We start from the raw sequence: 115,343 nt of genomic DNA on the forward strand, positions 1-115,343 counted from the left end.
CATATTCAGAGACAACTTGTCGTTTGAATGCCTCACTGTATTCTTGGACAGGGGACGATGTTTTTTTTAGATTCATAAGGGTGACTAATTTTATGGTTTTTTAGTCAACCTTTTTCAGGACGAGACATATAATAAAAAAAACCGCCAAAAAATTGACGGTTTTCAAATATTTATATCTGGATATAATTATTTCTTAAGCTCTTCTAAAAATTCGTCGTGAGAAATTTTAGTTTCTTTTTTGCTAGCTTTTTCAAGAATTACATCTTTCAATTTAGCCATTGCTACTTCAGAAGAAATTTGTCTTACCTGCTCCTGGTCTTTCAACATTTCAACAGCATATTTTTGGATTTCTTCATCCCCTAAGTGGTGGATTCCGTAGATTGCCAATTGGTTTTTCACTAACTGCTCAGCCTGAGCTAATACATCAGCATAGTCAAGGTTGATTTCGTTCTCAGTCATCAATTTACCTTCGATGATCTGATATTTCAATTGGTTTTTCTCAGCTTCAAGAATTTCTTTAGCCTGTTCTTCAGACTGGATATTCTGGTTAGAGAATAATAACCACTTCACAAGGAAAGATTCAGGTAGTTTTACTTCTTCTTTCTCTGTTACTTGCTCTAATACTTTATTCACGAAGTGAACATCAGCATTCTGTTGGAAATACTCGTCTAATTCAGTTTTCACTTTATCTTTAAGCTCATCTTCAGACTTAATGTTTCCTTCTCCGTATACTTTGTCGAATAGATCCTGATTAAGTTCAGCTAAGTTTAATGAATAGAAATCTTTTACTTTAACTTCTACTTCATTGTGGTGTAGGTGCTCAACTTCTTCTTTGCTGAATCCTAATTCTTTAGCTAATTCTTCGTCACCTGCAAGAGTTTCTTTCGTTACTTTTACAGAACCTTCCATTTTCAAACCTTTTACCAATTTGAAAGCTTCTTTGTTTTCAGCAGTAATAGTAAGGTTTTTTGGATGGTGGTGGTGCTCTCCTTCAGCATCTTCTTCCACAACCTGAGAAACTTCTAAAGCAATGTAAGAATCTTTAGTGATTTTATCTTGAGGAACCTGCTCAGCGAAACGCTTCTGCATGTTTTCAATGCTCTTACTGATTTCTTTATCAGAAGCTTCTACTTTGTAATGAGGAGCTTCATATTTAGCTAAATCTATAGTGAATTCAGGCTCATATCCTACTTCGAAAGCAACTTCTATTTGATCAGCGTTGTAATTTAATTCGTTTACTGGCTGAGGAACAGGCTGACCAACTAATCTTAATTTGTTTTCATTAACATAGTTGTTTAAAGCATCAGAAACTTGTCTGTTGATTTCTTCAAATGCAATACCTGCTTCATATTGTTTTTTAACCATACTCAAAGGCACTTTCCCTTTTCTGAATCCAGGAACTTGCGCATTTTTAGCATAATTAATCAACTGCTTCTCTACTTTTTCTTTGTAGTCAGATTTTTCCAATGTTACTGTAAGCAATGCACTTACGTCATCATGGTTTTGTGCGGTAACCTTCATTATTGATTAAAATTTTAGGTTGCAAAAATAGGAATTTTTTATGAAAAAAGCCCATTTAAAATCAACTAATAAAGCCAAATATTGTTAAATAAAAAACCACCGGAGAATTCCGGTGGCCCAAACAAGATTAAAGGTATATTAATTAACAATATTATAGTTAGCCTGTGCATCAGTTTCTCCTCCTGTATGAGTTCCGTAAATCACTCCGTTTCCGCTTACGGCAGAAGCTTCAGAAACCGTTACCGGCTCATGGAATAATGTAAGAACCAACTGGCTAGGTGCAGAAGCATTTTTTACCGCAGTATTGACTACCCATTTTGTTTTCAACCCAACACGATTTCCATCATCTCTGGTTGATTTTTCGTCATCTGTACGGGTTAAGGTAATATCTGAGTTAGGAAAATTATATACAAGGAAATGTTCATCCTTTGCGTCTTTAATTTCCTGAGTAGCATCTTCATCTCCGTTTTTGAAAATAACTTCTACATTATAAGTATGTCCGTTGATCAGTTTAACATTAGGATTAGTAGTACTGTTCACCTGATAATCATAAACAATAGGATTATTAGGGTCAGCCTGATCTGTTACTCTTAAAAGGACATCTGACAATTCTTCCTGAGGAAGGTCATCTGCTTCATCATCGCTTCTGTTACACGATGTTAAGCTTAAAGAAACAGCTAAGAATAAAAGTCCTAAGATAAGTGTTGTATTTTTAAAAATATTTTTCATGTTTTTGATTTTAAATAATTAAAATTGATATTTAAGAGTTAAAATGAAGTTTCTTCCCATTTCGTTGGAAAAGAAACGAAGTCTGTTCAGATAATCTCTGTAAGACGTATTGAATACATTTCGAACTGAGAAATCAATTCCGAAATTTTTAGACAGATTTACCCCTGTCTGAAGGTTCCAAAGGGAATATCCGTTTGGAGGTGTAGAAATATCCACTTCTTCATTGTAAGGATTTCCGTCTGAATCAAATAATCTGATCGGAACGTTATAAACAGGAAATCTCGTCTGTTTCAGATATGTATTGTTACTTACGGTGAAATAGAAGTTCTTCCATTCTTTTTTATTGAATTCCAATGAATTGTTAAAGTTCGGAGGCATCATAAGAATAAGCGGTACATCATGAGTCTGATCCTGCCCATAAACGTAAGATCCGCTTCCTTTGTAAGTCAGATTATCTGTGATCTTAAGCTGAGCATCAATATCCAATCCATACATTTTTGCATTGATCTGTTGATAGTTGTATACCACAAAAGCTCCGCCCCACTGAGTATTCTGATATCCTGTAGGAATCTGGTTGATAAAATTCTGAGTATAAAAGAAATATGGGTTAACAGAAATATTCAGTCCTTTTAAGACATTTGCTTTTACATCTGCCACCAAGTTAAACTGATTTCCGGTTTCACTTTTCATTCTCATATCTCCTCTTTCAATAATAGCTGCAGAATGGTGAAGTCCGTCTGCAAAAAGTTCTGCGATATTCGGAGATCTTGAAACCCTGGCGTAATTGAATTTCAGGTTAAAATATTCGGATGGATGATAAACAATTCCCCCGTTTACTGAAATATTATTATAACTTAAAGACGGCTTGGTAAGAATTCTGTTTTGGTTGATTCTTACTACAAAATCTGAATAATCTGCTGCATACTTTTTATTCCAGTCACTCAGATCATACCATTTTGTTACTTCGTAGTGATCATAATCGTATCTGCCTCCCAGTTCAAGATCCAGCTCCGGTGCAATTTTATATTTCAATACGGAATAAATTCCTGCATAGTATCTGTCATAGTTCGGAACAAGACGTCTCGCCTCGGTCTGAGTATTGGAATAATTGTTTTGGTATCCAGCATTAATTCCTGTTTCAAGATTCCAATTTCCTCTTTCTATCAGGTGGTTCACATTCAGATCATTGGTGATCAGTTCAAGATCCAATGCCGGTTTTTTGCTCAAAGCTTCTGTACGTCTGATATCATATTCTTTTCTATGATTGTATTGAAAGCTGTAAGTGGCGGTTATTTTTCCAAAATTTTCGAACCTTTTATACGCTGAAACCTTAGCAATATGATGCTCGATTTCCTGTTTAGGATTGTCAATATCATAGCTAAAATCTCTTTGATAGATTGGCGCTAGTGATGTAAGAGCATTACGCAGATCTTCGGAATTCCCAACGTGAGAACTTCTAAGAATCCCGACTGTGCTTTTAGTCAGATAATAATCAAAAGAAAAACCTTTTTCAAATGTCATTTTCTGTACACCAAAATTAAATCCTGAGCTCTCAAGACCAGTATTCATCAAGCCATAATCCGGAGCTTCAAGATCTCCCAGTTTTTTATAGCTTCCATTGGTTTTTATACCCCAGCCATTTTCCCAGGTTTTTGCAAGTTTTACATTAAGATCAGCCCCTCTTCCGTTTGAAATTCCGGAAAGAGAAACACTTCCCATAATGGTATCTTTTTTAGGTAAAACCTGAGGCTGTAAAACAACAACTCCTCCTACAGCTCCTGCTCCATATTTCAAGGCTGATGCCCCTTTTATCACGTCGATATGTTCAAAATTGTTGACATCCACATTGGGGGCATGCTCTACTCCCCATTCCTGTTCGGCAAGCTTTACCCCATCATTCATAATGGAAACCCTGCTTCCATAAAGCCCATGGATAATAGGTTTAGCAATATTATTTCCTGTTTTAAGAACGTTAACACCGGAAATATTAGTTAATAAATTCCCTAAGTTTTCGGTAACATTTCTTGAAAGCGTTGATTTATCAAGTGTTTTAACCACCATGCTTCCATTGTTTTTATGACTACCATGAATAGTCACGGTTTCAATATCTTTAATGTGGTGTTCCAGTGTAATCACCAGCTGAACATCCTTATCAACTCCTATATTTTCAGTATAATCATTGCAATCAGGATGCTGTGCAATGAGTGTATACTTTCCTGCAGGAATTTTATCAAAAGAAAATTGACCTTTCTTATTGGTTTTGGCTGTAAAGTTCCCGATTTTAATCACTGCATTTTCCAGCAATGTTTTATCATGGAAATCCTGAACGGTTCCCTCTACAGTATAATTTTTTTGTGCACTTGTAAATACTGATCCGCAAAAGACCAGCAGCAGGCAATATATCAATTTCATTGTAAATAGATTGATTGCGTACCCTTTTCAACAGGGTACATTTTTCGTTAAAATTTGTGGGAAGGGTTAGTTTTGATGGTACAATGTATTCTTGATAAGAAGTTAAGAAACCGGAAAATAGTAATTGAACATTATTAAATATCAATTACAGATTATCAGGTGTTTTTCCCAACATCTTGAAACCTTAAACTTTAAACATTGAATTTAAAGCAGTAAACATTGAACTTTAAACCCTATAGAATCTATGAATTATGTAAGTGCGGGCGGTCCCCGAAGCTGGAAGGTGAATTTGGTCTGTGACCAGATTTTCTCCTGGATGGCGATGATTTGTTTTACTTCATGGCTGTAATGCTCAAAAGTAAAATTGAATTCTTCAGGAGCTAATGTATGTCCGGTAACCAAAAAGTGGCAGGCCAGACAGTCGCCAGCTTTCTCTTTAGTAACGGCTTTCGTTATCGTATTCTCTGCTTTTTTAAGATGAAAAGCCTTAAAATAGTCTACAGAATCATGATGGTGAAAGCTTTGAGAAAGCAGCGCGAGAAAATACACTCCAAACAACAGCTTGGAGATAAAACTCTTTAGGTTTCTGCTTTCTTTAAAAATCATGGTTCAAAATTATGAAAATAATTTAATTGTTTCCTTAAACTTTTATTAAATTACTTAATGATTGTTGACAATAGGTAGAAACAAGTACAATTTTGTTACAAAAAAAATGCTTCATCTTACTAATTTGATGAAGCATTTCTATTGTAGTTTAATCCAGTTGGGTTCCAAGATATTCCCACTCCTGTAAAGCGGTATCCAGCTCCTCCTTAGCTTTGTTGTATTCTTCTAAGGTTTCATCTGAAGGATTTTCTTTGGCAAAAGATGCTTCCATCTGCTCTACTTTTGTTTCAAGCTCAGAAATTTTCTCTTCCACTTTCTTGATTTTATTCTGAATATTTTTCTGTTCTTTACTTACAATATTGGAAGACTGGCTGCTGCTTACAACAGGCTTCTCCTCTACTTTCTTAGGTTCCACCTTTACTTCCGTATGAAGTTTGGCTTTTTCTGCAGAAATCTCTCTGATGGTTTCTTTCTGTCTGTACTCAAGGTATTCGTTGATATCACCTAGGAATTCTTTCATTTTCCCGTCACGGAATTCGTAAATCTTATCACAAAGTCCCTGAAGGAATTCCCTGTCGTGAGAGATGACAATTAAAGTTCCTTCAAAATTCTGCAGTGCCAGCTTGATAATTTCCTTAGACTGGATATCAAGGTGGTTGGTAGGTTCGTCCATGATCAGAGTGTTGAAAGGACGAAGCAACAGTTTACAAAGTGCCAGACGGTTTCTCTCTCCTCCGGAAAGTACTTTTGTTTTTTTAGTAACGGCATCTCCCTGGAAAAGGAAAGATCCTAATAAGTCTCTTACTCTTGGTCTTGTTTCTTCTGTTGCTGCATCTTCAGCTTCTTCCAGAACCGTTTTATTAGGTGTTAAAACCTCTTCCTGATTCTGAGCGAAATATCCAATGTTAACATTATGTCCAAGATTCCAGGTTCCGGAATAATCTTTAATATCTCCGGCTAAAATTTTAGCCAATGTCGTTTTTCCTTGTCCGTTCTGTCCCAAAAGGGCAATTCTGTCTCCTCTCTGAACGATAAAGTCTACATCATCAAAAATCTGCTTCTGCCCATAAGCTTTTCCAAGATTGATGGCTTCGAAGATCACTTTCCCCGGAACCATAGACTGTACGAAACGGATATTGAATTTCGAAACGTCCTCGTTATCCACTTCGATACGTTCGATTTTATCTAATTTTTTAATAAGGGACTGCGCGAAAGATGCTTTGGTAGCACTTGCACGGAACTTATTAATGTTATCCTCCATTTGTTTGATCTCCGCATCCTGATTCTTTTTAGCCTGAATCAGTTTCTCACGGCGATCTTCTCTCATGACAAGATATTTCGAGTAATTCGCTTTATAATCATCAACTTTTTTATTGTTGATATCAAAAGTACGGTTGCACACCGCTGTCATAAACTGTTTATCGTGGCTTACCAGAACAATAGCTCCCGGATAATCTTTCAGGAAGTTCTCCAGCCAGATGATAGATTCCATATCCAGGTGGTTGGTAGGCTCATCGAGAAGCATAATGTCGTTCTTCTGAAGAAGTAATTTTGCCAATTCGATTCTCATTCTCCATCCTCCGGAAAATTCATCGGTAATTTTCTGGAAGTCATCTGCTTTAAATCCTAAACCGAATAACACTTTTTCCATGTCGCCTTCAAGATTGTAGGCATCATGATTCATCAAAAGGTCGTTCAGCTCGGTCATTTTATTAATCAGATCCGTGTAGGAATCACTTTCGTAATCTGTTCTTACTGTCATCTGGTGATTCACCTCTTCCAGTTCGTTTTTCCAGGCATTGATCTGTTCAAAAGCCTGCATGGTTTCTGCCCAGACCGTTCTTCCTTTTACGAAATCAAGATCCTGTTTAAGGAAACCAATGGTAACACTTCCTTCAGTGACAACTTCTCCCTCGTAGAAATTAATTTCTCCGGAAAGCATTTTCAACAAAGTGGATTTTCCTGCTCCATTTTTACCAACGAGACCTACTTTATCATCCTTTTTAATGGTGAAATTGACATTTTGAAATAAATAATTTCCTGAATGGTGTAATCCTAAACTTTGAACCGAAAGCATCTTAATTAATAATTAGTAATGAATAATGAATTTTCGGGTGCAAAAATACGGAAAAAGAAATGAATAGCCGAGAAATAAAAAAAGTGGTCAGGATTCAGCAGTTTTTCCTTTATATGTAATACATTAAACCGAAAAAAGGAGACACCCTCAGATGTCCCCTAACCTAAATTTAAAACTGAGAAGTTTTTCCATTAATTCTTCCATTCATTTAATATCGTAGCTGCCGGTGCTTTTATAATAGAACGAACCCAGATATCATTATTGGGAACGTTTGTTCCATATAGGAAATCTGCAACAAAGCTGTCCTCCGGAAGATGAAGTTCTACGGAAAGCCTTTTTGTACGGCTTGTTTCATCAACGGAGGTACGACTTGATACATTTAATCCATTATTAATCAACTCAATATTAATTTCACGCTGAGTTCTGTACCGGAAACTATCACTATACAATCCGAAGTTTGAAGAAATATGGGTATAATCCACAAATCTTTCGAAATCATATATCGGTTTTTTGTTTGTAGAAAGATCCTTTACATATTCTTTCATTTTGATATAAAACCGATTGAGAAAAGCATGCTTATTATAATCTGTTCCAAAATACGCTTCATTCTCAGTACTAAATACTGATAATATGGTATTGGTTTCGTCCATCATGAGTTTTCCATATACTTTTGACAGGTCATTATATACTTTATCCCGGCAAACATAGGCCTGTGAAAGGCCATCCACCGTTTCCACTTTATATTCCGAGAGTAAAGCATCCCATATTTTATTTCCATCAGCATTGGTTTTTGCATTTCTGATATCTGAAACGTAGTCATGCAGATCATCAACATTAATGAAATCTGTAGAAATATAAACAGATTGTGGACCTTCCAGATATCCTCCTCCAATATCAGCATGATCTCCAGGAACAAATATTTCTTTCCAAACTGAAGACTGATTTTCCAATTTCTGATCCTGCATTGTTTTCGAATTCTCAAACAAACCTGTCAATGGAAAGAAAAACCTGCCCTCATTAACCGCACAGAAATGCATAGCATTCTCTACCTGTGCAGAGATCTTCATGTTATAATTATTAAAAGGCTTAGACTCAACCGTATCAAAAAGCCCCAAAAATTTTATTCTGCAATTTCCTGCCGCATAAAAAGTCAGAAGCTGATTACAGAAAGTTCTTGCTAGCATCCCTCCTCTCCCGAATCCATAGATATAGAAATGGTATTCCTTTGTCTCATCATGGATTATTTTCTGCACAAAATCTCCGGCTTTCTGAAGTTTATCATCAGACGAATATCCGCTTCCATAGGGTGGATTTGCACAGGTTGCCATGGCAAAATTATTATCTTCACTGCCTGTCGCGGTACCAATTCCTTCAATATATATTTTTTCATCTCCAACGAATAAACTGTATAATTTATAGATATTGCTGAAAGTACCATAATAGCTTTCATTATTATTCAGCGGTTTATCCGGTGAAAGAATATTTGCTCCATTATTTCCTGTACCGTCAAAGAAAATCCCGACGGAAATCACTCTGTTACCATTCATGTTTCTACTTTAATTTTTACTAAAGATCCTGTTTGTGTTTTTTTTCAACTACCATCCCTGAAAGAGACATTCCAAAATAACAGAAGAAAAATAAGGTTCGCTAGAGTGAAAAGTACCAAATAAAAAAATCCGTATTTCTACGGAATCAATTTAGATTTTTTCAAGGGAGTAAATATTGTTGACAATGGCATAGATTACTATACCCACAGTATTCTTGGCTCCGATTTTCTCCAGGATACGTTGTCTGTGACTTTCTACAGTTCTGGGGCTGATAAAGAGTTTTTCTCCGATTTCATTGTTGGTCAATTCCTGACAGATCAGTTTTACCACATCTTTTTCTCTTTCGGATAATTCATCTTCTGTTTCAAAAAGAGATTTTTTTTTGGCAGAGCTGTTCATATAAGTAAACAGCATCTGATGATCTTCGGCCGTAAAAAAGACACCATTTTTATCTACCATTGTGATGGCTTCAATAAAGGTTTTTTTATTCGAGTTTTTGGGAAGAAATGCTGATACTCCCAGCTTAACCATATATCCGAGAATAGAGGTTTTATAATGGGATGACAGGATAATAATTTTAAGATCCGGATATTTTTCTTTCAGGATTTCTACCAGTTCAAAACCATTCATAGGTTTCATCTGAACATCTACGAGAGCAATATCAGGAAATTCATCTTTTGAAAGTTTTCCGAGGTCTTCTATAAAATCGGGGCCATTATCTGCGGTAAGGCAAACCGATATATTTTTTTCATTGGACAGCAACATTTTTACCCCTTCAAGGATGAGCTGTTCATCATCAATCAGTGCTAGTTTGATTTGGGAACTCATGATATTTTGGAATTTTTATAATTAAACGACTTCCTTTATTTGAAAATGTTTTTTTCCATTTGTGTGTGGCGTTCATTGATTTGATACGGGATTCAATATTTTTGATTCCCATCCCTTTTTTCACTTCTTCATATTCAAATCCCTGTCCGTTATCAGAAATTACAACGGCCATATTTTCAGGATAATCTTTAATGTAAATCCAAATATCCGTTGCATCGGAATGCTTGATCACATTGGTGGTAAACTCCTGAATAATCCTGTACAGCTGTACTTCCACGAAAAGATCTTTCTTTTCATATCCAGACATTACCTGCAGGGAAATATTGATTTTATGGGAAAGGTTGGCTATTAATTCTTCAACATATAAAACCAGACCCACAGATTCCAGGTTTACAGGATATAATGAATGGGAAATACTTCTGGCAGCATCAATCAGGGAAGACATCTGACCGTAGATATTTTTTTTGATGAGCTCATCACCCTGAGTATCGAGGTTATTCAACCACAAAGAAAGAATATTGAGGCGGTTTCCGATATCATCATGAATCATCACAGCAATTCTTTTCCTTTCTTCTTCCTGGGCCTTGATGTTTTCCAGAACTAATTTTTTCTGATGAAGAACTTCCGCTTCATGCTGTACATTTTTTTCCTTAATAATTCTGGTAATAAAAGCTCTGTAAGCTAGCAGAATAAAGGATACGATAACTGTTATGGTAACAATTATCAGGATCAGCAGATTGATATTTAGTGTTACTTCTTTAATCTGAAAAAAGTATATAAAAATGAACAGTACAAAATACTCGAAAGAATATTATTGGCACTGAGAATAGTATAATAATCGTTTTCGGACAGATTGGCGATCTGGTGCTGAATGATAAAAATAAACACTGAGACAGAGTAATAGAAAAATATACTGGCATCTACCAAAAGAAAGCGGTTCTGTGTAGAGGTATTCTTAATCTCCCGAATCAGAGTAAATCCGGAAAGACAGATGATGATAATATTGGAAACCACTTTCGCTATATCAGCATTGGCAGGATAATCAAATCCGTATTTCGAGATCATAAAACCTGTTGCCAATACACCTACAATCCACAAAACATATCTTGGCCAGTCCAGCTTTCTGATAAATAAACCTGTAAGCAGGAAAAACTCTCCCGCAATGTATAAGGGATAAAGGAATGAGGTATCATTCAGTCTGAAGATATAAGGCAGCGCCAGATTCAGCAATTCAATAAAAAAAAGAAAAGCAATACAATGAAAATATTGCTTTTCTTTATGATTTAATATGCGGTATTTTGCTGCTCCCAGTAGTATAACGGACAGGAGCAGTGCATAATTCAGGAATAAAATTGCCTTATAAAGTTCAGCCATTCCTCAATAGATCGTTTTAAAATTCACTTCCTACATCTACATCAGGGATACGGCAAATAGGAGGACATGGTTTTGCCCAGTCGTAAGTATTGGAAATTGATTCTGCTCCCAATTCTGCATTTCTAAGGTTTTCACGGAAAGAGATAAAGATAAGCGTTACCAACATTTTTCCGTAAATATCATTGTATCTGATCCCAAAAGAACAGGTAATACCTGCCAATCCTTCATCTGAAAGACAAAGGTCTGCTGTAGGAACATAGAATTTTCTGAAAATTCCACTTCCCTGATTTTCTCTGGTCTCTTTATAAAACCAATCCATACCTTGATTTCTCCAACGTTCAATAGCATCTACAGCTTTGTCCTGTTCAAGAATGGGTGTATTGGAAACAGGCAATCCCATATTGGCATTTTTTTCCATGCTTTCAAGATCTTTGGATAGAACGGCGTTTCTAATAAGTGTATACTCCTGAATTTCCTGCAATCTCAGATCTTTTTCAAGTTCGGTAAGGAAACTATATGGATATTCTTTTACATCTATTTTTACCCCATCATTGTTCATAGGATAAAAGATAAGAATCAATCGGTCTCTGTAAATTCCTACTGCAGCACAGAAGTCTTTATAATCCTTAAACCCCTTCATCCATTCAAGGTGTTCTCTGGAAATATTAAAAACATAGTTGGTAGGGATAAGCTTTTGAATTTTGGAAAAGTCAGAAAGACATGCTTTCCACTGGTTTGACGCTGCTCTACATTCTTCTACAGGCAGCATATAGTCTACAATGTTTAATGTTGACATAAGCATAGTTTTTAGTCGTATAAAAATATACAAACTAAATATGCTATGCAAGAGGATTTTAATTAATAATTTTTCACAGTAATATGATAACAGCTCTGCTGCTTCTCTTTGATGTAATATATTCTACCAGCCTTCTCGTAATGCTTTAAAACTTTCTCCAGAGCTATTTCCATTTTCGGATTGTATTTTAAAACGTTGTTGAATCTTATGTAAGAAATATCAAAAGAGTTGCCATAGTTGTGAGAACTAATTCCTAGTGAGGCGTTAGAATTCACTCTTCTCAGCCTGCACTGGTCTTCAAGGGTTCTGGTAATGGATGAAACCGTAAATGTACCGCCTTTTGTATCCTTACTGAACTTTGACCCTATTTTTTCCAGAGTAGTTTTTGCCTTGGATACCATATAAGCCCTGCTGTAATCAAGTCTCTGAACCTGATACCCTTTGCCGGATTTTTTTATTTTGTGGAATTTTCCGTTGTTGATATATTTCTGTACGGTTTTGGAATCTTTCAATAACTGCACTCCAAAACCCTTTGAAGCATCAAGATGAGATTTATAAAGCGGTGTAGGTTCTACCTTTAATACAGTGGCAAGATCATAGCAGGGAAAAGCTTTTTTGGCTGCCTGCGAATAATGTAAACTATAAATAAAAGGTACAAAGACCACACAAAAAAACTTTCTCATTCACCTTCCTTTTAAATTACAAATGAAAGATAAAACATTTATGTTAGATCTTTCAAGACTGATGATAATACTCTCTCAATAAATCCCAAACAAACATTACACCAAATTACAGATTTTGCAATTTTTGTTCCCTCTTTTTTGAAATATTTTTTCAGTTTTAACTTTTTACTTTAAGATTTAAATTTTACATTTGAGATACATAAACAATAAACAACATGATAAAAAAACTTTTCGCTGAATTTTTCGGCACATTTTGGCTTGTTTTCGGAGGGTGTGGAAGCGCTGTTTTCGCAGCGGGTGTTCCAGACATCGGCATCGGACTTTTAGGCGTTGCTTTAGCCTTCGGTCTTACTGTTCTTACCATGGCTTACGCTGTAGGGCATATCTCAGGAGGGCATTTTAATCCGGCAGTTTCTTTCGGGCTTTTAGCAGGAGGAAGATTTCCTGCTAAAGACCTTATTCCTTACATTGTAGCCCAGTGTTTGGGAGCGATTGTAGCAGCAGGATGTCTGTACACAATCCTTAACGGTGCCGGAGCGGTAGAATTCTCAAAACCCGGAGATTTTGCCACGAACTTTTACGGTGAAGCCGTTTACAATGGAAAAGCTTTCAGTATGGGAGCAGCATTTCTTGCTGAGTTTCTATTAACCGCATTTTTCCTAATTGTAATCATGGGAGCTACAGATAAGTGGGCTAACGGTAAGTTTGCCGGTCTTGCCATCGGTCTTGCGCTTACGTTGATCCACCTGATCTCTATCCCGATTACCAATACCTCTGTAAACCCTGCGAGGTCCCTTTCTCAGGCAGTCTTTATGGGAGGGATTGCCATGTCACAGCTTTGGCTGTTCTGGGTAGCCCCTATTTTGGGAGGAGTTGTAGGCGGATTGATCTACAAGTTCTTACTTCAGAGAGATACTGCTGAAATTGCAGATTAATTTTAAAATAATATTTAATGATAAAATCCTGTCAGGCGGCAGGATTTTTTTATTTCTGATTTGAATAAATTGTTTTGAAATTCTTGTAAACGTAAAGTTTTTTATAAGAGAAACTTTTTATCTAAAAGGGGACAAAGTGGTTACAAATACGTTGCTTATGAAGCTAATTGTAATGTTGGCTTAATAAGCATCAATTTCATTGATTTCACCTTTGCTTCCATAAAACTTAAAAATAGAGATTAAACTTTTCGTTAAACCCAACATTTTTTTATTTCAGCTTTTTGATTTCAAAAGGATTTTTAAAGATGAGCTCTTCATGTTTCCCTTTAATTTCCATTTTGCGCTGAAGAAGATTAAGCGCCATTTTCCTGATGAAAAGATCTTTGTCATTCAGTTTCCAGTAAGAATCTTCATGAAGCTTTTTAGGCTGGCGGATCAGATAGAATTCAGTTTCCCAGGTATCAGCATTATGATAGAATTCGATGATTCCACAATGTTCAGGGATAAGAGCTGCGTCTACCATTCCCATCGGGAGCAAAAAACTAAAGGAATTGCATATATAATCTCCACAGGAAATTTTATCATGTTTCAGAAATTTTTCCCCGGTATCTTTGTTGATATATGATTTTTTAAAATCATTTTTAAAATCACTCTTTGAAAGTTTGATCTCAATTTCATGACTTCCACCTTCCGAATCTATGATTAATATGTCCGCTTCCCAATCTGCCTGAAAATAATTCGTCAGTACAATTTCTTTTTCAAAATCGCAATGGGAATGGATGTAGGCATGTATGAGTTCTTCTATTTTGATCATTTTTTATGATGGTAAAAATTTTTAATAAAACGCAATGCCCGCAAAGTTTTTAATAGCCAAGTGTTTAAAGGCTCGCAAGGGCGTTTCACTCAGCAAAAGTCGCAAATTATTTTATGATACAAAAATTGACAAGCGAAGCGAATTGACCATTCACAATTGTTCTCTTATGTCCAAAATCATCAACTCACCAGCAGGCTGCATCCTCTGATATCTGAATGATCTATTCTTCCTAAGACCTGAAATTTATCACCCATTATTTTCCCTAAATCCTGTGTTGCAATAAATGAGCAGGAATGCGTATTGGCAAGATCAATGATATTAATAGCTCCTGTACGGCCTTCTTTTTCGTAAGCCAAAGGATCTTCTGCATTCCGAACCATGATTCTCATCCAGCTCGGACATTCGTATTCATTATTTCCAAGGGAATAAGCCTGTGAAAGTAACTCTGTCATGGAATATTCTGAATATATTCTGTCCGTTTTAAGTCCTTCCTGCAAGATTTTCAACAATTCATCCTTGGTCATTTCTTCTTTTCGCCCTTTCATACCGCCGGTTTCAATTACGATTAAATTTTCAGAGAAGTTCAGGGATTCATCGCTTTGCTCGGAATGACAGTAATCAAGAAAGTCTAATAGGGCAAAAGAAACCCCAAAAAGAATAACTTTTTTGCCCTGCAGTGTATTTAATAATTCAAAAAGCTCAGCATGATTATAAAGAAAATATCCATTTTCCGGTTTTGCAGACTTCTTCATCAGATAGTCTACCATATAGATCAGTGATGAGTTTTGTCTCTCAAGATAGCTTGGAAGTAGCCCAAGAAAAATAAAATCTTCCGGTTTTCCGATAAATTGTTCAAAACTTTTATAAATGCTTTCTTCATAAAGCTCCGGATCTGCAATAAAATGTTTGGAAAGGTTCATCTGGGTGGTTCCCGAACTTTGAAAGTAAAGATCCGTATCCACATTTTTATCCAGAATCTGATGGTTTTTAAACATTTCAATAGGAAGAAACGGAATTTTCACCAGGCTATCTACCTCATCGGGATTCACCTTCAGAAAATCAACGAATTTCCGGTATATTTCAACATTTTCATATTGATAACGAAATGTTTTCAATGATGCACTTAGAAAATCCTGTTCTGTCTTTATGTTGAATATATTTTTCAATTCCATAATTTTTAAATTCCTTAATCCCTTACTACAAGGCAATTACAGAGATAAAATATTGTTATTTAATAATTTTTTACTATATAAAACCTATTTTGGTAGACTTATTGCAATGTATTACTTGGAATATGGATTAAAAACAAGAGTGGGTTTTTCCACCCGTTCGAAAGTTACCTCTTTTTAGGGGTAATTTTTTTGCTTTATTTTTCAAAAGTCTTGAGTTCAAAATCCTTTTCAAAAACTCCGTAAGTGAAATAGGATATCCAGTCTCCAAGGTTGATATATTTTGCGTTTTGTTGCAGATCCAGTACCATTGGCAGGTGTCTGTGACCATAGATGAAATAATCAATCTTCTGAGTTTTCAGCTTTTCTTTGGAATAAATAATCAGAAACTCTTTATCTTCTCCCAAAAAAGCTTTGTCTTCTTCTCCGGAGATCATTTTATTTTTTTGTGAAAGGTATAATGCAATTTTCATCGCGATATCAGGGTGAAGCCATTTGAAAAACCATTGAGCCGCCGGATTGGTGAATAGTTTCTTCATTCTTTTATATCCTTTGTCACCAGGTCCCAAACCATCTCCATGAGCCAGCAGAAACTGCTTTCCTCCCATTTCAAAATATTGTTTCTGATAGAATACGGTACATCCGATTTCTTCTTCCAGATAATCTTTCATCCAGAGATCATGATTTCCTACAAAGAAATAAATATGAATTCCTCTGTCTTTCAATTCTGCAATTTTTCCAAGCACACGAACGTATCCTTTAGGAATAACATGCTTCCATTCATGCCAGAAATCAAAAAGATCTCCCATTAAAAACAAAACCTGAGCATCCTCTTTGATCTCATCCATCCAGCGTATAAACCTCTCCTCGCGCACCTTGCTTTCCTTGGGTGTAGGAGCACCAAAATGCTGATCCGAAGCGAAGTATACTTTTTTCCCAGGTTCTAAATTAATTGTTGTTTTTAACACTTTCTGAGTTTTGTGAAAAATTATTGATTATCTTCTGCAAACCATTCTCCATAAGAGTTTTCTGTCTCATGAAGTTTAAGATAAGCTAAAGAAATTCCTTCGGGAAGTCTTGATTTGATTTTAGCAGCAATAGCATACAACATGTTTTCACAAGTCGGCTGGAAGCTGCAATAGATTACTTTATGGCCTTTCTGCTCAAGGTCATCTCCCAGTTCTTTGTGTGGAGACAGTGCATTGACAAGAACCGCATGGTCCCATACATCTACGATCTCAGATTTTACGATACTTTTGATATCTCCGAAATCTACCACCATTCCATTTTTAGGATTTTCAATATCATTAATCGGCTTTCCTTTCACTGTTACAAACAGTTTATAGGAATGTCCATGCATATTTTTACACTTCCCATCGTAGTTGTAAAGCACGTGAGCCGTCTCGAATGTAAAAATTTTTGTAATACGTATCATAATACAAAGATAGGATAAAACAGCTTAATACAGAAAAGACTGTTTCTATTACAGCGATTTTAAAATATTCTTTTTAATCAATTTTGAAAGTCAGATTATGATCCTTGGTTCCATCTACATTAGCAGCATTGTAAGGTACAGAAAGCCAGTTTTTTTTATTCATAACAAATTTAAACTGGTAAGTTTTCCCACTTTCGAAATGAGATTTTGGGAGTGTTAATTCAAAAGTATTGTTCCTTTTCAGATTCATATAATACACCTGATCATCAGGATTCCAGTTGTTAAAAGAACCTGTCACAGAAATGCTTTTGATGTACTCTACACTTTTCCCTTCTGGAAATTGATAAGAAAAAATGATATTATCCTTTTCAGTCCGGTAGCCATAATTTTCTTTTTTAAGATTGGGATGAACAATAGGTTCAGACTTTGTATATTCTTCTGCCACCATATATGGGTTCAGCATTCGTTTATCCATCATGCCGGCAATCTGATTGATCATAGGATAAAAAACAGGAAATTCTTTATATCCGTTGTACATCACTATAATAGCTATATTCTGATCCGGAAAAATTCTGTAAGCACTCACATTTCCTCCTGAGAAATCATAGGATTTTATAGCATTAAAGATGTCCGTATCCCAACCATGAGTAAAGGTGATCTCTTTATTTTTGTATTCAAACGGTTTCCACATCAACGCTTGTGTGGCAGGTTTCAGAAAATCATTTTTACTCAAATGAATGCTCCATTGTAAAAATGCAGGCAATGCAATCGCTAAGCCATTCGCTGAATGCGCTCTTCTCCCTTCTACAAATGTGGATTTTTCGTATTGATGTGTCTTTTTGTTGTAGTTATATTTTACAATTCTATTAGGGATTTTTTCAACAGAATTCGATGAAAACACTACCTTATTTTTGGAGTCTGAAAACTGATTCTTCAGGATATAATCTTCAAATTTCTCTCCTGTTATTTTTTCAATGATCATCGTAATCAGCATGTAGTTGGCCTGATTATATCTGTAATCACTTCCGGTTTCAAATTCCATTTTTTCTTTTGATAAGCGGTTAATAACTTCAGCGTTGGTAGCATCTGTTGCAATATCATTGAAATTAATCCAGTCCGGAAGTCCTGAAGAGTGGGAAAGAAGATTTTTCACCTTAACATTTTGCCATTCTGCCGGTATATTGTCAATATATTTTGAAATTTTATCTTCCACAGAAAGTTTTCCTTGCTCCACAAGCTGAAAAAGCCCAACATTTGACATCAGTTTTGTACTAGAATACACCCTGAACATGGAATTCTGATCTACTTTTTTATCGCTTTCCAAATTTTCTGTTCCATAATATTTCTGGAAAGTCACTTTATTATTCGTTACAATTCCTACGGCCATTCCCGGTATCTCATTGATTTGAATAACTTTCTTTATATAGCTGTCTATCGCTTTCGATTGTTCTGCAGTCTGACCATAAGCTGTAACGAAAAAGCCTGAAAATAATATTGTTAAAATAGATGATTTCATGGAGATGTTTGTTTGATGTTTCCTTATTAAAAACAACTGCGGGCCTTTTTGTATTACATTTAGGAAAAAAATTATTTGTTATTTTCTGGTTTTAATTGATCGGTTTGAAAGCCTAATTCACTCAAATAATTAAGTCCGTTTTTTATTATTATTAAATTAGTTCCTGACCATCCATCCTTTAATCCAAGAACAATAAGCTCTTTAATATATTTAGGCTCATTAAGATTAACCACCTCTTCAGTGTTTTTTATTTTATTAAATAACTTTACCCCTGACTTTAAAGGTTGTCCCATCACATAATCATTGACAGTCATAAATTTGATGATTAAAGGGGTTTGTTTTTGTCCGTTTAAAAAAACTTTTACAGTCAAAGTATTAGTTTTAGATTCGAAATAATATTGATCTGCAACTAAATACAAGTATTCTACAGCATTGACAGTTATTTTTCTTAACTTATTTTTCATTACCCTTTTTTATCAAGCTATTCTAGCTATTATTTTATCTTTTTTTCAAATCTATTAATGACTTTATACTCTTTGTCTTTGATAACAATTTCATAATTCCCGTTATCCAGGATTAAAAAACGACTGTCATTGGACGTTTTGAGCTCAATAATATCAGCAGGAATTCCCTGTTTTTCAAACTCTCCTTTTCTGTATGCTAAAACCAAGGCCGGATATATCGAAACTTTAGAGGCTGGAATTTTATAAAACTTTCTGTTTTTGTTCAACATCCAATTGGGTCTGCCTTCAACATATTTTGTAACGGGATGAATGATTTTAATATCAGTATACAACTCTTTGTCTTCCCCATTATATATTCCATGATTCTGATCTTTTAAAACAACAGGGACAGTATTTTTCACAAGTCTTAAAAGAGGGTCATTAAATTTCAGGCTACTTTTTTCTGAAAACTGAGTCTGATCAATCGTAAAAGGATTGATCTCCGTAAGGTCTGAAAGTCGTCCTGCCATTGTTTTCTCCCAGGATTTATGAATACCTTCATAAGCATGCTGATAACCGCAGTAGATGAGATATTTGCCATCTTTATTTTTCTGCATAAAATCGAAGATATTTTTTGCTTCTCCAATTTCTCTTTCTTTGTTATTTCCTTCTGCTTCGTAGGGAAAAAGTTTAAATCCAATTTTCAAAGCATTGTAGATAAAATTTCCAAATTCCGGTTCTTTGGAATAATATCCGCTACTGAGAGCAGCAAATTTTGTAATATTTAAAGAATCACTCGCCAATGTTTCGAGGCCCAAATATCTGTAGCCTTTGTCATACAACCCTTGGAGTAAGGAAGAGGCAAATGCTCTGTGACTGGCATTATGATGAGCTTCATTAATGATGATAATCTGTTCACTGGCAGCTCTGTCTAAGATATAATCTTTTGCATTGACGGGGATTAATTTTGTGAATCTCAGACTATCTGCAGTACTCAACTTTTTTACACGTCCAAAAGTCTCATCCCAACTTTCCAATGCCGGTTTATATTGTCCGCTTATTGAGTAGTATGTTGCTGCCATCTGGCTTCTCCAGGATTGACTTTGGGTAGAGTCTGCTACCTTTTTTTTGATATCATCTGTAAACCAGTAAGGATTTTCCTGACCATAGCCTATTATGCTTAACAAGAGTAAAGCCAGTGAATAAGAGAATTTCATGTGTATTTAGTTTTTGATTTAGGGTTATATAGCTAAAAAAACTTCTCCAACCAGTCGTTTTCCAGACGTTTTATTTTTTTGGTTTCAGGATCGAACAGAATCCAAAGCGTACTTGAGTCTACCACAAGTTCTTCATTGCAATAGAACTCAACTTTTCTTGGCTGTTTGGCTCCTTCAGGAGTCAGAGGATAAGTTCTTACCGTAATGATATCACCCAGATAAACCTGTTTTTTATATCGGATATGATGATCCAGAAGCATCCAGGCATCGTTTACATATTCTGTTTGCTGTTTCAGAAGATCCCAGTGTTCCGCTGCTACTTCCTCCACCCAGTGCACATATTGTACGTTATTCACATGATTATTCTGATCAATATGATCTTCTGTTACCTTTATTTGTTTTTCGTACATTAAATTCATTCTGCTTAAAGTTTACTCAAATGTATCATTTTAAAATAAAATTTCTTCATTCAACCCAACACTTTTATACATAAAAAAACGGGATCATAATTTCTGATCCCGGTATAATATTTAGTATATTGAATTTCTTATTTAGACTTTCCAGCAGTTTTTGCAGGCGTTGCTGTAGCTCCTAATTTGGTTTTTACCAGAGCTGTGATATCTTCACTTCCATCTGTGTAAACTAAATTATTAGATTCATGGAATGATGTATCGAAGATAAAATTCAATCCTCTTTCTTTAGCAACAGCAGAAATAACGCTCTTTACCTTTTGTTGTAAAGGAGTGTACAATTCACTTTGCTTAGCTGAAATATCTTTAGCAGCCTGTGCTCTTGAATCTTCTATTTTTTTACCTAAAGTCTGCAACTCTGTTTGTGCTGCCATCAGTTCTTTAGTCACAGCTTCTTTGTTGGCTTCACTAAGAGTCTTTTCTTTAGCCTGTGCTGCTTTCAATTTAGTCTGATAATCACCGATCATTTTTTCAATTTCAGCCTGCTTAGACTTAGTCAGATTATCAATAGTAGTTCCTATAGTGGTTACTTCAGATAAACTTGCAAAAATATCCTCTGTGTTTACACTTCCAACCTTCTGTTGAGCATTTGCAGCATTTGCAGTAAGCGTTAATCCTAATGTAATAAAAAGTACTTTAATTAAATTCATTTTTAATAATATTTTTTCCAGCCCCAAATATAATTCAAATTTCAATTACTTATCATGTCGCATTTATTTCTTTATTATTTTGAAATATACATATTGTAAAAACAGTTTCAAAGCCCTTTAAACAAAAGAAAAACCTTCCCACAAACGAGAAGGTTTAACATCAAAAAAATATGGAAAAACGACTAATGGAATTGTGCCGTTTCTGTAGAATCTTTCATCGCTACAGTAGCTGAAGAGCCGTTGGTCACAATATTCTGTACTTCATCAAAATATCCTGTTCCTACAAAAGACTGATGTTTCACTGCTCTGAATCCTTTGTGCTGTAATGCAAACTCACGCTCCTGAAGTTCTGAGTATCCTGCCATTCCTCTTTCTTTATAAGCTAATGCCAATTCAAACATAGCGGTGTTCAAGGCATGGAATCCTGCAAGGGTAATAAACTGAAATTTGTATCCCATTTTAGCCAACTCTTCACGGAAAGTAGACATTTCTTCCACACTCAGTTTTGCTGCCCAATTGAATGAAGGTGAACAGTTATAAGCCAGCATTTTTCCCGGGAATTTCGCATGAATTCCTTCTGCAAACCTTTTGGCTTGTTCCAGGTCGGGATTTGAAGTTTCCATCCAGATAAGATCTGCATAGGGAGCATAAGACAGTCCTCTGTCGATGCCTTGTTCTACTCCATTTCGTACCACGTAAAATCCTTCGGAAGTTCTTTCTCCTGTAACGAATTTCTTATCTCTGTCATCAATATCGGAGGTCAGTAAATCTGCTGCATCCGCATCTGTTCTTGCTATAATGAGACTCGGAACTCCAAGTACATCAGCAGCCAGACGTGCCGCAATCAGTTTATTGACTGCTTCCTGTGTAGGCACCAATACTTTTCCTCCTAAGTGTCCACATTTTTTGGCCGAAGAAAGCTGATCTTCAAAATGTACACCAGCTGCTCCTGCTTCAATCATCTGTTTCATCAGCTCAAAAGCATTCAGATTGCCTCCAAAACCAGCTTCGGCGTCGGCAATGATAGGCACAAGATATTCTTTATTTCCTGTTCCGCTTACCGACTGCACCTGATCTGCTCTCAATAAAGCATTATTAATTTTCTTTACCACTGAAGGTACTGAATTGGCTGGATACAATGACTGATCAGGATACATTTCCCCAGATAGATTGGCGTCTGCAGCCACCTGCCATCCTGAAAGGTATATTGCTTCCAGACCTGCATCTACTTCCTGCACTGCCTGATTACCCGTTAATGCACCAAGCCCTGCCACATAATCCTGAGTATTCAATTTATCCCAGAATTTTTTGGACATTTCTGTCGCAATAGTGTAGTCAATAGTATAAGAACCGCGAAGTTTAAGAACTTCTTCTGCCGTATAAGGTCTTTTTATACCGTGCCAACGTGGATTTGTCAGCCAATCTTGCTCTATAGCCTGGATTTGTTCTTGTCTTGTTTTCATAATATTTGGATTTTGTTTGATTAGATTTAAGGGTTCGAGATACGGGATTCGGGGTACAAGGTTTCGAGATATGATTCTCAAATTTCGGACACTCCTACGCTCTCACTCTCAAACTATATAAAAGGATATGCTTTAAGGGTTAGAAATTCTTCAAACTTTTCACAGAAAATCAATTCATTGAAAAGTTCTTTGGCAAGGTTGAATTTTCCGTTTTGGAAACGGATTTCTCCTACATACTTTTCAATATTGTCCATTTCCTCTTTTTCCCACTGTAATACCATACTTCGGGTTAATGTTCTATCGTCACTCAGGACCGCTTCGTTTTTCAGCCATTGCCAGATTTGTGTTCTTGAAATCTCAGCAGTAGCTGCATCTTCCATGAGATTATAAATGGCGGCTGCGCCAGTTCCCATCAGCCAGCTTTCCAGATAAAGAATTCCTACATTGATATTTTTTCGGATTCCTTTTTCGGTAATATCACCTTTAGGAATTTCCAGCAACTGGCTTTCTGTTATATGGTATTCGAATTTTTTATCGATCTGATTTTTGGAAGGCATATACTGGTCAAAAACTTCTTTTGCTACAGGTACCAAGGCCGGATGTGCAACCCAAGTTCCGTCATGACCATTTTTCACTTCTCTTTCTTTATCATTTTTTACTTTTTCAAAAGCAATACGATTAGCTTCATCATCGTCTTTTACAGGGATCTGGGCTGCCATTCCACCGATTGCATGGACATTTCGTTTATGACAGATTTCGATCACTCTTTTTGAATAGGCACTCATAAAAGGAGAGGTCATAGTCACCTGATCTCTGTCCGGAACTATAAATTCAGGAAGATTTCTGAATTTTTTAATGTAAGAGAAAATATAATCCCATCTTCCGCAATTCAATCCTGCGCTATGTTCTTTTAATTCAAATAAAATTTCATCAATCTGAAATGAAGCAGTAATGGTTTCTATTAAAACAGTAGCTTTAATAGTTCCCTCCGGAATTCCGAGATAGTTTTGGGCGAAAATAAAAACTTCATTCCACCATCGGGCTTCTTTATAGTGTTCTAATTTTGGAAGGTAAAAATAAGGGCCACTTCCGTTTTCCAAAAGTTGTTTTGCGTTTCTGAAAAAATAAATTCCAAAATCAGTCAGCGATCCGGATGCTTTTTCTCCGTTGATTTCAATATTTTTCTCCGGAAGATGAAGCCCTCTTGGACGAACCTGTAAAACAGCCGTTTTTTCATTAAGGGTGTAAGCTTTTCCTTTTTCGTTGACAAAATCAATAGTCCGGTTAATGGCATCAGAAAGATTAATCTGTCCCTGAATACAGTTTTCCCACACTGGCGAGCTGCTGTCTTCAAAGTCGGCCATAAATGTAGAAGCACCGGAATTCAGGGCATTGATAATCATCTTGCGGTCAACGGGGCCGGTAATTTCTACTCTTCTATCCAGCATATCGTCAGGAAGCGGAGCACATACCCAATTTCCATTCCGGATGTCTGCTGTTTCTTTTAAGAACTCAGGAAGATTTCCTTTATCAAAATTTTGCTGAGTAATTTTTCTTTCTTCTAAAAGTTCAAGTCTTTTATCATTAAAGTGCTGATGAAGCGAAATCAGAAAATCTGCCAAATCAGGAGTAAATATTTCCTCAAACTGCTTCTGTGACTTTATTTCTAATTGAGTTTTTGTTTCCATAACTTATTGATTTTGTGATTTGATGTTACAAACATAAATAAAAATTTTCACAATTAGCGAACGTTCGCTAAATTTATTAAAAAAATTATTATGCGAATAATCGCATCTAATTATTTATATTTGAGTAATGAATTCAGAAAGCGACTTTATCAAAACAGTTTTCGGGCTAAAACTGAAACAGCAGAGACAAAAGAAAAACTGGTCTCTGCAGGACCTTGCTGTAAAGACAGGATTATCAAAATCTTACCTCAACGAAATTGAGAATGGGAAAAAGTATCCCAAACACGATAAAATTATTCAGCTTTCTGAAGCACTCAGCTGCACTTTCGATGATCTTGTTTCTACCAAGCTGGATAAAAGTCTGGCCCCATTCAACGAAATTCTTCAGTCTGATTTCTTCAAAGAAGTCCCACTAGAGCTGTTTGGAATCAATAAGAACAACCTAATCAGTATTATTAGTGATGCTCCTAAAAAAGTAACGGCTTTTATCAATGCACTGATCGAAATTTCTCAGAATTACAATCTTGGTAAGGAAAGATTTTATTTTGCCGTCTTAAGGTCATTTCAGGAGTTATATGATAACTATTTTCCGGAAATTGAAGAAAAGGTTGATCTGTTTACCCGGGAAAATCAGTTACAACCCGGAAAAGATCTAAAGTCTGACATTCTGGAGGCAATTCTTGCAGAAAAATTCAGTTACACCATTCAGTCTGAAGATTTTGAAAAATATGGAACTCTGGATAATCTCCGCTCTCTTTTCATTCCTGAGAAAAAACTTTTACTTCTGAATCAAAAACTGGAAAAGGATCAGAAAACATTCATTCTGGCTAAAGAAATCGGCTTCAATGTACTGGAATTAAAAAACCGTCCCAATACATATTCTTGGCTTGATTTCGGAAGCTTTGAAGAAATTCTGAATAACTTTTACGCGTCTTATTTCGCAGGTGCATTGCTCATTTCAAAAGAACCTGTCATTGAAAAAACCGCAGAATTTTTCCAGCAAAATACATGGGAACCTAAAAATTTTGAGAGTCTTATCAGCAGTTTCACCCACTCGCCTGAAACATTTTATTACCGGCTGACCAACATCCTCTCGGCTGAAATGGGAATTAAAGATCTGTTCTATCTATGTCTGGTAAAAAAGAAAAATTCGGATAAGATTCAGATTTTAAAGGAGCTTCATCTTAATCACCAGCAGGCTCCTCATGCCAATGCAATGAACGAGCATTACTGCAGAAGATGGATTGCGGTAAAAAACCTTGGTGATTTAAAAGAAAATGAAACCCTTACGGATGCTCAGGTTTCTCACTATAAGGATCAGGGAATAAGCTATCTTGTGATTTCTACTTCACAAAAAAATCCCTTCTCAGATGGAAGCAACAGAAGTTATTGCCTGGGGATTCTATTGAATTCTCAAACAATAAAGAAAATAGGGTTTATCAAATCTCCTTCTTTAAAAACCATCAATGTAGGAGTCACCTGCGAATCCTGCAGTATTGCAGATTGCGAAGTAAGACAGGCACCCCCTGTGAGACTGGAAAAGGAACATTTTAATATGAGTATGAAGAGCTCTGTGGAGAAGATCAGGAAGAGATTTGAGAATTAGTAAGTGAATAGTGAATCTTCAATACGCTTCGCTCGTGAATTTTATGTGGAGTGTGAGTTGTAAGTTGTAAGTTGTAAGTTGTAAGTAATGGACTTGGGTAAGATCCACAATAACTTATTTTCATCTTAAACGCAGAGATCACAAAGTTTTCTATTATAATTTTAGAATATTTTGCTCGCCAAGACGTTACACTCAGCAACAAAAAGGCTTTTCCCTTGCTAAATGAAATGCCCTTGAGAACAATACAAAATAACAAACTTTGTGAACATTAGCGTTAATAATAATTCAACATTGGCTTTGCAAAGCAAAATTTGACAATTATTTTCTATCTTAGTAAAAACACACTATGATATTAGATGTATTGTTTCCCAACCGCTGCATCCACTGCAACACAATCATTGATCCAGAACTATTGGTTTGTGGCCTTTGTTTCAGCCAGATTCATTTTACCCATTACAATTATTTTGAAAATAATCCAGTCAAGGAAAAATGCAGTTTATTTTTTCCGGTTGAAAATGCGTTTTCTTTAATTCAGTTTGAAGAGGAAAGTTTAAGCCGGCAGATTATCCATGAACTGAAATACAGAAGCAGGGAAAGAATAGGAAAGATTCTTGCAGAGTGGATGATAGATCGTTTGGATTTTAGAGATGACCATCCTGATCTTTTAGTAACTGTACCACTCCATCCAAAGAAATTAAGAGAACGGGGATATAATCAGCTTCATTTATTCACAGAAACATTATCAGAATTTTATGATATTCCGTTTGATCATGAATTAGTCAAAAGAAATCATTATTCCAAAGCTCAGGCTTTAAAAGACAAAAAACACAGGCTGAAGACCACTAATACATTTTCAGTTACCCAACCTGTTTCTGGAAAGCATATCCTCCTAATTGATGATGTTTTTACCACAGGAAATACTGTTTCATCAGTTGCGTGGGAGATTTTAAATGCTGGTGACAATAAAGTAAGTGTATTGGTGATGGCTGTGGATATTTGAGGCGGAAGACGAGGTGTGGAGATCATCTTCAAAAATATTATCAGGTAAAAACCCACTCAAACTCTCCCATTCTCAAGCACTCTTACTCTATATACCACCCATTTTCACCATTCAATTCTTTTTCCTAATTTTCCGGAAACTATACAACTATGCCAAATCTGCTTTTACTGCACGGAGCCTTAGGTCACAGCGACATTTTTAAACCTTATCTAAATACACTGTCCCAATATTTCACGGTACACACCCCTTTATTTTCAGGACACGGAGATCAGGAACTCCCTGCTGGTGGCATCAATATTGAAAAATATACTCAGGAATTATCTGAATATTGTAAGGTGAACAATTTGACTGAAGTATTAATTTTCGGACATAGTATGGGTGGTTATGTAGCGCTTTGTTATGCCATGGAAAACCCTGAAAATGTAAATTCTATTATAACATTGGGAACAAAGTTCGATTGGACTGAGGAACAGGCTTTAAAAGAAAGTAAAATGCTTAATCCTGATATTATTCTTGAAAAAATTCCGCAGTATGCTCAGCTTTTAGAATCACAACACGGAACAAAATGGAAACAACTTCTTCCGGCTATTGCTGATCTAATGGTTGATTTAGGTAAAAATCCTCCTTTGGAAAATAATTTTGCCACGATTACTACTCCAACTCAAATTATGGTAGGAGATAAAGATAATATGGTCACTATTGAAGAGAGTATGAGAGTGTACAGAAGCCTTCCAAACGCAAAACTGGCCGTACTTCCGGACACAAAGCATCCTATGGATAAAGTACGACCTGATTTATTATTGAATTTAATAAAAGATTTCTGGAATCTTTCTTAAATTATCTCTGAAGTTTTTCTCCGTAGCTCAAGTCTCCGGCATCTCCTAATCCTGGAGTGATATATCCTTTTGAAGTCAAATGTTCATCAATGGCTCCTACCCAGATGTGCGCTTCAGGATAAGCATTCTGAACTGTTTCAACTCCTTGTTTTGAAGCAATGGCTGCTACGATGTGAAGCTGGGTTGGATTTCCGTTGGTAAGCAAATCCTTGATCGCTTCAATTAAAGAAGCTCCTGTTGCCAACATAGGATCTGCTACGATCAAAGGTCTGCCTTCGATACTAGGACAGGTAAGATAATCCTGTTTGATTGAGAAATAATCGTTAGCATCGTGTTTTCTGTATGCTGCTACAAAACCACAGTCTGCTCTGTCTAAATAGTTAAGAATTCCTTCGAATAATGGAACTCCTGCTCTTAAAATGGTTGTAATAACCGGCTGTACGGCAATTTCTCTGCTTTTTATTGTATCTAAAGGAGTTTGAATTTCAACTTCTCTATACTCCAGTCCTTTACTGATTTCAAAAGCGGCAATCTCCCCGATTCTTTCCATATTCCTTCTGAATCTCATTCGGTCGTGCTGGATCGTAACGTTTCTAAGTTCGTTAATCCATTCGTTGACCAGAGAAAAGTGTTGCGATAAAATAGTAAGCATGAAAATTTTTATTTTTAATTTCAGATATTAATTGCTGCAAAATTACAACTAAAAAACGAATTGAAAGATTGCACTTAAGGAGAAGTCCGTTCTGATGGTATAAAAAACTCCGGCAAGCTTCGCTTGCCGGAGTTTTCGTGAACATAAGTTCTTATTATTTTTGTCTGAAATAAACTTCAATCGGAACTCCGGTAAACCCGAATTGTTTTCTCAACTGGTTTTCAGTAAATCTCTTATACGGTTCTTTCACATATTGTGGAAGGTTACAGAAGAATACAAACTGTGGTGAAGGTGTAGGAAGCTGTACACAATATTTGATTTTAATGTATTTTCCTTTCAACGCTGGTGGTGGTGTCTGTTCGAAGATCGGAAGCATTACTTCATTCAGTTTTGAAGTCTTAATTTTCTTCTTACGGTCTTCATAAACCTCCATGGCTACTTCTACAGCTTTTAAGATTCTCTGCTTCGTCAAAGCTGAAACGAATAGGATTGGAATATCCTGGAACTGACCAATTTTATCTTTGATTGATTTTTCGAAATCACGCATCGTATTGGTCTGCTTGTCTTCGATCAAATCCCACTTATTCACAAGGATTACAATTCCTTTTCTGTTTTTCTGAGCTAAACCGAAGATATTCATATCCTGAGATTCCCAACCCTGTGTAGCATCCACCATGATGATCACAACGTCAGAATATTCAATAGAACGGATCGATCTCATTACAGAGTAGAATTCAAGATCTTCATTTACCTTAGACTTTCTTCGCATCCCCGCCGTATCTACCAATACAAACTCGTGTCCGAATTTGTTATATAAAGTCTGGATACTGTCTCTTGTAGTTCCTGCAATATCGGTTACAATATTTCTTTCAACATCCAATAAAGCATTGGTCATTGTAGATTTTCCTACGTTTGGACGACCTGCAATCGTGATTTTAGGTAATCCTTCAAATGGATCTTTATATTCTGTAGTAGGAAAATCTTTAACGATATCATCTAATAAATCTCCTGTTCCAGAACCTGTAGCAGAAGAAAGTGTATAATATTTATCAATTCCTAGCTGATAGAATTCTGTTGCAGGAAGTTCTTCCTTTGCAGAATCTACTTTATTGATAACGATATAAATTGGTTTGTTGGATCTTCTAAGAAGTCTGTAGATTTCGTGATCTGTATCGGTAAGCCCTTCTTCTACGTTCATCATAAAGATAATAGAAGTGGCTTCATCCACCGCTAATTGTACCTGTTTACGGATTTCCTCTTCGAAAATATCATCTGTACCTACATCATAACCTCCGGTATCAATTACGGTAAAGTCTACTCCGTTCCAGTCTGATTTTCCATAGTGACGGTCTCTGGTAACACCAGCTGTAGAATCTACAATAGCTTCTCTTCTTTCTAATAAACGGTTAAAAAGCGTGGATTTTCCTACGTTGGGACGTCCAACGATTGCAACAATATTTGACATAAAAAATGTTTAATAATCCTTTTGCTTTGCTCAAGGATATGTTATTAATGGGTTACTCCAACTTTTGGAGCCCAATTTTTTGCAAAGATAGGGTTTTATTATTTAACAGATGGAAGCTGGGAAAAAGAGGTGAGATGTATTATCTATCTGATAAATTAACGTTAACCGTACTCTTCCAATTGAACAGATAATATCCACAAATCTCATATTTACTAGGAGAAGCAGATTTTTTTTTAAATTTTTATTAAAAAATAATTATTTGGATATCAATAAGTAAAGCGTTTTGCATCCTTATTATGTTAATTAATCTTTAATTTAGATTTTCATATTTAAAATAATTTCTATAATTTCGCGGCATAGAAACAGACCCATGGTGTAGCGGTAACACTACTGATTTTGGTTCAGTCATCTGGGGTTCGAATCCCTGTGGGTCTACATAGCAGGAGAAATGATTATTATTATCATTTCTCCTGTTTTTATTTTGTGATAATCCATTGTTAATCTGAAAGATATAGTAAACTATAGCATTAATTCTTGTGGTTCGATAATGATTTTCGTCAAATTCAAGTTTTTCAGGAAAAATCGAACCGATAATTTGGCGCTTAACTGCAATATCCCCTTCTGTATAGATTTTCCAGATATTAGTAAGCGTTTCTAATGCCTTTTCCAGTAGCTTTGGTACATTCATTTTGTTCTCTTCCGGCTTGTTACTTAATTGTCTTTCCAGCTTTTCAATCTGCTCTTTATATTCTTTTTTTATTTCAAGATATTCTTCATCGGTAATTACTTCGGAAAGCAGTTTATTTCTCGCCAGAGAAATCCTTGAATTCAACCTATCGATCTCATCGGATACCTTCTTTCTCTCATTCTGTGGAGTTTTTATAAACTTCTGATAGTTATCCAGAAATACTTTTTCTATAAGCTTTTTTGCAGGCTCAGTCATTTCCAATTGCTTTAATCCTTCTTCAAAAACTGAATTGACCAATTCTGCTCTGTGGCGGAATCCACAGACTGCATTGCAATGATAATAGTAGTATCTGTTATTTCTACCTTTTGAAGCGCTTGCTGTAATATTTTTTCCACATTTAGGACATACCAAAAAACCCCGTAATGGAAAATGCTCATCTGAAAGAATTTTAGTATTAGGCCGCTGGAGTCTCCTTTTACCATCCAGTACTTCTTGCACTCTGTTGAATAACTCCTCACTGATTAAAGCTTCATGCTGACCATCTACAAAATATGCTTCTTCATCTTTGTGTTTTTCTAAAAATACTTTTCCATAGTATATGGGATTTCTTATTGCCACATGAAAAGATGTTCTGCTCACCTTTTTAATTGTTAATTCATTGACCCTTTTTCTGATTTGATTTGAGGCCAATACCCCTTTTGCAATCTCATTAAAAGCCCAGTTCATGGCTGATGCTTCAGGTTCTTGCAGTACAATATACTTTTCACCATTTTCCCTGCTTTTGTTAGCATAACCAAATGGTGCTTTTCCCATAACCCTTCCTTCTTTTTTTGCCCTACGCATTCCATAAAACACGTTAAGCGCCCTTCTGTCATTTTCGACTTCAGGCGCTGCCAAATAAATTGCGAGCATCATTTTATTTTCGGGAATAGAAAGGTCCAAAGGCTGGTCAACGGCCTGTGGTTCTATTCCCAATTTTGCAAGTGTACTTATCATTTGATATGCATCTCCTGCATTACGGCTGAAGCGGTCCCATTTAGTAAATAGGATAAGGTTTGTTTTACAACTTCTCTTTTTAAGTGTAGTTAAAAGTCTTATCCATCCGGGGCGGTTAAATGATTTTGCGGAATGGTCTTCGTAGATTATTTGTCCAATAGAGATATTGTTAGATAAACAATATTTTTTTAAACGATCCTCCTGATCTCTTTGTGAGTATCCTTTGTCTGCCTGTTCATCAGTAGAAACACGGATATATAAATCTGCTACCTTCATAATTTTCATATTTAGTAAATACTAGAGGATAGCTTTAGAAATACATTATTCAGAACTGAAGTATTGTCTAATAACAGCCAAGGTAAGAGTGTACAGAAATTCAGTGATCAGTTCTGCTTCTTCCTCAGTTATTTCCATGCCTTCGTTTTGAAAAAATTCTACCACCTCCTCAATGGGTATTTTTTTTATTTTATTGTCCTCCAGCACTCTGTATAAATTTCAAATAAAATTAGATAATGATATATAATGATGTACCAAACGATAATTTTTAATTTTCAAAACTACAACAAAATAACAGATTCATTATTAATTTCACATCTTTAAAGCAAGTGGGATATTCTTATTTTTTATCAATATTTCCATCATAAAAATCCAGCAATTTTATGCTGGATTTTTTCATTCAAAAACTTCAAGAATCTCGCTTTTAAGTGTTAAAATTTGAAATTAGATTGTAATTTATAATTAATCTAAATAATATTTTTAATGTTTAGTGGACTTAATTTATTAGAACGTAATTATAATAGATCATAAGAATAAAATTTTTTTTTGGTGTTTAATTTAACATAATACTTATATCGGCTCTTTCAGGTTGTTGCATTTAATCAATTCAAAAATCCTCATTATGAATATTAAATACAACACCCAAAAGAAAATTACTTCCTTATCCCACCAAGGAATTGTAATTGAAGAATCTTTAAAAAATTTTGAATTTAGCACCGCAAATGCTAATAACAATTCAAAAAAAATTTCACTAATTAACATTCTTTCAACAATTGAAAAGTTGTCATCACTCTTTCTATTAGTTAAAGGAAGTCATATCTATCAAGTATTATATAACAATGTTTCAATAGACAAGGTTCTTTATGTTGTTAATACAGTATTAAATCCTTTGAATAATTAAACAACTTTCGGATTCTAACAAGCTGACAATCATGCAGTAAAACTTTCTAAAAATAAGTTTTACTGCATTGTTCAGCCTCACCAAATTTTTATAATTTTAATAAAACAAAGATGTTAAGTTATTCAAAATCAGAATTTAACAATACAGAATTCCATTCTCTAATTAAAATGATAGAGGTCTTAGATACCGAACATAAATGCAGAGAATATCTTGAAGAATTACGTTGGAATGGAGAACCGGTTTGCCCTCATTGTGGAAGCGTCAGAGAAAACCATTACAAATTAAAACAAGCAGGAAAATTTAAAGGTCTTTATAAATGCAAGGATTGCAGAGAACGTTTTACTGTAAGGGTTGGGACTATGTTCGAAGATTCAAATATAAAGTTCAAAAAATGGTTTTTAGCTATCTATATTTTTGCATCCCACAAAAAAGGAATTAGTAGTCATCAATTGGCTAAGGATATTGATGTGACACAGAAAACCGCTTGGTTTATGCTTAGTAGAATAAGAAATGCCTTTAAAGCTGATAAACTAGGAAAATTTGATGGCATTACTCAAGTTGATGAAACTTTTGTAGGAGGAAAGAACCAAAAGAAGTCAAAGAAAAATAGAACAGAAAATACTCAAGGTCGTAGTACTAAAACAAAAACCGTTGTATTTGGTCTTTTAAGTAATGGAATGGTAACCACAGAAATTGTTCCCAATACAAAAGGTAAAACTTTAATTAATGTCATCAAAAATATGGTTGAAGAGGGTTCAATAGTTGTTAGTGATGGTTGGGTTGGATATTCAAAACTTTATAAAAATTTCATTCATAAAAAGATTCCCCATAATGAGGGATTATATGTAAAAGATAACTTTCATACAAATAGTATTGAAGGATTCTGGAGTTTGTTAAAACGAGGTATTTTAGGCATCTATCATTCTGTTAGCCCTAAACATCTGCAAAAGTACTGTGATGAGTTTGCTTTCAGATATAATACCAAAAATTACAAAGAAGGAGACAGGTTCAACCTTGCCTTGCTAACTGCTACTGAAAGGCTTACTTACGAAGAGCTGATAGCTTAAAAAATTAATGTAGAATAGTTTTATTAAACAATTTAAAATTTAAAGCAAATGTCTAATTTTTTATTGTTTAGTAGAAGAACAAGAGTATTTCTAAAGTATAGATTTCTCACATATAAATTTCGTTTGGTAGGATTTTTGGGTAAATTTATACCATATTTTAAACCAATGAAAAAACGATCAATAGAAGAAATTGTTGAATGTTTAACTAGTTATTTTAATGAGTATCTAACAGACTATTATGGTGATCAAACAAAATTTGATATAAGAGGAAAATATATAGAGAAGAATTACAACACTTCTTTCTGTGAACTACATTATATAATTAAATTTCAATTGCCAGATTTACAAGAGGTTGAATTTGAGGTTATTTTTAAGCATCATGATATTGACACTCTAATTCCCAACATTCGACAATTAACTTTTGAAAATAAAAATAATCAAAAATTTTTAGCAGATATAAGGCTTTCTTTTTATGAAAACTTTAATAAAAATCATTTCATATCTTATGTACTAGGAATTCTTAAAACTAGAGTGCTTACTGAATATGGCTCGATTAAAGTCGAAGAAAATTAAAAATCCGGCAATGCCGGATTTCAGTTATAAACCTAGGACGCCTATAGAAGCACTCAGATAATTATCAAACTCATTAGAATTCTTCAAGTAGCTTTTATCTAAAGTTTCATAATCAACTCCCCATAACTTATCATTTAAAGCCACGAATTGTTTATTTAAAGAGATTGCTGATTTAGTTAATGTTGTCCATGCAGAAATATCAGCTTTTGACATTCGGTTTCTTTGTAACCTATATATTCTAATATAATTATCAAACTTTGGGTTATATGACAATGCTTGTTTTCTTAATCCTTGCATTTGTTCAAACCATGTATCTATTTTCTTTAGGTATTCCTTATCCTTTTTCAAGGTATTGTATAAAATAGCATCACATGGAACTTTATAATGTTTTGTGATAATGTACTTATGACCATTTTGCTCGTAAGTTTTATAACCCATCGAGGTTAATAACTTCTCAACGTTTCCAGTATTATTTATTACAAGGATATTTTGAAATGTATCATAAAGTACCAAATAGAATTTACCTGTATCAATATTCTGCATCAAAGTATTCGATTTACCTGATGGATACCCTAAGTAACTACGTAAATCATCCGACAATTCATTCTTTAAAAATCGGTTTTCAACATCATCTGCTGAAATAAGCATAGTGCTTGATATTTCTTTATAGTTACCTTTCAATTCCTCGAGGTTCATCAAAGGTTTTTCCATATCAATCATATATGCATTTCGTTTTGCTATCATATTTGATTTTACAAGTCCATCAGTGTACTTTTCTTCTTCTGAAAATGACTTTTCCTCTTCAAGCATTTTAGGGTATTCTGTAACAAAAGCAGGTGTATAAGAGTTTGATTTATTAGGAGATTTCATATAGTCGTTATATTCTTGTTCAAAATACTTCTTTGACTGAAGAAATATCTCATACTGAGAAGTAGGAACTTTACCTTTAACAAAAGGGTAATATTCTACTTCTCTTGTTGTAATAGGGTAAACCATTCTTTGTTCAGCTTTTAGTTTACTGATAACCTCGGAATTGATACTAAAAGTTGTTTGGGCTGATAGGTTTGCAAACATCAATATAGAACATGATGTTATTGCTTTGAATGTAGATAATTCAAATTTCATTGTGTGGTAGTTTTGGTTAATATTTGATAAAAATAAAGCGTGGACATTGTACCACGTTAACCAAGGGCTACCACACCCTTAAAAGCAATGATACAAGCCACGCCAATACAGGCGTACCCTATATACATTATTTGCTTTTATAATTGAAGTCAAAAACTTCGTTGTGGTAGTTTTGGTCAGCAATAATGCAATTAAGCACGATTTATTTTTACATTCCTAAGAATGATACTTTATTACCACAAATATAATAAAAATTGTTAAGGCTGAAAAACGCAAAACCCTCTTAAATAGAGGGTTTATACATTAATATATAAAGAAATTTATTTTAGTACCTTATGTTTTTTTAAAAAGTCCCAGACCTTAGTATTCATTCTACCGTAATAATTCTTAGTGTCTAACTGTATTATTAATATTGATTTCGTGTCATCTTCTTCTGTTAATTGGTCATATATTTGCGTAGCATCTAATTCTGAAACTATAATATAATTATCACTAAAATATTTAACCCAGTCACCTAAATTTTTAACACGTGATTCAAAATATATACTATCACTTGCATTATATTGTATTAGATATACTTTTTTCATTTCTTTTTTAGATTTATTTGATATTGTGAGTTAAATTCTGTTAATCTTGTTTTCCAAATTCCTGTCCATTCCATTACAACAGTAAAAGATGTAGGTTTGTAATTTTGGGCATAAATAGTAAAAACCGCTGTCCATGTTCCTTTAATTTGCTCTTTATTTGTTTCAACTTCTCCAACAACAATTTTCGGAGGAACTTTCATAGATTGACCGTCTGGTCTAGACATTTTCTCCGGAGCACTAATTGAGACTATACTGATGGTTTTCTTTGCCCCAACAGGCAATGTTATACTTGTTGCATCTAAACCATTCCAATTTAGAGGTTTTCCAGAGCATTCTATATCTTGAGTAATATTTGTGTCCTTTTCTTTAAATTGAAGTTTTTCTAATATAATTTCTGTATTCAAAGACGCTAAATTTCCAATATTTTCAATTTCAACCTTGGAAATATATCTTCCTGCGATCAGTGGATCAGATGATGAGCCTGATTCTGATGCTGTATTAAACTCTTCTATAGTATGTCTATCAGTAGACATATTGACATTAATCTGCGGTTTTTTCCAATATTCTCTTAAATCGTCTTTAAAAAGAGCAACTAAAACAGCACAAAAAGTTATAGAAGCCGCAATAATTGCTATAGCAAATTGATAATATTGAGCCTTAGTTAAAACTTCTGTATCAGGATAATTAGGTTTTAATATACTAATTGGGAAAAAATGTCCAACAATATATCCAACTATTAATGGTATTAAATAAAGTAAATATTTTTTATTCATTCATATTAAATTTTTGAAACGTAAATTTACAAAAAATTAACAGTAGAGAAAATTAGATTTTAATCTTATAGTTACATTATTTTAATTTTTCGAATTTCATTATACATGACGACAAAACTTGACGTGTTAAAAATTATTTTTCAAGTTCTTTCTGTATTATACGCTCTCTAATATATTGATTGAAATTTTCTTTAGCTTCTTTTCCAATATTTTCTCGAATAGTTATTTACATAGCAATGTATAATAAAAAACAAAGTCATCAATATTTATTTATATATTTAATCAGTCTTTTCATCATTTGACGACCCTTTTAGAATATTTTCGTTGTTCTCATTAGTTTCTTTAGTATTTATGTTGTCATGATTTTCATTAGTTTGTTCAGTGTTTTCTTGAACTGTTGTAATAGTAGATTCCTCTAAGTTTTCGGTGATAAATTCTTTTAATGATTTCATAATAATTGAATTTGTAATATGTATAAACGTACATGATATTGAAGCGTTATACTATCGAAGTTAGTTTAATTATTTGGTACATCATTATATATCATTATCTAAAATTATTATCGAAATTGAATAATAATTTTATTCGGCTTTGAAGGAATGTCTATGTCTTTTAATGGCTTTATTTTAAAACTCGTATTTTCCGCCCACAAAAGAATTGGAGGTTTCACCTTATGTACATTTCAATTGGATTATTATCCATCTAGAGATCTTCATCTATCTCTTCCTTTTATTCAGGTAAAGTAAATTTCTCCTGATTACACTTATCACCTAGTCAATAGCTAAAGCCTCTTGCTTTATTCAAAACATTATTGTAAAACATTTAATATTTTTCTATTATGTATTTCTGTTCCATATTATATATATAAAAAAGAGCCCACGCCGTTGTATATACTATCATGTATTTAGTGAGTGCTTTTGACCTCACCCTACGGGTGTACAAGCACCCTCATTTTTTTTCAGCTATCCAATGATTAATTCGATACCAGCTTTTTCAGCTTTGTATTTTATTTTGGTCTGTAACTGATAATAACTCCAGTTGCGAAGCACAAATTCCTGCTCTTTTGCAATACCAATTTTATCTTCCTGATTTTTAAGAATAAGTGTGCCCGCCTGTTGTTTGATGCAGAAATCTATAAGTTTCCGGCTATACAAGTGAAGCCTATGGCTTACATATCTGCTTTCAAGGTTCTCTATTTTATACAATGCTTTCTGTTTGCGTTTGACTCCGTTTCCAGAGCGCGCATAGGTAACTCCGGACTGAATTCTCTTTTGACTTGCCTGAATGGCAAGCCTGCGATACAAAAACTCTTCTTTTGTACCAATACTGATTCGCACATTGTTAGCTTTTGCTACGATAGGATGTTCCAAAGACAGGGAAGCCTCGGCGATGATTTCAGGTTGTAAAAGATGTTTTTCTTTTTCAAATTCAAATACTGCGAGCCAATAGATTTTTCCTTCTTTAATTTGGATCTGTGATGTACAAAGCTTTATTTCACCCCTTAAAAGACGTTCCATTATAAGGCGCTTATCGGAGAAGTCCTTCCCTAAATATGTTTTAACCGGAATAGCAAATATGTTGAAGCAAAATGCTTTCTTTTCAGGATCATATCTCATTTTGCTGATACATTTAACCGGAAGCGGAATGGGAATATTTCTCTTAAAGTTTCTCAAAGATTTTAAGCCCTGCCAGTAGTCGGCTTTGTTCTTAGAGAAAACAGATTGAATTGTATTGTTCAAACTTCCAAGAATATCGGTAGGAATCTCTCCTTTGAACCGGTCAAAAACCATGCGTGCCGTTGTGTTTGTTTTAGAACGTGTAAATATTCCCATTTGACCTTTGTTTGAATCAGCCAACTTGTACTGGATTTCTTCGGTGAAGTAAAAGAAATCCTTAATCATTTCCTGAACATACAGATGGGAAACGATTAAATTAGCCGCTCGGAAACATCGGTTCTGGTAACGGTAGAGCTTTTCCCACACTTCGTTTTTTTCATTGGAAGGAACGTCGATCAGCAGCTGAATTTTTCGGGTAAGTGTAATCGTTGATTTTTCCATTTCAATGAGCTTTTTCGGAGATGTTTTTATTTTGTAGATATTGATAAGCATATAGAAACTCCCGATGGACCTGCTTTTCAGAAAGCTTAAGTTCCTTGGCAATTACTATGAAAGAAGATTTTTGTTCGACCCTTCTTTTCATAATCTCAAGCTGCTGACTGCTTAATTTATTTGGTTGCTCTTCACTATCGGAAGGTTTTTCCTTTGGTTTTTCAAGAGAACTTCTATTAAGAATTTTCCGAAGATCGTCTATGGCTCTGTTAACCTCATTGCTTATGTCTTTTACGCTGCTTCCCATTGCCTCTGCAATGGATTTGTACTGAAAGCCGTACTCAAGACAAAGTCTGATCAGGTGCTTTCTTTTGGGACTTATTACATTTAAAACCCTATTAACTTCATCAAAATCTTTTTGATCGGACTCCTGACGGATAAGATGCTCTTTATCTTGCATGGGATCATAACCGATAAGATAATCCTGATAATTCTCAAAACGTTCAAGGGAATCAACTAAGCGGGTGAATTTATTTTTTGGAGCATTGAAATAAGAGATACAGTCTCTTTTCAAAACAAACCGTAAAAAGCCAAGAATATGATTGGGAGTTTCAATGGAATCACGGTGTATCCAAAGTTTAAGGAAAGTGTCCTGCACAAGTGTCTCCACTACAAAATCATCCTCAAGCATTTGTCTGCCAAGCCAGAAGAGAAGTCTTTTGTAGCGTAAATAGATATGTTCTAAAGAGGTCGGATTACCTTTTTTCAGCAATTCATATAACTGATGATCGCTCAACATTCGGGGTAAAGAGTCTGTTCTTTTCATAGCAGTATATTTTAGCTAAATTATTGCTGGAAGAATTTTAATCTGATATCTAAAATTTTTCTGAAGCTCTTCCATACATCTTAACTACGTTTGGATTTATCTAATTCTGTGTATTTTTTTTAACATTCTCCTGGCTAATTGCTCTTAATTTTTTCTGTACGAAAGGGAAAATACAAGTGTACTTTCTTATACCTAAGGACAAAGTTTGACTGATTTGAATGCTTGAATTTTTTTGATTTTGAAAAACAGGTCTATCCTTCTGTTCTTTTACCTTTGAAGAGTCAGAATTTGGTAGTTAGGAGACAAAATATTACTTTTAAGGTGCAAGTTTAAAAGATGACCAACTTTAGTAGTAGGTTTATTTTGTAAATCCATATCAAAACATACCTTACTATAATGTTAGGTATAGAGCTGATAGCCTTTATTGAAAATAGGATTAACCTGCTGGTGATTCCTTAATTGGAATATTGGACAATTTCGTTCTCATATTAACTATTTTAAATGTTGGTATAGAACGATATTTTCTGTATGAAAAATTTCCTTGTAAAAGGCAAGGAGCGATCTCACGCTTTAGAGCCATGGGCGACCAAACCCAACTTTAAAATCTTAAGATTTATAAAGTTTCAACCTAAAGCTAACGTGAGAACCACTCCATGCCGATACAAAAGTAATGAACTTTTTAGACACGAAGCGATTTCACGGTTCTCTCGGTTGAAAATTGGTCGTTTGGCTCGAGAAAACATCGTCAATTAATGCCAATTGGCATAATTATCAAATCACTAATGCAAATGTAATAAAAAATAAATAAATAACCCAACAAGTTGGGTTGAAATTTTAAAAAAAATGACTAAAACAATTATAATTGAAACAACCCAATTTGATTTTGATTTAATACTACATGTTAAAAGATTGCGCAAAATAAAAAATTATACACAAGAAGAATTAAGCCAAAAAATGGGTGTTGTAAAAAATTTTGTAAGTAATGTAGAATCATATACTCAACGTCATAAATATTCAACAAGGCATATTGGTTTACTTGCCAAGGCTTTTGAATACCAGAATATTTCTCAATTATTGGACTTCCCAACGCCCAAGTATGATAAAATAAAAGTTATCATTAAGCAAACTCTGAATGAAAGTGCTACTAAGGTGGTTCATAATGAGGTCATAAAAATAGAAGCGCTCTAATATTAATTTCTTACAAATTGCATATTTTGTAATCTCTTAGAAATTTCTCTTAAGTACTTTTTGGATTTTGACTCACAACAGAATAGAAAAATTACTCTTGAACAATTTTTTAAATAAGATGGAATATTTGGGATTTAAAGAAATAAGATGTGTATGTGATTCTCAAGAAAAAATAGTCCTTTAGATGTACCTTTTCCTAAGAATTTGGAACTATTACCCTTCATCTTATAACTGCTTACAATTTTTCAAAAGAAAAAAGAAAAAAAAGAAAGCCAAAATTCATTAGGAAAGATTTTAAAAAGCAAGTTTATGATGAAAAATACTACCTGCAAGGTGGAGATTTTTTATCATATCCTTTGGACCTGAACTTGTCTTTTAAAAAATCTTAAACAATACCTTTGTTTTCTTTTATGAATTTTTACCAGTTCTACTGGGACCTCTTTATCTTTTTTCTTTTTTGTTGAACCGGAATATCTTCGATATTATATTGTATCCCATGATTATCAAAATTCAATAACGAAAAGATTTCTAAGCTGCTATCTGCATTTTTTAAAATTTCCTCCAGTGATGAAAAGGGAATATTATTTTTTTCAGAAACATTTTTGCAAATACTGTCAAGTATTGTTATTATTTTTTCTTTGCTTGTATCGAATAATTTTGGCTGTTTAAATTTTTCAAACTGTATGGCCTTTATAATGGTTTCTTTCACTGAATTGAAATAAATCTCCTTTTCATTTGTATACGCTGTGATATTAGACAAAATAGCGGACAGCTTGTTTTTTAATAGTGAAACTTCTTTGGTTAACTCGATATTCTTTTGTTGAAGTTCAGTAATTATTTTAGTTTTGGATTGAAGAATTTCTTTATTTTTAAGCAGTTCTGTATTATATGATTTAAAAGCTCTTTCATAGTTTTCAATCGTCTTATCTGTTTTGATTTTACGAAAGCCTAAGAAATCATTTTCTTTTACTATAAGATCTTCAAACCTTTTAGAATTGAGCGTTGATTTTATCTCAGTTATTCTATTGTTTAGCAACAAAAGTTCTTCTTCTTTTTTTTGAATTTTAAATTCTATGGCTTCAAGCCGTACTTTAGACCCTGAAACACCTCTATCCATTTCCAAACATTCAGCCGTAATATCCTGCATTTTTGAATAGTGAAAGGATTGATGCTTCAATGTTTTTCCAGTTTCTAAATCCTGCCAGTCGGCTACTAAATGAGCATGGTAATTGGGCTTCCACTCTTTAGAGTCTTTATCATAATGTCCTTCATCCCTATGAATGGCAATTTGAAAAATTCTTATTCTCAGCTCTTCTTCAAGCCTTTTAGAAAGCTTATGCAAATCCTGCATTGTTGTATTCTCTTTAATTACAACTACAGCTTCACGAATTGGTAATGCATTTTTCTGTAATTTTCTTCCAGACTTTTCCTTACAGTAAGCTTCTATACATCTAAATCTATCTGAAATTGTATTTTCTACCCAATACTCATTTTTTCCAGTAAGATCCTTTTTTATATAATCGAAGGTTTTTCTTCTGAAATTGTGCGCTTCGGAATCTGTTTTGACTGCCTTAAAATTGATAGATGTTTTCACGGCAATAAAATAATTTACATAATTATTGCCTTTAGATAATAAGACTTATTGGGCTTCGATTTTCACTTATTGGCTTAATAAAATAATCCGTATCTAACCGATACGGATTATTTTATCGTTGGAAAAATAAAGTCTTAATCGAATTTTTAAAATCTTTCTTTACTTCAGTTTTATACATTTGATTTCTCAAATTTTTCAATTAGCATCCATTGTCCTTTATATTTTCCCTTATTAAAAAGAAAACATATTACCTTATTTTCTCCTTTTTTCAAAAAAGCAAGAAAAGCTAAGTCTTTATTTAAAACATATTCTACAAGTATAAAATCTGCTAATTCATTTTTGCTTACAATACTGACTTTAGTATTATCAATCGTATATGAAATCTCTTTTTTATTTTTTATAAAATCCTTAGGGTCAGAAATGTTAACTTTATTATCATTAGCATATTGTTCTAGAAAATGTATAGTCAATTTATCAGTTAATAAGTAGTTATTGAATTCATTTCTGTTATTATTTGTTGCACATGACATAGCACATATTGAACAAACTATTAAGATGATTTTTTTTAACATATTAGGGTTTAAAAATATTAGATAAGGTTTTAAAATTTCGCTTTACATATTCATTAAAATTATAAGGCTTTCCAGTCAATAAAACATCTCCAAATCCTAAATGGCCAGGTCTAGCAGGTGTTCCTGGAAAATCTTTAATAAATAATTTGTACGTAAAAGCTTCTCCATGTTCATTATTAAATTTAGAAATAAAATCTTTCATTTCATCATTTGGTCCTTTAACTTGGAATCCCCAATGTCCTCCTTCATGCCCAACCAATAATGACATATAGAATATATTAGAAACGCCTTCCAATGTATCTGGGTTTTTATTAGCTTTTTCAAACCAATTTAAATATGGTATTCCAATAGATATATTATTTAGGTCACCATTATATTTTGTCCACGCATAATCGTATTGCCCTTGTGAAAAATTTGTATCCCAATCATGGAGTGTTGGCCCTTGTCCATAAGTGAACGCTTTTGTCACTTCTTCTTGGCTCATTCCTGTTATATCTATAAATGCCTGTAAGAAGTTAGAATCTTTAATAATATTAGGTAACTGATTCTTCACAAAATTATAAAAAGCAGGATAAGTTTTCTGATAATACTCTTCTTGTCCCTTAGGAAATTGAAACATTGGCCTTGAAAAGCTTTCTCTCAAACTTCCTGAAGTTTCAGTACTTGTAGACATTGTTGCAACATAGGCTTTAAAAGCCTGTTGTGCTGCTTCCCCTGCATAAGAAATGTCATTCCCATCCGGATCAATCACCATTACAGGATTGTTGATGCCATAATTATAAGGACTCCATGCACTGTATTTCTCAGACATGGCATCCATAGCACCCCATCTTCCCAGATCAGGCATCAGCATCCTTGCTCCGTAATCATACATCCCGGTTTCCTGAAGCTCTTTGCCGTTGTATTTATAGCTGTAGAAACTTCCGAAATTAGAAGTACTGAACGGTCCTGAGATATGGTTCAGTCCGAAGGGATAATAGTTGTTGGTATCAATAATTTCAGGAGCACCTGCGCTGCTTTTGGCAAAGGTTACCCTGGCATTTCCAAGATGGTCTCTGTACTGGTAAATATAGCGGTTTTCCGTGAAACTATAAAAGCCTTCTGCGGTAGCCACAAAATCCAGTTTCCACTCCGGAGTTGGTGTTCCCGGAAATACAAGGGATGCATTTTTATAAGCCTGCTGTTCATAGGCACTTTCTGTTCTGCATTCAAGACAGATTCCGCCTCCTTCCGTATAACTGTACTGAAAGCCGTCCAGATAATCTGTAATACGGGTGGTAGTAGATCCTCTTGGCGGTCTGCTGGAATAAGTTTTTCGCAGCTTGGTTCCGTCTGCACGGTAAAGATAGCTCATCGTACTGTTCAGCAGCTGCCCCAATCCGTTGGTCTGCTGCATGCTATACCCATTGGAAAGGTTCAGATGGTTGTATTGAATCGACTGGATTCCTTTATCCAGCATATCTTTCATATTTCCGTTCAGGTCATAGGAAATGGTATTGTTTCCGCCTTCATATCCGGTGTCATTCAGGGCATTTTCCGTCACTTTGGTTAAACGGTTTCCGGTATAATTGTAGATCAGGTCATCCACCTGAACGGATGTTGTACCACCACTCGTAGGAAAAGCATTCCTTTTTAACGTTTTAATGTTTCCGTTCAGATCATAGGTCAGATATTCATTATAATTATTGTTAAAGGGAACTGTAGCATTAGGTTCAGAATATACTGCATCCTGAAGTCTGCCCAGCCCGTCATAAGCATAATTATACCGTTTCAGCACATCTTCAGAAGCATTTTTCCAGTCGATCTCTGTGATCGTTCCTGTAAATTTTCCCGGAGCCACATTGGGATTTACCGGATTGAAATATCTCATTTCATACCCAAACAGCTTTCCGTTAAGATTAGAGGGATCATTGATTTTGGTCAGCCATCCTCTGATATTGTAGGTATAGTTGATACTCTGCAGAGGTTGCGAAAGGCTTGTTCCGCCCAGCTTTTTGTTTTTCAGCTGGGATAATTCATTATACTCATTCTGTACCAGAATTTCTTCAGGATTGGTATCTACCTGATGCTTTTGAACCAACAATCTGTTTTGATGGTCATAGGTGAAAGTCTGAGTGATTACCTTTTCAGGATCTGAGGAAAGTCTTTTGTGATACGCCTTGCTCTGTCTGGTGACTCCGGCAAAATCGATATCCAACTCTGTTCTTGTATATCCTCCCAGATGATTTTGGGCGTATGATCCTATGGTTCGGCCTTTTTCATCGTAATAATTGAAGGTTTTTGTCCAGGCATTATCTTCCACATTTCTGATGTAAGAGGCCAGCAAAAGACCCTTGGTATTTACAGAAGCTGTACCTTGTCCAGGCTGTTTCAATACCGGTTTGCCCATAATGGAAACAGGTGTGGTGACTCCGGAAGGAAGAGGCGGATAGGTATCGTAATAATTGACACTTAATATCGTCATACTTTCTGTTGGAAAAGCATTTTTTGTATAATAAATGCTTTCACCATTCTGGATAATCGGGGTCGTATTATTTCTTTTTTCATTATTTCCCGGATTGGCAGACATATTGTTAATGGTGGCCTGCATGCCGCTTCTGGAAGTTGTACTGGCAAAAAAACCGGTATATACCACTCTTCCGAACTCATCATATTTAGAGAACATCCAGCCTTTAGCTGCAAAGTTATTTTGGGTACTTCCCAGTACTGCATCCTGAGACAGTATCAGCCTGTCCTGTTTATCATAGATCATGTATTCCCATCCTTTACCGGGAAGTTTTTTCTCTACCAGCCTGTTTTTGCTGTCATACTTATACTGATAACATGTATTGTCAACTGCTGCTACATTCAAAGCTGCAGCGGATGCGAGTGGCGGAATCACATAGGCCAACTGTTTGTAATCATTATATACGTAATAGGTATCTGCACTTTTTACGGCATCTATTACTTTTCTGGAAAGTACGGTCTGCCCGGAGGCGTCTTTAAATTCAACAATTTTATTATTATCTTCATCTGTAACCGTATTTTTTATGAGCTTACCGGCTGCATATTCTGTGACCGTGTACTGTAATTCGTTTTTGTAAAGTTTTTCCGTTGGATCCCAACTGACTGTTGCCTGATAATTTTTGACATGATCAGCATCAGTATTGAGATCATAGCCAAAAAGCACAGCTTTCCCATTCCAGTTATTTCCAATCGGCTTCTGTTGTAAAACCCTCTCTAACGGGGAACTTTCAAGGAGCTTTTCTGTATATATCTTTTCCCCGGCATAAATGCCGGCAGCATCAGCCACCGGATAGGGAACCATTCCCGAAGTCTGGGGATAAACAGCTCCATTGGAACTGGAACTTTGAGGAATGGCAAGATAAGTTCTGGTCTGCCTTCCCAGATCATCATATACAACAGGAGTTACGATATCTTTTCCTAGAGAAGTTGCTTTCACATTCACAACTTGTTTAGGTCTCCCCAGAAAGTCAAAGTATTGTACTGTTTCTGTTTTTTTGCTGCAGTCTTCATTCAGACAATCTGTAGTAGATATATAGTTTTCCGTGGTTGTTTTCTGAGCCTGTAAAAAGACTCCAGAAAAAAGACCGGATAGTAAGAGTATTTTTTTCATCTTAATTGAAATACCAGAGGTTAGGAATGAGAAGTCAGGAAGCTGAATTCTTGTTTTTAAATGCTCATTTTTCATGATCAATGTCCGTAGTTATATTCGTATTTCTTCAGTACCTTTCCTGTTTCATCTTCTACTTTTTGCAATCTTCCTGCTGCATCATACTGGTAAACGGCACGAACTCCCGTAGGCGGGGTCATCGTCTTCATTCTGTTTAAAGAATCAAACAGATAGGTAGTGATCTGGTAATTGCTCAGATTGGCATTGTTCCTGAAAGTATCCAGAGAATTCTGAAGATCCTGTTCGGATACCACTGTCATATCAGATTTACTGATGAGATCAGAAATATACGGAGCGATCTGACTGTATGAAGCTCCTTCTATTTTAGCAATAGGCTGTGTTTTATTGTATCCCCAAACCACAGAAACCGTTATTCCGTCTTTGGTGGTATACTCTTCTAAATTCCCTTTTGCATCATAACGACTGAAGATGACTTCGGAATCCAGGTTGTTTTGAGAATCATAAGAAAGTATAGAAGAAGGAAAATAATGAGCAGGATTGTCATACTTAGTTTCGGCTCTTGACAGCAATTTCCCTGCATCAGAACTATTTTTCCTGGTTATAGTAGTGATTTCTAACGGAAAGCCCAGCATATTGGCATTAATGAGCTTTTGATTGTTTTTGTCTAATGCATACTGATAGGCGGTCTCCTGAATACTGCCGTCAAAGGAAGTATTCTTTTCCAGACTTGTTTTATAATTGCTTGTGTTTTTTACTGTTTCAGAAGTAGTTTGAATACTCCCTGAATTAAATATGGTTTTTGAAAGTACTTTTTGATTTTTGACCCATGCCGTTTTTAGAAAAAAGTTTGCCCCTAAATTGATGGGTGCTACCAGGTATCGGGGACCAGAAAATTCCTCAAAGGTATATTCAAAATTATCTTCTGTCTGTTTTTGATTGGCGGCATTATATACTTCTTTTTTATCCAGAAGCCCCTCTCTCATAATGTTATAATTAGGCCATAATGGTCGGTTGGGCTCCTCAGTAGGCTGTGTGGGGTAAGCATCTACTGTTTTAAAATAATATTTGGTATATCCTGTATTATTTCCCTTAGAAACTTTTACATTTTTATAAATTGTTACAGGATTGGCAGGTACTACCCCACTTTCTGACTTTCCTAATATACTGCCTCCTTCTACAAAGTACCCGCTTGAAACAGCAGGATCATCAAATTTATTATATTCATATTCTTCAATTCCTGACGGAACTGAAAAATTATTTACATTGCTGTAATTCAAATCAAAGGATTTGATATTCTTAATTCTTAATGCGGATGCAGTAGGAACTTTGACAATAACCTCAGAAGGAGTCCCGTCATAGTAGAATGCCCTAAAATTCACAGAACCACTAAAAGTGGCATTGGGGACAGCGGATGATAACGTAACATAATATTCACCTGCCGTAAGTGTTCTGGGCTGTATTGTTGGGTAGTTTCGATCTGCATCAACTACAGGTCCTACTGTATAAGGCATTGTATTATAATTATCTCCAACTTTTTTAAAAAAGCTTAATGACCAGGGATAGCCTGAAATCTGATTAGCGAAGATTTCTATATTTAATGCTTTATCCTGGGGAATTGTAAAGAAATATTTTTTTGTATTGGGATTAAACTGATTAAAGGATATATTGGCAATGTCAACTTGCGGAGGCATAACCGTTGTAAGTGAATCCTTAAATGCATAGGGTACTGATTCAAAATCATATTCAGAAACCCCACCTGTAGGAAGTTTTATCCTTAACTTATTGAAATAAAGCTGACTTTCGCCTGAAGGCAGGCTATAACCCTGATAGTCAAAACTTGTTTTTTCAATATCATTTTCATAGCTATCTACCTGAGTAAATGAATTTAAAGTACGATCAGGAGTGTATGAATAATTAAATTTATATTTTTTAATAAATGCATTCTTTACATTTTTTAGAATAATATTATCTATATTGAAGATATCATTCTTTTTATTAACTAATTCGTTCTTGGTATAATTAATTTCTACAATTCCACGGTCTTTTACTTCTATACGGGTCAGTTTATTGGTTTGCGATTCCGTAGCTTGAGTTCCGGTTATATATTTTATATCTTTCAGATAGGTATATTTTACAAGCTCCTGATTATTTTGATCCAATATAGATGTTAAATAAAATGCACTTCTATAGGTTTTATCAATATAATAACTTCCTAAGTTCGGGTGATCCCAATGCCAGACATTCATCATTGAAATATTATAATCCTGAAACTTATATTTAATTCCCTCGTCACTTGTTATCGTGAAAGAATCCAAAATTAATGTAGCGGTATTGTCTGTTCTGGTATATTCTATCTTAGAAGTATAGGGGCTTAATGCTATTATCCCAAATGTATTCCCGGCAACATTTCTTACAATTCTGAATTTTCCGGATTCTCCCGGAATATTAAAATTATAAATATCATCAAATTCGTTTTTTATATAATGATGGAAACTGGCATCATCAAATACTTCGTCAAAATCATACAGAATTTCTCTGGAAATGGCCCCGGATCCCAAAATTGACCATCCTTTTCCTACTTCACCTGTCCAACTGTCTTTGGAAATATTTCCTACATGATAACTCAGCCCCAGATTGATGTTGACAAATTTGTTGTTCGTTGGCAGATTAATTAAAGGATATAATATATTAGGAACTCCTGTTTGTAAAGAAACCGGAACATTTTTGTAGGTAGTTAATGAGGATACAGAGGGAACCGGCTGGGTAACCCCTACATTGTGACTCTGTGATTGGCTGTAATATACATGATAACTTAAAATGTATATTACTAGTAAAAATATTTTCTTCATAAATTGTGTTTATTTCTTGATTAATTTGGCATTTGCTGTTTTGCTATTATCAGTTTTTACAGCCACCAGATAAGCTCCCTGAACCAAAGCCTGGGTATTAATCTTAGTTACTCTGTTCTTAGTTTTTATACTTTGTAATTGTCTTCCACTCATATCATACAAGAGAATATCAGCATCTTTGAAGTCAAAGCCGATTTCTACGTAAGAATAATCAGAAACGGGGTTCGGATAAATTTTGATATCATATTTTTCAATCAACTGATCAACCTGCTTGTCTCCCAGCTTTACAATCTTCCAGTTTTCTTTGCCCAATTCTTCTGCACTGGTCCCTGCCAGAACAATAGAGCCATCTCTGTTCAGTTTCAAATCTGAAAGTCTCTCTTCCTTCTTTCTGGATTCTCCTTTTACATGTTTTCTCCACTGTTCATTGCCGTTCTGATCTAGATATAGCATCCAGAAGGTTTCATCATCCGTTTGTACTCTTCCTTCAGCCTGAGTGTAACCACCTAATAGAATTCCTTTGGAAGATTTGTCATCTGCTGAATGAAGGACACTCATACTCATCAAAATGTCTCTGTTCTTGAAATTGTAGGATTTCTGCCACTGTTCATCACCTCTTTCGTTTAAAGAAATCAGCCAAAGGTCTGTGTCTTCTTCAATTCCTACGGTTTTGTTTCCGGATCTTTCTGATCTGGATTCTCCTCCGATAATAAAGCCATTTGATGTTAATACCAAAGTTCTTATATGATCATCTGCTTTTCCTCCAAAGTTCTTTTCCCATTCTACTTTTCCGTTCTTGTCTAGCTTAACGATCCAGTAGTCGCCTTCACCGAAGTTGTCGCTTTGCTTTGAGGTTGCAGATAATAGGTTATGGGTTGTAGTTCTGTCAGTCGGAGTATTAGTATTGGTCGTTGATTGCTGATTATTTGTTTTAACAGATGAACTTCTTGAGTAGATTCCGAGTAACGCTCCACCATCTCTTGTGGGAATCATCTTTTCCACTTCGTCTAAGCCTTTTCCGCCTAAAATTAATTGAGAGAGTTCTTTTCCATCCTTATCAAGTCTGGTAATCCAGACATCTTTGGAGCCGTAACCTTTTGCAGCGTTTTGTACATTACCCGCAATAAAGAATCCTGAGTCGGTAGTTTGGATGACTGCTCTGACTTCTTCATCAGAAGAGCTTCCTAACGTTTTCTGCCATAATTCATCACCAAATTCATTGATTCTGATCAGCCAGATATCTGAGCCTCCTTTGGAATCATCTTTTTTATCCAAACCTTTTCCTGAATAAGAAGTTCCGGCCAAAAGAAATCCACCATCTTGTGTTGTAACCGTTGCTGATAAATAATCATGGTTAGAGCCTGAGAAGTATTTTTCCCAGACTTCATTTCCCTGCTGGTTTAGTTTTACTAGGTGGAAATCATAACCGTTATTCTGCTTACTTCCAGCCTCCAGTTTCCCGCTTCCTGACTGTATAGAACTTCCTGTTATAAGGTATTGTTGATCGATGGTTGTAGTAACCTGGCTAAGAAAATCCTGAGTAGAGGATTTGATGTCTTTCTGCCACACTACTTCCTGGGCAGAGATCCCCAAGACCGTGCATAAGGTGAATGCACCGATATAGAATTTTTTCATTCCCGTGTTGTTGTTGTTTTCTGAGTTAACAATTAGTTTTATTATAGTAGCAAATTTAACATTTTTTAAGAAACGATAGACATTGCATTTAAATGATTATAATTATATTTTTTCATTATAAATTTATTATTATTTCACAAAAATATATTGTTTAAACGCCAAAACTTGTCGTATTAATAATAAATTTTGCGTAAGATAAAAAACAAGTGCGAAAGGAAAAAAGACACAAAATTTATATATACTATTTTACAATGAATATTTAATTGGGCAGATATTGAAACAGAAAACAGAGAGAATAGTATTCAACTCAATGTTATTTCGTCCTATAGAAGTTGAGTTGCTATAAATAACATAGCATAAATTTATGGTATTAATAAAAAATTATAAAGTTAGTCGTACAATAAATGCCTCTAAAAAAAATAGAATCATCAATTAAGGTCAGATTCATAGATTCTAAAACAAAATCATCCCGATTCAGAAGTCTCACGGAGCGAAGCAGCAACTTTGTTAGGACGTAAGGACTTTCAAAGTTGCGAATGAGCTCCTAACTTCTTCGAGCAGTTGATAAAATCACATGTATTTAAACAAGTAATAAAATCATTAATGTGACAAAATTTAAGGCAAAATTAATTTTGATAAAATAAGTTTTATGTTGATCAACAGCATAGAAAGTGTAAAACGAATCATAAACATTTTGTACGTAAGATATTGGTTATTAAATATTTTTGAGACAATAATTTCTCATAATAAAAATTTATAGGTGCTAATTTTGATTAGGTACTATGGGAAAAAATTAGCTTCTATTTCTTCTCGAAAAAAATTTAAGATGTCCACTTTTGAGTGGACTTCTTAAATTAATATTATTTGAAACTGACGGAAAAAATGCAATCATTTTATAGTTATATGAAATTCTTCAAGATTTTCTAAAAATGACACACAGAGAAGGGATTACTTTAGTTTTTCAATATACCATATCTACACCTTCGACAAGATTAAGGTTAAAAAATGATAGCTAGTCTAGAATTCGAAAATTGAATAGTTTAAGTTCTTTTGCTATTATGTTTTATTTCATCATTTTCTACTTCTTTGAATATATTTTCAAGTGCATTTTCTATTTCTTGTGAGTAGGATTCATCATTTGAGACGATTTCAGGTAGCTTATCTGGTGCGAGTAACTCCATCTGGTCGTCAATAATTGCAGTATATACCAAATCGGCGATAGTTTGCCCATAGTAATAAGCAATTACCATTGACATCCTATTTAATGGATGGGGATATTTGTCAGTCTCAATTCCTTGCAATCCATGCTGCATCCTATACATTGAAATCATTGCGTAAAGTGCAGCGTGTCGATTGGTAGTTGTTAACATATTATTAAGTTTCAGCTCACGAAGATATAGTCCAAAACCAGTTAAATCAGCTAAGTATTCCCGCTGATAAGATAGCTTACTTTCAAACGTTGAATGTGGTTTTTGTTTAACAGAACGGTCAATCAGGTCACCGTTTAAGAAATGTCCAATTTCATGATAGAATATTAATTTTTCCTGTATATTTAAATTCATGGTGTGTGCAATTAGGGCACGACCTTTCAGTATTAAAAATGGTCCGTTTGCCAGTTTTGCTTTGGAATAATAACATTGCATTTCTGCCAGCATTCCAATAAGTTCAGCGCGTGTCGGCTTCCTATCCGGGAATCTAGAACAGAACGCTACATCCTGAGGCCTCACAACACCGAATTCAAGTTTCCCGTACCGATGAAGTAAAGTGATCAGCGAAGAATTGATCAATACAGCAAAAAATCTTTTATCGGGGGATCTCACTATACTTGCATTCATATACCGGTTGTCGATAGTCCCGAAATGGAAGTACTTCTCGAAATCATTTTTTACGTTTTCGGGGAGGGTCTTATAAAAATCACTTTTCAGAATTTCAAGAACTTCGGTGTATTTGGTGTTGATTTCTGAAAATGGAGGCTTATTCTTTAGTTTTTTGAGAGATTCTATTTCATCTTTATAATGCTTATCGATAGCCGCTAATCTAATTGCTAGATCATCAGACTCTTGTGCATATTCGTATCTGTGAGTTTTAATTAGATTAGCAAATTCTTCTGCTGTATTATATTCCATGATCATCTGAGCTTGTGGGTTGTATTTATCGGAGTAGAAAGTTAATTTACTAAATGCTTAGTGATGCCTTGATCAATATTCATAGACTTATTGGTTTTTCTCCATAGAATATCTATGATAGCTGCACAAATGTCCCTCATACGATTCTTCAAGATCTAGTGGTGTATGACAAACAGTACATCGTATATCTGGCTGTTGATACCCACAATTAACACAACACATTTCCTCGTAAATATAGGTGTCTTTACTACATTCGGGACATTCTGCGTAGGGATCTTCACCACCATCCATAGCTGCGATATGACATTCGGCAGCTAATTCTTCGATAATACAATCTTCTAAAACTTCTTCAATATCAAATTCGCTGAGACATTTTTTGCATAATAAGGTCAGGGCTTTTCCTGGTTCGTACTCATTATCACTTAGTACATGAATCAGATCTGAGTGACAAGAGGTACAGCGTATATGGAATATAGCTTCGCGTACGGTATCAAATTTCCAGTCCACTTCAGCTAAAGATTTGTTACTAAGATCTTTTTCGCTTTCGTAAATTTCATCAGTTTCCAAAAAAATGTTCCAAGTTTCAACGCCAAAAAGTTTGGCAGGCTCTTCATGAAGCTGTTCTACACAAAAATCACGAATGATCTTAAATAATTTAGAAACAATTTCATTGACAACAGTATGTTCGTGCTCTGTGTAAAAATGTTCAACATTGTTCCTAAGATTATTTACTTCGTCAAAAATATTCCATTTAACTGTATTAATCCCCAAATTTTTGAAACGTTCCTTTATCTGAGCAACGTCTACTGTTTTGTGCCCTTTTCCCTTAAAGAATAATACTCCAGCATCATCAAGCGAAGGAATTATTGTTTGTTGTATTAATATCGAATTGTCATCAGGTGACAATCTGCTTAATTTTTCTTTAAATAAAAGCAAGGTTCCTGCAAATATGTTCCGCAGTGCCGAAGAAGCGCGTCGAGGATCTGTACTTTTGAAGTCTTCAAGTCCAATCTGTATTGCTTCTATAGCATTGTTAAGCAAAGTCATTGTGAGAGGTTTTTAGATTTACTAGAAAGTTATGAATTATTATATATAAAATTGCTGTGTTTAATACTAACTATAATAGATCTGAACAAATATTAAAATCTCATGATAATGAAGGTGTTAGATCAGTTTCTGTTCGTACTTCGCTACCATCAAAAATACTTACCTCTTTAATCTTTTCTAACGCTGTATTGACATCTGAAACAAACAATACTACAGCTAAATCTTTTAAAGAACGAGAACAGCATACATAAAATAATCTCCTTGTCCTGGCTGGCGTACTGTCATTTCCTGCCTCTATATTTTCCTTGTCCCTGTCTGAAAGCGGTACGATTCCGAGCAATTTTTCGTAAGAATAACTATTCGAGTTACCCTCTTCATCGTCTAGGATTACAAGTACGCGCTCAAATTCAGCACCTTTAATACTGTGCTGTGTAGAATAAGGGGATTCATCATTTATGTAAATCTGGTAGCCAAAAAATTGCTTCGCAGGCACATCAAAGAAACGAGATATTACTGCATTAGTAATTCCTGTAGCCTCATCAACCTCCGTCAATAATTCGACTTCATTTCCAGCTAGCCTTTTAGATATCCGTTCATCCAATTCCATTAACTTGTGGTCTGCAAGATATTGAAATACTTGTTTTACAGTTGCAGTGCCTGAAGACATTAGACCAAAAAGACTCTCGACATGATTTTTTAACCCGGAAAGCAGTTCACTTGACTCAATTGTTAAGTGCTTTAAATTATCTTTTTCCAACTGAGGACAAAATCTCCGTAATAGCTCGATAACCTCAAAATGTTTGTTGTTCCCATGCGCTATAGCAACTGGAATGATAAATTTGATAAAGGGTTGTACAGCCCACAAAGTACCTTCTTTAAAACCTGTGCTTATGCTTTCGGTAGATCCGTCGTTAAAGGCTGCAAATAGGTCTCCAAATCTTAATCTCTTAGCAGCCATTCTATGCTCCATGACGAGAATTTTTACATCAGCTTCTTTTTCTTCCGAAGTCCAGAGCTGATCATTATTTGTAATAGCAAGATACTGCCTTACCATTCGTATTTTCTCTTCACGATGATCATCTGATTCAAGCACAAATAATAAGCTTGACCCCGTCACAGCCTTCCATTCATCGTCTATTTTCTCTTGCCTGCCTCCAGTTTGTTGTAAATCATCACCTCCAATTCTTATCTTATTTATGATATTTAATACATCTGTTGAACATCTAAAATTTTCGGGCTTGGCAATCTGCGTCCATCCGTCTTCCAACGTGATAGGACCAGCACCAGTCATGTAAATTTTTTGCATTGGATCACCAAAAAAACCGAGACAGAATTTCTTAATATTTTTATCTACAACTTTCATTGCACCAATGAAGTTTGGAACAGTGTCTTGACTCTCGTCAATAAAGAAATAAGGGTATTTTTCAGCTAGAATTGTTTGTAATAAGGAAGACGAACTTATAAGTTCTGGTACCATTGCAATGATGTCATTGTGTCCTAAGATCCCTTCAAGATAGTTACTTCCTGTTTCGTAATTAAAGCCATGTATGTTTTGTATTAATCCAGCCATTTCTTTGTACCTCTGAGTATCAGCTTGGTTCCTCTCTCTCGTTCTCTGTTGAACACGCGGCCCGAAAGCCTCAGCTGCATCTTCAAGCTCATTAATTTTAGATTGGATTTTATTAATAACCCACTTTTTAATATTTATCTGAAATGGTCTTATAAGTTCCCACAGGAAACTATGAATTGTCGATACGTGATATAAATAATCATGCCCAACGTCATCCAAAATTTCTTTTTCAGCTGTTGTTGTGTAAGTGATACATGCAATACGTTTGCCCTGTTGTCTAAGCATTTTACCTTCGTTTTCATCAATATATTTCAGTGCCTTTATTAACGAGGTAGTTTTTCCCGAGCCGGCTCCCGCTACTACAACGAAGCTTGTTTTATCCTTGAGACACTTTTGTAACTCAATATCGGCAGCGGTATCCGGTTTATTTATTCTCCTGCTCATCTGCTATTTCACTCTTTTGTCCTACTTCGGATTTATTCTCTGCAATTTCAAGTTCTTCTACAGGATCTGGCTCATCATCAACAAATGCGATTTTTTCCTTAAGCCATTCTAAACCTTTTTCAATATAATTTGGCACGTTCCAACTTTCTGGATCTTTTAACATTAAACCCAGGGCAAAATCAGTTTTATTGAAAGATCCTCCACTAACTCTTTTGTATAACCTGGTTCGGACTTCTTCCAATGTCCTTTTCTTTTTAAGTGTTATAACTCGTAATCCCAAATGTCTTTGTGCTATATCTTGCGTCCATTCCAGATTTGTCAATGCAAAACTTTCTTCTAAGGTTCGGCCTGCATAAGCACCTGACTCGCCATTCCATGATACTTCTGTTCTTGTTTGATAGGTAATGAATACATCAGCATTATTATCTGCACTTTTATTTTGAATTTTACTTTCATTTGGTGCATCTAGCAATTCTCGTATGCCGCTGATTTTTGGGAGCCATTTTATAAGTGTTTGATTAGAAGTGACGGCACCTTCAAAATCTGAAATGCATGATTTACCAGGTTTACTTAATATATCTTCATCATCTTCATCAATAATTTCTTGTTCATCCAAATTTGAATCGATTGTTGCTGCCACGGTCAAATCAGCTTCTACAAGGAGTTCGGTTGAACTAGTTGTATCCTTATCAGCACCTTCTAGTTTAGCAGGAACCGGCTCTATACTGTCTAGATCGGTAATGATTAATGTTGTAAGACCTAAAAATTCAATCAATTGCTTAAAAATATGACCGTATGCGCCACCAACCTCTATAATACTGAGGTAGCATGAATTCAACTCTTCAGCACATTTGTTGATCATAGGAGGAAGTAAAAGTCTTTCGACATTACCCTCAACTAGAATAGCACCGTCTGCGAAAAAAAGGTCACAATGCGTCAGCTTCATATAACGCTGTAAAAATTCTCTACTTTCTTCATGTGATTTATTGTAGAATGTTGTTAGATTAAGAACATTTGTTGTCTGAACGCCTGTGTCTGCAATCTGTCGCTGGAAATATCGTATCGGTTGGAAACCGCTTTCATAAATAATGTGTGGTGAATGTGTAGTAACAATTATTTGATTCTTGAAGGTGTCCTCTGCCTCAGTTGGATTTATGATTTCCCAAACTTTTTTTATAAAAACCTGCTGTAACTGGGCATGAAGATGGGCTTCGGGCTCTTCGATGATAATTAAGTGAAGTGGTGCCCTAGCATCTTCCTCTTCCAACCAGCGGGCATGAAAATCCAGTATTTCAAGGATCATATAAATAAGGTTCTTAAAACCAAGTCCATTGTACCGGTCGGGTAGGGACAAGAAATCGGTACCGCCTCCAAGTGAGTAATGGAGTTTTGTCTGTCCAATTATACTTTCGTGATTGAGTGTTGCCCTAACTTCAAGTTTTGGATTACTAAATCCAGGATAACCTAATTTATTTAGACTTTGAAGAGTAGGATTAAATACTGTTTTTAAATGTTTCGTCAATTCGCTCTCTGATGTTGCAAGAGCTTGCATAGCATCAAAGTCATCCTCTTTTTTCTCAAGATTTCTGTCGTAAAAGCGGTTCATACGTTTTGAAAGGTCTTCCGCACGTCCACCCGAACTGAGGTCATCGAGGAAGCGCTGTGCATTTAACATGTCAATCCTTATAAGCGATCTGATGATTTTAGCGCCTGGCCGATCCGAATCATTACCTAGCTGCAATGGCTCATAATCTCCTATTATATTCATTTCATCATCAAACTGTTCCCGATCTAAGACGTAATATTTTGTTTCATATTCGCTTCGTATGTTTTTGCTTAAATAGTCGGTAAGAGTTCTAGGCCAAGGGTGATAATCATCTTTTGCTTTAGCAGCAGCTTTTGCATTCAGTTCCCTGTAGTTTGATAGTAAAAGTTCTGGGCTTTTAGGGGCATACTCAATTCTAACGCCGACTGGAATGTCTTTCCAGTCCAAATTTGGTAAAAGATCAATAATTCTATGTAAATCTGTAGAGTTTACTGCAAACCAAATATCTAAGCTGATTGCTGGGAAATCCGGAGGTGTATCATCTTCAATTTCTGCTAGGCTATTGATTTTTTTCCAACAGTCACTACTAAAGTCATGTATTGAAAAAGCCTTTGAATTGGGATCAAGGAATTTTTGCAATATATAGGTAGCTGAAGTTTTGCCACTGTTGTTTGCCCCTACAAATATTGAAGTTTTATCTTCTAGGTCGATCTGTGCATTTTTAAGGCGTCTAAAATTACGCACTTTGATTGTTTGGATACGCATATTTGCTGTTGAGGTTAAATTAGTTTTTTGGTTAGCGAAAGATGTTGCAGCTAACTCTCAATAACAAATATATTAAATTGCGACATCCGAAATTGTAATTTTGTATTTAATACATGATACTTTGTAATTAAACTTCTTTTAACTGGCAGTTAGCTTTGCCAATCACGAAATTTTCCCGATTTTTCCTTGTGATTGTTATCCCAATTTATTCCATTGTTATTTTGTCCATTGTGCAAGACCATTCTCAAAATTATATTCTAAATAAATAAGTATTGCATCATCACATTTAAATCTTTTCACAAACTATTTAAAACTTGTTCATCTGATAACTGATCTAACTTTGCCAATTGTACTATTTGTTTCCAGAAAATAAGATTATCTAATTTTTTACCATTTATAAAAAACAATTTTTAGGTTTCAAAAGTAAAAATGAAATAGTAATAAAAATTACGGTAAACCGTATTGTTTAATAATAAAATCAGTTAAATTTCTTAAAATATAAGTCTAATTCCAAATCCTTGAAGAGCGAAGAAGATACTTTGTTAGGACCTCAGGACTTTCAAAGTTGCAAATAAGCTCCAAACTTTTCCACATAGTTGTAAAATCGCACACATTTTTAATAGACAATAGATCCATTATTTAAAACAAAATTTTAGGTAAATTACTTTTTACAAAGCTCCCTTAGTTTTAATTAAGGGTTTAAAAAGTACGAACCGATTTTAAGGTTTGCAACTAAAAGGTGATTTTCTAAAAATTAGGTATATACTTACGTAGCTAACAACAGTTTTTTTTTTAACTCAATCATTAATATCCACATCAATGAAAGGCTGATAATTTAGACTTTCATTAATTATCAAAGCCAAATAGTTCCTTACAACGCCATTGTAAAGGCATACCTCATTTGCAGATTTAATTTTCTGAAAAATGAAATATGCTATATAAAGAAACCGTCACTAAGGAGATGTGGGAACTCTTACAACAGCTGATGAAAGATGAAATGCTAAAAGATTTTACTTTGGTAGGTGGTACCGCTTTAGCCTTAAAATTAGGGCATAGATTATCTGTAGATATTGATTTGTTTACTACAAGGGATTTTGACTCATATGCCTTACTAAGCCACTTACAAAAAGAATACAATGCGACTAACGAAATTGTTTTTGAAAATACCGTGATGACCTATATTAAAGATATAAAAGTTGATCTTTTAGCTCATAAATATCCTGTCATTGCAATGGATAAAATCTCGGAAAACATAAGAATGATTTCTAATGATGACATTGGTGCCATGAAACTTCACGCAATATTTCAAAGTGGAGAAAGATTAAAAGATTTCGTAGATATGTATTTTCTTCTTGAAGAAAAACCTCTACGGTCATATTTAAATAGCTACCAAGCGAAATACAATGGAAATACAAGTTTAGCAGCACACTCATTAGTTTATTTTGATGGGATCAGAAAAGAATATGATGTTTCAATTGTACACGGAAAAGAGCACAAATGGAAAACAATGCAGGAAAGACTTAAGGATGCTGTACTAAACCCTAATGTGAAATTTGGAAATTCAGTCGAAAAAAAAGTTGTTCTAAAAAACAAAGGAAAGGGATTTAGAAGGTGATTTTGTTGTCGCAACGAGATAAAATCACTATATTTAAACCATGGTATTAAAGAGAAAAGTCTTGCCAAAAATACATCCAAAATTCTTTTGGGATACCAATTTTAGGAAACTTGATTGGGAGAAAGCATATATCCCTATTATTTCTCGAATTCTTGAGAGGGGTGGGCAAAATGAAATTGATGAAATTATAAAATTCTACGGTCGAGAAAAAATTGTTGAGACAATCCTGAAAGAAATTCATTTTTTACCTAATTACGCCATTGACCGAGCAATGTTTTTTTTTCCGGAACTTAAGAAAGAGGATATGCACTGCTATATTAACCGTAAGGATAAACCATATCATTGGATATAGGTTAGAAACTATTTATTTCAGCTATAACTCAAAACAAATTATATTTTGAGAAAAACAATTTCTCATATTAAAAATTGAAAGGTGCTACATTGGGTGAGGCAATGCTCGGTAAAAATTAGCTTCTTTTTCCTTTTGATAAAAAATGTAAGGTGTCCGCTTTTTAGCGGACTTCTTGCATTTTAAATAATTGTATTGAAAATGGAAGTGGTAAAATACTAGTTTAATTATAATCATGGAAAAGCCTCACAAAGCCCATTTGAAAATTGGTTAGGAGAAACGACTTTCAAAATTGCGAATACTCTCTAACTTCTTCAGGAAGTTTGGTAAAAAGTACAGTCCTACATTCTTCTGCACAATCCTTTCCTTACCCTGTTTTTTCTCTCCTTACATGATAACCCGTTTTCTGTATTTCGAAATACCTTCTATTTTCAGTGTTTGTGTAGCCTGTCGCTATTTCTTTTCATGAGGTACTGGTGGATTGGAATAAATATTGAGAAAATCCTTTGCGTGAGGATCAACATTTAGAATTTTGCTGGTGATTTCTTGCCTGTTTTGTTATTATCCAGAAATAGGCTGATTTTAGTATAATCTTTCAGGTAATCAATAATTTTTTGTAGTGATTTTTTTGAGTTGACAATAAGCAGACCTCCTTGACAAGTATGCTTCAGTTCAATAAATAGAGTCCATCCACGAAACCTTTCACAACAACATTTTTATCAAGCCTTCTGTCATGAGATACTGATGGGACTCCATCAGTATGTACCTGCTGATGTCCGACATGCTAGACTGCTGGATTAATATTCAGGATTGAGATATCTTAATTAAATAATACCCTTTGTAGTAGAGATTTCGAGGTTTCCATCTACTTAATCTATTTTCATGATATAATGTTTTCGGGATTAATGATAGGTTGAGATATGTCACAACTTAAATAGTATTCACAACATTTGAATAAATGACAATGCTACCTTTACCTATGATAAGCATGACAATATGTGGAGCTTTTGTTCTAAACAGTTTATTGTTTCAACTATAAGGCTTAGATATATTACTTGGGATATTACTTTTTTTTTTAAATTGTAAAAATATTTTATCCTTTAATTTGCAATTGAAGTACATTCTTGTCATATAGATAAAGCCAAATAAAGAACTCACCAATATGAAAGTTTCCAAATCAGTAATGACTCAAGGGGGTATTAGAAAAGGATAATGTTTGCTACCTGTCTGTCGGCATTTGTTGTATTCTACTTTTTTTCTTTAAGACCATTAGGCTTGTTGAATTTGATATGGAAAATTTAAAATAATAACTAAAAACACACCGTATGAAACTGGAAGATGAACTAAAATCTTTTGAAGCGAAAGTAAGAGATATTTACTGCAACGTTAGATATGACAGCAGTGGCCTCAATCAAGATCAAAAACTGAAAGAAGAAGAAAAAAAGGAAATTCTCCATGAGATAATAAAGAATTTTAAAATAGGGCAGAAAAAAATTCTGACCGAATTAAGGCTGTTTCAATCTCTTTCAAAAGTCAATCAGACCGAGTTAAAAACGGCCAGGAAGGAAGGAGACAAAAAGAAAGTCAAAGTTTCGATGGAGAAATCTAAAATATTTGAATATCAGAAAAGTATCTGCAGGAACCTTGCTGATACGATAGCCTGGCAACTCCTTAATGGAGAACATTATTTGTATCGTAGATTATATACAGGAGAAGAAGGAACTAAAGATTTGTCAGATCAATCATTTAATTACGTCATTGACTTCACCGATCGGATCAATGCTGACCCTGATTCTTTTTGTCTAATAAGTGATATTACGAGCAATATACAATTAGGAGATTGTCTTATAAAAGATAAAGAGGGAATAAAGATTTCAGAGATTAAATCAGGCGAAATAAATTTTAGAGTTCTTGATGTTATTGAGGACCGGAATCTTACGGATGATGCTTTCGATGAAAAGGATTTTTCACCAGAATTTGATGAAAAATTTATTAAGCAAATGAAAAGAGTGGTCGCACAGAAAGGTAAAAACGAAAGGGCAGCTAAAATTGTAAAGGAACATAAGGGTCCTGATCCAAAATATAAAGACGCAGAGGTTCATATCGTCGAAAATGATTTTCCTCTGGGAACCTATCATGCAGATTTGGTTGGTCTATTAGGTGAACTTAAAACACAGGACTATGCATATACCTGTATCGGTGAAATTATACACATTGGTATTTATAAAAATGAATGGAGAACCTTCGGGCAATTTTCTATGAAGCAACTGTGTGCTCCCTATCCTTTTGTAGATCTAATGTCCAGTAGAACTCTGATCTGTGAACCGATTTTCTTAAAACCTTTTCCGGAAGAAATTATAATGGACATGGTCATGGGAAGGATTAAAGTTTTTATTGGGGTTAACTACGATAATTTCATTGAATTTTCCAATGGTTTAGGCGTTAAAGCAAGCTGGTCTTCCGCTAAAGAACTCCAAAAATATTTAGAGAATTTCAAGCATGATAGGCGTACGATATTTTCATTTGAGAATAAGGGAATCAAGCTAGAAATTGATGGTCATGAAATTTTTGTAGGGGGTGGTTTTTTTAGCAAAATGATATTTGATCATTTTTTACCCCAAACAATGATACTTAAATATAGTGGTTTAATCGATGGCATTGTCAATTCAGGCAAGGAAAACAAGAACCCCTGAGGAACAATTTTAATGATGCTGATTCTTAAAAGTATAGGTATAATTTAGAAAATAAAATAATGTTTATTGGGTCCGTATTTAATAAATATAGAAAAGCAAGCTCTGAATAAAATGATGACTTATACATTTTATGAACTGTTTCATACGATAACTTTAATGGGTTAAAAAATGAATTGGAATGTTTTTAATTTGAAATATGATCGCCGGGAAACCTGGGCTTTTGAGCAACTTTCATATTTACTTTTTTGTGCAGAATTTAATAATAGAATTGGCTTATTTCGTTATAAGAATCAAGCAGGCATAGAAACAGAGTATTTCACCAAGGATGCAAAAAACTATGGATTCCAGGCGAAGTACTATACTACATCTCTTTCACTGAATAAAGAGGATATTATGGGGTCTCTAAAAAAAGCAAAAAGAAAGAATCCTGAATTAAATAGTGTTTACCTCTATGTAAATCAAGAGTTGTCCGAAAGTAGCAAGCCGGATCAAAAGAAGCCACAATATCAATTAGAGATTGAAAAAGCTGCCATGGAGCTTGAACTGGAAATTGAATGGAGAGTGCCAAGTAATTTAGAACTGCAGGTGGCTCTTCCTGAAAATAAATATATCTATGACCTATTCTTTAATTTACAGCCCAATCAAGAACATGTTATTCTTGATATTGAAAGCCATAATGATAAGTTATTAAGATCAATATCCAGTGAAATCACCTTTGAAAACCAGCAGATCAAAGTTGACCGAAATTATTTTCAGAGTCAAATTATAGAAGCATTGAATCATGACAAATCCATTATAATTTCAGGGGAAGGAGGCTCAGGCAAAACAGCGATATTAAAAGAATTTTATGAAAACAATAAGAAAAAGATTCCCATATGTATTTTTAAAGCTTCTGAACTCAATGTAATGAACGTTAATGATCTGTTTTATCTTGATCATCATTTCTCGTTCATGGATTTTTTACAGGCGTATGAACTAGAAGAAAAAAAAATATTTATTATTGACTCTGCGGAAAAATTGGCAGAGCTTACTCAATCTGATCTTTTGACCCATCTGATCAGTACATTAAGTAGCAATGGATGGTTTTTAGTTTTTACCACAAGATATTCTTACTTAAACGATTTATCTTTTCACATTCAAGAAAGCTACCAACTCCCTTTTCAGGTTTTCAATGTACCGTTACTTACTACTGATGAATTAGAAAAGTTATCACAGAAATATCATTTTTCTTTACCAGGTAATATCAATTTTTCAGACCGTTTACATAATCTTTTTTACCTCAATGAATATCTGCGGCGTTATACCAATATTGATAAGAAGGGGAACTTTGAAAATTTTATTGATATATTATGGAAAAAGAAAATTCAAAATAGAGGCATACAAAAAGACAATCTGCATTTGGAAAGAGACAAATGTATTATTGAGCTTACTAAAGAAAGATGTAAAACAGGATTATTCTATATCAATACAAATAATTTATCCCCAGTGGCACTTTCTTGGCTAAAACAAGATGAAATTTTAGGATATAGTGAAGCCCATGATGGATATTTTATTACCCATGATATTTATGAGGAGTGGGCATTAAACAAGATAATTTCCCGGAAATATGCTAACTACAAAGATATAGAAACCTTTTTTGAAGATATAGGAAGTTCTTTACCTATAAGAAGAGCTTTTAGATTATGGCTTTCAGAACAACTGTTTCATCATGAAAATGCCATCGAAAGTTTCGTTTTGCAGATTTTTAAAAACCATAATGTGGATCAATACTGGAAAGATGAATTGCTTGTCTCCGTTCTTTTATCTGATTACTCTCAAACCTTCTTTACTTTCTTTGAAAAAGAAATTATTGCCAATGATTTTGAACTGCTGAGAAGGATTATATTTTTAATTAGAACTGCCTGTGCTGATATCTCTACAAACAAGGGATTTGATATCATAATACCAAAGGGGAAAGGTTGGGAGGTTTTAATCTCATTTATATACCGTCATAAAAAAGATTTTTTTGAACAAAATCTTAATCTTGTAGTTCCCTTATTAAAGCCATGGTGTTTGAATAATCCGCAGGGTGAAACGACTAAAGTTTCAGGGCTCTTAGCGCTCAGTATCATCCAAAGAGTTGAAAATGAAAAGGATTTTTATATTCATAGCGAAGCGGAGGACGAACTGGTAAAAATTATATTTAATGCAGCGGAAGAGTTGGTTGTAGAACTGAAAGAGATATTCGAAAAAGTAATTTCAAATCAGTGGACTGCATATAATGATCCTTATGAAGGGATCTGCTCAAAAATATTAGAAAAACCCTATTTAGCATTCAGGCTGATAAAAGTGTTGCCAGAATCCGTTATAGGATTATGCGGATTATTTTGGAGACAAAAAAAAGACTGGGATAATTATCATGATAACTATAGTGTAGAAAGTAAATATGATTTGACGGACGAGCACAGGTTCAATTACCATCCGGCCAGTGCCTACCAGACACCCATTTATGCATTGCTACGTTATGCTTTTAAAGAAACACTGCAATTTATTATTGATTTTACCAATACATCTACTAAATCCTATCGTCATTCTGATTACGGAGAAGATGTCAAGGAAGTCATTGTACATATGGGCGAAAAAGAAATTACGCAGTATTTATGCTGGGCTTTTTGGGGGGCTTATCGTGGTGTTAGCAGTCCAGTAGTTCCTTATCTACTGCAGTCTATGCATATGGCACTTGAAAAAAAGCTTTTAGAATTGGTTCAGGATTTAGATACTCCCATCATAGAAGCAATATTGTTACAAATTATAGCCAAAACAGAATCTACATCCATAACAGCTGTTGTATGCAGTATTGTTCTGGCGTATCCGGATAAATTATATAATGTTGCTTTAGTATTATTCAAAACACTTGATTTTTTTGGTATTGATATGCATCGGTGTGTTAACGAATATCAGGCTAAAAGTTTATATTCCATTGGCAATGGATTAACCGATACGTATTATACAGATGAAAGATTAAAGACCTGTGAGGATAAGCATAGAGGGATTTATTTGGAATCATTATTGGTGAATTATCAATTTTTTGGAGTTAAAGGTTTTACAGAGGATCAAAATGAGATGTATATAGCCAAACTATACGAAATAATTGACAGCCATAAAAAAGAGGTGGCATTACTATCGGGTGATAGTAAAATAACCGCAGAAATATTGTTATCCCGTGCGGATCGACGTATCATGAAGCCAGAAATAAAAAAGATTAACGAAACGGAATATCATATTGAGTTGAATCCACAATTACCCCCTGAGTTAAAAGAACATAGCGAACAAGCTGTTAAGCAATATGAAGATACTTATAAATATATACCGCTAAAAATGTGGTCGGATTTTATTTTCAGGAAAAGGAACTCTGGACAAAATCAGAACTATCCGCAATATGAAGAAAATCCAGTAAGAGCTTTAGAAGAAGCCAAACAATTACTCAACGATTTAAGTAGCAATGTACACTTATTGCCGTTGGATAGTTATACTCCTTACTTTGTCTGTGCCAACCTAATGATTTATCATAGGGATCAACTTTCTGAGGATGAAAAATTATACTGCAAGGAGCTAATTCTGCTATCCATTTCGCGGTTGTTTGAAGATGGCTATCATTATCATATTAGTGATGGTGTTGAAGCTGCTTTACATGCGATTCCTTCATTAATGGAAGAATATCCTGAAGAAAAAGAAAACTTAATTTTATTGATGATATTTTCTCTTTTTGATGACACATCAATAGGAAATACTCGTATATGTGACTACGTAATCAATGCTGTATATGAGTCAGGTTTATGGGATAAAGATTTTGGTACGGCAAATAATATCCTATTGGGATTTACTAAGTTAAAGCCTCTTTTTAAGGAGATTTGTGATAATCAAAAACAAGATAATATATTTATAGGAAGGACACAGAAAAAACAAATCTTTCAAAAACTAGATGAGGCTTTGGGAGATTTTTCTTTTTCAAACATTTTGTATAATATAGAGAATATTGATTCACTAGATATTTATGATCTGGAAATAGTATATCAGCTGATGCCAACAACAACTAATGACCTAGGTCACTTGGAAATCATAAAAAGATCATTACCCAGCATTATTTCTCAGCTATTAGAAGATAAAAAAGAATCCAGACAAAGAAGAAGTTTTAATCATTCTAATATTTATCTTGTTAGATTATATATTTTCAGAAAACTGGCTCCCCTGATATTAGAACAAGATCTATCAGAAATCGATTTACTTTTAAAACCTTTTGTTGAGCAGTTTACGATTTCTAAAGAGATGGCATCATTCTTTGACGAAATTGTAGGAGCTGCTGATAAAAATGATCGGCAGAAGCAATTTTGGTATATCTGGAATCAGTTTTATCCTACAATCATTGTTATTGGAATCATAAAAAATAACTCAAATGTACATGCTATTTTAAAAAGCTATTTACTGGCTTGGGATTGGTGGAGAGAAGATATAAAAGATTGGCACAATTTAAGAAAGGAAAACACTCTGTTTTACGATAATATTGTAAGAGATTTAGGAAGTAATCCTTCAGTTTTATATAGCATCGCAAAAGTATTAAATTCTATTGGCAGTACATTTGGCAGTCAGGGATTAGATTGGATCTATGAGATAATATCCAATAACCCTGTTTTGCAATTGGGAAATTTAGAAATAAAAATATTACATTATTTAGAAAAATTCCTTAGAACGTTTATTTTCCATAATAAGCAGAAAATTAAAGAAGAAACAAGGCTAAAGAACAAAGTAGTTGTAATTCTTGATTTTCTTATTGAACGTGGATCTATACATGGGTATTTACTGAGGGAAAGTATATTATAATAAAAGATATTTCTTGCCTGAAATATCTTCTGTTCTAGGCGTTCATTGAAAATTATCTGGTATGGCACCTACAAACATTATCTGGGAAAGCTTTGAAATTTTGGAAGTATGGGTAAGGCTATCAAGCTGGTAGAGACAGAGGTTGATTTATTGTTTTTATTAATGTTTATACTCATTTCTGTAATACTTTCCAAAGCGCTAGGAAAATGCTTTTGTAAATTCTCATAATACCTTACCGAAGAATTTATTAGTTATAAGAATTAAGTTGACTAGAATTCTTATAACCCTAAGAATATGAAACTTTAATGACTAAAAAAATAAAGGGAAATTTGATTATACTATTAATAAGTATTCTACTAAATTAGTGAGTATAATTTTTGCAAATCATCAACAAAATGCTTCGAGATTTGTTCCTGTGGGTCTACAAACCATCCTTTTTTAAGGATGGTTTTTGTTTTTTGTTCCCTTTCGAAAAATAAAAAGGTAGATAGTGAATTAATCATAAAAAGGATCAAGCACAAAAGTTGTGGGCTAAGCAAAAAGTTTGGTTAATTCTAAAAAAGAAAAATGTCCTATTCTTTACCCCTCTATGCTGCATTCTGAAGTTTTTGATTTTAGCATTAAAAGATTCAGCAAAAGCATCAGTGCTTCTTTGGTTAAAAAAGGCTAAGATTTCTCTATAATGATTCATTATTGTTTTTCTATAAGATAGATTCTCCATTGGTTTTATCAATCTATCCCCTTCTTTTGATATGAAGCAGAACCCGTTTTCCCCTCACTCCATCAACTTCTTCTTATTCTTCTATTATCAAAAAAGTACTCTACTAAAAATTCTGAAGCAAGAGTTTTACTAGCTCATCAGGAATATACATATTCCTAATTTAAAAACTTAACACTACATCCACAACTTTTGAGATTGATCTAAAAAATACCGTCTTATTTCGGTTAAAAATACTTGTTACTGCAACTACAGAATAGCGAGGTCAAAAAACTTTTATAACGACCGGAAAACAATGAAATTTGCACTCTAAAGAATGTAAATGATCATTGAAGTCAAAAAAATATACCAAGAAAACAGCGTAGAAAAAATATAAAAGAATGGAGTTGATTTAAAATAAAATTACAAAAAAAACATTGCAAAAACATATGTTTTTTAAGCTGTAACCATATTAATAATTCACTAATTGACAGTACGATAAAAGAGGCCAAAAATCAATAACTGTTCAAAAAACACAATTCTATTTAACTACATTAAGTCTTTCAAGAACAGACTCTCCCTCAAATTATCAATCTTATAAAAACTAATTATCAATAATAATGAAAGTACCATTAAAAACAATATTTAGCTGGTTTGAAAAGGGTGATATTCCCACAGAACATCAGTTTCAGCAGACCTTTTCTTCATTCCGTCATTTAGATGAAAATATCAGGATGGATGAGGTAATGGGTTTAAATGAAACTTTTCAAAAAACGGTATCCAGCACAACTTTTACAAATCATCTGCAAGATGAAGGAGCACACGATTTAGTGCTCGCAAGACTTAATGCATCCAATCTTACTGCCAGAAATGTAGAAGAATGGAAAGAAAAATTAAAGATCAAACCAGCAGCCACTATAGACAATGGTGAAGAAACAGGAAATGTCTATACAAAGGAGCAAATCGAGGAAATTGTAAATATACTTCAGGCAAAAGATAATGAAATGCTTGAGCTGACTGCAAAAATCAGCGAAATACTAACCTCGAATGATGATAACTTTGATAAGCTTCAGAAAATCGTAGACTATATCAAAGAAAACAGGGAGCAGATAGAATTACTTAAAGGTTCAGGAGCAAATTCTTCCTTTGGAGGAATTTTAAGGCCTACTGATAATATTATTATTAAGCCGGGATCAGCAAAATGGTTTTGGGCAGGGAGTGGAGTTTACGAAAATGCTTCAGGAGTTACGATTGAAAATTTCGGAATAATTTCCTTTGACGGTTTTGTTTGGTCTGTTCTGGAGGTTAATATGCCTGGAGGTGGAACAGATGGTTTTATTGATTTAACACAAGAAGATTAAAATGAGAAATACAGGAAGAATTTATTTTACAAATTATGAAAGATCAGATAAAGAAGTTGCAGATAATTTCATTTATCCCGTCATGTTTTTCATTAAAAATGAAAATGGAAAAATCATTAAACAGATTGCATATTCAGCTTTAGGAGAAAAGTCAGAAAGTGAATACGGAACTGGTGGTGGAACCGGAGGAGGCAATGGAATTGTTTTCCGCGCAAAATCTGAAATACCTGCATCGTTCGTAAAATCATTTGGAAGTGAAGTTAGAATAGTTTTTTCGTGGTCATCCATCGACAGCGTTGATGGTAGTGAGACTGGCGGAGGAACTGCGAGTATTTTAAAAGGAAACACGATCCTATTTAATAAAAATATTAATCAGGGAGCCAATGATATAGATATCACGCCATATATTTTGGCAGGAGACAATACAATAACGCTTAGTATCACAGATAGTTATGGAAATAATAGAAAATTAAAATATGATATTCAATCAATAGCACTTGCTTTAAGTACCACATACGACAAGACCACTATTAATTCGGGACCAATCATTTTCCGATATATTCCAACCGGGAATGTAGAGAAGACGATTCATTTCAAATTAAATGGATCAGATCTTCCGTCTGTAGTTACTTCAATAAATAACAAAGAGCTTCTTTATGAAATTCCTGCACAGTCGCACGGAGTTCATATTTTAGAGGTGTATATGACCGCTGATTTGTCAGGAGAGATCATTGAAAGCAATCACTTATTTACAGATATCATCAGCGTTGTTGCCGGTAATTTAACGCCTTTGGTTTCCTCAGCAAATAATGTTGTTGCTAATCAATATGCTCCAGCTTCGATTGAATATCTGGTGTATTCACCATCGTCAAATTATAGCGATGTTGAGATTTTAGTGGATGGAGTGAAGGTTTCTGAATTACTTGTAAATAGAAGTTTGCAGAAGTTCACCTATACATTTGCGGACTCAGGTGCACACACTGTAACTTTTAAATGTGGAAATGTCACGAAAAATACTTCAGTAGTTGTAACTGCCTTCGATATTCAAGTTGAAGCCGAAACGTTAGGCTTGGAATTATTTTTAAGCAGTAGAAACAGAAGCAATTCAGAGATTAACAAAAACGAGTGGAAATACAAAAACCTGTCATGTACTCTTACTGATTTTGATTTCAGCACCAATGGGTGGATTCAAGATTCAAAGGGTTCTGTGGCGCTTAAAGTGAGCGGAAATGCAAGGGTTGAGATTCCTTTCAAGATTTTTGAAAATGATTTTAAAACAGGTGGTAAAACATTAGAATTTGAATTTTCAACTTCAGATATAAAAAACAGTGACAGTACTATTTTTTCTTGTAAAAATGGAAATGTTGGATTTGTTGCTACCTCAAATTCGTTTTCGTTCAGTTCTGAGCAGGACGGTACGTCCATATTTTTTAAAGAAGATGAAAGGATTCGCGTAAGTGTAGTCGTTACAAAGGTTGCAGATCAAAGATTGGTATTTGTGTATATCAATGGAATTATATCTTCACTATATCAGTATAATTCACTAGACAGCTTTTTACAACAAGCTCCTCAAAACATTACCATCGGAAGCAGTGATTGTAATATTAATCTATATAATATTCGGGTGTATAATAATAACCTAAACGCCGATCAGATGTTGTCGAATTACATCGCTGACATGGATAACCTGTTTGAAAAAGTCAACATTTACGAGAGAAATAAATTGTACGATGCATTCGGAAATTTGTCCTACGATAAATGTTTACAATTAATTCCATGCTTAACCATTGTTGGAGATTTGCCAACTTATAAAGGCGATAAAAAAACAATTGTTGGAGAGTATGAAAATGCTCAGGATCCTACAAAATCGTTTTCTTATGTAAATGCGAGCATTGATGTTCAGGGTACATCATCACAATATTATCCCCGAAAAAACTTTAAAATCAAATTTAATGGAGGTTTTAAAAATGGTGAAATAAATTCTTCAAAATACAAGCTTCGTGACAATTCATTGGCGGAAAAGACATTTACTTTTAAAGCTGACTTCATGGAATCTTCAGGTTCTCACAACATTGGTTTGGCGAGGCTTGCACAAGATTCTTTAAATCAATTGGGTTATTTGGTTCCACCACAATTAATTGATCCTAATATCCGTACTACGATGGACGGGTTTCCAATGCTTATATTTCACAGAGCAACACCAGATTCGGAGCGTATTTTCTTAGGGAAATATAATTTTAACAATGACAAGTCAAATGAAGCAACAACGGGTTTTACAGGTGGTCAGGAATGTTGGGAATTTTTAAACAATACGTCAGATAATACATTATTTATTGCTACAGATTTTCAAAGTGTAGACGAAAATGGTAAGCATTTATGGAAAAATGATTTTGAGGGAAGATATCCGGAAAATAATGAAGATACTTCGAATCTTGAAGCTTTGCATACATGGATTGTGAGTTGCAAAAATAATCCTGTAAAATTCAAAACCGAGGCTCCAGATCATTTTAATATTCAGTTTTTACTGTTTTATTATGTCTTCACTGAGTTTTTTGCAATGGTCGATCAGCGCGCTAAAAATCAAATGTTTGCCATGTATCCAGATGCGCAGGGAAACAAACGTTGGTATCTTATTTTTTATGATAATGATACGGTTTTAGGGCTTAATAACGAAGGCCACAATGTATATGATTACTGGGTAGAGGCTCACGACCAAGTAGGAAGTGGTTTTGTCTGGAATGGCGCGCTTTCAGAGCTTTGGAAACTGGTTGAAGTGGCTTTTGATACTGAAATTACGGCTTTGTATCAGAAAATGAGAACTTCAGGAATTCTGACTTATGATAAGTGCAACACTTATTTTAACACATTAGAATCTGACAAATGGGCGGAAAGTATTTTTAATGAAGATGCGAAATATAAATATATAGACCCTTTGGTTGTTGCCGGGAATGGAAGTTATTTATACCCCGCACAAGGTTCAAGAAAATCGCACAGGAATTATTGGCTATTAAACAGATTCAGATATATGGACGGAAAGTATGATTCCTCTACTTTCTCTTCTGATTATATCACAATGAGACTTTATACACCTTCGGGCACGCCTGTAGTTACTCCCAACGCTAATTTTTTACTAACTGCTCAAAAAGACGGGTATACTAAAATTAAGTTTGGTTCTTATATCAACCGTGCGAGACTTAGAAAAAATGTTGCATCCTTAGTTCAAGCTCCGGCTATTACTTTTAACGACACGGAAACTATTATTTATGGTGCATCTGCAATTAAAGATCTTGGAGATTTGTCAGGAAAGTATCTTGGTACTTTAGATGTTTCCAAAGCGACGAATTTGTCAAAATTACGAATAGGAAGTCAAATTTCCGGTTATTCAAATCAAAATTTGAGAAACTTGTTTATTGGTAATAATACAATTTTAGAAGAATTAGATATTTCAAATTGCCCAAATTTAAAACAATCAATAGATTTAACTGGTTGTACAAGTATTAAAAATATTTCCGCTGCAGGAACAGGAATAACCTCTGTATTGTTACCTAAAGGCGGGTTGCTCTTTTCTTTAATTTTGCCAAATACAGCAAATACTTTGATTTTGGATAATCAAAAATTTATTAAAAATTCTAATTTAACTTTTACTGCAAGTTCTATAACAACTCTTGTAATTAAGGATTGTCCTTTGATTAATGTTTATGATATTGCCACTTCGTTGAAAAATTTGGCTAGATTGAGAATTAACAATTTAAACGGAAGTAGTACTTCTAGTGAAAATTTTTTTCCACTTATAAATGCTAAAGGAATTGATGATTCGGGTAATACAACCCCACATTCTATCGTTGAAGGAAAATGGACTTTTACAAACATTTATGCAGAGGATAAAACTTTTATGGAAGCTAACTGGCCAGATTTTAAATTTACTTATAAAAACATTACTAATTTTATCCAAATTAGCGATTCAAGAAAGAAAGATATTTTATTAAAACTTTATGATACTGATGGTGATAAAGAATTAAGTTTTTCAGAAGCAAGATCTGTTACTGAAATACCTGCCAATACTTTTAATCCTTATGTTAATTCCGGAACACATCTTTTAGGGAATTTTGATGAATTTAGATTTTTTACAAATGTAGAGACGATTGGGGATAATGCTTTTAGTAATCAAACAATGCAAAGCATTTTCTTTCCTCCTAACGTTAAAAAAATAGGAAATAATGCTTTTGAATTAGCCAACGCATCTGCTTTAAATGCCAACTTTGACAAGATTGAAGAATTAGGTATTGCTCCGTTTGGTGGAATATACTTAAATATTAATCTATTTAAAAATGTTAAGGTCTACCAACAATCTTCATTTATTTCCATGTATCCTGTAGGTGGTATATATAATCTTCCTTATATCACTCGAATATTTGAAAATATGTTTAACATGTATATTTCCCTTACAAATCTTCCAGGTTATGTTACTAATCTTGCTGATTTTCAAGCATGCACAAGTCTTGAAAGGATAGATTTCCTTGGTTTAAGATTAAGATTAAGAACTGGTGAAAGGGAAATGAATATTATCTTTCCTGCTTCTATTAATTATATAGAAAATGGTTGTATGATTTTGAATCCACAAGATGGTCAAGATAGTGTTCAAAAAATAGTAATTAAAATTTTAGCAACAACGCCTCCTATTTTAATATCAACTAATTTATTAAATAACAACGTCTACCTTAGTAAAATTGAAATTCATGTACCCGCAGCAAGTGTTTCTGCTTATAAAACGGCAACCAACTGGAGCTATTTTGCCGCAAAAATTTATCCGATAACATAATAATAACATATGACACAGACAGACAATATAATTAAAGCAGATCCTGGGAAATGCTTTAAAAGAAAAATAGATGGAGTTGTTTTTGGCGATGAAATCTATTTAGGAACAACTTATTATCTTGATGGAATAAGACTTCAAGAACCCATTCAGGAAACTCCCGATGATTTTGAAGAAATTGATATCGAGGTTCGAACAGAAGAAATTAATTAAAAGATGATAATTTTATAACTTATTTCCCGAACGGAAATTTATAACTAGTCCTGGGAATATGATAAAGATCTTAGGACAAAAATAAATAATTATAAAATTTACATGTTTAACAAACCATCCTTTTTTAAGGGTGGTTTTCTTCTTTTATTATAAAATGAAATATGAATACGATATATAAAAAGAGGCAGCCTTAAAAGCTGCCTCTCTTTATTTTCATTTTATTAGACCAGATCAAACCTGTCCAGATTCATCACCTTTGTCCATGCTGCAACAAAGTCTTTCACAAACTTACCTTGTGCATCAGCACTTCCGTATACTTCAGCGATAGCTCTCAATTCAGAATTAGATCCAAAAACAAGATCCGCACGCGTTGCTGTCCATTTTGGCTGACCTGTTTTTCGGTCAGTTCCTATATACAGTTCTCTGTCATCTGACATTGCTTTCCATTGCGTTCCCATATCCAGAAGATTCACAAAGAAATCATTGGTAAGAACTCCCGGACGGCTGGTGAATACGCCATGTTTTGAACCGTCAAAGTTCGTATCTAAAGCACGCATTCCTCCTATCAATACAGTCAATTCCGGGGCAGTAAGAGTTAAAAGTTGTGCTTTATCAATCAATAAAGATTCGGTAGACACCGTGTATTTTCTTTTCAGATAGTTACGGAATCCATCCGCTGCAGGCTCAAGATATCCCATAGATTCTACATCCGTCTGTTCCTGAGAAGCATCCATTCTTCCCGGAGCAAAAGGAACTTTTACGTCCTGACCCGCATTTCTGGCAGCCACTTCTACTGCAGCATTACCTGCTAAAACAATCAGATCAGCTAATGATATTTTTTTACCTCCGTTCTGAGAATCGTTGAATTCTTTCTGGATTCCTTCCAGAACATTTAATACTTTATTCAGTTGTGAAGGATTGTTGACTTCCCAGTTTCTTTGAGGCTCCAGCCTGATTCTGGCTCCGTTGGCACCACCACGTTTATCACTTCCTCTGAAAGTAGAAGCGGAAGCCCACGCTGTAGAGATCAGCTCAGCATTACTTAATCCTGAATTTAATACTTTTGACTTCAATGTTTCTATATCATTTCCATCAACCAATTCATGATTCACTTCCGGAATAGGATCCTGCCAGATCAGTTCTTCCTGTGGTACATCCGGACCTAAATAACGGGCACGTGGTCCCATATCTCTGTGAGTCAGTTTAAACCATGCTCTTGAAAATGCATCGGCAAAAGCATCAGGGTTTTCATAAAAATGTCTTGAAATTTTTTCGTAAACAGGATCCAGTCTCAAAGAAAGGTCTGTGGTAAGCATCGTTGGTTTATGCTTTTTAGAAGAATCAAACGCGTCAGGAATAATATCAGCTCCATCTTTAGCTACCCATTGGTGAGCTCCGGCAGGGCTCTTCGTTAGTTCCCATTCATTTTCAAAAAGATTTTTAAAGAAATAATTACTCCATTGAGTCGGAGTTTCTGTCCAGGTTACTTCCAGACCACTGGAAATAGCGTCTTTTCCGCTTCCTGATTTATAAGTGCTTGCCCATCCAAGTCCCTGCTGTTCAATTCCTGCAGCTTCAGGCTCTTTACCTACATGATCTGCAGGACCTGCTCCATGGGTTTTACCAAAAGTATGTCCGCCGGCAATCAAAGCAACGGTTTCTTCATCATTCATTGCCATACGTCCGAAAGTATCACGGATATCTTTAGCAGCCGCAATAGGATCTGGATTTCCGTCCGGACCTTCCGGATTTACATAAATAAGTCCCATCTGTACGGCAGCCAATGGATTTTCAAGATTTCTTGAATGAATATCTCCGTCTGCATTATCATCGGTAGGAAGAACGGCTGATTGTCCTTCTGCTACTCCTTCTGAACCGTGAGCATAACGCAGGTCGCCTCCCAGCCATGTTTTTTCTGATCCCCAATAGATATCAGCATCCGGTTCCCAAACGTCTGCACGTCCTCCTGCAAATCCGAATGTTTTGAAGCCCATTGATTCAAGGGCGATATTCCCTGTAAGAATCAAAAGGTCTGCCCATGAAATGTTTCTTCCATATTTTTGTTTGATGGGCCATAATAATCTTCTTGCTTTATCAAGACTTACGTTATCTGGCCAGCTGTTTAATGGTGCAAAACGCTGTTGTCCGGCTCCTGCTCCACCTCTTCCGTCACCTACACGATATGTACCTGCACTGTGCCATGCCATACGGATAAACAGAGGTCCATAATGACCAAAGTCCGCCGGCCACCAATCCTGAGAGTCTGTCATCAATGCATGAAGGTCTTTTTTTACTGCCTCCAGATCAAGGCTTTCGAATGCTTTGGCATAATCAAAATCCTTATCCATAGGATCTGAAAGGGAAGAATGCTGACGCAGAAGATCTACTCTAAGCTGATCAGGCCACCAATCAGAATTCTGGGTTCCTCCGCCTGCTACGTTCTTCTTCATTGTTCCGTTATGAAACGGGCATTTACTGATGTCATTCAAATCTTTTTCCATTGTCGTTTATTTTATTTTTTATGTTGATTAATACAGTTTCAATTTTCTGTTGTAAGAACATGACAAACCTACAACGTTTGATCGATAAATACAATCTATTAATTTTTATTTCAACGATAGTTAAAAACTATAAACAAATATTTTCAACAGCTAAAAAGCCAAGACATAATTGAGGTATTAAGTTAGTCATTTTTCAGATTAACTTAAATAAAAACAGCTGTATACAGCCCAATTTAGAATTACTCAACGTAAGATTTTAAAGGAAAAAGGAAGTTGGAGGCTGGAAGAAGGAGGTTTAATCGCATCATGAAAAGTAATTTGATAATTACTGAAAAAACACGCTATTTCAACAATTTCTAAAAGTTCTTCCTTCATCCTCTCTTCCAGCTTTCTCCCACTAAAAATAAATTAACTACCTTTATATTGACCAAACATGAACATCTGCTATGAAAAAAATAATTGTTGTGATTCTCGTTGCCTTTATTATCATCCAGTTTTTCCCTATCGATAAAACAAATCCACCGCTTACTCCGGGAATGGACTTTCTAAAAATTAAAAATACGCCGGAAAAAATTGCCCGTACCCTCAGAACATCCTGCTATGACTGTCACTCTAATGAAACCAGATATCCATGGTATAGCAGTATTTCCCCAACTTCATGGTGGGTAAAAAATAATATTGATGAAGGCAGAAAAAATCTTAATTTTTCTACCTTTGCAGTATATGAACCTCAGAGACAACTTCATAAGTTGGAAGAATGTATAGAAATGGTTGAGAAAAAAGAAATGCCGCTAGAATCTTATTATTTAGGTCATCAGGATGCCAAACTGTCGGATGAGCAGCGTGCAGATCTTGTTCAATATTTCAAAAAAGTAAAAGAAGACACTGAGAGAGGAATCATGTTTAATAAATAAAGTCATGGAAAGTTGGGAAAATAAACATATTGTTTTTTTTGACGGAGATTGCGGAGTTTGTAATTTCTGGGTGCAATGGATTTTGGAGAGAGACAAAAAAGACCAATTCATGTTTGCTTCTCTTCAATCTGATTTCGGACAACAGTTTTTATCTGAAAGAGGGCTTGAAACCAATGTATTCAATACGATGTATCTTTGGAAACCCGGACGTTATTATCAGATCAAATCAAGAGCCGTACTGGAAATTGCTAATTTACTGGGAGGAGTTTATAAACTTTCCTTTATTGGGAAAATCCTGCCGGCATCTTTAAGTGACAAAGTGTATGATGTTATTTCCAGAAACAGAATGAAGCTGGCCAATCAGAAATGTTATTTACCTGATCAGCATCAGAAGAAAAAATTTATTCAGGTGTAATTAATTGTTCTTACTCCTTTTCATTTAACTTATAAAAAGATCATTCCGTAAGAGTTAGCTACAATATTAATGCATTGTATTGATTCCTACGGAATGACAAATAAGACGGATAGGTGTTCATGTTTAATGTTTAATGGAAATCAAACTGAAGAATAGTCTCTTACCAGCTTTATCAATTATCAATTATCAATTATCAATTATCAATAATTACCCATTGCTCATTACTTATAAATTAAGCGACCACACAGAATAAGAATTCGGAGGGCATTGGATTTTCACCCATTTATCACCCTGAGTTGTTGGATACCAACTTGAATTTCCTGTGAAATCTTTGATTTGCTGACTGCTCCAATTCGTTTCTATCCATCTTTCCTGCCAGTTTGAAGAAGTATTGATATAAACAACAAGCCCTGGATTACCATTATAGCCGTTACGTCTTGCAATATATTCATCGTTATCAGTATACAGAATGGAAGTTGTTCCGGTAGCTTTATTATTATGAATCCAGATCAGATTATTCAGTCTTTCTTTGTTTAACCATTCTTCATAATCTCTGTAAAAAATGGTCGGATAACCTTCATGGGTTAGGATATAGGCATAGGCGGGCATTTTATTGTAAATAATATCTGTATCATGATTGGCCACAAAAGTGACTGCTTTGTATGGATTTCTTTTCCACATCATATCATCATTCAAAGCATTTAAATTACCATTATCAAAGGCTTCATCCATTTTATAATAAGCTGCAAAATCAAATACGGAACTGTTGGCATTATTGGCCCACCATTCCAATGTGTTGACATTTGAATCCCATAATTCCCCGACAGAAAATCCACCTACGTTAGAATTCCAGGTATTAACAACCCATGGCCCGAATCCTTTAACATAATCAAACCTCCAGCCATCAAATTTCATCACATTTTTATAATATTTTGCTACGGAATCATCTCTCCCCCAAAGCCAGTCCTGCACATGAGGATTAGCATGACATAAATCCGGAAAGCCACCAAAAGCCCCTTCATCATTATTCCCGTAAGAGTTTTTATAAAAGTCATTGTAGTTTCTCTGGAATTTTCCGGAAGCCACACCAGAAAAATTAGTCCAGGTATTGGTTCCTGTAAAAGGATTGGCTTCAGACTGCCCGCCACTGTTGTGATTGATTACAATGTCTGCATACACCTGCATGTTTTCAGCATGCGCTTTGGTAATCAATGCTTCCAGTTCAGCTCTGGATCCGAAACGGGTTTCTGTACTTCCATTTTGATTAAAATCTCCAAAATCATAATAATCGGTAGGATCATATCCCATAGAATAAGCCCCATTCTGAGCTTTTGATGCAGGTGGTAGCCATACAGCTCCAATTCCGGCAGTAGACCATGCGGTTAATTTGTCTTTAACGGTATTCCACCAGTTACCCCCTTCCGGAACATCCCAGTAAAAACCTTGCATCAAAACTCCACCACCCGGCCCGGCTGTAAATTTACTTTGTGCAGAACCTGAGCCGCTTCCTGTACTGAAAGGCCGGCCATCATGATGGGTTACATTCACTATTTTGTTGTGAACCTCTTCCTGCTTGGAAGGTTCAGTTGTCAATTCATCACTGGTTCTACATGAGTTTACTAATGCTAAAGCCAGCAGTGAAAGGAAAAAGTTTGTTTTTTTCATCGCTTTAATTAATTATCAATCTATTAAACAAGATACAATTTTATTAAAAACAAATTCAAATAAATGGGAAATATTTTCATTTCCCACAATAAATCAATAAGAAAGGCATTCAATTTTTTCATTAAAAAATCATAAATTTTTCAGAATCCCGAGACAATTTTTCTTTTAATCCATATATTTGCATACTATGGAATACAATACCCAAAAAACTCAGCTTCATATGCCGGAATATGGCAGAATTATACAACAGTTGGTTGAGCGCTGCAAAGAACTTCCTACCAAAGAGGAAAGGAACGAAATGGCTATGGCAATCATCGATTTTATGGGTCAGAGAAACCCACAACTTCGCGACGAGGAAAATTATAAACATAAACTTTGGGACCATCTTTATATTCTTGCTAATCATGATCTGGATGTAGATTCTCCTTATCCCTTCCCCACAATGGAAGAGCTGGCAGAAAAACCTAAAAGAATGGAATATCCAAAACTTCAAGGTGACTTTAAGTTCTACGGAAAAAGTATTCTTCAATTGATAGAAAAAGCAATTGAACTGGAAACGGGTGATGAAAAAGAAGCCCTAATCGAGGTGATTGCCAACAATATGAAGAAGTCTTATAATGTCTATAATAAAGAACATGTGACGGATGATGTGATTTTCCGCCACCTGAAAGAACTTTCCGAAAACAGGTTGGATCTTACCGGAATAGATTCTCTTGAAAAGAGTAAGATCTATTACACCAGCAATAACAACAACCGAAATAACAACAATAACAACAGGAATAACAACAATAATAAAAACAATAATAACCAGCCTAACAAGAGAAGGCATAATAACAATCATAAAAACAGAAAATAATGAGTGGAACATTTCAAATAAGAGGAGGAAAAAGACTGCAGGGTGAAATAACTCCACAAGGAGCCAAAAATGAGGCTCTACAAATTTTATGTGCGGTTCTTCTGACAGATGAGGAAGTAAGAATCAAAAATATTCCGGATATCCATGATGTAAACAGGCTGATTGAAATTCTTGGGGATTTTGGAGTAAAAATTACTAAAAACGGACAGGGAGATTATACTTTCAAAGCTGATCAGGTTAATTTTGATTATATTAAATCTAATGAGTTCAAAAAGGACGGAGCAAAATTACGTGGATCCATTATGCTGATGGGACCAATGCTTGCCCGTTACGGAGAAGCTTATATGCCGACTCCGGGTGGTGACAAAATCGGAAGAAGAAGATTGGACACTCACTTTCAGGGACTTGTTGAATTAGGTGCTGAATTCAATTATGATGAGGAGGAATATTTCTATTCTTTAAAAGCTAAGGAACTAAGAGGAAAATTCATCCTGCTGGAAGAAGCTTCTGTTACCGGAACGGCTAATATTGTAATGGCAGCAGCTCTTGCAAAAGGAAAAACAAGAATCTACAACGCAGCCTGCGAGCCTTATCTTCAGCAATTATGCAAAATGCTGAACAGAATGGGTGCCAATATCTCAGGAATCGGATCCAACCTTCTTACGATTGAAGGGGTTGAATATCTGAGAGGTACTGAGCATACGATGCTTCCGGATATGGTAGAGATCGGTTCATGGATTGGTCTTGCCGCTATGACAAAATCTGAAATCACCATCAAAAATGTAAACTGGAACCAGCTTGGTGTGATCCCGAATACCTTCAGAAAATTAGGAATTGAGCTTGAGCAAAGTGGTGATGATATCTACATTCCTGCTCAGGAACATTATAAAATTCAGAAATTTATTGACGGTTCTATCCTTACGATTTCAGATGCGCCTTGGCCAGGATTTACACCGGATTTATTATCTATTATTCTAGTGGTAGCTACTCAGGCAAAAGGAAGTATTCTGGTTCATCAGAAAATGTTTGAGTCCAGATTATTCTTTGTGGATAAATTAATCGATATGGGTGCTCAGATCATTTTATGTGATCCGCACAGAGCTACAGTGATCGGATTAAACCAGGAAGCTCCGTTAAGAGGAACAACGATGGTTTCCCCGGATATCAGGGCTGGAAACGCCCTTCTTATTGCGGCTCTTTCTGCTGAAGGAAAATCTATTATCCACAATATCGAGCAGATTGACAGAGGATATGAAAATATTGATGGAAGACTGAGAGCTATTGGTGCTGACATCGAAAGAATTTAAAATTATTTTATTTAATAATAGGAAAGCGTTCAGAATATTCTGAGCGTTTTTTTTGTTTTACCACCCCGTCAAAAATTCTTTGAATTTTTACCACCCCTCCGAGGAGGGAATTTTATCCAGATTAACGATTGATCTTTTTTATCTGTTTTAGTGCAAAAATAAAAAGTGCCCGGTAAAAACACCGGACACTTTGGTAATTAAAACTATATGAATCTCACTTAAAAATAGGTTCTGCAGGTATATTCTACCGTCGTATTGATAAGTTTATTTTTATTCAGATAGACTTCAAGCTGCTGAAAATCTTCTGAATTGACATTAATATATAACTGTACCGAACCGAAACTGTATCCGTTCACGTACTCTACATTAGCAGATAACACTCTATGACAGATGCCGAATTGATTATAGATCGTATTCATCAAATGTTCAAATTTCATTTTGCCATTCAACTCTATTTCCAGTAACAATTCTTTTTTAGGCAGGTTAATTTTATTTTGTAAAACCTGCAGGCCGGGATTAGGTGTAATCATTGCTAAACATTTTTGGGTTAAACATTGTCAGATCATATGACACTTTTGTTTTTAAATCTGTGACAAAAATATAAAAAAATATTAGTCCACCAAATTAGTAGACTAATATTTTTTAAAATTTAACATAAAAAAAAGAAGCCCGTTCAGCTTCTTTCTATATTTTAAAAATTCCCTACTCTTTCCAATTTGTCGGAACCAGCCAGCCCATTAGGATTACAACCGGGCTCTCCTTCAGGGACTTTGAGATTTTTCTTAGTGTAAAATTCTTCCCAGAATGTATTCGTTTTTCCTGTTTTGGGATCAATAAACGTCATCGGTTCCAGTTTGAAAATATTTTCTGTCCGAAAAGCTCTTTCTACAAAGTCCGAACAGTAATAGGATTGTTCATCCAGAATATAATTGAAGTTGTAAGGCTTTCCCAACATGGAAATTGCTTTTTTAACTGCTTCAGGAATTGCTTTCTGATATTCCGGTTTCAAACGGTAAACAATAACCTCCTGCCCTTCTTCTTTCTGATCTTTAATGAAATCTTTCAAATCCTGTCTCTGAGAACCGCCTTTGGGAGCAGCGTGCAGAACAAACATCCGGTTGTCTTCTTTTTCCAAAATTCCTATATGATCAAATGAAGCCGCTTTTTCTTTTTGAGTTACATTATTGATCGCTCCGGAAAGTCCCGATTCTTTTGCGGTTACAAAAAGAAGATCTCCATTTTTAAGCTGTACATTACCTGCATAAGAGTGATTACACTGGATCACCAAAACGATTAAACAGTACAAGAGCCCAGTCAACATAATGCCTTTGATTCTTCTATTAAAAAATGTTTTACATTCAGACATTTTATTATACTTTTCGGTACCAAAATTACAAAATAGAATTCATTACATTTGTGGGAATATTGATCTATTCCTCACACCAACCCAAACATTCCAACAATCTTATGCCCCATATTTTATTAGTTGAAGACGATGACAGGCTTTCAAAACTGATTGCAAAAGGATTTCAGGAAGCTGAATTTGAGGTCACTGTAGCATATGACGGAGTCACAGGCCTGAAACTGGCTTTACAGACAAATTTTGATCTGGTAGTGACCGATATTATTCTTCCCAAAAAAGATGGTCTTGAATTTTGCCATGAGATCAAAACTTTAAAACCCAATCTTCCTGTAATTATGCTTACTGCACTGGGAACTACTGATGACAAGCTGGAAGGATTTGATGCCGGTGCAGATGATTATCTCACCAAGCCTTTTGAAATGCGGGAACTGGTAGCAAGGATAAAAGTACTTCTGAAACGTTTTTCACAACAGTTACATCAAAAAGTTTTTGTTCTTAAATACGAAGGCATAGAAATGAACCTGGAACAGAAAACTGTAAACCGTGATCAAATGCCTATCAAATTAACCCCAAAAGAATTTAATCTTTTAAAATTCATGATGGAAAATTCCGAAAGGGTTCTTTCCAGATCTGAAATTGCAGAAAAAGTATGGGAAACCCATTTTGATACGGGAACTAACTTTATTGATGTTTATATCAATTATCTCAGAAAGAAAATAGATAAAGATTTTGAAACCAAACTGATCCACACCAAAGCCGGCATGGGATTTATTCTGAAAAAAGACTACGAATCAGGTACTGTATAGTAAATCAATAAGATAAACTAAAAATATCGGGATGAAAATAAGAACCAGACTTACCCTGCTTTTTACCTTAATCACTGCAATGCTTTTAAGTATTTACAGTATTTCGATCTATTATTCATCAAAAGAAGCCAGAGAAAAATCTTTTTACAGCGAACTTCAGAACGAGGCGATTGCCAAGGCTGATTTATTTTTCCGAAGCTCCCTTCCGGAACAGGAAATGCATAAGCTTTATAAAAACAATACCAGAACATTGAATGAAGTTCAGGTTGCCATTTATAATTCCAATAAGCAATTGATCTATCATGATGATGCCAAAGTAGATTATGTAAAGGAAACTCCGGAAATGCTAGCTCAGATATTTCAAAAGAAGAAAATCAATTTCTTTTTAAATGATTTGCAGGTGATCGGGATGACCTATCATTATGAAGGAAAAACATATGCAGTAACTGCAGCAGCCTATGATCAATACGGATATGATTATCTGACACATCTTCTTACCATCAGTATTATTTCATTCTTCAGTATTCTCATATTAATTTATCTGGCAGGAATATTTCTTTCCAAAAAAGCATTAAGTCCGCTCAGTGAAATGGTTATTCAGATTAAAAAAATTACAGCCGGAAAACTTCAATTGCGTCTGAAAACTACTAAGGAAAAAGACGAACTTAATGAGCTTGCTCAAAATTTCAACGGAATGCTGGAACGGCTTGAAAATTCTTTTGATTCACAAAAACATTTTGTCTCCAATATTTCACATGAACTGAGAACTCCCTTATCCGCCATTATTACTGAGTTGGAACTGGCTTCAGAAAAGGATAAAACCAAAGAAGAATATCGGGAAACCATCCAATATGCACTGGATGATGCCCGAAATATGGTAAAATTGTCGAATAGTTTAATGGATCTTGCCAAAGCAAGCTATGATCCCAATGAGATCAGTTTTTCGGAGGTACGTCTTGATGAAGTTCTTCTGGAATCTTATACCAAAATCACCAAAGAAAATTCAGGATATAAAGTTTCTTTAAACATAGAAGATTCCGTGGAAGAGCATCAGCTTATCATTCAGGGAAATGAATATCTTCTTCAGGTTGCCTTCAACAATCTTATTGACAATGCCTGCAAATATTCACCGGAACACACTTGCCTGATTGATGTAAATACCAATTCAAAAATTCTTACAATGCGTTTTACCAATACCGGCAATAGCATTAACAAAGAAGATTTACAACATATTTTTGAACCTTTTTACAGAAGCGAAACGTCCAGACAGGAAAAGGGCCATGGAATAGGATTATTTCTCACCCAGAAAATTATTCTGCTCCATAATGCAAAAATTACGGTGCTATCAGAAGGTAACGAAACTATTTTTGCAGTGATATTTGATATTGTATAGACAACCGAAGAAATTAAACTTCAGAATCAACTTTTTTATTCTTTTTTTTACGTTGGTAATAAATATTTCTGATAAAAATCACACTGCTGGTCATAAAAGGGATCATGTGAAACAATTGTCTGAGCAAAAGATATCCTGATTTTTTTTCATCTACAATACTTTCCATACCTAACCCAACAAAAAACAGGGATATAAGAAGTAAGATTAATTGTATTTTCCAATGCATTCTTATCATATTGTAAAAATCTTCTTAATGGTTAGAAACTCTGCTAAAAATAGTTGTTCCAATACTCGCTGTAATCACGCAGGCAATAGAAATCCACTGTAAAAAAGATAATTCTTCAGCAAGAAAAACCAATCCGGAAAGCGCTGCAAATGCAGGTTCCAGGCTCATCAGAATACTGAAAGTTTTTGCAGGAAGTTTTTTCAAGGCCATCATTTCCAGTGAAAAAGGTAAAGCACTCGAAAGAATAGCCACACCAAGCCCTTTCATAAAAATCGTCGCAGTAATATTAAAAACAGCACCATCCCATATCGTGAATGGAATAATCACAAGACTTGCAAAGATCATCCCTGTAGTAACCGCATCTTTTCCATCCATTATTTTGGAAACTTTTCCACCCATGATAATATAAAGCGCCCAGAAGACTCCTGCGAGAAAGGCAAGTCCAAGTCCTAATAAATCTACATGATCACTTTTCCAAGGAACAATCAGCAGAATTCCTACACATGCCAGTAACGCCCAGATAACATCCAGCAGTTTTCGGGACAATGCCAATGCAAGAAATAAAGGACCTGCAAACTCTACAGTCACCGCCAATCCCAGCGGAATTCTTTGAATAGCCATATAGAAAATAAGATTCATTGCAGCCAGTCCAACTCCATAGATTGCACAGTATTTCCATTTCTGACGGTCAAATTGTAAAAATTTAGGACGGTTAATCAACGTAAGCAAAACCGCAGAAAGTACAATTCTTAAAGTAACCGTACCAATAGCTCCGATAGCGGGAAAAAGCTGCTTTGCAATGGAAGCTCCTCCCTGCACACAGATAATCGCTAAAAGCGTAGCTGGTATTGCTAAGTTTGATTTTTTCATTTCTAAAATATATAATTCAAAAGGTATTGGAAGGAAGTCTCCGGGATTAAACAAGCTTTTATTTCATATGACAAATTGTAAAATTCGACCTACAAAAATCAGCTTCCAAATGTATTGAAATTTTATCTCTTACCATGGGTACAGTTTACATATATTAACAAGATATAATAAATATTTCCTGCAGGATCATTAAGAAAAACAGGAAGTAACTTTCTCTAATGATTTTCTAATAACATTCTAAAGCTTCTCTAACGGTAAAAAAAAAGAGACCGTTCTACTTTTGCACAGTAAAAAATAAAGCATATGGACTCAGATCCTTACAGTAATTATCAATCTTAAAAGCTTTAGTTGTACTCACTTTTCCCGTACAGCTGAAAAGCTTTATAACAAAAGGAAAAGTTATGACTACATTAGAATTTACTCTTCGTCTCCTTACCGCATTTGCTCTGGGTGCCAGCATTGGTTTTGAAAGACAATGGCGCCAGAAAAGTGCTGGTCTCCGCACCAATACATTGGTATGCCTTGGCTCCGCAGCATTCGTACTTCTTTCCATCAGAATCGGAGGCGATGCTACAGGTAGAATAGCTTCTTATATTGTAAGCGGGATTGGTTTTTTAGGTGGAGGCGTTATCATGAAAGATGGTCTTACCGTGAGGGGGCTCAATACAGCAGCCACCATCTGGTGTTCGGCCTCTGTAGGTGCTCTCAGTGCTATGGGATTTCCCGTGGAAGCAGCCATTACCAGTGGATTTATTATCCTCACTCATATCACCCTTCGTCCTTTAGGCGTAAAACTGGGCAACAATATCAACAGCAGAAACCATTATACAGAATACCTTCTCAGCATCAAATGCAAAAGTGAAGTAGAAAATCACATCCGCGTGCAACTGATGCAGTCTCTGAGCGGAAATGATAAAGTATTGCTGAAATCTCTTACCAGCGATGATAATGGGCTGCCTGAAAACGCCATCATTACAGCGGAAGTTCATGCTTCTACTCCGCAGGACAGTTTCATGGAAAAAACAGCCAGCAGATTAACGATTGAAGACAAAGTCATCAAAGTAAGCTGGGAAATTATAGGTACCGAAAACGATTTGTAACATTAAAAACAACCTTTGAAGCGATGTTAAAAAAATCTTCAAACAAAAATCTCAATTCCGCGGCTCTTGTAAAATTGAAAGAAGCTGCAGCCGAGAATGAAAAAATGGTGTATGCCCTGCTGGAAACCTCAGAAGAAGGACTCAGTGAAAACACCGTAAAAGACCGTCTGAAAATTTATGGTAAGAATGAAATTGCTACCCAAAAAGCGCCCTCATGGGTAAGACAATTTGCTCATTCTTTCTTTAATCCATTTAATTATATTCTGGCCTGCATTGCCATCATCTCATTATTTATTGATGCTATTCTTGTCCCTGCAGGAGAAAAAGATTTCAGTACAAGTATTATTATTTCGGTGATGCTGCTCTTCAGTACTGTTTTAAGATTCATTCAGGAATTCCGAAGCAACAAAGCGGCAGAAGCATTAAAAAAGATGGTAAAAACAAGCTGTCTTACCAAAAGAAAATTTAATGAGAGCGAAGAAATAGAAATCACTGAAATTGTTCCCGGAGATATTATTGTTCTGTCCGCAGGTGATATGGTTCCGGCCGACTGCAGAATTCTTAAAAGCAAAGATCTTTTCATCAGCGAATCCATTCTTACAGGAGAAGCTCTTCCGGTTGAAAAAAATGCACTTCCTATCAAAGATGCCCAATACCGTAATCCTCTCAGCCTTCAGAATATCTGTTTTATGGGAACCAATGTGGTAAGCGGATCAGCAACGGTTGTTGTAGCCAATACCGGTATTTTCACCTATTTCGGAAGCATCAGCAGAAGTCTGGCTTCTAAAAGACCTGAGACTGCATTTGATATCGGAGTTAATAAAGTGAGCTATCTGCTGATCAGATTTATGCTGATCATGACTCCTGTTATTTTTCTGATCAACGGATTGGTAAAAGGGGACTGGATGCAGGCTTTATTGTTCGCCATTGCCGTAGCTGTGGGATTGACTCCTGAAATGCTTCCTATGATTGTCACGGCCAATCTTGCCAAAGGTGCAGTCAATATGAGTAAAAAGAAAGTAATTGTTAAAAGACTCAATGCCATCCAGAATATCGGAGCTATGGATATTCTGTGTACCGATAAAACAGGAACACTTACGCTGGATAAAATTGTATTGGAAACCCACCTCAACGTTCGTGGTATTGAAGATGATGAAGTATTAAAATGGGGCTACCTTAACAGTTTTCATCAAACCGGCCTCAAAAATCTGTTGGATCAGGCTGTTCTCGATCATGCTGAAGTTCACAATATGATGAGGGCAGATGAATTGTATCAAAAAGTGGATGAAATTCCTTTTGACTTTGAAAGAAGAAGAATGTCTGTCATCCTGAATACATCAAAAGGAAAGCATCTTATGATCTGCAAAGGGGCAGTGGAAGAAATGCTTCCTTTATGTCAATATGCCTTAGACCCTGGAGATGATCGCAGCCTGCATGTTGAGAATGACAATAGTGTTCCGTTGGATGATCTTATGAAACAACAGATTATCAGAATGTCTGAAAAGCTCAATGCTGAAGGACTTCGTGTATTGCTAATTGCCATCCGGGAATTTGACGGTGATCATCCATTGAATTATTCCGTTGCCGACGAAAATAAACTTACCCTTACAGGATTTATGGGATTTCTTGATCCTGCAAAACCATCAGCAGAACCAAGTATCAAAGCTTTACACAAGCTTGGTGTAGAAGTGAAAGTAGTAACCGGAGATAATGATATTGTTGCTAAAAAAATATGCCATGATGTAGGAATTCCTATCAATACCATTATGCTGGGTGATGAACTGGAGCATATGACTGATGATGAACTTTGCAAGGATATGGATCTCTATTCTGTTTTTGCTAAAGTAAGCCCGTTACAAAAAAAACGTATTGTAAAAATATTAAGATCAAAAGGTCACACCGTTGGTTTTATGGGTGACGGTATTAATGATGCAGCAGCTATAAAAGAAGCAGACGTGGGAATCTCTGTGGATACCGGAGCAGACATTGCCAAAGAAAGTGCAGATATCATTCTGTTGGAAAAAGATCTGATGGTGCTTAGAAGCGGAGTAATTTATGGAAGAAGAACTTTCGGGAATATCGTCAAGTATATCAAAATGACGGCCAGCAGCAACTTCGGAAATATGTTCAGCATGATTGGAGCCAGTGCACTACTTCCGTTTCTTCCTATGCTTCCGCTACAGATTCTGACACAGAATTTACTGTATGATGTATCACAATCCTCCATCCCATGGGATACAATGGATAAAGATTTTCTGGAAAAACCTAAAAAATGGGAAGCTGCAAGCATTAAAAAATTCATGCTGTATATAGGTCCTTTGAGCTCCATTTTTGATTATGTCACGTTTGTCGTACTATTTTTTATTTTCAAAGCCAATACACCGGAACAACAAGGGTTGTTTCAGACAGGCTGGTTTGTGGAAGGTTTATTATCTCAAACCTTGATTGTTCACATTATCAGAACGAAGAAAATTCCATTTATCCAAAGCTGGGCCGCCACACCAGTTGTTGCTTTAACAAGTTTAATCATGCTGATCGGAATTATGGTTCCTTTCACTCCAATGGCAGTGTATCTCAAAATGCAGCCTTTACCTTTGAGCTACTTCCCTTATTTAATAGGAATTCTTACAGGATATTGTGTTTTAACCCAGTTTGTGAAACAATGGTTTATCAGAAAATTCGGGCAGTGGCTTTAGTAACAAAATTCATTGCTAGCAGATCTATCAATAAAATAATGGTTATAAATAACTTATATGAGAAAAACAGTCTTAACAATGGTACTTTTGACAATTGTTACCTCTTGTAAAAATTCCAAAAGTGAAACTCCGCAGGATCAGGATCTCCTCATCAAAAATAATCAGGTCACCGTTCCGGAAACCCATCCCGTTTTCAAAAAAATTAAAACACAGGTCGTTACTGAACAGGAACACAGTGATGGAGTGATTTCAGCGGGAACAATCCAGGCAATACCTAATCATTATGCGGAAATTGCCAGTCCTTTTTCCGGAAGAATTACAAAATCTTTTATTCAGCTTGGACAAAATATTTCGGCAGGAAGCCCTCTTTTTGAAATCCTTTCTTCAGATTATTTTTCGGTTCAAAAGGATTACACAGATGCGTTAAATGATGTACAGCTTGCAGAAAAAAATTACAGACGCCAACAGGATCTTGTAAAACATGGAGTGGGTATTCAGAAGGAACTGGACGAAGCAGAAACTGATTTTAAAAATAAAAAAACATCCCTCTCCAATACTTCTTCTGCGTTGAAGGTATATAACAGCAAAGGCGGAGGTATAGGAAGTCCTCTTTTGGTAAGAGCACCCATTAACGGAGAAATTATTTCCAACAAAATTGTCAACGGCCAATATCTGAAAGGAGATGCAGATCCGGTAATGATCATCGCAGAATTATCAAAAGTCTGGATTTCCGGTGATGTAAAAGAAAAAGACATCCGCTTTGTGAATAAAGGAGATCAGGTTTCTGTAAAGGTAAGCGCCTATCCAGACAGGAATATTACCGGAAAAGTATACCACATCAATGAAATTGTAGACGAAGATACCCGAAGCATCAAAGTCCTTATTGAATGTAACAACCCGGACAGAAAACTAAAGCCGGGCATGTACGCTACAGTCAACTTTTCAACAACTCCTGAAAAGACAGTAATGATTCCCGTAACCGCTTTAATGCAGCAGGATAACTCTCAGTATGTATGGGTAAAAACAGGCAAGAGCCAATATACAAAACGTGCTGTCACAACAGGAGAAACCGATCAGAAAACAGTAAGAATTATATCGGGATTAAAATCCGGAGAAACCATCATGACTGAAGGAGGAATTTATATGCTGGATGCGAAATAATGTAAAAGAAAAACTATGAAGAAATTACTAACAATCTCGATACAGAAGAGATGGCTCATGCTTGCCCTTTTCCTTTTACTGGGATTCTTCGGGTATTATTCCTGGACCAGGCTATCCATAGAAGCCTATCCCGATATCGCCGATGTAACTTCCCAGGTGGTAACACAGGTTCCGGGCTTGGCTGCCGAAGAAGTAGAACAGCAAATCACCATTCCTTTGGAAAGATCTCTGAACGGACTTCCGGGAATGCATGTAATGCGAAGCAAAAGTACCTTCGGACTATCCATCATTACTATGGTTTTTGATGATGGTATAGACGATTACTGGGCACGGCAGCGTATTCAGGAAAGACTGACGGATGTGGAGCTCCCTTATGGTGCACAGCCCGGATTAGATCCTCTCACCTCTCCTATTGGCGAAGTTTATCGTTATATTATCGAAAGTAATAACCACAGTCTGCGGGAACTTACGGATTTACAAAAATTTATAATTATCCCCCGTATCAAACAGGTTTCAGGAATTGCCGATGTGACCAATTTCGGAGGAATTACCACGCAGTTTCAGATTGAGCTGGATCCGCATAAACTTGAACAATACGGACTGTCACTTTCTGAAGTTACTGAAACCATCTCCAAAAATAACGTAAGCGCCGGAGGAAGTATGCTTCCCCGCGGAAACCTTGCGTATGTAATCCGCGGAATAGGTTTGGTAAAAGATTTAGATGATCTTGGAAAAATTGTAGTCAAAACCCAAAACGGAGTTCCAGTTTTCCTGAATGATGTAGGAACATTAAAATACGGGAATCTGGAAAGGAAAGGAATTCTTGGCTACACCGACAGAAACCGCAATTATTCTGAAAGTGTGGAAGGAATCGTGCTTTTATTGAGAGATCAAAACCCATCACAAGTGCTGGAAGGAGTACACAAAGCTATTGAAGAATTGAATAATGAAACACTTCCTCCCGGTGTAAAGATCCATCCTTTTCTGGACAGAACAGACCTTGTCAAAACAACGCTTACAACAGTTTCCCATACGCTTACCGAAGGAATTGTTTTGGTAATTATTGTGCTGATTATATTTCTTGGAAGCTGGCGGGGTGCATTGCTGGTCGCTATTACCATTCCTCTTTCCTTATTATTTGCTTTTATATTAATGCATTTTACCAATATTCCCGCCAATCTGCTTTCATTGGGAGCTATTGATTTTGGAATCATTGTGGACGGAGCCATCGTCATGCTGGAAACCATTCTGAAGAAACGGGAAGAAAATTCTGAAGAGACACTGGAAGAAAAAACCATTACCCAAAGAGTGATTGAGGTGGCAAAACCTATTTTCTTTTCAACCATCATTATCATTACCGCCTATCTGCCTTTATTTGCTTTTGAAAGAGTAGAAAAAAAATTATTTACCCCCATGGCTTTTACTGTTGGATATGCTCTGTTGGGAGCCCTTGCTGTAGCATTACTTCTTATCCCGGGATTAGCTTATGTAATTTATCGGAAACCACAGAAGATTTATCACAATAAATGGCTGGAGAAACTCAGCACAGCCTATGGACAAAGCATTGAAAAAATAATGCAGACTCCTCAAAGAGTTCTCATTCCCATTATGATTGTCTTAGTATCTGCCGGAATTCTCTCCTATCAGGTCGGAAAAGATTTCCTTCCCGAACTGGATGAAGGTTCTATATGGCTGCAGGTACAGCTGCCTCCCGGAATTTCTTTAGCCCAATCAAAAGAAATGAGTGATACCTTACGTTCCCGCACCTTAAAACATCCTGAAATTACGTATATGATGGTTCAGGCGGGACGTAATGATGATGGTACCGACCCGTGGACAGCTTCCCATTTTGAAGTCTCGGTCGGGATAAAACCTTACAGCGAATGGCCCGAAGGAAAAACCAAAGCAGACCTCATCAAAGAACTGGCAGCTGATTATAAAGATATGCCGGGATTTACCGTAGGTTTTTCACAGCCTATGATTGACGGAGTTATGGATAAAATTTCCGGGGCTCACAGCGAATTAGTAGTAAAGGTGTATGGAGAAGATTTTAAAGAAACCAGAAGAATTGCTGAAAATGTATTGTCTACTTTAAATAAAATTCCGGGTTCAGCAGATCTTGCTATCGATCAGGAACCCCCATTGCCTCAACTGCAGATTATTGCCAACAGAGATAAAATTGCCCAATATGGTTTGAATGTAGCCGATGTCGCCGACCTCATTGAGGTTGCACTAGGTGGAAAAGCCATTTCCCAGATCTTTATCGGCAATAAAGTATATGATATTTCATGCCGATATACAGAAGACAGCCGTGACACTCCTGATAAAATCGGAAATCTGATGCTAACCTCAGCTTCCGGAGCAAAAATTCCTTTATCACAGGTGGCAGAAGTAAAATTAAGTACAGGTGAAAGTACTATTACCAGAGAAATGAATAAACGACATCTTACGGTAAAGCTGAATTTAAGAGGAACCGATCTTTCTTCTTTCCTGAAAAATGCACAGGATAAAATTGAAAAAGATATCCAATATGATCATGAAAAATACCAGATCAAATGGGGCGGACAGTTTGAAAATCAAAACAGAGCCTATTCCAGACTGGCATTTATTGTTCCACTGGCATTAGCCATCATGTTTCTGTTATTATATGGTGCCTTTGGAGATTTCAGACAGGCTTTGGTTCTGATGTCTATTGTTCCACTGGCATTATTTGGTGGAATGCTGGCACTCAATATCCGCGGAATGTCTCTGAATGTATCTTCCGCAGTAGGCTTTATCGCGCTCTTCGGAGTTGCTATCCAGAATGGAGTTATTATGATTTCCCACATCAACGATCTGCGTAAGAAAGGATATGAACTGAAACAGGCTGCCATCAAAGGGGCAAAAGACCGTTTCAGACCTGTACTGATGACTGCGACGGTTGCTGTAATCGGGCTTTTCCCGGCATCATTAGCCACAGGAATCGGTTCTGATGTACAACGTCCACTGGCAACAGTAATCGTATATGGATTGATGTTCTCTACTATTTTAACCTTATTCGTGCTGCCGGCTATTTATTTTATGGCTGAACGCCGAAACGAAAAACAAAATTTAGAATCAGATGAAAATTAGAGTTCAGTTTATCATATTATCTGTAGTATTATTGAGCATTACAGGGATAAAGGCACAGGAAAAAGAGCTTTTACCATTTGAAGAATACCTGAACCTTGTCGGAAATAAGAATCTGGGTTATGCCTCTCAGAAATATAATGTAAGCATGGCCGAAGCTGCCATTCAAACCGCTAATATGTTTCCTGACCCTCAACTGGAAATGGAAACCACCAATAACGGAGTGAAGCAGAATATGGGATATGTCTACGGAGCCGCCATTGGTTGGACAATTGAATTGGGAGGAAAAAGAAAAGCTCGTGTTAATCTGGCCAAAAACCAGTCGGAGCTAAGCAAAATACAGCTGCAGGATTTTTTCAGAAATCTTCGTGCAGATGCCAGTTTAGGATATATTGAGGCTTTAAAATCCAAGGCTTTGCTCGAAGTACAGCAGGATTCTTATCAAAACATGCAGCAACTGGCAAAATCCGACAGTATTCGGTACCAATTGGGAACGATAACCTTGGTCACTTCCAAACAGAGTAAGCTGGAAGCAGCTTCTTTACTCAATGAAGTATATCAGGCCGAAAGTGCAGAGCAGCAGGCTCTCACCGGTTTATCTGTATTTCTTGGAGACAGCAAAATAACTGGCAGAGATGTTACCGGAGATTTTAATACCTTCAACAGAGATTTCAGCATTGACGATCTGATTCTTCAGGCATTGAATGAAAGAGCAGATTTATTGGCAGCCAAGCAAAATACAGAAGTTGCCAAAAGCCAGATCAATCTTGAAAAAGCTAATCGTGTCATAGATCTGGGCATCAGTGCCGGAACAGAACGACACACCGAAGCAACGAATGAAATTGCCCCTTCTCCCACTGTAAATGCTGTAAAAATGGGTATCAGTATTCCTTTAAAATTTTCCAACAGAAGAAATGCCGGATTGAAAATAGCAGAAATGGCCCATTCGCAGGCAGAAGTTGAGTATAAACAGATCGAACAGGAGATAAAAGCTGAGGTAACGCAGGCTTTTCAGCAATACACAGCCACTCAGAAACAGCTCAGACAATTTCATAACGGAATGCTTTCTGAGGCCAAAAGTATTCTGGAAGGAATCATTTATAGCTACAAAAGAGGCGAAAGTTCTATTCTTGAAGTTCTGAATGCCCAGAGAACCTATAATAATGTACGAAAAGATTATTATCAGGCTCTTGCCGATAATGCAGCAGCTTTAATTGAACTTGAAAGGAAGGCAGGAATCTGGGATATTCATTTTTAAGCTGGAAGAAGGAAGCAGATGGAGACATCTGGAAACCGATGAATAAATACACGCCATTTAATTAACTTATTAATACTTGGAATATTTATCAAGAAATGACAATCAGCAGTTTAAAAAACAATTGTTACTTCCAACTTCCTGTCTCATATTGATTTTAAAAACATAAATATTAATTCCAGCTTCCATCTTCCAGCATAAAAAAAGCCCTGAAATCTGTTTGATTTCAGGGCTTTTTTTATCTCTTATACTGCGATTCATAAATTTTAATCCAGTCGTCTGCTGTCATTTTTTTACTGAGTTCAGCGATCAGCTCAAAAGGAATATCTTCTGCTTTTTTGAAACGTACACAGGATTTTCCCATATCCAGTTTCTTTTTGGAGTGTTTAGGATATTCTGTCACAAACCAGTCGAGGAGTTCCGGCGTTGAATACAGTCCCATATGATACAATGCTATAAAATTCTTCTGGGAAGCAATATTGATAAAAGGCAGCGGGGTCCCGGGTGCACAGTGATATCCGGCAGGATATTTTGCTAAAGGAACTACCCAGCCTATCATCCCATAATTGGCAGCGTCTTCAAAACCTTTCGGAAGGTTATCGTTCACCGTATCAAAAAGTTTTTTAAAAGCTTCCTGTCTCTCTTCAGGAATTTTTGAGATATAATCTTCTATAGAAACCGATTGAATCTGCATGTGATAATTTTTTCTAAAATACGATTATTTTATAAAATTGTAAACACTGAACATCTGAACCTCCTTGCTGCTCTTTTGAAGGAACATCATTTTGTTAACATTCGGAACATACTGAATCATATTTCCATCTGCAAAACCATAATTCTGGAAGAAGTTTCTGCCTTTATAATCAAGGCTTACTTCCTGAGGTTTCAGATTGGCGAAGTCAAAAACTTTCATAGAAAATCCTGTATTACCAAATGCTCCTTTAGGATAGAAAGCGGAAATATAAAGTTTGTCTCCTGCTTCCACCACATGAATTCTTTTTCCTGTAGAAGTGCCTGCCGCTACAAATTGTTTTACCTCACCTTCTTTATTAAACTTGATCAGCATTCCCGCATCCAGAGAATATACAGGATCCGGGAAACGGTTCATTGCTGTAGGCATCGGTCTTGTTACCGTCTCCTGCTGAACAGCCATTAAAGTTTCATCTCCTTTTACAATTGTTTTGATGACTTTCACATCACTCATGTCTTTACTTCCTGCCAGATTGGTATTGCTGATAACTGCTTTTCCGGATTTCATATCATAAAACATTACCGTTCCGAAAGTACTTGAACCTATAGTAACCGCTGCATTTTTTCTTCCAAAAGTTACCAGGTAATCATTATCATTTTTACTGAATGCATATAATTTTTCAGGAATATATTTATCATCGAATGGAAGGTCTTTATCTTCCGTATTGGAAACCAGTTCCAGCTTGTAAGATTCCTTCCAGCCTGCTGCTTTACGCAATACAACGATTTTCGCTGAGTTCGTTAATGTCAGAGACTTTTCAACATAGTCACTGCTTAATATAATTTCTTTGTTCCATACCGGAGTAAGTGTTCTCAGATCCAATACCAGAACGTCATTTACATTTTCCGTTTTTTTGTTGGCAAATCTGTCGTTGAAGATGGCTGCATATTTCCCGTTTTCTGAGAAAAGGACATAAGTAGTTCCTGATTTATTGGTAGATTCAATACTGTATTTTGCAATACTCTTTGTTGTAAAAGTACCTTCCTTTCTGCTGAAAACATGCTGGAAAACTTCTTTTCTGTTTTCTTTTCCGAAATACTCTTCCGTAAATGCTATAAATCTATCATCATCAATCTGTTGTGACCCCAGATAATTGTGAAGAACACCATTCGTTTTGTTGGCATAATCTTTCACATAAGTATCCACAAGACTTCCGTTCTGATCCAGTTTTCTCATCAGTAATTTCTTATGAGGAAAAACATTTCTCATCAGACCGTCAATATTGATAGCGCTGAACATATAAGCATTGTAATCATCTGCCAGCAACAGTTTATCATCCGTTTCAAGATTGGCATCCACAGTGAATTTTGTTCCTTCCGTTACTTTCGTCTGTGCATAAGAGTACACAGAAGCGGTAATTAATGCCGAAGCAATAATCTTTTTAATCATATCGTTTTCTTTAGTTATTATAAATTTTTTCTTCCAGTCTTTTCAGTTCAAGATTAGCATCGTAGGACAGTTTAATATCTACTAAATGTTCCTGTAACTCATTTAAATATTTCTCTGCTTCCTGGTAATTACCTAACGCAATATTCAATCTGATCAGGTTAAAATAAAGGTATTCTCCGATCTTCTGATTGTAAACTGCTTTCTTATCATTATAATTTACTTTTGTTAAAGCTGTTTTCCAAAGATCAATTCCTTTCTGCATGTTCTCCATGGCAATTTTATTCGGTGCATAATCAGATTTTGCCTGAAGTTTCTTCAGATTGGTCGTCACATAGATATATGCTTTTTCCAGATCATCATACTCTCCTTTATTTTTTACAGTTGCTAATGTGACTGTAGAATTAATGGTCTGATAGCCGAAGTTTTCATTGATAATATTTCTTGTACGGTCAATTGTTCTTTGCAGAAATCTTTTTTCCTGGGCATTCAGATTAATTTCATTAGTTGGAACACTTGCTATTTCAGCAAAATCTGAGAAGTAGGTTTTATCCAGTTTTATGGCACCGTCCTGCTTCGCCGTGATTTTTGTAGGCTGATTGGCAAAGGTTTTTCCCTGATTGTCCTGAAAGTTTGTTCTTTCCATCTCAATCACAATGTCAAGATAATTTCCACCTTTTGAAAAACCAATCACATCGATTTGAGAAGCCAGAATTTTGTTATCCACAATTAAAGCATCTCTCAGGTCGGGCTGCTGGTAAACCGGCATTGGAGGAATATTAAGGACAGGTCTTGAAGGAAGTCTAAGCGTAGGAGCACCGTTGGTTGCGGCAATTTTTTCAACCGCTGACAATTTGCTGTATTCTGCAGATTCAAGTTTGTATTTTTCCTGAAGTTTTTTCACCTCAGCATCATAGTCTTTTAATCTTTCCTGATGCTCATACTTGGCATTCTCAACATTCGTCTGATAATTATCTACCTTTTTCTGATGGTCTTCTTTTGAGATTCTTATGACATCATCTTTTGTAATGTTATAGGGAGACTTTACCGTAATCGTATAATTTCTATTGGAAAGTTCCGTAGGAAAAACCGGCTCTTTTAAAAGCTGAAAACTGATTATTTCTTTATCAATTCGCTGAGCCTGGGAAAATTCGGAATAAAATAATGGTATTAAAAAAAGTAGTTTAAATTTATTCATGGATATTATAGTTTTCGGTGCAAATGTATAATAATTTTATGGACATTTTCTGATAATATTTTGTCCAGTTATTAATAAACCGGTCACAAAAAAGACAGCTGCACAAATGCAGCCGTCTACAGAAATTATTAACTCAAAAAATTTTATTTTTTAATGGCTTTTACTGTTGATTTTGAACCATCCTTAAAGTTCATCGTCACTAAGTATAAACCGGCATTCAATTCACCCAACTGAAGTTCTGTGGTAGGATTGTCAATAGTTTTCACTACTCTTCCCGCTACATCTGTAACAGTTACAGATTTAACATCTTTGATATCCGCAATATGCAGAACATCTTTGAAAGGATTAGGATATACACTCACTTCTTTTTTCTTCAATTGCGTTTCTGAAGTTGATAAAGAAGTAGCTACTTCAAATGTAAAATCAATAAATTCTCCTCTTGAAATAGCAGAACAAGGGTTTGAAGGGGCTGTACTATTATAATCAGTCACCACTCTCATTCTATAAGTTCCCAGAGGTGTTCCTGCAGGCACAGTGATAGATCCCGAAGCATTTGTAATATAAGTGTTAGTAACAAACATTCTTTCTGAAGCTTCAAAAGTTAAATTATTATTCCAGTCTACCCAAACCCCGATTCCACATGTAGGACCACCGGCAGTGAAAGATACTGAAGTACTGGACCCCGGAGCATTGATTATTTTGTTACTGCTTGTTGTTAAGTTTTGATACCCACCTGCAACACTTGATCCAGATGAATAAGCCATATCTACAAGGCCTCCTGTAGAACTGAAGTCAGAAAGCCAGGAATTCTGAGAACTGGATGAAGGCAGACAATATCCCGTTCTGAAAGCAGTCGCTTCACTCCAGATACTTTTATCACTAGCATTACATACAGATCTTACCCAGGCATAGTAATTCGTATCCGTAGATAATGAACTTAATGGTGCAGAAATAGTGGTAGAAGTTACGGAATTGGTAGCATTCAATACCGTTGTAGCATCAGGTGCTGTATTGGTTGTACTGTAATATACTTCGTATCCGTTTGCAGGAACTGAAGCTGGTGCCGTCCAACCGATTGTTGCCGAGTTCATTGTTACGTTTGATGACATAAGTGCTGTTGGTTCAAGGCAGGAAGGAATATTCTGAACGGTAATATTATCAATATAAATAGAACGTGAAGAACCTCCTAAACCATGTTTAAATGCTAACTGTAAATCAGTACCCACGGGAATATTAACGGTATATTGGGTGTGGGTAGTTGTTAAAGTAATAGGAGAACCAATTTGTGTGAAAGAAGCAGGATCTGCAGGGTTTGATAATGTTCCCACTAATAATGTATAATTACTTCCTCCGGCTTTTGCATAAAATCTTACCCTCTTCGTACCATCTGAAAGATTTATAGTAGGAGGTGCAACCAACATTTGGCTACCTGTTGTCCCACTTGAATTATTCATATAATAAGCATTAGGTGCTGAGTAATTATTCGTTGTGGTTACATAACCATATCCTGCAAATGACGCACTTTCTAAATATGCCCAGCAGCTTGGTGCATTCGTATTTGAGCTGGAACCTGTACTTGTGGTATCAAAGTTTTCTGTATATGGAACGGTGAAAGTAGAACAAGCTGTCTTAAATGTGCCTGCAAAAGACCATACACTTTGGCCTGTCGCCGTGTTACAATTGGATCTTACCCAATAATAATAAGTTGTATTGGAGTTAAGACCTCCTATTGTTGTGCTGGTACCTGTTACTCCCGGATAAGTAGGTGCTACTGAGCTCGCCGGTGTTGTGTTTGAAGTACTATGGTATACATCATAACTGGCAGCACTACCTGTCCATGACACTAAAGCAGAATTAGCTGTGATCCCTGAAACCGCCTGCAATACAGGAGGCATACAATCCGAATAAGCATCTGCTGAAAAAGCAAAAATATTTGGTATCCCAGAACCACTTACTTTGGTTACTGTTACACTTTGTACTAGTTTTGCCTGATTGGCTGCATCTATTGCCAGTTCAGCCTGATATAATCTTGGATTAGTTCCGCCTTCAGGAGAAGGAACATCATCACCAGCTCCAGGAGTAGCTCCCGGCTTTTTAATTCTTCCTATCCCCTGGATCGCAAAATTAGGTCCATTATACCAGTCAGCAAGACTGATACCTGAAAACGTCTGCGAGCTGCCATCTGTAAAATTTACCACCACACTTACCGTAGAAGTACCACTTCCACTTACAGCAAGCATATACAGCTTGGTTGCTGCCTTTGGTGTTGTAAATGCCAAAGTTCCGTTATCATTGGTTGCAGCCAGTCTTAAAGAATTATTCGTATTCAAATTTGCTAACTGAAAACTCAATCCGGGCGTGGTTGCCACTACAGAATTAATAATTCCGTCAACAGGAATCCCATACGTAATGGCATTACTTGATGATGTAAGCTGAAAATCTTTAGCTACAAAAGCATAAGAAACTCCGTCTACATCATTATTTGTACTAATTGTTGAAGAACCTATCCCGTTGGCAATCACATCGGCTGTAAAGCCTGAAGAGACCGGCATAGTTTGATAATTCTGAGCCATGAATACACTGGCAGAAAACAGAGCGATAGCAGGTACCACTCTAGAAAATAAATTTATTACCATTTTAATCACATTTGTGGCGAAATTTAGGAAAAATAACAATACGAAAATATTATTTTTAACAAAATCCTAAACTTTATTTAAAATGTATGACAAATTAATATTAAAAACTATTTAAATCAGTAAATTTTAAAGACAACGTAAGGCTTAATGAAACACCTTCTTGTTGATTCTTAATTTTATTATTGAGAAATTAAATCCTATTTTTGTCATACAAATTTTTTGAACAATGCCGAATATTTCAAACAGAGCACTGCATATGCCGCCATCGCCGGTAAGAAAACTGGTTCCCTTTGCGTTACAAGCAAAACAAAAAGGAATAAAAGTATATCACCTTAATATCGGGCAGCCTGATATTGAAACTCCGGAAACAGCTTTAAATGCTTTAAAAAACATCGATTTAAAAGTATTGGAATACGCGCTTTCTGAAGGGAATATTGAATACAGAAAAGCCCTTACAGAATACTACCATTCATTAGGATTCTCAGATCTTACTCCTGATAACTTTATTGTTACCAACGGAGGTTCTGAAGCACTAAACTTTGCCATCTCTACTTTATGTGATGAAGGGGATGAAGTGATTATTCCTGAACCTTATTATGCCAACTACAATGGATTCACCAGCACATTTGATGTGAATGTAGTAGCAGTTCCTTCTACAATTGACACTGGTTTTGCTTTGCCACCTGTTGAGGAATTCGAGAAAAAAATTACAGAGAAAACAAGAGCAATCATTATCTGTAACCCTGGAAACCCTACCGGATATCTTTATACCCGTGAGGAACTTCAGAAACTGGCAGAAATTGCTTTGAAATATGACATCGTAATCATTTCTGATGAAGTTTACAGAGAATACGTTTATGATGGGAAGCAACAGATTTCAATGCTTGATTTCCCTGAATTAGCTGAAAACTGTATCATCATTGATTCAGAATCCAAGCGTTACTCTATGTGTGGTGTAAGAATCGGATGTATGTTAACACGTTCCAACAAGATCCGCAATGCTGCCATGCTTTTTGCACAGGCAAGATTAAGCCCGGTTCTTTTAGGACAGATTGCAGCAACAGCAGCACACCAGAATGATGGACCTTACATCAGAGCCGTAAGAGAAGAATATACCCACAGAAGAAATGTATTGGTAGATCTTTTAAATGCTATTCCTGGGGTAATTTGCCCTAAACCAAGAGGAGCATTCTACTGTGTTGCCGAACTTCCGGTAGACGATACTGAAAAATTTGCTCAGTGGTTACTTGAAAAATATTCTCTGAATAACGAAACCATCATGGTGGCGCCTGCAGGAGGATTCTACAGCAATCCTGAATTAGGTAAAAAACAGGTAAGAATTGCTTACGTTCTGAAAGAAGAAGATTTAAAAAGAAGTGCTGAAATTCTTAAAGAAGCTTTAAAGAAGTACAGAGAAGAATTCAGTCTGTAAAATAGATCCTATGCCGACAACAAAAAAACTCCATCTGAAAATCCTGTTTTCGATCCTTTTGCTGTCGGCATTTTTTTCCTGTGACTCCAAAAAGACAGAACAGCCTGTTTCCCCTAAAAATCCACACGAAATTACTTTCATCAGTGTATCTGATGTTGAAGGAAACCTCGGAAACTACAGGATTATCAAAGCCACAAAAGATTCTGTTTTTGCAGAAAAAGGAATGACAGCCAATCAAACCCATAAAGCGTGGGCATCTGCCATCAATTCCGAAACGTGGAAAAAGCTTACATCATCTATTAACATTGTAGATCTTGACCATATAAAAAGTTCTCACAGTCAACAGTCCGTAGACGGAATAGATGAAACCTTCCAGATTCGGACTCCCAAAAAATCACATATCTATGTGAATGCTTATGCAGACACTATACATTACAAGCAGCTACAGCAAGTTAAAGAACAACTAGACAAGATTCTTCCTAAAGAATACCAATAAAACATGCAAGAAAACTTTTCATTAAAATCTTATAACACATTCGGTGTTGAAGCCAAGTCTCGATTTTTTACTGAAGTCAATACCATTGATAAGTTAAAAGAGGCACTTAATTTTGCAGAAACCCAATCTCTTCAGCTTCTTTTTTTAGGAGGCGGAAGTAACATTCTTCTTACCAAAGATTTTGACGGTCTTGCCATTCAACTTAATTTAAGAGGAATTTCTGAAGAGCATATCAATGAAAATGAAGTATGGGTAACCGCAAAAGCAGGGGAAAACTGGCACGAATTTGTAATGTTCTGCCTGCAAAAAAATTATGGAGGCCTTGAAAATCTTTCTTTAATTCCCGGAAATGTAGGAACTTCTCCCATGCAGAATATCGGAGCTTACGGAACAGAAATCAAAGATATTTTTATAAGCTGTAAGGTATTGGATTTAGAAAATCTTGAACTGAAAACTTTCACTCTTGACCAATGCAGATTCGGATACAGAGATTCTATTTTCAAACAGGAAGGAAAAGGCAGATATGTTATTCTGGAAGTTACTTTTAAACTGACTCAAAAAGATCACCTTATCAAGACAGAATATGGAGCTATCAAATCTGAACTGGAAAATCTTGGCATTGAAAATCCTACAATTCAGGATGTTTCCAGGGCAGTGATCAATATCCGACAAAGCAAATTACCAAATCCTAAAGAAATCGGAAATGCCGGAAGTTTTTTCAAGAACCCTACTATTCCTTTGGCTCAGTTTGAAGCATTAAAACAACAGTTTGAAAATATTCAGGGTTACCCGAATGGAGAGATGGTAAAAGTCCCTGCCGGATGGCTGATTGAGCAATGTGGGTGGAAAGGGAAGCAGATCGGAAATGTAGCTTCACACAAACTGCAGTCTCTGGTCATCATCAATGCTACAGGAAATGCTACCGGAAAAGAAATATTTGATTTTTCCACTGAGATTATTAATTCTGTAAAAGAAAAATTCGGAATAGAATTAGAAAGGGAAGTGAATATTATTTAATCTAAAAATACACAAAGGCTGATTCATATGAATTCAGTCTTTTTTTATTTCTTAATTATCTATAAGTGTCCAATATTTTGAAGTCTTATTTTATGAAATATATTTCTCGCACGGATTTCTCAGGTAGCACAGATCTTTATGACATTAATTTTATTTCACTCTTGCTGAAAATCTTCGATTTTCTTACGCCTTAAAACAGCATATTATTCAAATCTTGCACCTTTGCCCTTGAGTAACAAAAATTAATTCAGAATCAATTCATATCCAGTCTCCGGAAAATCATTATTTTAGCTTAAAAATTACAATTTGCGATGAAAATAGCTATTCTTGGAGCCGGAAATATGGGACTTTCTTTTTCAAAATCATTCCTGAAATACGAACTGATCAAACCTGAGCATCTGCATCTTATTATCAGGAGTCAGGAAAAAATCACCAAAATAGCTGAGGAATTTCCCAAATCTAAAATTTCCACTTTTCAAGAAGTAAAAGAAATTGATGCTGATCTTATTATTATTGCTGTAAAACCTCAGGATTTTCAAACCGTTGCCCAAAATATTCAATTTACATTTAAAGAAAACCAGATGATTTTATCGATCATGGCGGGAATCAATATTGAAAAAATCCAGAAATTACTGAATCATCCACTTGTGGTAAGAGCAATGCCGAACTCTCCTACCCTTCTGGGAATGGGAATCACAGGTTATACTGCAGCTAATGGAATTTCTTTCAGCCAGTTAATCAATATTGAAAGATTATTGAACAGCACAGGAAGATCGGTTTATCTGGAGAACGAAGAACTTCTGGATGGTGTCACCGCCCTTTCAGGAAGTGGTCCTGCATATTTCTATTATATCATCGATGCTATGATTAAAGCAGGTATTGAAATGGGAATTGAAGAAAATCTTTCCAAGCTTTTTGTAAAACAGACCATGCTTGGGGCTTATCATCTGATCAATAATTCAGAAAAGAATCTTGAAGAGCTGATCAAAGATGTTGCATCCAAAGGCGGAACTACTGAAGCTGCTTTAAAAACATTTGAAGAAAACAGTTTTAAAGAAATTCTGAAGCAGGGAATTCTGAACGCCGAAAAGCGTGCAAAGGAACTTAATGATTAATTTTTTTTTCAATCAATCCGCAAATCTTCAATCCCAGATACACCCCAAAAGTATTCAGGATGATATCGTCTACTTCAAATATTCCCATCCTGGTAAAATACTGAAGAGCTTCTACAATAACGATGCATGAGATAAAACCAAATAATAACGGCTTCAGTTTTTTCAGTTCAGGAATGATCCAACCCAAAAATCCAAAAGGAATAAACATTATGATATTCCCTAAAACAATCCTCACAATATCTATCGTCTTATTGGGCCCCTGAATAAATTTTATAGTAGAAAAAAAAGGTTCTACCGTAATGAGATTTTCCTCATATTGAAATCTGCCCATTCCTAAAAACATCAAATAGAGCAAAAACAGAGTGTACGGAACAATAATGATTTTATAAATTTTCTTTAACATCGAACTGCTAATATATTCATTTCAAAAATATTAAATTTGTGTATTAAAATAATTTAATGAAATACGTTCTACTTACACTTATTTCAGCAATGCTGCTGTCGGTTTCATGGCCAACTTATGGGGTTCCGTTTTTTATATTTTTTGCTCTTGTTCCTCTTCTTATGATGGAGCACGGAATTTCAAAATTTTCAGATTATAAAAGGAAAAGCTGGATGGTCTTTGGATTATCTTATCTGTGTTTTATCATCTGGAATGTAGTAACCACAGGATGGCTGTATGGTTCCAAAAACCCTGACGGAAGCCACTCTCTGATGGCTGTTTTATTTCCGGTACTGGTCAATTCTCTTTTATATTCTTTAGTATTCCAATGTTATCACTGGTACAAAAATGCTCAGGGAACATATTGGGGATTAGGATTTTTAATCGCTATCTGGATGAGTTTTGAAAAATTTCATCTGGGATGGGAACTTACGTGGCCCTGGCTAAACCTTGGGAATGTATTTTCAGACTACCCAAAACTGATCCAGTGGTATGATACTTTAGGAGCAACCGGAGGAAGTTTCTGGATTCTACTGATTAATGTACTTATTTTTTACACAGTAAGAACATGGGAAGCCGGAAGAAAGAGAAAAGATTTGATCAAAAATTCGGCTATTATTGGAGCTTTAATTGCTTTGCCTATGATTATTTCGGTAATCAAATACAATAATTTCGATGAGAAACCAACAGGACAAGTTAATGTTCTGATGCTGCAGCCGGATCTTGATCCTTATGCTGAAAAATATTCGAAAGACAGTCTAACCATAGAACAGGATTTATTAGCACTTGCTGAAAAAAACTCAACAGGTAAAATTGATTATTATATTGCCCCAGAAACAGCTTTACCGGGAAGAGGATCTATTTCCGAAACAGCTTTTGAAAAGAGTTTACTTCTCAATAATATCAAAGGATTTTTATCCAATCACCCTGGATCTGTTTTTGCAACAGGAATTTCTTCACACCGTTTTTTTTATAATCCAGCCGATTTACCAAAAGAAGCATACCAGATCAACAGCGGAGTTTGGGTGAGCAGTTATAATACCGCCATTCAACTGGTACCTAACCAAAAAGTACAGGCTTATCACAAAGGAAAATTAGTGCCAGGCGTTGAAATATTCCCTTATATGAATGTTTTAAAGCCATTGCTTGGAGATGCTATGCTGAATCTGGGAGGAACAGTAGCTTCTTTGGGAACAGATAAAGAAAGAGTTGCCTTTTCGAATCCTTACAACAAAGGGAAACTAGCGCCTATCATTTGCTATGAAAGTATTTATGGTGAATTTGTGACAGACTATGTCAAAAAAGGAGCTAATTTCTTAGGTATTATGACCAACGACTCCTGGTGGGGCGTTACAGAAGGACACAAACAGCTTTTATCTTATGCTAAACTGAGAGCTATTGAAACCAGAAGAGAAATTGCCCGAGCGGCCAACAGCGGAATTTCTGCACATATCAATGCTAAAGGTGAGGTAACTGCTGACACCTTCTATGGTGACCAGACAGCCTTATTCGCAAAAGTAAACCTGTATGATACCATGACATTTTATACAAGAGCAGGAGATCTTCTTTCAAGGTTTTCCATATTTGCGTTAGGATTCTTATTGTTCTACTATCTGATTGAATGGTTCAAAAAGAAAACAAAGAAAGCTTAGTTCTCAAAAACTAATTGCACAAATTTACGCACGAATAACACAAGATCTGCAGATCATAAAGATTTTGTTCCATAAAAAAGAGAAAAGCCAGCTGGACGTCTGGCTTTTCTCATTGATAGAAGATAGAATTGATTCAATTACTTAATCGTAAGCTTTCTGGTGGTTATTTCGTTTTTTATCTTCAGTTTTAATAAATAGACTCCTTTAGATAAATGAGAAACATCAATAGACTGATCTCCATTGATACTGATATTCAGTTTTCTTCCATCCATAGAATACATTTCGGCTTCCGAAACTTTTTCTCCTTTGATATATACTTTATCTGACGTAGGGTTGGGATAGATAACAAGCTGCTTTTCAGATTTAATTTCCGCTGTTCCCAACACACTTTGTGCAGAAGCGTCAGAATATACTTTTGCAGCATCAATTGATTTTACACTCCAGTATACATTCTGGACAGCCGGATCAAGCTGCAGAAACCATGATGATGTTGTTACTATGTATTTTGCAATATCATGAGCTCCCTGTGTAGATCCTACGGTAATTTCATAACGCAAAGCATTCACCGGAGTTCTATCGTCGGATGCGCCACTCCAAGTAAAATTGAAACGATTTCCGTTTTTAGTCAGATTCAATTGAGTAGGCGCTGCAGGTTTTGCGTTAGCTGCCGTGGAATTATTTTTAAATACTTTAGTCAGTGAAGGCAGATCTGAAGCAGACCAGTCGAATCCACCCAATAAGATGTCCGGATGATGATCATTATTAAAATCAAAAAGCTGCACCAGTCCCGGACCTCCAAGCGCAGTAATACCCGTTACAGTTCCTTCATTGAATGTATGATTGGAAACATCATAGATATAGGTTTTCACAACAGCGTTGTAATTTTCATTCCCTGAAATAATAAAGTCGTAATAGCCGTCGTTATTCAAATCACCAACACTTAGTGCCACATCTGAAATATCGTTTACAGCAATAGTCTGAGGAGTTAATGTACCGGTACCATCATTCATTAAAACAGCAGAATAGGCATCATCGTTGGCATCTCTTCCAATTACCACGATATCCAGAAAACCATCTGCATTAAAGTCTGCAAAATCTATTTTACCCACTGCTACAGGCGCAAGATCCTGTGTAGGAGTCAGAACTCCAGCCTGGTTCATATATACTTTGGATACCGCATCACCATTAATATCCGATCCTATAATCACAAGATCCAGCAGATTGTCGTTATTGAGGTCTACTACTTTAAAACTTCCACTCTGAGTTCCATCTATCCAATTTTCCGTAAGATCAAAACCGGCGCCTGTGTTTTTGTAATAATCCAAGCTATTTCCAAAACCTCCTCCATGAGCATATTGAGTTCCATTAATGGCATAATCAGGTTTCCCATCATGGTTAAAATCAAAAACTTCCAGAGAACCATAAATTTTACCAGGCAGTTCTGCTTCTTTTACAAATCCTGTCCCGGTATTTTTGAATCGGTATTGTTTATAATTAACAACATCCATATAGCTGAGTCCTGTAGAAATAATATCCATCAGACCATCATTATTATAATCAATAAACTTAATATCTCCAAGATGGGTTACATCAGCTCCCAATCCTACAAATGGCAATAAGGTTGTCCCATTATTCTGATATACTTCATTATAGGTACTGTCTACATTTCCGTCCCCATCAGAATCTATTGCTCCGTTGAGCACAATATCAAGCGTCCCATTGTTGTCTATATCCGCAATATCAGCTGCAGAATAATAAAAATTATTCATGCTGGTGTGTACCTCAGTAAAGTTCTGAGCCATCAGACTGGCTGGTATCATAGACCATAGAATATAAATCCTCCTCATAGTTGTTTTTATTTAGATTAATTAAAAACAAAGATAGAATATTAAATTCTGAGGGTAAAAAAAAGGCTGTATGAAATATATCAGCACCCTTTATCTGCTGTATCCCAAGGATTCTGCTATTTTAAAAATTCAATATTATTAATCAGCCACTTATTTGCAAATATTTTCCAAAAGATTTGTCTATCTAAAAAATTCTTCGTTATTTTGCACTCTCAAATATTATACAAATAAGAACATCGAGATATGTCAAGAATTTGCCAAATAACAGGAAAGCGTGCAATGGTTGGTAACAACGTTTCTCACGCTAATAACAAAACGAAGCGTCGTTTTGAAATTAACTTATTAGAGAAGAAGTTTTACCTTCCGGAGCAAGATAAGCACGTTACACTGAAAGTATCAGCTCATGGATTGAGAGTGATTAACAAGATTGGAATCGAGGAAGCTATTGAAAGAGCTACTAGAAACGGATTGATTAAAAAGAATTAATAAATCATGGCAAAAAAAGGAAATAGAGTTCAAGTAATCCTTGAATGTACAGAGCACAAAGAAAGTGGTATGCCAGGAATGTCTAGATACATTTCTACAAAAAATAAAAAGAACACTACAGAGAGATTAGAGCTTAAAAAGTATAATCCAGTTCTTAAGAGATCTACCCTTCACAAAGAAATTAAGTAATTTATAAATAATAACTTACCATGGCAAAGAAAGTAGTAGCAACCCTACAAAGCGGTCAGTCTAAGAAGATGACTAAAGTGGTGAAAATGGTTAAGTCTTCTAAATCAGGAGCTTACGTTTTCGAAGAAAAAGTAATGAATGCTGACGAAGTAGACGGTTATTTAAAAAAATAATCAATACTTTGTTTACAATATAAAAAAACTACTCATTTTTTTGGGTAGTTTTTTTGTTATATTCGTTTCATAAAAAAAACACATTATGAAGCAATTCTTTATTTTATTTTCCTCCCTATTATTCACTGGATCTTTATATCATTCTCAAAGTCTTCAAAACAAAGAAAGCGCTCCTGGGAATGTAAAAATTATTGTTTTAGGAAATGTACAGGACGCAGGGTCACCCCAGATCGGATGCCGTAAAGAATGTTGTTTGGACCTCTGGAAACATCCTCTGCAAGACAGGAAAATAACTTCTCTGGGACTTATTGATAAAGAGCTGCAGAAAAATTATATCTTCGATGCCAGTCCGGATTTTACCCAGCAACTGCAATTCCTGATGGAACATACAGCCATTCCGAAGAAAACGATACCTGATGGTATCTTTATCACCCATGCTCATATCGGACATTATACAGGTCTTATGTTTTTGGGGAAAGAAGCTATGAATTCCAGGGATATTCCTGTGTACACCATGCCACGGCTTAAAAAGTTTTTCGAAAACAATGGACCGTGGTCTCAGCTGATCCGTTTGCAGAATATTGTTCCTTATGAGATGCAGAATGAAACACCAACACAGGTGAACTCTCATTTGGAAGTTACTCCTATACAGGTTCCTCATCGTGATGAATATTCAGAAACGGTTGGTTTCATCATTAAAGGGCCTCATAAAAAGGCGTTATTCATTCCGGATATAGACAAATGGAATAAGTGGAAATACAATATTACAGATCTGATAAAAACAGTAGATTATGCATTTCTGGACGGTACATTCTATGACTCGGAAGAAATAGGCTACAGAAATATTGAAGATATCCCGCACCCATTTGTAGTGGAGAGTATGGAACTGTTTAAAAGCCTGTCACCTGAATATAAAAAAAGAATTTTCTTTATCCATTTTAATCATACCAATAAAATTTTAAATTCGGAAAGCAAACAAAGTAAACAGGTCATAGAAAAAGGTTTTAATATTGCACGAATGGGAGATGAGTTTGAATTATAGCGACAATCAGTTTCATTGAGGAGACAACAATAAAACTCCTGATAAGTAGCTTCAGGAAATAAAAATAATAAAGACTTTGTTTACATATAAAAAAACAACTCCTGTTTTGGGTAGTTTTTTTGTTATCTTTGCTCACCAGATTATTAATCAGTAAAGTATGAAAAAGATACTTGTTCTGGCCTGTACAGCAACTTTTCTATTTTCATTCAGTCAGAAAACAATGAATTCTGTAGAATATAAAAGTTCGCCAAAAGTTTTCACTATTAAAGGATTATCACAATCAGTAAGTATTGACTGTGGAAATTCTAAAATGATTTTATTATCCGGACAGGTTCCTCTGAACTCTGAAGGTAATCTTGTGGGAAATACTATTGAAGAGCAGACGCAGCAAGTTTTCAAAAATATTGAAAACATTTTGGAAGAATATGGAGGTACAGGAAAAGATATTATCAAACTGGTAATTTATACCACAGACATCAAAAAAACGCCTGATTTCAGAAAAGTAAGGGATTTGCATATCAGCCTTCAAAACCCTCCCGTAAGCAGCCTTGTGGAAGTGAGCAAACTTTTCAGAGATGACGTGCTTATAGAAGTAGAAGCCACAGCAGTGATTAAAAATAAATAAGAATAAACTAAAACTATGAGTTGGTTTAAAAATATTTTCAAAAAGGAAGAAAAAGAAACCTTAGATAAAGGATTGGAAAAATCCAGCCAGGGATTCTTTGAAAAAATGACGAAAGCCGTAGTCGGTAAAAGCAAAGTAGATGATGAAGTTCTGGATGATCTGGAAGAAGTACTGATTGCTTCCGATGTAGGAGCCTCTACCACTATCAAGATCATTGAAAGAATTGAAGAACGTGTTGCCAGAGATAAATATGTAGGCGTCAACGAACTTGACAAAATTCTTCGTGATGAGATTTCAGGATTATTGCTTGAAAATCCGCATGCCGGTACAGGAAATATCGATACTTCCAAAAAGCCATACGTCATCATGGTCGTAGGGGTAAATGGAGTTGGAAAAACAACAACCATCGGAAAACTGGCTCACCAGTTCAAATCAGAAGGTAAAAAAGTAGTTCTTGGAGCTGCAGATACCTTTAGAGCTGCTGCCGTTGATCAGCTTGTTATCTGGAGTGAAAGAGTGGGTGTTCCTATTGTAAAACAGGAAATGGGATCAGATCCCGCTTCAGTAGCCTTTGATACAGTACAAAGTGCTGTAGCTCAAAATGCAGATGTTGTCATCATTGATACTGCAGGAAGACTTCATAACAAGATCAACCTGATGAACGAGCTTTCCAAGATCAAAAGAGTAATGCAGAAAGTAATTCCTGATGCCCCTCATGAGATTCTATTAGTACTTGACGGTTCTACAGGACAGAATGCTTTCGAACAGGCAAAACAGTTTACAGCGGCAACAGAAGTAAATGCTTTAGCAGTAACTAAACTGGATGGAACAGCCAAAGGAGGCGTTGTAATCGGTATCTCCGATCAGTTCCAGATTCCGGTGAAGTATATCGGTGTAGGCGAAAAAATGCAGGATTTACAACTTTTTAATGGTACGGAATTTGTAGACTCATTCTTCAAGAAAAGATGATTTATATCATGTTTTCCCTTATATTAGTAACAAATCATTTTTAAAATATTAACAATAAAAAAATTTGCAACTATGGGAATTATTACATGGATCTTATTCGGTCTTATTGCAGGTGCTATCGCTAAAATGATCATGCCTGGAACTCAGGGAGGAGGATGGCTAATCACTATTATCCTTGGAATTCTGGGAGCATTTGTAGGAGGAGCTATAGGAGTTTACGTTTTACACTGGGGAGATGTTACCTCATTCTGGAATCCAAGAAGCTGGATTCTCTCAATCGGAGGAGCTTTAATCATTCTCTGGATTTACGGAATGGCCACAAAGAAAAGCTGATAGTAAAGCTGATAAAAAAATAAAATCCCGGATCTGAAATTTCAGGTCCGGGATTTTTGTATACAATATAAAATTTAGTTAGTCGTTAATTCTAATCTGATATGGCATCTCCATTTTCACCTCAGATTGTAGTTTCTTATCTGTAATCTGCTGCAGAATTTCATAGTTGGATTTACCAATCTTGTTCTTGATAATTCTGGCAGAAACGTCCTCTTCATTCAGGTCTTTAAAGATTTGCTCGAACGGAGTCATTCTCTTAGGGAAAGCCTCTACATGATAAGATTTTAATCCTGCTTTCTGAGCGGCAAATTTCACAGCATCAGTTAAAGTACCCAATTCATCTACCAATCCTATTTGCTTGGCACGAACACCACTCCATACTCTACCGCCTCCTACATTGTCAATCTGCTCAAAAGTTTTCTTTCTGTTTTGAGTTACAAAATGAACAAATCTCTTGTAAGTACCTTCTACACTTCTTGTCATCATATTCACTCCATAAGGCGTTACTCCGTTTAACCCGGAATAATACATAGAGTTGGCATTGGTAGAAACAAT

At 35.4% G+C, this 115,343-nt stretch carries 91 protein-coding genes, 1 tRNA gene and 1 pseudogene (1 of these 93 running past the window's edge); 39 read left to right on the top strand and 54 right to left on the bottom strand.

Going from position 1 to position 115,343, the window contains the following annotated elements:
- Positions 1-186: 186 nt before the first annotated feature.
- The 11 genes from A1704_RS21875 to A1704_RS21925 form a co-directional block, all read right to left on the bottom strand.
- Positions 187-1,521, bottom strand: a complete 1,335-nt coding sequence (locus A1704_RS21875; protein ID WP_062676128.1) for a trigger factor — start codon at positions 1,519-1,521, stop codon at positions 187-189.
- A gap of 138 nt (positions 1,522-1,659) precedes the next feature.
- A complete protein-coding gene (locus tag A1704_RS21880) occupies positions 1,660-2,250 on the bottom strand; it encodes a hypothetical protein (RefSeq protein WP_062676129.1) in 591 nt (196 codons plus the stop codon).
- Positions 2,251-2,268: 18 nt separating this feature from the next.
- Entirely contained in the window at positions 2,269-4,662 is a 2,394-nt protein-coding gene (locus A1704_RS21885; protein ID WP_062676130.1) for a TonB-dependent receptor, read from the bottom strand.
- 249 nt (positions 4,663-4,911) lie between these two features.
- Positions 4,912-5,268, bottom strand: a complete 357-nt coding sequence (locus A1704_RS21890) for a hypothetical protein (protein WP_062676131.1) — start codon at positions 5,266-5,268, stop codon at positions 4,912-4,914.
- A gap of 148 nt (positions 5,269-5,416) precedes the next feature.
- Complete coding sequence (locus tag A1704_RS21895) at positions 5,417-7,345, bottom strand: ABC-F family ATP-binding cassette domain-containing protein (RefSeq protein WP_062676132.1); 1,929 nt, start codon at positions 7,343-7,345, stop codon at positions 5,417-5,419.
- A gap of 191 nt (positions 7,346-7,536) precedes the next feature.
- Complete coding sequence (locus tag A1704_RS21900; RefSeq protein WP_062676133.1) at positions 7,537-8,892, bottom strand: T6SS phospholipase effector Tle1-like catalytic domain-containing protein; 1,356 nt, start codon at positions 8,890-8,892, stop codon at positions 7,537-7,539.
- A 150-nt stretch (positions 8,893-9,042) separates the two neighbouring features.
- Positions 9,043-9,720, bottom strand: a complete 678-nt coding sequence (locus A1704_RS21905) for a response regulator transcription factor (RefSeq protein WP_062676134.1) — start codon at positions 9,718-9,720, stop codon at positions 9,043-9,045.
- A complete protein-coding gene (locus A1704_RS21910; protein WP_228436768.1) occupies positions 9,689-10,270 on the bottom strand; it encodes a sensor histidine kinase in 582 nt (193 codons plus the stop codon). Before A1704_RS21910 ends, A1704_RS21905 begins: the two co-directional genes overlap by 32 nt.
- 200 nt (positions 10,271-10,470) lie before the next feature.
- The gene (locus A1704_RS21915; protein WP_062676136.1) at positions 10,471-11,094 is read right to left on the bottom strand and encodes a hypothetical protein; all 624 of its coding nucleotides are present in this window, start codon (positions 11,092-11,094) and stop codon (positions 10,471-10,473) included.
- A 16-nt stretch (positions 11,095-11,110) separates the two neighbouring features.
- Positions 11,111-11,890: a hypothetical protein gene (locus tag A1704_RS21920; RefSeq protein WP_228411949.1), complete on the bottom strand. Its 780-nt coding sequence runs from the start codon at positions 11,888-11,890 to the stop codon at positions 11,111-11,113.
- 62 nt (positions 11,891-11,952) lie between these two features.
- Positions 11,953-12,573 carry a DUF5715 family protein gene (locus A1704_RS21925; RefSeq protein ID WP_062676138.1) on the bottom strand — a complete coding sequence of 207 codons (621 nt, stop codon included), beginning with the start codon at positions 12,571-12,573 and terminating at the stop codon, positions 11,953-11,955.
- Between the two features lie 218 nt (positions 12,574-12,791).
- On the opposite strand from A1704_RS21925, the gene aqpZ reads away from it, so the two are divergent.
- Entirely contained in the window at positions 12,792-13,508 is a 717-nt protein-coding gene (gene aqpZ, locus A1704_RS21930; protein ID WP_034696881.1) for an aquaporin Z, read from the top strand.
- Positions 13,509-13,776: 268 nt separating this feature from the next.
- Here aqpZ and A1704_RS21935 read toward each other — a convergent pair whose 3' ends face one another.
- The 11 genes from A1704_RS21935 to aceB all read right to left on the bottom strand — a co-directional run bounded on the left by A1704_RS21935 (position 13,777) and on the right by aceB (position 24,373).
- Positions 13,777-14,322 (bottom strand): hypothetical protein, encoded by a 546-nt coding sequence (locus A1704_RS21935; protein WP_062676139.1) that lies wholly within the window; start codon positions 14,320-14,322, stop codon positions 13,777-13,779.
- A gap of 179 nt (positions 14,323-14,501) precedes the next feature.
- Positions 14,502-15,494, bottom strand: a complete 993-nt coding sequence (locus A1704_RS21940) for a LuxE/PaaK family acyltransferase (protein ID WP_174525213.1) — start codon at positions 15,492-15,494, stop codon at positions 14,502-14,504.
- Between the two features lie 194 nt (positions 15,495-15,688).
- Positions 15,689-16,459 carry a UDP-2,3-diacylglucosamine diphosphatase gene (locus A1704_RS21945; protein ID WP_062676140.1) on the bottom strand — a complete coding sequence of 257 codons (771 nt, stop codon included), beginning with the start codon at positions 16,457-16,459 and terminating at the stop codon, positions 15,689-15,691.
- A gap of 20 nt (positions 16,460-16,479) precedes the next feature.
- Positions 16,480-16,926 carry a 6-pyruvoyl trahydropterin synthase family protein gene (locus A1704_RS21950; RefSeq protein WP_047097353.1) on the bottom strand — a complete coding sequence of 149 codons (447 nt, stop codon included), beginning with the start codon at positions 16,924-16,926 and terminating at the stop codon, positions 16,480-16,482.
- A 73-nt stretch (positions 16,927-16,999) separates the two neighbouring features.
- Positions 17,000-18,442, bottom strand: a complete 1,443-nt coding sequence (locus A1704_RS21955) for a serine hydrolase (protein WP_062676141.1) — start codon at positions 18,440-18,442, stop codon at positions 17,000-17,002.
- A 71-nt stretch (positions 18,443-18,513) separates the two neighbouring features.
- A complete protein-coding gene (locus A1704_RS21960; protein WP_062676142.1) occupies positions 18,514-18,906 on the bottom strand; it encodes a hypothetical protein in 393 nt (130 codons plus the stop codon).
- Positions 18,907-18,935: 29 nt separating this feature from the next.
- Positions 18,936-20,102, bottom strand: a complete 1,167-nt coding sequence (locus A1704_RS21965) for a hypothetical protein (protein WP_062676143.1) — start codon at positions 20,100-20,102, stop codon at positions 18,936-18,938.
- A 32-nt stretch (positions 20,103-20,134) separates the two neighbouring features.
- Positions 20,135-20,521 carry an acyl-CoA thioesterase gene (locus A1704_RS21970; RefSeq protein ID WP_062676144.1) on the bottom strand — a complete coding sequence of 129 codons (387 nt, stop codon included), beginning with the start codon at positions 20,519-20,521 and terminating at the stop codon, positions 20,135-20,137.
- 128 nt (positions 20,522-20,649) lie between these two features.
- Positions 20,650-21,222: an OmpH family outer membrane protein gene (locus A1704_RS21975; protein WP_062676145.1), complete on the bottom strand. Its 573-nt coding sequence runs from the start codon at positions 21,220-21,222 to the stop codon at positions 20,650-20,652.
- A gap of 182 nt (positions 21,223-21,404) precedes the next feature.
- Positions 21,405-22,685 (bottom strand): isocitrate lyase, encoded by a 1,281-nt coding sequence (aceA, locus tag A1704_RS21980; protein ID WP_062676146.1) that lies wholly within the window; start codon positions 22,683-22,685, stop codon positions 21,405-21,407.
- A gap of 113 nt (positions 22,686-22,798) precedes the next feature.
- Positions 22,799-24,373, bottom strand: a complete 1,575-nt coding sequence (gene aceB / locus A1704_RS21985) for a malate synthase A (RefSeq protein ID WP_062676147.1) — start codon at positions 24,371-24,373, stop codon at positions 22,799-22,801.
- A 127-nt stretch (positions 24,374-24,500) separates the two neighbouring features.
- On the opposite strand from aceB, the gene A1704_RS21990 reads away from it, so the two are divergent.
- From A1704_RS21990 to A1704_RS22000, 3 genes are all read left to right on the top strand, one after another.
- A complete protein-coding gene (locus A1704_RS21990) occupies positions 24,501-25,979 on the top strand; it encodes a helix-turn-helix domain-containing protein (protein WP_062676148.1) in 1,479 nt (492 codons plus the stop codon).
- A 346-nt stretch (positions 25,980-26,325) separates the two neighbouring features.
- The gene (locus A1704_RS21995; RefSeq protein WP_062676149.1) at positions 26,326-26,979 is read left to right on the top strand and encodes a ComF family protein; all 654 of its coding nucleotides are present in this window, start codon (positions 26,326-26,328) and stop codon (positions 26,977-26,979) included.
- 149 nt (positions 26,980-27,128) lie between these two features.
- On the top strand, positions 27,129-27,815 hold the full coding sequence (locus tag A1704_RS22000) for an alpha/beta fold hydrolase (protein WP_062676150.1): 687 nt from the start codon (positions 27,129-27,131) through the stop codon (positions 27,813-27,815).
- Position 27,816: 1 nt separating this feature from the next.
- On the opposite strand, the gene upp is transcribed toward A1704_RS22000, so the two are convergent.
- Both upp and der read right to left on the bottom strand, forming a co-directional pair.
- Positions 27,817-28,467, bottom strand: coding sequence for a uracil phosphoribosyltransferase (gene upp / locus A1704_RS22005; protein ID WP_062676151.1), 651 nt, complete (start codon positions 28,465-28,467; stop codon positions 27,817-27,819).
- Positions 28,468-28,621: 154 nt separating this feature from the next.
- The gene (gene der, locus A1704_RS22010; protein WP_062676152.1) at positions 28,622-29,932 is read right to left on the bottom strand and encodes a ribosome biogenesis GTPase Der; all 1,311 of its coding nucleotides are present in this window, start codon (positions 29,930-29,932) and stop codon (positions 28,622-28,624) included.
- A gap of 364 nt (positions 29,933-30,296) precedes the next feature.
- Between der and A1704_RS22015 the strand changes: the two genes are divergently transcribed.
- Positions 30,297-30,367: transfer RNA gene (locus A1704_RS22015), tRNA-Gln, on the top strand.
- A 519-nt stretch (positions 30,368-30,886) separates the two neighbouring features.
- On the opposite strand, the gene A1704_RS24975 is transcribed toward A1704_RS22015, so the two are convergent.
- Together A1704_RS24975 and A1704_RS24980 are read right to left on the bottom strand one after the other, a co-directional pair.
- The gene (locus tag A1704_RS24975) at positions 30,887-31,057 is read right to left on the bottom strand and encodes a hypothetical protein (RefSeq protein WP_238590672.1); all 171 of its coding nucleotides are present in this window, start codon (positions 31,055-31,057) and stop codon (positions 30,887-30,889) included.
- Positions 30,987-31,901 (bottom strand): annotated as a pseudogene (locus tag A1704_RS24980) (recombinase family protein); the annotation flags it as partial. The pseudogene A1704_RS24980 and the gene A1704_RS24975, both read right to left, overlap by 71 nt.
- A 613-nt stretch (positions 31,902-32,514) precedes the next feature.
- On the opposite strand from A1704_RS24980, the gene A1704_RS22025 reads away from it, so the two are divergent.
- From A1704_RS22025 to A1704_RS22035, 3 genes are all read left to right on the top strand, one after another.
- Positions 32,515-32,793, top strand: coding sequence for a hypothetical protein (locus A1704_RS22025; RefSeq protein ID WP_062676153.1), 279 nt, complete (start codon positions 32,515-32,517; stop codon positions 32,791-32,793).
- Positions 32,794-32,903: 110 nt separating this feature from the next.
- On the top strand, positions 32,904-33,860 hold the full coding sequence (locus A1704_RS22030) for an IS1595 family transposase (RefSeq protein WP_062676154.1): 957 nt from the start codon (positions 32,904-32,906) through the stop codon (positions 33,858-33,860).
- 165 nt (positions 33,861-34,025) lie between these two features.
- Positions 34,026-34,433 (top strand): hypothetical protein, encoded by a 408-nt coding sequence (locus A1704_RS22035; protein WP_131797560.1) that lies wholly within the window; start codon positions 34,026-34,028, stop codon positions 34,431-34,433.
- Between the two features lie 24 nt (positions 34,434-34,457).
- Here A1704_RS22035 and A1704_RS22040 read toward each other — a convergent pair whose 3' ends face one another.
- The 6 genes from A1704_RS22040 to A1704_RS22060 form a co-directional block, all read right to left on the bottom strand.
- Entirely contained in the window at positions 34,458-35,558 is a 1,101-nt protein-coding gene (locus tag A1704_RS22040) for a hypothetical protein (RefSeq protein WP_062676156.1), read from the bottom strand.
- Positions 35,559-35,878: 320 nt separating this feature from the next.
- Positions 35,879-36,145 (bottom strand): hypothetical protein, encoded by a 267-nt coding sequence (locus tag A1704_RS22045; RefSeq protein ID WP_062676157.1) that lies wholly within the window; start codon positions 36,143-36,145, stop codon positions 35,879-35,881.
- Entirely contained in the window at positions 36,142-36,918 is a 777-nt protein-coding gene (locus A1704_RS22050) for a hypothetical protein (RefSeq protein ID WP_062676158.1), read from the bottom strand. Before A1704_RS22050 ends, A1704_RS22045 begins: the two co-directional genes overlap by 4 nt.
- A 278-nt stretch (positions 36,919-37,196) precedes the next feature.
- Positions 37,197-37,370 carry a hypothetical protein gene (locus A1704_RS24590; protein ID WP_157885795.1) on the bottom strand — a complete coding sequence of 58 codons (174 nt, stop codon included), beginning with the start codon at positions 37,368-37,370 and terminating at the stop codon, positions 37,197-37,199.
- A gap of 510 nt (positions 37,371-37,880) precedes the next feature.
- The gene (locus tag A1704_RS22055) at positions 37,881-38,975 is read right to left on the bottom strand and encodes a hypothetical protein (protein WP_062676304.1); all 1,095 of its coding nucleotides are present in this window, start codon (positions 38,973-38,975) and stop codon (positions 37,881-37,883) included.
- Between the two features lies 1 nt (position 38,976).
- Complete coding sequence (locus tag A1704_RS22060; protein ID WP_062676159.1) at positions 38,977-39,792, bottom strand: RNA polymerase sigma factor; 816 nt, start codon at positions 39,790-39,792, stop codon at positions 38,977-38,979.
- A gap of 843 nt (positions 39,793-40,635) precedes the next feature.
- Here A1704_RS22060 and A1704_RS22065 point away from each other — a divergent pair.
- Complete coding sequence (locus A1704_RS22065; RefSeq protein WP_062676160.1) at positions 40,636-40,980, top strand: helix-turn-helix domain-containing protein; 345 nt, start codon at positions 40,636-40,638, stop codon at positions 40,978-40,980.
- A gap of 427 nt (positions 40,981-41,407) precedes the next feature.
- Here the strand turns inward: A1704_RS22065 and A1704_RS22070 are convergent, their stop codons facing one another.
- The 9 genes from A1704_RS22070 to A1704_RS22110 form a co-directional block, all read right to left on the bottom strand.
- Entirely contained in the window at positions 41,408-42,574 is a 1,167-nt protein-coding gene (locus A1704_RS22070) for a hypothetical protein (RefSeq protein ID WP_062676161.1), read from the bottom strand.
- A gap of 170 nt (positions 42,575-42,744) precedes the next feature.
- On the bottom strand, positions 42,745-43,146 hold the full coding sequence (locus tag A1704_RS22075) for a hypothetical protein (protein ID WP_131797561.1): 402 nt from the start codon (positions 43,144-43,146) through the stop codon (positions 42,745-42,747).
- A gap of 1 nt (position 43,147) precedes the next feature.
- A complete protein-coding gene (locus tag A1704_RS22080; RefSeq protein ID WP_062676163.1) occupies positions 43,148-46,837 on the bottom strand; it encodes a DUF6443 domain-containing protein in 3,690 nt (1,229 codons plus the stop codon).
- Between the two features lie 2 nt (positions 46,838-46,839).
- The gene (locus A1704_RS22085; RefSeq protein WP_062676164.1) at positions 46,840-49,629 is read right to left on the bottom strand and encodes an RHS repeat domain-containing protein; all 2,790 of its coding nucleotides are present in this window, start codon (positions 49,627-49,629) and stop codon (positions 46,840-46,842) included.
- A 9-nt stretch (positions 49,630-49,638) separates the two neighbouring features.
- Positions 49,639-51,264, bottom strand: coding sequence for a T9SS type A sorting domain-containing protein (locus A1704_RS22090; RefSeq protein ID WP_062676165.1), 1,626 nt, complete (start codon positions 51,262-51,264; stop codon positions 49,639-49,641).
- Between the two features lie 1,040 nt (positions 51,265-52,304).
- Complete coding sequence (locus A1704_RS22095; protein WP_131797562.1) at positions 52,305-53,390, bottom strand: hypothetical protein; 1,086 nt, start codon at positions 53,388-53,390, stop codon at positions 52,305-52,307.
- 87 nt (positions 53,391-53,477) lie between these two features.
- The gene (locus A1704_RS22100) at positions 53,478-54,437 is read right to left on the bottom strand and encodes a hypothetical protein (RefSeq protein ID WP_062676167.1); all 960 of its coding nucleotides are present in this window, start codon (positions 54,435-54,437) and stop codon (positions 53,478-53,480) included.
- Between the two features lie 100 nt (positions 54,438-54,537).
- Positions 54,538-56,451, bottom strand: coding sequence for a UvrD-helicase domain-containing protein (locus A1704_RS22105; RefSeq protein WP_062676168.1), 1,914 nt, complete (start codon positions 56,449-56,451; stop codon positions 54,538-54,540).
- Positions 56,432-58,762 carry an ATP-dependent nuclease gene (locus tag A1704_RS22110; protein ID WP_062676169.1) on the bottom strand — a complete coding sequence of 777 codons (2,331 nt, stop codon included), beginning with the start codon at positions 58,760-58,762 and terminating at the stop codon, positions 56,432-56,434. The genes A1704_RS22105 and A1704_RS22110 overlap by 20 nt, the downstream gene beginning before the upstream one ends.
- A 931-nt stretch (positions 58,763-59,693) precedes the next feature.
- On the opposite strand from A1704_RS22110, the gene A1704_RS22115 reads away from it, so the two are divergent.
- The 4 genes from A1704_RS22115 to avs4 all read left to right on the top strand — a co-directional run bounded on the left by A1704_RS22115 (position 59,694) and on the right by avs4 (position 68,276).
- Entirely contained in the window at positions 59,694-60,377 is a 684-nt protein-coding gene (locus tag A1704_RS22115) for a nucleotidyl transferase AbiEii/AbiGii toxin family protein (protein ID WP_062676170.1), read from the top strand.
- Positions 60,378-60,417: 40 nt separating this feature from the next.
- Positions 60,418-60,729, top strand: a complete 312-nt coding sequence (locus A1704_RS22120; protein WP_062676171.1) for a DUF6922 domain-containing protein — start codon at positions 60,418-60,420, stop codon at positions 60,727-60,729.
- Positions 60,730-62,051: 1,322 nt separating this feature from the next.
- The gene (locus A1704_RS22125) at positions 62,052-63,419 is read left to right on the top strand and encodes a hypothetical protein (RefSeq protein WP_062676172.1); all 1,368 of its coding nucleotides are present in this window, start codon (positions 62,052-62,054) and stop codon (positions 63,417-63,419) included.
- A gap of 168 nt (positions 63,420-63,587) precedes the next feature.
- Positions 63,588-68,276, top strand: coding sequence for an AVAST type 4 anti-phage nuclease Avs4 (gene avs4, locus A1704_RS22130; RefSeq protein WP_062676173.1), 4,689 nt, complete (start codon positions 63,588-63,590; stop codon positions 68,274-68,276).
- Positions 68,277-68,787: 511 nt separating this feature from the next.
- Here the strand turns inward: avs4 and A1704_RS24120 are convergent.
- Positions 68,788-68,997, bottom strand: coding sequence for a transposase (locus A1704_RS24120; protein WP_082798851.1), 210 nt, complete (start codon positions 68,995-68,997; stop codon positions 68,788-68,790).
- A 596-nt stretch (positions 68,998-69,593) separates the two neighbouring features.
- On the opposite strand from A1704_RS24120, the gene A1704_RS22135 reads away from it, so the two are divergent.
- From A1704_RS22135 to A1704_RS22145, 3 genes are read left to right on the top strand one after another with little or no spacing between them, the layout of a single operon-like run.
- Positions 69,594-70,334, top strand: coding sequence for a hypothetical protein (locus A1704_RS22135; RefSeq protein ID WP_062676174.1), 741 nt, complete (start codon positions 69,594-69,596; stop codon positions 70,332-70,334).
- A gap of 1 nt (position 70,335) precedes the next feature.
- A complete protein-coding gene (locus tag A1704_RS22140) occupies positions 70,336-75,153 on the top strand; it encodes a leucine-rich repeat protein (protein ID WP_062676175.1) in 4,818 nt (1,605 codons plus the stop codon).
- 9 nt (positions 75,154-75,162) lie between these two features.
- Positions 75,163-75,363, top strand: coding sequence for a hypothetical protein (locus tag A1704_RS22145; protein WP_062676176.1), 201 nt, complete (start codon positions 75,163-75,165; stop codon positions 75,361-75,363).
- Positions 75,364-75,584: 221 nt separating this feature from the next.
- Here the strand turns inward: A1704_RS22145 and katG are convergent, their stop codons facing one another.
- The gene (gene katG, locus A1704_RS22150; RefSeq protein WP_062676177.1) at positions 75,585-77,864 is read right to left on the bottom strand and encodes a catalase/peroxidase HPI; all 2,280 of its coding nucleotides are present in this window, start codon (positions 77,862-77,864) and stop codon (positions 75,585-75,587) included.
- Between the two features lie 446 nt (positions 77,865-78,310).
- Here katG and A1704_RS22155 point away from each other — a divergent pair, with 446 nt between their 5' ends.
- Both A1704_RS22155 and A1704_RS22160 read left to right on the top strand, forming a co-directional pair.
- Positions 78,311-78,778, top strand: coding sequence for a heme-binding domain-containing protein (locus A1704_RS22155; protein ID WP_062676178.1), 468 nt, complete (start codon positions 78,311-78,313; stop codon positions 78,776-78,778).
- Positions 78,779-78,782: 4 nt separating this feature from the next.
- Positions 78,783-79,193: a thiol-disulfide oxidoreductase DCC family protein gene (locus tag A1704_RS22160; RefSeq protein WP_062676179.1), complete on the top strand. Its 411-nt coding sequence runs from the start codon at positions 78,783-78,785 to the stop codon at positions 79,191-79,193.
- Positions 79,194-79,418: 225 nt separating this feature from the next.
- Here A1704_RS22160 and A1704_RS22165 read toward each other — a convergent pair whose 3' ends face one another.
- Positions 79,419-80,858, bottom strand: a complete 1,440-nt coding sequence (locus tag A1704_RS22165; RefSeq protein ID WP_062676180.1) for an alpha-amylase — start codon at positions 80,856-80,858, stop codon at positions 79,419-79,421.
- 187 nt (positions 80,859-81,045) lie between these two features.
- Here A1704_RS22165 and A1704_RS22170 point away from each other — a divergent pair, with 187 nt between their 5' ends.
- Together A1704_RS22170 and murA are read left to right on the top strand one after the other, a co-directional pair.
- Positions 81,046-81,714: a DUF4290 domain-containing protein gene (locus A1704_RS22170; protein WP_034695011.1), complete on the top strand. Its 669-nt coding sequence runs from the start codon at positions 81,046-81,048 to the stop codon at positions 81,712-81,714.
- Positions 81,714-83,021: a UDP-N-acetylglucosamine 1-carboxyvinyltransferase gene (murA, locus tag A1704_RS22175; RefSeq protein ID WP_047434862.1), complete on the top strand. Its 1,308-nt coding sequence runs from the start codon at positions 81,714-81,716 to the stop codon at positions 83,019-83,021. The genes A1704_RS22170 and murA overlap by 1 nt, the downstream gene beginning before the upstream one ends.
- 218 nt (positions 83,022-83,239) lie before the next feature.
- On the opposite strand, the gene A1704_RS22180 is transcribed toward murA, so the two are convergent.
- Positions 83,240-83,551 (bottom strand): NIL domain-containing protein, encoded by a 312-nt coding sequence (locus A1704_RS22180; protein ID WP_062676181.1) that lies wholly within the window; start codon positions 83,549-83,551, stop codon positions 83,240-83,242.
- A 161-nt stretch (positions 83,552-83,712) separates the two neighbouring features.
- Positions 83,713-84,342 (bottom strand): YiiX/YebB-like N1pC/P60 family cysteine hydrolase, encoded by a 630-nt coding sequence (locus tag A1704_RS22185; RefSeq protein ID WP_238590673.1) that lies wholly within the window; start codon positions 84,340-84,342, stop codon positions 83,713-83,715.
- A gap of 146 nt (positions 84,343-84,488) precedes the next feature.
- Between A1704_RS22185 and A1704_RS22190 the strand changes: the two genes are divergently transcribed.
- Both A1704_RS22190 and A1704_RS22195 read left to right on the top strand, forming a co-directional pair.
- Positions 84,489-85,190 carry a response regulator transcription factor gene (locus A1704_RS22190; RefSeq protein WP_062676305.1) on the top strand — a complete coding sequence of 234 codons (702 nt, stop codon included), beginning with the start codon at positions 84,489-84,491 and terminating at the stop codon, positions 85,188-85,190.
- Positions 85,191-85,221: 31 nt separating this feature from the next.
- Complete coding sequence (locus A1704_RS22195; RefSeq protein WP_062676182.1) at positions 85,222-86,583, top strand: ATP-binding protein; 1,362 nt, start codon at positions 85,222-85,224, stop codon at positions 86,581-86,583.
- A 250-nt stretch (positions 86,584-86,833) separates the two neighbouring features.
- Here A1704_RS22195 and A1704_RS22200 read toward each other — a convergent pair whose 3' ends face one another.
- A complete protein-coding gene (locus A1704_RS22200; protein WP_062676307.1) occupies positions 86,834-87,679 on the bottom strand; it encodes an EamA family transporter in 846 nt (281 codons plus the stop codon).
- A gap of 401 nt (positions 87,680-88,080) precedes the next feature.
- Between A1704_RS22200 and A1704_RS22205 the strand changes: the two genes are divergently transcribed.
- The 5 genes from A1704_RS22205 to A1704_RS22225 are packed head-to-tail and all read left to right on the top strand — an operon-like array spanning position 88,081 to position 97,002.
- Positions 88,081-88,779, top strand: a complete 699-nt coding sequence (locus A1704_RS22205) for an MgtC/SapB family protein (protein WP_062676183.1) — start codon at positions 88,081-88,083, stop codon at positions 88,777-88,779.
- Between the two features lie 23 nt (positions 88,780-88,802).
- Positions 88,803-91,475, top strand: coding sequence for a magnesium-translocating P-type ATPase (mgtA, locus tag A1704_RS22210; protein WP_062676184.1), 2,673 nt, complete (start codon positions 88,803-88,805; stop codon positions 91,473-91,475).
- A gap of 57 nt (positions 91,476-91,532) precedes the next feature.
- On the top strand, positions 91,533-92,636 hold the full coding sequence (locus A1704_RS22215; protein WP_062676185.1) for an efflux RND transporter periplasmic adaptor subunit: 1,104 nt from the start codon (positions 91,533-91,535) through the stop codon (positions 92,634-92,636).
- Between the two features lie 15 nt (positions 92,637-92,651).
- Positions 92,652-95,747, top strand: a complete 3,096-nt coding sequence (locus tag A1704_RS22220; protein ID WP_062676186.1) for an efflux RND transporter permease subunit — start codon at positions 92,652-92,654, stop codon at positions 95,745-95,747.
- Positions 95,737-97,002, top strand: coding sequence for a TolC family protein (locus tag A1704_RS22225; RefSeq protein ID WP_062676187.1), 1,266 nt, complete (start codon positions 95,737-95,739; stop codon positions 97,000-97,002). The genes A1704_RS22220 and A1704_RS22225 overlap by 11 nt, the downstream gene beginning before the upstream one ends.
- A 235-nt stretch (positions 97,003-97,237) precedes the next feature.
- On the opposite strand, the gene A1704_RS22230 is transcribed toward A1704_RS22225, so the two are convergent.
- The 4 genes from A1704_RS22230 to A1704_RS22245 form a co-directional block, all read right to left on the bottom strand.
- Entirely contained in the window at positions 97,238-97,693 is a 456-nt protein-coding gene (locus tag A1704_RS22230) for a DUF1801 domain-containing protein (protein ID WP_062676188.1), read from the bottom strand.
- Between the two features lie 24 nt (positions 97,694-97,717).
- Complete coding sequence (locus A1704_RS22235) at positions 97,718-99,139, bottom strand: hypothetical protein (protein WP_062676189.1); 1,422 nt, start codon at positions 99,137-99,139, stop codon at positions 97,718-97,720.
- Positions 99,140-99,149: 10 nt separating this feature from the next.
- Positions 99,150-100,334 carry a hypothetical protein gene (locus A1704_RS22240; protein ID WP_062676190.1) on the bottom strand — a complete coding sequence of 395 codons (1,185 nt, stop codon included), beginning with the start codon at positions 100,332-100,334 and terminating at the stop codon, positions 99,150-99,152.
- Positions 100,335-100,477: 143 nt separating this feature from the next.
- Positions 100,478-102,970 (bottom strand): GEVED domain-containing protein, encoded by a 2,493-nt coding sequence (locus A1704_RS22245; RefSeq protein ID WP_062676191.1) that lies wholly within the window; start codon positions 102,968-102,970, stop codon positions 100,478-100,480.
- A 226-nt stretch (positions 102,971-103,196) separates the two neighbouring features.
- Between A1704_RS22245 and A1704_RS22250 the strand changes: the two genes are divergently transcribed.
- The 4 genes from A1704_RS22250 to proC all read left to right on the top strand — a co-directional run bounded on the left by A1704_RS22250 (position 103,197) and on the right by proC (position 107,030).
- Complete coding sequence (locus A1704_RS22250; RefSeq protein ID WP_062676192.1) at positions 103,197-104,402, top strand: pyridoxal phosphate-dependent aminotransferase; 1,206 nt, start codon at positions 103,197-103,199, stop codon at positions 104,400-104,402.
- 10 nt (positions 104,403-104,412) lie between these two features.
- Entirely contained in the window at positions 104,413-104,898 is a 486-nt protein-coding gene (locus tag A1704_RS22255) for a hypothetical protein (protein ID WP_062676193.1), read from the top strand.
- Between the two features lie 3 nt (positions 104,899-104,901).
- Positions 104,902-105,915 (top strand): UDP-N-acetylmuramate dehydrogenase, encoded by a 1,014-nt coding sequence (murB, locus tag A1704_RS22260; protein ID WP_062676194.1) that lies wholly within the window; start codon positions 104,902-104,904, stop codon positions 105,913-105,915.
- A 311-nt stretch (positions 105,916-106,226) separates the two neighbouring features.
- Complete coding sequence (proC, locus tag A1704_RS22265; RefSeq protein ID WP_062676195.1) at positions 106,227-107,030, top strand: pyrroline-5-carboxylate reductase; 804 nt, start codon at positions 106,227-106,229, stop codon at positions 107,028-107,030.
- On the opposite strand, the gene A1704_RS22270 is transcribed toward proC, so the two are convergent.
- Positions 107,020-107,433, bottom strand: coding sequence for a VanZ family protein (locus tag A1704_RS22270; RefSeq protein ID WP_062676196.1), 414 nt, complete (start codon positions 107,431-107,433; stop codon positions 107,020-107,022). The two genes, proC and A1704_RS22270, sit on opposite strands and share 11 nt — an antisense overlap.
- Before the next feature lie 56 nt (positions 107,434-107,489).
- Between A1704_RS22270 and lnt the strand changes: the two genes are divergently transcribed.
- Positions 107,490-109,124 carry an apolipoprotein N-acyltransferase gene (gene lnt, locus A1704_RS22275; protein WP_062676197.1) on the top strand — a complete coding sequence of 545 codons (1,635 nt, stop codon included), beginning with the start codon at positions 107,490-107,492 and terminating at the stop codon, positions 109,122-109,124.
- Positions 109,125-109,261: 137 nt separating this feature from the next.
- Here lnt and A1704_RS22285 read toward each other — a convergent pair whose 3' ends face one another.
- Positions 109,262-110,944, bottom strand: coding sequence for a T9SS type A sorting domain-containing protein (locus tag A1704_RS22285; RefSeq protein WP_082798852.1), 1,683 nt, complete (start codon positions 110,942-110,944; stop codon positions 109,262-109,264).
- A 270-nt stretch (positions 110,945-111,214) separates the two neighbouring features.
- Between A1704_RS22285 and rpmB the strand changes: the two genes are divergently transcribed.
- From rpmB to A1704_RS22315, 7 genes are all read left to right on the top strand, one after another.
- Positions 111,215-111,457 (top strand): 50S ribosomal protein L28, encoded by a 243-nt coding sequence (gene rpmB, locus A1704_RS22290; RefSeq protein WP_002976757.1) that lies wholly within the window; start codon positions 111,215-111,217, stop codon positions 111,455-111,457.
- A 6-nt stretch (positions 111,458-111,463) separates the two neighbouring features.
- On the top strand, positions 111,464-111,646 hold the full coding sequence (gene rpmG / locus A1704_RS22295; RefSeq protein WP_027373683.1) for a 50S ribosomal protein L33: 183 nt from the start codon (positions 111,464-111,466) through the stop codon (positions 111,644-111,646).
- Between the two features lie 20 nt (positions 111,647-111,666).
- Positions 111,667-111,819, top strand: a complete 153-nt coding sequence (locus A1704_RS23930; protein ID WP_002976755.1) for a DUF4295 domain-containing protein — start codon at positions 111,667-111,669, stop codon at positions 111,817-111,819.
- Positions 111,820-111,904: 85 nt separating this feature from the next.
- Positions 111,905-112,861, top strand: coding sequence for an MBL fold metallo-hydrolase (locus A1704_RS22300; RefSeq protein WP_062676200.1), 957 nt, complete (start codon positions 111,905-111,907; stop codon positions 112,859-112,861).
- Positions 112,862-113,018: 157 nt separating this feature from the next.
- Positions 113,019-113,486: a RidA family protein gene (locus tag A1704_RS22305; RefSeq protein ID WP_062676201.1), complete on the top strand. Its 468-nt coding sequence runs from the start codon at positions 113,019-113,021 to the stop codon at positions 113,484-113,486.
- 15 nt (positions 113,487-113,501) lie between these two features.
- A complete protein-coding gene (gene ftsY / locus A1704_RS22310; RefSeq protein ID WP_034694984.1) occupies positions 113,502-114,455 on the top strand; it encodes a signal recognition particle-docking protein FtsY in 954 nt (317 codons plus the stop codon).
- 72 nt (positions 114,456-114,527) lie between these two features.
- Entirely contained in the window at positions 114,528-114,788 is a 261-nt protein-coding gene (locus A1704_RS22315) for a GlsB/YeaQ/YmgE family stress response membrane protein (RefSeq protein ID WP_034694983.1), read from the top strand.
- A 78-nt stretch (positions 114,789-114,866) separates the two neighbouring features.
- Here the strand turns inward: A1704_RS22315 and sppA are convergent, their stop codons facing one another.
- A protein-coding gene (sppA, locus tag A1704_RS22320) for a signal peptide peptidase SppA (protein WP_062676202.1) crosses the window boundary here: on the bottom strand, positions 114,867-115,343 show its 3' portion. It continues 1,281 nt past the right edge of the window; only the last 477 of its 1,758 coding nucleotides appear in the window; its start codon lies off the right edge, out of view; its stop codon occupies positions 114,867-114,869.

The sequence above is a fragment of the Chryseobacterium cucumeris genome, from assembly GCF_001593385.1.
Classification (GTDB): Bacteria; Bacteroidota; Bacteroidia; order Flavobacteriales; family Weeksellaceae; genus Chryseobacterium; species Chryseobacterium cucumeris.

Bases quoted from the DNA above. Each gene is read 5' to 3' on its own strand.
- A1704_RS22040 (WP_062676156.1), bottom strand. From the start codon at position 35,558: ATGAAATTTGAATTATCTACATTCAAAGCAATAACATCATGTTCTATA.
- A1704_RS22170 (WP_034695011.1), top strand. From the start codon at position 81,046: ATGGAATACAATACCCAAAAAACTCAGCTTCATATGCCGGAATATGGC.
- A1704_RS21920 (WP_228411949.1), bottom strand. From the start codon at position 11,890: ATGTCAACATTAAACATTGTAGACTATATGCTGCCTGTAGAAGAATGT.
- A1704_RS22180 (WP_062676181.1), bottom strand. From the start codon at position 83,551: ATGATTACACCTAATCCCGGCCTGCAGGTTTTACAAAATAAAATTAAC.
- aceB (WP_062676147.1), bottom strand. From the start codon at position 24,373: ATGGAAACAAAAACTCAATTAGAAATAAAGTCACAGAAGCAGTTTGAG.
- A1704_RS22025 (WP_062676153.1), top strand. From the start codon at position 32,515: ATGAATATTAAATACAACACCCAAAAGAAAATTACTTCCTTATCCCAC.
- A1704_RS22035 (WP_131797560.1), top strand. From the start codon at position 34,026: ATGAAAAAACGATCAATAGAAGAAATTGTTGAATGTTTAACTAGTTAT.
- A1704_RS21895 (WP_062676132.1), bottom strand. From the start codon at position 7,345: ATGCTTTCGGTTCAAAGTTTAGGATTACACCATTCAGGAAATTATTTA.
- A1704_RS21935 (WP_062676139.1), bottom strand. From the start codon at position 14,322: ATGATCAAAATAGAAGAACTCATACATGCCTACATCCATTCCCATTGC.
- A1704_RS22190 (WP_062676305.1), top strand. From the start codon at position 84,489: ATGCCCCATATTTTATTAGTTGAAGACGATGACAGGCTTTCAAAACTG.
- A1704_RS22185 (WP_238590673.1), bottom strand. From the start codon at position 84,342: ATGTTGACTGGGCTCTTGTACTGTTTAATCGTTTTGGTGATCCAGTGT.
- A1704_RS21905 (WP_062676134.1), bottom strand. From the start codon at position 9,720: ATGAGTTCCCAAATCAAACTAGCACTGATTGATGATGAACAGCTCATC.
- mgtA (WP_062676184.1), top strand. From the start codon at position 88,803: ATGTTAAAAAAATCTTCAAACAAAAATCTCAATTCCGCGGCTCTTGTA.
- A1704_RS22270 (WP_062676196.1), bottom strand. From the start codon at position 107,433: ATGTTAAAGAAAATTTATAAAATCATTATTGTTCCGTACACTCTGTTT.
- A1704_RS21995 (WP_062676149.1), top strand. From the start codon at position 26,326: ATGATATTAGATGTATTGTTTCCCAACCGCTGCATCCACTGCAACACA.
- A1704_RS22160 (WP_062676179.1), top strand. From the start codon at position 78,783: ATGGAAAGTTGGGAAAATAAACATATTGTTTTTTTTGACGGAGATTGC.
- A1704_RS22285 (WP_082798852.1), bottom strand. From the start codon at position 110,944: ATGATACCAGCCAGTCTGATGGCTCAGAACTTTACTGAGGTACACACC.
- A1704_RS21910 (WP_228436768.1), bottom strand. From the start codon at position 10,270: ATGATTCATGATGATATCGGAAACCGCCTCAATATTCTTTCTTTGTGG.
- A1704_RS22145 (WP_062676176.1), top strand. From the start codon at position 75,163: ATGACACAGACAGACAATATAATTAAAGCAGATCCTGGGAAATGCTTT.
- A1704_RS22200 (WP_062676307.1), bottom strand. From the start codon at position 87,679: ATGAAAAAATCAAACTTAGCAATACCAGCTACGCTTTTAGCGATTATC.
- A1704_RS22140 (WP_062676175.1), top strand. From the start codon at position 70,336: ATGAGAAATACAGGAAGAATTTATTTTACAAATTATGAAAGATCAGAT.
- A1704_RS22155 (WP_062676178.1), top strand. From the start codon at position 78,311: ATGAAAAAAATAATTGTTGTGATTCTCGTTGCCTTTATTATCATCCAG.
- A1704_RS22305 (WP_062676201.1), top strand. From the start codon at position 113,019: ATGAAAAAGATACTTGTTCTGGCCTGTACAGCAACTTTTCTATTTTCA.
- A1704_RS21875 (WP_062676128.1), bottom strand. From the start codon at position 1,521: ATGAAGGTTACCGCACAAAACCATGATGACGTAAGTGCATTGCTTACA.
- murB (WP_062676194.1), top strand. From the start codon at position 104,902: ATGCAAGAAAACTTTTCATTAAAATCTTATAACACATTCGGTGTTGAA.
- katG (WP_062676177.1), bottom strand. From the start codon at position 77,864: ATGGAAAAAGATTTGAATGACATCAGTAAATGCCCGTTTCATAACGGA.
- A1704_RS24975 (WP_238590672.1), bottom strand. From the start codon at position 31,057: ATGAGCATTTTCCATTACGGGGTTTTTTGGTATGTCCTAAATGTGGAA.
- rpmG (WP_027373683.1), top strand. From the start codon at position 111,464: ATGGCAAAAAAAGGAAATAGAGTTCAAGTAATCCTTGAATGTACAGAG.
- A1704_RS22300 (WP_062676200.1), top strand. From the start codon at position 111,905: ATGAAGCAATTCTTTATTTTATTTTCCTCCCTATTATTCACTGGATCT.
- A1704_RS22315 (WP_034694983.1), top strand. From the start codon at position 114,528: ATGGGAATTATTACATGGATCTTATTCGGTCTTATTGCAGGTGCTATC.
- A1704_RS22045 (WP_062676157.1), bottom strand. From the start codon at position 36,145: ATGAAAAAAGTATATCTAATACAATATAATGCAAGTGATAGTATATAT.
- A1704_RS22080 (WP_062676163.1), bottom strand. From the start codon at position 46,837: ATGAAAAATGAGCATTTAAAAACAAGAATTCAGCTTCCTGACTTCTCA.
- A1704_RS22230 (WP_062676188.1), bottom strand. From the start codon at position 97,693: ATGCAGATTCAATCGGTTTCTATAGAAGATTATATCTCAAAAATTCCT.
- A1704_RS22240 (WP_062676190.1), bottom strand. From the start codon at position 100,334: ATGAATAAATTTAAACTACTTTTTTTAATACCATTATTTTATTCCGAA.
- A1704_RS22100 (WP_062676167.1), bottom strand. From the start codon at position 54,437: ATGACTTTGCTTAACAATGCTATAGAAGCAATACAGATTGGACTTGAA.
- A1704_RS22085 (WP_062676164.1), bottom strand. From the start codon at position 49,629: ATGAAGAAAATATTTTTACTAGTAATATACATTTTAAGTTATCATGTA.
- ftsY (WP_034694984.1), top strand. From the start codon at position 113,502: ATGAGTTGGTTTAAAAATATTTTCAAAAAGGAAGAAAAAGAAACCTTA.
- A1704_RS22065 (WP_062676160.1), top strand. From the start codon at position 40,636: ATGACTAAAACAATTATAATTGAAACAACCCAATTTGATTTTGATTTA.
- A1704_RS22090 (WP_062676165.1), bottom strand. From the start codon at position 51,264: ATGAAAAAATTCTATATCGGTGCATTCACCTTATGCACGGTCTTGGGG.
- A1704_RS21960 (WP_062676142.1), bottom strand. From the start codon at position 18,906: ATGAAAAATAAGTTAAGAAAAATAACTGTCAATGCTGTAGAATACTTG.
- A1704_RS22110 (WP_062676169.1), bottom strand. From the start codon at position 58,762: ATGCGTATCCAAACAATCAAAGTGCGTAATTTTAGACGCCTTAAAAAT.
- A1704_RS22095 (WP_131797562.1), bottom strand. From the start codon at position 53,390: ATGGAATATAATACAGCAGAAGAATTTGCTAATCTAATTAAAACTCAC.
- der (WP_062676152.1), bottom strand. From the start codon at position 29,932: ATGTCAAATATTGTTGCAATCGTTGGACGTCCCAACGTAGGAAAATCC.
- A1704_RS22120 (WP_062676171.1), top strand. From the start codon at position 60,418: ATGGTATTAAAGAGAAAAGTCTTGCCAAAAATACATCCAAAATTCTTT.
- A1704_RS22220 (WP_062676186.1), top strand. From the start codon at position 92,652: ATGAAGAAATTACTAACAATCTCGATACAGAAGAGATGGCTCATGCTT.
- A1704_RS22075 (WP_131797561.1), bottom strand. From the start codon at position 43,146: ATGTTAAAAAAAATCATCTTAATAGTTTGTTCAATATGTGCTATGTCA.
- avs4 (WP_062676173.1), top strand. From the start codon at position 63,588: ATGAATTGGAATGTTTTTAATTTGAAATATGATCGCCGGGAAACCTGG.
- A1704_RS21970 (WP_062676144.1), bottom strand. From the start codon at position 20,521: ATGAATTTAATGTACGAAAAACAAATAAAGGTAACAGAAGATCATATT.
- A1704_RS22245 (WP_062676191.1), bottom strand. From the start codon at position 102,970: ATGGTAATAAATTTATTTTCTAGAGTGGTACCTGCTATCGCTCTGTTT.
- A1704_RS22135 (WP_062676174.1), top strand. From the start codon at position 69,594: ATGAAAGTACCATTAAAAACAATATTTAGCTGGTTTGAAAAGGGTGAT.
- lnt (WP_062676197.1), top strand. From the start codon at position 107,490: ATGAAATACGTTCTACTTACACTTATTTCAGCAATGCTGCTGTCGGTT.
- A1704_RS22205 (WP_062676183.1), top strand. From the start codon at position 88,081: ATGACTACATTAGAATTTACTCTTCGTCTCCTTACCGCATTTGCTCTG.
- A1704_RS22125 (WP_062676172.1), top strand. From the start codon at position 62,052: ATGAAACTGGAAGATGAACTAAAATCTTTTGAAGCGAAAGTAAGAGAT.
- A1704_RS21915 (WP_062676136.1), bottom strand. From the start codon at position 11,094: ATGGCTGAACTTTATAAGGCAATTTTATTCCTGAATTATGCACTGCTC.
- A1704_RS22050 (WP_062676158.1), bottom strand. From the start codon at position 36,918: ATGAATAAAAAATATTTACTTTATTTAATACCATTAATAGTTGGATAT.
- A1704_RS24120 (WP_082798851.1), bottom strand. From the start codon at position 68,997: ATGGAGAATCTATCTTATAGAAAAACAATAATGAATCATTATAGAGAA.
- A1704_RS21950 (WP_047097353.1), bottom strand. From the start codon at position 16,926: ATGATACGTATTACAAAAATTTTTACATTCGAGACGGCTCACGTGCTT.
- A1704_RS21975 (WP_062676145.1), bottom strand. From the start codon at position 21,222: ATGAATTTAATTAAAGTACTTTTTATTACATTAGGATTAACGCTTACT.
- A1704_RS22105 (WP_062676168.1), bottom strand. From the start codon at position 56,451: ATGAGCAGGAGAATAAATAAACCGGATACCGCTGCCGATATTGAGTTA.
- A1704_RS22115 (WP_062676170.1), top strand. From the start codon at position 59,694: ATGCTATATAAAGAAACCGTCACTAAGGAGATGTGGGAACTCTTACAA.
- A1704_RS22165 (WP_062676180.1), bottom strand. From the start codon at position 80,858: ATGAAAAAAACAAACTTTTTCCTTTCACTGCTGGCTTTAGCATTAGTA.
- A1704_RS23930 (WP_002976755.1), top strand. From the start codon at position 111,667: ATGGCAAAGAAAGTAGTAGCAACCCTACAAAGCGGTCAGTCTAAGAAG.
- A1704_RS21890 (WP_062676131.1), bottom strand. From the start codon at position 5,268: ATGATTTTTAAAGAAAGCAGAAACCTAAAGAGTTTTATCTCCAAGCTG.
- rpmB (WP_002976757.1), top strand. From the start codon at position 111,215: ATGTCAAGAATTTGCCAAATAACAGGAAAGCGTGCAATGGTTGGTAAC.
- A1704_RS22235 (WP_062676189.1), bottom strand. From the start codon at position 99,139: ATGATTAAAAAGATTATTGCTTCGGCATTAATTACCGCTTCTGTGTAC.
- A1704_RS24590 (WP_157885795.1), bottom strand. From the start codon at position 37,370: ATGAAATCATTAAAAGAATTTATCACCGAAAACTTAGAGGAATCTACT.
- aceA (WP_062676146.1), bottom strand. From the start codon at position 22,685: ATGAAAACAAGACAAGAACAAATCCAGGCTATAGAGCAAGATTGGCTG.
- proC (WP_062676195.1), top strand. From the start codon at position 106,227: ATGAAAATAGCTATTCTTGGAGCCGGAAATATGGGACTTTCTTTTTCA.
- A1704_RS22250 (WP_062676192.1), top strand. From the start codon at position 103,197: ATGCCGAATATTTCAAACAGAGCACTGCATATGCCGCCATCGCCGGTA.
- murA (WP_047434862.1), top strand. From the start codon at position 81,714: ATGAGTGGAACATTTCAAATAAGAGGAGGAAAAAGACTGCAGGGTGAA.
- A1704_RS21990 (WP_062676148.1), top strand. From the start codon at position 24,501: ATGAATTCAGAAAGCGACTTTATCAAAACAGTTTTCGGGCTAAAACTG.
- A1704_RS22030 (WP_062676154.1), top strand. From the start codon at position 32,904: ATGTTAAGTTATTCAAAATCAGAATTTAACAATACAGAATTCCATTCT.
- A1704_RS21955 (WP_062676141.1), bottom strand. From the start codon at position 18,442: ATGAAATCATCTATTTTAACAATATTATTTTCAGGCTTTTTCGTTACA.
- A1704_RS21880 (WP_062676129.1), bottom strand. From the start codon at position 2,250: ATGAAAAATATTTTTAAAAATACAACACTTATCTTAGGACTTTTATTC.
- A1704_RS22055 (WP_062676304.1), bottom strand. From the start codon at position 38,975: ATGGAAAAATCAACGATTACACTTACCCGAAAAATTCAGCTGCTGATC.
- upp (WP_062676151.1), bottom strand. From the start codon at position 28,467: ATGCTTACTATTTTATCGCAACACTTTTCTCTGGTCAACGAATGGATT.
- A1704_RS22060 (WP_062676159.1), bottom strand. From the start codon at position 39,792: ATGAAAAGAACAGACTCTTTACCCCGAATGTTGAGCGATCATCAGTTA.
- A1704_RS21940 (WP_174525213.1), bottom strand. From the start codon at position 15,494: ATGGAATTGAAAAATATATTCAACATAAAGACAGAACAGGATTTTCTA.
- A1704_RS22000 (WP_062676150.1), top strand. From the start codon at position 27,129: ATGCCAAATCTGCTTTTACTGCACGGAGCCTTAGGTCACAGCGACATT.
- A1704_RS22255 (WP_062676193.1), top strand. From the start codon at position 104,413: ATGCCGACAACAAAAAAACTCCATCTGAAAATCCTGTTTTCGATCCTT.
- A1704_RS21925 (WP_062676138.1), bottom strand. From the start codon at position 12,573: ATGAGAAAGTTTTTTTGTGTGGTCTTTGTACCTTTTATTTATAGTTTA.
- A1704_RS22225 (WP_062676187.1), top strand. From the start codon at position 95,737: ATGAAAATTAGAGTTCAGTTTATCATATTATCTGTAGTATTATTGAGC.
- A1704_RS22215 (WP_062676185.1), top strand. From the start codon at position 91,533: ATGAGAAAAACAGTCTTAACAATGGTACTTTTGACAATTGTTACCTCT.
- A1704_RS22195 (WP_062676182.1), top strand. From the start codon at position 85,222: ATGAAAATAAGAACCAGACTTACCCTGCTTTTTACCTTAATCACTGCA.
- A1704_RS21965 (WP_062676143.1), bottom strand. From the start codon at position 20,102: ATGAAATTCTCTTATTCACTGGCTTTACTCTTGTTAAGCATAATAGGC.
- A1704_RS21900 (WP_062676133.1), bottom strand. From the start codon at position 8,892: ATGAATGGTAACAGAGTGATTTCCGTCGGGATTTTCTTTGACGGTACA.
- A1704_RS21885 (WP_062676130.1), bottom strand. From the start codon at position 4,662: ATGAAATTGATATATTGCCTGCTGCTGGTCTTTTGCGGATCAGTATTT.